At 44.5% G+C, this 93,965-nt stretch carries 77 protein-coding genes (1 of these 77 only partly in view); 37 read left to right on the top strand and 40 right to left on the bottom strand.

Features of this window, described 5'->3' with window-relative positions; translation table 11 throughout:
• The 10 genes from K339_RS32595 to K339_RS0105180 form a co-directional block, all read left to right on the top strand.
• The coding region (locus K339_RS32595) for a fibronectin type III domain-containing protein (RefSeq protein WP_157607476.1) at positions 1-1,002 on the top strand (1,002 nt) is incomplete at its 5' end.
• Between the two features lie 3 nt (positions 1,003-1,005).
• A complete protein-coding gene (locus K339_RS0105220) occupies positions 1,006-1,473 on the top strand; it encodes a hypothetical protein (protein WP_028522678.1) in 468 nt (155 codons plus the stop codon).
• 242 nt (positions 1,474-1,715) lie between these two features.
• Positions 1,716-4,499, top strand: a complete 2,784-nt coding sequence (locus K339_RS0105215) for a sensor histidine kinase (protein ID WP_211243782.1) — start codon at positions 1,716-1,718, stop codon at positions 4,497-4,499.
• Between the two features lie 143 nt (positions 4,500-4,642).
• Positions 4,643-5,023 (top strand): hypothetical protein, encoded by a 381-nt coding sequence (locus tag K339_RS0105210; RefSeq protein ID WP_028522676.1) that lies wholly within the window; start codon positions 4,643-4,645, stop codon positions 5,021-5,023.
• Between the two features lie 26 nt (positions 5,024-5,049).
• Complete coding sequence (locus tag K339_RS0105205) at positions 5,050-5,364, top strand: LytTR family DNA-binding domain-containing protein (protein WP_084332114.1); 315 nt, start codon at positions 5,050-5,052, stop codon at positions 5,362-5,364.
• 71 nt (positions 5,365-5,435) lie between these two features.
• Positions 5,436-5,852 carry a type II 3-dehydroquinate dehydratase gene (aroQ, locus tag K339_RS0105200; protein ID WP_028522674.1) on the top strand — a complete coding sequence of 139 codons (417 nt, stop codon included), beginning with the start codon at positions 5,436-5,438 and terminating at the stop codon, positions 5,850-5,852.
• The gene (locus K339_RS0105195; RefSeq protein WP_028522673.1) at positions 5,849-6,934 is read left to right on the top strand and encodes an aminotransferase class V-fold PLP-dependent enzyme; all 1,086 of its coding nucleotides are present in this window, start codon (positions 5,849-5,851) and stop codon (positions 6,932-6,934) included. The genes aroQ and K339_RS0105195 overlap by 4 nt, the downstream gene beginning before the upstream one ends.
• 46 nt (positions 6,935-6,980) lie before the next feature.
• On the top strand, positions 6,981-7,343 hold the full coding sequence (locus K339_RS0105190) for a winged helix-turn-helix transcriptional regulator (protein ID WP_028522672.1): 363 nt from the start codon (positions 6,981-6,983) through the stop codon (positions 7,341-7,343).
• Positions 7,344-7,454: 111 nt separating this feature from the next.
• On the top strand, positions 7,455-8,228 hold the full coding sequence (locus K339_RS0105185; RefSeq protein WP_028522671.1) for an NIPSNAP family protein: 774 nt from the start codon (positions 7,455-7,457) through the stop codon (positions 8,226-8,228).
• 128 nt (positions 8,229-8,356) lie between these two features.
• Positions 8,357-10,480 carry a T9SS type B sorting domain-containing protein gene (locus tag K339_RS0105180; protein ID WP_028522670.1) on the top strand — a complete coding sequence of 708 codons (2,124 nt, stop codon included), beginning with the start codon at positions 8,357-8,359 and terminating at the stop codon, positions 10,478-10,480.
• A 4-nt stretch (positions 10,481-10,484) separates the two neighbouring features.
• On the opposite strand, the gene K339_RS0105175 is transcribed toward K339_RS0105180, so the two are convergent.
• Both K339_RS0105175 and K339_RS0105170 read right to left on the bottom strand, forming a co-directional pair.
• Positions 10,485-11,084: a Uma2 family endonuclease gene (locus K339_RS0105175; RefSeq protein ID WP_051397816.1), complete on the bottom strand. Its 600-nt coding sequence runs from the start codon at positions 11,082-11,084 to the stop codon at positions 10,485-10,487.
• Between the two features lie 126 nt (positions 11,085-11,210).
• Positions 11,211-12,497, bottom strand: coding sequence for an acetyl-CoA hydrolase/transferase family protein (locus K339_RS0105170; protein ID WP_028522668.1), 1,287 nt, complete (start codon positions 12,495-12,497; stop codon positions 11,211-11,213).
• Positions 12,498-12,711: 214 nt separating this feature from the next.
• Here K339_RS0105170 and K339_RS0105165 point away from each other — a divergent pair, with 214 nt between their 5' ends.
• The 3 genes from K339_RS0105165 (at position 12,712) to K339_RS0105155 (ending at position 17,067) form a co-directional block, all read left to right on the top strand.
• Positions 12,712-15,066 (top strand): prolyl oligopeptidase family serine peptidase, encoded by a 2,355-nt coding sequence (locus K339_RS0105165; RefSeq protein WP_028522667.1) that lies wholly within the window; start codon positions 12,712-12,714, stop codon positions 15,064-15,066.
• A gap of 248 nt (positions 15,067-15,314) precedes the next feature.
• Positions 15,315-16,505, top strand: a complete 1,191-nt coding sequence (locus K339_RS35745; RefSeq protein WP_051397815.1) for a DUF4062 domain-containing protein — start codon at positions 15,315-15,317, stop codon at positions 16,503-16,505.
• Position 16,506: 1 nt separating this feature from the next.
• Entirely contained in the window at positions 16,507-17,067 is a 561-nt protein-coding gene (locus tag K339_RS0105155) for a hypothetical protein (RefSeq protein WP_028522666.1), read from the top strand.
• 1,102 nt (positions 17,068-18,169) lie between these two features.
• Here K339_RS0105155 and K339_RS0105145 read toward each other — a convergent pair.
• Positions 18,170-18,982: an Rpn family recombination-promoting nuclease/putative transposase gene (locus K339_RS0105145; protein ID WP_037299262.1), complete on the bottom strand. Its 813-nt coding sequence runs from the start codon at positions 18,980-18,982 to the stop codon at positions 18,170-18,172.
• A 243-nt stretch (positions 18,983-19,225) separates the two neighbouring features.
• Here K339_RS0105145 and K339_RS0105140 point away from each other — a divergent pair, with 243 nt between their 5' ends.
• Positions 19,226-21,103 (top strand): CocE/NonD family hydrolase, encoded by a 1,878-nt coding sequence (locus K339_RS0105140; protein WP_028522663.1) that lies wholly within the window; start codon positions 19,226-19,228, stop codon positions 21,101-21,103.
• Between the two features lie 4 nt (positions 21,104-21,107).
• Positions 21,108-21,668, top strand: a complete 561-nt coding sequence (locus K339_RS0105135; protein WP_028522662.1) for a pyridoxamine 5'-phosphate oxidase family protein — start codon at positions 21,108-21,110, stop codon at positions 21,666-21,668.
• Positions 21,669-21,727: 59 nt separating this feature from the next.
• On the opposite strand, the gene K339_RS0105130 is transcribed toward K339_RS0105135, so the two are convergent.
• The 22 genes from K339_RS0105130 to tsaD all read right to left on the bottom strand — a co-directional run bounded on the left by K339_RS0105130 (position 21,728) and on the right by tsaD (position 51,301).
• Positions 21,728-24,433 (bottom strand): c-type cytochrome, encoded by a 2,706-nt coding sequence (locus K339_RS0105130; RefSeq protein ID WP_028522661.1) that lies wholly within the window; start codon positions 24,431-24,433, stop codon positions 21,728-21,730.
• Positions 24,434-24,611: 178 nt separating this feature from the next.
• A complete protein-coding gene (locus tag K339_RS0105125; RefSeq protein WP_028522660.1) occupies positions 24,612-26,123 on the bottom strand; it encodes a RagB/SusD family nutrient uptake outer membrane protein in 1,512 nt (503 codons plus the stop codon).
• Positions 26,124-26,154: 31 nt separating this feature from the next.
• Complete coding sequence (locus K339_RS0105120) at positions 26,155-29,253, bottom strand: SusC/RagA family TonB-linked outer membrane protein (RefSeq protein ID WP_028522659.1); 3,099 nt, start codon at positions 29,251-29,253, stop codon at positions 26,155-26,157.
• Positions 29,254-29,536: 283 nt separating this feature from the next.
• The gene (locus K339_RS0105115; protein WP_028522658.1) at positions 29,537-30,475 is read right to left on the bottom strand and encodes a sugar ABC transporter substrate-binding protein; all 939 of its coding nucleotides are present in this window, start codon (positions 30,473-30,475) and stop codon (positions 29,537-29,539) included.
• Between the two features lie 143 nt (positions 30,476-30,618).
• Entirely contained in the window at positions 30,619-31,563 is a 945-nt protein-coding gene (locus K339_RS0105110; RefSeq protein ID WP_028522657.1) for an ABC transporter permease, read from the bottom strand.
• A 27-nt stretch (positions 31,564-31,590) separates the two neighbouring features.
• The gene (locus tag K339_RS0105105) at positions 31,591-33,087 is read right to left on the bottom strand and encodes a sugar ABC transporter ATP-binding protein (protein ID WP_028522656.1); all 1,497 of its coding nucleotides are present in this window, start codon (positions 33,085-33,087) and stop codon (positions 31,591-31,593) included.
• A gap of 113 nt (positions 33,088-33,200) precedes the next feature.
• Positions 33,201-34,073, bottom strand: a complete 873-nt coding sequence (locus K339_RS0105100) for an Rpn family recombination-promoting nuclease/putative transposase (RefSeq protein ID WP_028522655.1) — start codon at positions 34,071-34,073, stop codon at positions 33,201-33,203.
• Positions 34,074-34,259: 186 nt separating this feature from the next.
• A complete protein-coding gene (locus K339_RS0105095; RefSeq protein ID WP_028522654.1) occupies positions 34,260-34,715 on the bottom strand; it encodes a hypothetical protein in 456 nt (151 codons plus the stop codon).
• A 99-nt stretch (positions 34,716-34,814) separates the two neighbouring features.
• Positions 34,815-35,948 carry a Fic family protein gene (locus K339_RS0105090; RefSeq protein WP_037299257.1) on the bottom strand — a complete coding sequence of 378 codons (1,134 nt, stop codon included), beginning with the start codon at positions 35,946-35,948 and terminating at the stop codon, positions 34,815-34,817.
• Positions 35,949-36,141: 193 nt separating this feature from the next.
• Positions 36,142-36,570, bottom strand: a complete 429-nt coding sequence (locus K339_RS0105085; protein ID WP_157607475.1) for a hypothetical protein — start codon at positions 36,568-36,570, stop codon at positions 36,142-36,144.
• A 271-nt stretch (positions 36,571-36,841) separates the two neighbouring features.
• Positions 36,842-37,612, bottom strand: coding sequence for an HNH endonuclease (locus K339_RS0105080; protein ID WP_028522651.1), 771 nt, complete (start codon positions 37,610-37,612; stop codon positions 36,842-36,844).
• A gap of 403 nt (positions 37,613-38,015) precedes the next feature.
• Positions 38,016-39,176 carry a Gfo/Idh/MocA family protein gene (locus K339_RS0105075; RefSeq protein WP_028522650.1) on the bottom strand — a complete coding sequence of 387 codons (1,161 nt, stop codon included), beginning with the start codon at positions 39,174-39,176 and terminating at the stop codon, positions 38,016-38,018.
• 114 nt (positions 39,177-39,290) lie between these two features.
• A complete protein-coding gene (locus K339_RS0105070; RefSeq protein ID WP_028522649.1) occupies positions 39,291-40,322 on the bottom strand; it encodes a sugar phosphate isomerase/epimerase family protein in 1,032 nt (343 codons plus the stop codon).
• 89 nt (positions 40,323-40,411) lie between these two features.
• On the bottom strand, positions 40,412-41,632 hold the full coding sequence (locus K339_RS0105065) for a cupin domain-containing protein (RefSeq protein WP_028522648.1): 1,221 nt from the start codon (positions 41,630-41,632) through the stop codon (positions 40,412-40,414).
• 63 nt (positions 41,633-41,695) lie between these two features.
• Positions 41,696-42,763: an aldose 1-epimerase family protein gene (locus tag K339_RS0105060; protein ID WP_028522647.1), complete on the bottom strand. Its 1,068-nt coding sequence runs from the start codon at positions 42,761-42,763 to the stop codon at positions 41,696-41,698.
• A 4-nt stretch (positions 42,764-42,767) separates the two neighbouring features.
• Positions 42,768-43,580, bottom strand: coding sequence for an alpha/beta fold hydrolase (locus K339_RS0105055; protein WP_028522646.1), 813 nt, complete (start codon positions 43,578-43,580; stop codon positions 42,768-42,770).
• Positions 43,581-43,713: 133 nt separating this feature from the next.
• Positions 43,714-44,541 (bottom strand): sugar phosphate isomerase/epimerase family protein, encoded by an 828-nt coding sequence (locus K339_RS0105050; RefSeq protein WP_028522645.1) that lies wholly within the window; start codon positions 44,539-44,541, stop codon positions 43,714-43,716.
• Between the two features lie 11 nt (positions 44,542-44,552).
• Positions 44,553-45,629 (bottom strand): ThuA domain-containing protein, encoded by a 1,077-nt coding sequence (locus tag K339_RS0105045; RefSeq protein WP_028522644.1) that lies wholly within the window; start codon positions 45,627-45,629, stop codon positions 44,553-44,555.
• 32 nt (positions 45,630-45,661) lie between these two features.
• Positions 45,662-46,513 (bottom strand): sugar phosphate isomerase/epimerase family protein, encoded by an 852-nt coding sequence (locus tag K339_RS0105040; protein ID WP_028522643.1) that lies wholly within the window; start codon positions 46,511-46,513, stop codon positions 45,662-45,664.
• A 144-nt stretch (positions 46,514-46,657) separates the two neighbouring features.
• The gene (locus tag K339_RS0105035) at positions 46,658-47,389 is read right to left on the bottom strand and encodes a 3-keto-disaccharide hydrolase (RefSeq protein WP_229598695.1); all 732 of its coding nucleotides are present in this window, start codon (positions 47,387-47,389) and stop codon (positions 46,658-46,660) included.
• Positions 47,390-47,768: 379 nt separating this feature from the next.
• The gene (locus tag K339_RS0105030) at positions 47,769-50,174 is read right to left on the bottom strand and encodes a T9SS type B sorting domain-containing protein (protein ID WP_084332113.1); all 2,406 of its coding nucleotides are present in this window, start codon (positions 50,172-50,174) and stop codon (positions 47,769-47,771) included.
• 125 nt (positions 50,175-50,299) lie between these two features.
• Positions 50,300-51,301, bottom strand: coding sequence for a tRNA (adenosine(37)-N6)-threonylcarbamoyltransferase complex transferase subunit TsaD (tsaD, locus tag K339_RS0105025; RefSeq protein WP_028522640.1), 1,002 nt, complete (start codon positions 51,299-51,301; stop codon positions 50,300-50,302).
• Positions 51,302-51,343: 42 nt separating this feature from the next.
• Here tsaD and K339_RS0105020 point away from each other — a divergent pair, with 42 nt between their 5' ends.
• Complete coding sequence (locus K339_RS0105020) at positions 51,344-55,927, top strand: translocation/assembly module TamB domain-containing protein (protein ID WP_028522639.1); 4,584 nt, start codon at positions 51,344-51,346, stop codon at positions 55,925-55,927.
• Positions 55,928-55,953: 26 nt separating this feature from the next.
• Here K339_RS0105020 and K339_RS35740 read toward each other — a convergent pair whose 3' ends face one another.
• Positions 55,954-57,468 (bottom strand): TlpA family protein disulfide reductase, encoded by a 1,515-nt coding sequence (locus K339_RS35740; protein WP_051397813.1) that lies wholly within the window; start codon positions 57,466-57,468, stop codon positions 55,954-55,956.
• A 162-nt stretch (positions 57,469-57,630) separates the two neighbouring features.
• On the opposite strand from K339_RS35740, the gene K339_RS0105010 reads away from it, so the two are divergent.
• The 4 genes from K339_RS0105010 (at position 57,631) to K339_RS0104995 (ending at position 62,352) form a co-directional block, all read left to right on the top strand.
• Positions 57,631-57,894 carry a TolC family protein gene (locus K339_RS0105010; protein WP_028522638.1) on the top strand — a complete coding sequence of 88 codons (264 nt, stop codon included), beginning with the start codon at positions 57,631-57,633 and terminating at the stop codon, positions 57,892-57,894.
• 52 nt (positions 57,895-57,946) lie between these two features.
• A complete protein-coding gene (locus tag K339_RS0105005; protein ID WP_028522637.1) occupies positions 57,947-60,472 on the top strand; it encodes a tetratricopeptide repeat protein in 2,526 nt (841 codons plus the stop codon).
• 69 nt (positions 60,473-60,541) lie between these two features.
• Positions 60,542-61,633 carry a serine hydrolase gene (locus tag K339_RS32580; protein WP_051397812.1) on the top strand — a complete coding sequence of 364 codons (1,092 nt, stop codon included), beginning with the start codon at positions 60,542-60,544 and terminating at the stop codon, positions 61,631-61,633.
• Positions 61,630-62,352 (top strand): ABC transporter ATP-binding protein, encoded by a 723-nt coding sequence (locus tag K339_RS0104995; RefSeq protein WP_028522636.1) that lies wholly within the window; start codon positions 61,630-61,632, stop codon positions 62,350-62,352. Before K339_RS32580 ends, K339_RS0104995 begins: the two co-directional genes overlap by 4 nt.
• 161 nt (positions 62,353-62,513) lie before the next feature.
• Here K339_RS0104995 and K339_RS32575 read toward each other — a convergent pair whose 3' ends face one another.
• On the bottom strand, positions 62,514-63,956 hold the full coding sequence (locus K339_RS32575; RefSeq protein WP_211243781.1) for a S41 family peptidase: 1,443 nt from the start codon (positions 63,954-63,956) through the stop codon (positions 62,514-62,516).
• A 40-nt stretch (positions 63,957-63,996) separates the two neighbouring features.
• On the opposite strand from K339_RS32575, the gene K339_RS0104985 reads away from it, so the two are divergent.
• Positions 63,997-65,025, top strand: a complete 1,029-nt coding sequence (locus tag K339_RS0104985; RefSeq protein ID WP_028522635.1) for a WD40/YVTN/BNR-like repeat-containing protein — start codon at positions 63,997-63,999, stop codon at positions 65,023-65,025.
• Positions 65,026-65,032: 7 nt separating this feature from the next.
• On the opposite strand, the gene K339_RS0104980 is transcribed toward K339_RS0104985, so the two are convergent.
• The 5 genes from K339_RS0104980 to K339_RS0104960 all read right to left on the bottom strand — a co-directional run bounded on the left by K339_RS0104980 (position 65,033) and on the right by K339_RS0104960 (position 68,134).
• Positions 65,033-65,998 (bottom strand): ComEA family DNA-binding protein, encoded by a 966-nt coding sequence (locus tag K339_RS0104980; RefSeq protein WP_028522634.1) that lies wholly within the window; start codon positions 65,996-65,998, stop codon positions 65,033-65,035.
• Positions 65,999-66,077: 79 nt separating this feature from the next.
• Positions 66,078-66,515 (bottom strand): hypothetical protein, encoded by a 438-nt coding sequence (locus K339_RS0104975; RefSeq protein WP_028522633.1) that lies wholly within the window; start codon positions 66,513-66,515, stop codon positions 66,078-66,080.
• 3 nt (positions 66,516-66,518) lie between these two features.
• Positions 66,519-67,541: an AAA family ATPase gene (locus K339_RS0104970; protein ID WP_028522632.1), complete on the bottom strand. Its 1,023-nt coding sequence runs from the start codon at positions 67,539-67,541 to the stop codon at positions 66,519-66,521.
• A gap of 4 nt (positions 67,542-67,545) precedes the next feature.
• Positions 67,546-67,947, bottom strand: coding sequence for a type II toxin-antitoxin system VapC family toxin (vapC, locus tag K339_RS0104965; RefSeq protein ID WP_028522631.1), 402 nt, complete (start codon positions 67,945-67,947; stop codon positions 67,546-67,548).
• Entirely contained in the window at positions 67,928-68,134 is a 207-nt protein-coding gene (locus tag K339_RS0104960; protein WP_037299252.1) for a type II toxin-antitoxin system VapB family antitoxin, read from the bottom strand. Before K339_RS0104960 ends, vapC begins: the two co-directional genes overlap by 20 nt.
• A gap of 143 nt (positions 68,135-68,277) precedes the next feature.
• On the opposite strand from K339_RS0104960, the gene K339_RS0104955 reads away from it, so the two are divergent.
• The gene (locus K339_RS0104955) at positions 68,278-69,762 is read left to right on the top strand and encodes a glycine--tRNA ligase (protein ID WP_028522629.1); all 1,485 of its coding nucleotides are present in this window, start codon (positions 68,278-68,280) and stop codon (positions 69,760-69,762) included.
• Between the two features lie 359 nt (positions 69,763-70,121).
• Here K339_RS0104955 and K339_RS0104950 read toward each other — a convergent pair whose 3' ends face one another.
• Both K339_RS0104950 and K339_RS0104945 read right to left on the bottom strand, forming a co-directional pair.
• A complete protein-coding gene (locus K339_RS0104950) occupies positions 70,122-70,862 on the bottom strand; it encodes a hypothetical protein (protein WP_028522628.1) in 741 nt (246 codons plus the stop codon).
• Entirely contained in the window at positions 70,859-71,197 is a 339-nt protein-coding gene (locus K339_RS0104945; RefSeq protein WP_028522627.1) for a PadR family transcriptional regulator, read from the bottom strand. The genes K339_RS0104950 and K339_RS0104945 overlap by 4 nt, the downstream gene beginning before the upstream one ends.
• 106 nt (positions 71,198-71,303) lie before the next feature.
• On the opposite strand from K339_RS0104945, the gene K339_RS0104940 reads away from it, so the two are divergent.
• The 12 genes from K339_RS0104940 to K339_RS0104880 all read left to right on the top strand — a co-directional run bounded on the left by K339_RS0104940 (position 71,304) and on the right by K339_RS0104880 (position 84,365).
• Entirely contained in the window at positions 71,304-71,936 is a 633-nt protein-coding gene (locus K339_RS0104940) for a Uma2 family endonuclease (protein ID WP_028522626.1), read from the top strand.
• A 94-nt stretch (positions 71,937-72,030) separates the two neighbouring features.
• Entirely contained in the window at positions 72,031-73,188 is a 1,158-nt protein-coding gene (locus tag K339_RS0104935; RefSeq protein ID WP_028522625.1) for an MFS transporter, read from the top strand.
• A gap of 63 nt (positions 73,189-73,251) precedes the next feature.
• Positions 73,252-73,914 carry a heme exporter protein CcmB gene (locus K339_RS0104930; RefSeq protein ID WP_028522624.1) on the top strand — a complete coding sequence of 221 codons (663 nt, stop codon included), beginning with the start codon at positions 73,252-73,254 and terminating at the stop codon, positions 73,912-73,914.
• Between the two features lie 65 nt (positions 73,915-73,979).
• Entirely contained in the window at positions 73,980-74,687 is a 708-nt protein-coding gene (ccsA, locus tag K339_RS0104925) for a cytochrome c biogenesis protein CcsA (RefSeq protein ID WP_084332111.1), read from the top strand.
• A 9-nt stretch (positions 74,688-74,696) separates the two neighbouring features.
• Positions 74,697-75,374 (top strand): hypothetical protein, encoded by a 678-nt coding sequence (locus tag K339_RS0104920; protein ID WP_028522622.1) that lies wholly within the window; start codon positions 74,697-74,699, stop codon positions 75,372-75,374.
• A 19-nt stretch (positions 75,375-75,393) separates the two neighbouring features.
• Complete coding sequence (locus K339_RS0104915) at positions 75,394-75,630, top strand: CcmD family protein (protein ID WP_037299250.1); 237 nt, start codon at positions 75,394-75,396, stop codon at positions 75,628-75,630.
• A gap of 276 nt (positions 75,631-75,906) precedes the next feature.
• Positions 75,907-76,341, top strand: coding sequence for a cytochrome c maturation protein CcmE domain-containing protein (locus K339_RS0104910; RefSeq protein ID WP_028522620.1), 435 nt, complete (start codon positions 75,907-75,909; stop codon positions 76,339-76,341).
• Positions 76,342-76,354: 13 nt separating this feature from the next.
• Positions 76,355-78,919: a cytochrome c biogenesis protein CcsA gene (gene ccsA / locus K339_RS0104905; RefSeq protein WP_028522619.1), complete on the top strand. Its 2,565-nt coding sequence runs from the start codon at positions 76,355-76,357 to the stop codon at positions 78,917-78,919.
• Positions 78,920-79,432: 513 nt separating this feature from the next.
• A complete protein-coding gene (locus tag K339_RS0104895) occupies positions 79,433-81,868 on the top strand; it encodes a TonB-dependent receptor (RefSeq protein WP_028522618.1) in 2,436 nt (811 codons plus the stop codon).
• Between the two features lie 6 nt (positions 81,869-81,874).
• Positions 81,875-82,960, top strand: a complete 1,086-nt coding sequence (locus K339_RS0104890) for a DUF4249 domain-containing protein (RefSeq protein WP_028522617.1) — start codon at positions 81,875-81,877, stop codon at positions 82,958-82,960.
• A gap of 203 nt (positions 82,961-83,163) precedes the next feature.
• Positions 83,164-83,685 carry a hypothetical protein gene (locus K339_RS0104885; protein WP_051397810.1) on the top strand — a complete coding sequence of 174 codons (522 nt, stop codon included), beginning with the start codon at positions 83,164-83,166 and terminating at the stop codon, positions 83,683-83,685.
• Positions 83,686-83,792: 107 nt separating this feature from the next.
• On the top strand, positions 83,793-84,365 hold the full coding sequence (locus tag K339_RS0104880) for a dihydrofolate reductase family protein (protein WP_028522615.1): 573 nt from the start codon (positions 83,793-83,795) through the stop codon (positions 84,363-84,365).
• A 60-nt stretch (positions 84,366-84,425) separates the two neighbouring features.
• Here the strand turns inward: K339_RS0104880 and K339_RS0104875 are convergent, their stop codons facing one another.
• The 5 genes from K339_RS0104875 to K339_RS0104855 all read right to left on the bottom strand — a co-directional run bounded on the left by K339_RS0104875 (position 84,426) and on the right by K339_RS0104855 (position 90,017).
• Positions 84,426-85,283, bottom strand: a complete 858-nt coding sequence (locus K339_RS0104875; protein WP_028522614.1) for an FAD binding domain-containing protein — start codon at positions 85,281-85,283, stop codon at positions 84,426-84,428.
• A 79-nt stretch (positions 85,284-85,362) separates the two neighbouring features.
• Positions 85,363-87,729 carry a xanthine dehydrogenase family protein molybdopterin-binding subunit gene (locus tag K339_RS0104870; RefSeq protein WP_211243780.1) on the bottom strand — a complete coding sequence of 789 codons (2,367 nt, stop codon included), beginning with the start codon at positions 87,727-87,729 and terminating at the stop codon, positions 85,363-85,365.
• A gap of 123 nt (positions 87,730-87,852) precedes the next feature.
• Complete coding sequence (locus K339_RS0104865) at positions 87,853-88,314, bottom strand: (2Fe-2S)-binding protein (protein ID WP_028522612.1); 462 nt, start codon at positions 88,312-88,314, stop codon at positions 87,853-87,855.
• Positions 88,315-88,527: 213 nt separating this feature from the next.
• Entirely contained in the window at positions 88,528-88,974 is a 447-nt protein-coding gene (locus K339_RS0104860; RefSeq protein WP_028522611.1) for an SRPBCC family protein, read from the bottom strand.
• A gap of 125 nt (positions 88,975-89,099) precedes the next feature.
• Positions 89,100-90,017 carry an AraC family transcriptional regulator gene (locus tag K339_RS0104855; protein WP_028522610.1) on the bottom strand — a complete coding sequence of 306 codons (918 nt, stop codon included), beginning with the start codon at positions 90,015-90,017 and terminating at the stop codon, positions 89,100-89,102.
• Positions 90,018-90,083: 66 nt separating this feature from the next.
• Here K339_RS0104855 and K339_RS32570 point away from each other — a divergent pair, with 66 nt between their 5' ends.
• Together K339_RS32570 and K339_RS32565 are read left to right on the top strand one after the other, a co-directional pair.
• On the top strand, positions 90,084-92,171 hold the full coding sequence (locus tag K339_RS32570) for a TonB-dependent receptor family protein (RefSeq protein ID WP_051397809.1): 2,088 nt from the start codon (positions 90,084-90,086) through the stop codon (positions 92,169-92,171).
• Between the two features lie 489 nt (positions 92,172-92,660).
• The gene (locus K339_RS32565; RefSeq protein WP_157607473.1) at positions 92,661-92,906 is read left to right on the top strand and encodes a hypothetical protein; all 246 of its coding nucleotides are present in this window, start codon (positions 92,661-92,663) and stop codon (positions 92,904-92,906) included.
• Positions 92,907-93,047: 141 nt separating this feature from the next.
• Here the strand turns inward: K339_RS32565 and K339_RS0104840 are convergent, their stop codons facing one another.
• Positions 93,048-93,452 carry a hypothetical protein gene (locus tag K339_RS0104840; protein WP_028522609.1) on the bottom strand — a complete coding sequence of 135 codons (405 nt, stop codon included), beginning with the start codon at positions 93,450-93,452 and terminating at the stop codon, positions 93,048-93,050.
• A gap of 53 nt (positions 93,453-93,505) precedes the next feature.
• Here K339_RS0104840 and K339_RS0104835 point away from each other — a divergent pair, with 53 nt between their 5' ends.
• A protein-coding gene (locus K339_RS0104835; protein WP_028522608.1) for an alpha/beta hydrolase crosses the window boundary here: on the top strand, positions 93,506-93,965 show its 5' portion. The gene runs 188 nt beyond the window's last position; only the first 460 of its 648 coding nucleotides appear in the window; it begins with the start codon at positions 93,506-93,508; its stop codon lies off the right edge, out of view.

The following is a 93,965-nucleotide window of genomic DNA, read 5'->3' as shown; positions in this document are numbered from 1 at the left end:
GACGGGGTTAATTTTGAAAAGATAGCGGAAGTAGGTGCGGGTGTAGTCGTTTATTCAGACAAGGGCTTGAGCGCATCGACGAAATATGGTTACCGTGTACGAGCGAAAAACACGGCAGGAGTATCGGGTTACAGCGTTCCGAAAGAGGCGGTTACGTCGGCTGCGCCCGTGTCAGTTCCCAAGTCGCCGAGTGATTTGGCGTTGACGGTAGTGAGCCGTGGTCAAATAGATTTGAAGTGGTTGGATAATTCAGATAACGAAGTGGTTTTTGAAATTGAGCGGGGTTTGGACGGGGTTAGTTTTAGTAAAATTGGGGAAGTGGGAGCCAACGTGACGAGTTATTCCGACAAAGGCTTGAGTGCTTCGACGAAGTATTATTACCGAGTACGGGCCAAGAACACGGCGGGCGTTTCTGACAACAGCCCAATGAAAGACGCGACTACGTCGGTGACTACTCAAACAACATTAATTGCGCCGTCAAATTTAACTGTAAAACAAGCTCCAATGGCATTGACACTTAGTTGGTTAGACAACTCACAAGATGAGACAGGGTTTGAAGTTTCTCGTTCAGTCAATAACGAAACAAGCTGGGAGGTAATTAAAGCAGACTTAGCGGCTAACACGACCGAATTTGTCGATAAAAATGTGCGCCCGACTTTTATGTACTATTACCGAGTACGAGGATTTAAAGGAGGGACTTTCTCAAATTACTCGTCGGTAGTTGGGGCAAATGGCCCTGTAATTACGGGAACGAATGTTTTGCAAAATCTAACCGAAACATTGGTGTATCCGAATCCTGCCTCAGATGTAGTATATATCACACCTCCCAATGGCACATCGGCAAAGTATCAACTGTTGACTGTTACTGGTAAAGTAGTGTCAAGTTCCATCGCAGAACAACAAACTCCCATCAGCCTGACAGGTTTAGAAACAGGAACGTATTTTCTAAAAATACACCAAAACGATAAAAAAGTGGTAACAATTAAATTGTTTAAACAATAGATTATGAAAGAGTTAAAGGTTTTTTTGAAAGCTACTGTACTTGTGGTAGGTGTTTTACTAGCTCCTGTCTCCTGCCGTGTTCGTAACCTTGCGGATGTTACCAGCAACGCCCTTTTTTCGGGAAGTTTTGTTGCAAACGTCGTCAAAGAGGGTTCTGTGGTGGTTTACCGAAGAGGGACAACGGGGAATTATATTCCAGGATATTCAAAATTTCGGATTGAGTTTGTGGCGGGTTCAGGTAATAAAGTCCGCTTTACAGAGTACACAGGTGAGACGTTTGAGGGGATTTGGAGTTATTCGGAAGATAACTCCACCTTGTCCTTTCGACAGTTAGTCCCTGTACCCTCAGCAGGCAACAGCTTGATTTTTAAAGTAGAGAAAAAAGAAAGGAACGATTTCATTTTAAGTAGTATTTCTCCAAACCCGAAGACAGGAAGTACGCTGAATCAATATGCACTGATAAGTGAGTAAGGAAGAATATTTGCAAGATTCCAAAGAAATCCTAATTTTGGAATTCATTCGCTATCACTTCCTTACATCAATTGCAGGCACTGTTTTTACATCTTTGGAAAAGCTTTTTTGTACTAATCGGCTTAGGAATAAGTTTTGGTTGGGCACAAAAAAAGTACCTCGTTTCTTTACTTGACGCCGACAAAGAGTACATTTCGGGCTCCATTTTTTGCCTTCATAAAGATAAAAAAGGCTTTGTTTGGATGGGAACGCCTGGCGGGCTTTGCCGCTACGACGGGACTCAAATGCGCTTCATGGGCGATTCGGCCATTCGCGCGGTAGATTTGGTCAGAACCGTTGTGGAAGACCCAAAAGGTAATTTTTGGCTGGGGATAAATAGGATTCCAAGTTTTTTTGAGCGGTATTCGACCGTCGCGTATTTTTTACGAACAACCGAACGCTTTGTTCACCTTAAAGAGAAAACCAAGGAAGGATGGAGGCCGATGAAAGGACAGCCCCTGGGACTGGTAGGAACCAGACTCTGGTGTATATCGCCTTCAAACCAACAGTTGTTTTATTTCGATGTAGTGACTCGGCGTAAAACCGTTGTGTTAACTCAAGTACCTTTTTTTGAGGATAATGACTTCTACGACCATCAATCCATGTTTGATGGGAAACGTTACCTCTGGATTCACCTCTTGGAGGGTATTTTAAGGTTTGACACGCAGACATTGGAAAGCTGTTATATTTTCAGTAAACATCCGTTGAACAAACTGGGGAAACCCACCTTTTTTAGCCACTTTAAACTGACCGAAGAAGGGATTTATGCGGCAACAAAAGATTTTTCAGGGATGCTGATAAGTAATGATTTACGAACCGTGAAACCGACGACGAAAACGCAGGAGTTTTTTGCGCCCCATCATTCAGTGGTGACTTTCCCGAAGGCAGTGTATCCTTATTATCCTCATTACAAAACTTTTGACGATGGGGTACAGTGGCTTTGGAACTTTAACTACGGCTATAAACTTAACCCGTTGATTCCCAAGTTTCAAAAAATTACCGCAAATACCCATGAAGTACCCATGAAGCTTTCAATTCGGGGCTTTTTGGTGCTCAATGACAGCCTGCTGAGGGTGAATCTGGACGATTATCAAGTGCTGCTTTACAATAAAAAAGCGAATGAGTTGTTTTTCCCCAATCCGAATGATAAACTCAATAGCACAGGCGGACGAACCTTTCGGAGTATGGATGGAAACGTTTGGATTATGGCAAAAAATAGGCTTTGTGTGTATGACCCGTCGAGGAAAACCATACGAACGTTTGTGAATCCTGACACGCTCCAAAACGAGTCAAAATTTGCCAACACCATTCGAAGTGTCTTTGAAGCAACTCCTACGACATTGGTGCTGAATACCGAATCGGGGATGTTTGCGTTTCATCGAAAAAGTTTGACTTTTCAACGGATTCCTTTCTTTGGGAACAACGGGCGCGTGTGCCTGCACGACAAAGAAGGGCGGTTTTACGTGGGTTTTAATGGGAAATTACACATTGGCTACCTCCGAGATACGGTTTGGCGGGCAACTACTGCCCCGATTACAGGGGCGATTTTTCGCAATGGCTACGACGATGTAGCTCATAATCAGGTGTTAGGGGCAAGTGCAACGGGATTGTTTGTTATTTCTAAAGCTACGTGGAAAGTCACCAAATGGACTGCGAAGGAAGGGCTTGCCAGTGAGTATGTATATGATGTGTTGGTGGATAAAAAAGGACATTTTTGGATAAGTAGTGCGCGTGGAATTTCGAGGATAGACCCTTATCATTCAAAAGTCGAAAATTTTAAGCTCACCGATGGACTGCAAAGCAATGATTTTAATTCGCGGACGGCCTATCTTGCACCCGATGGGGAAATGTTTTTTGGTGGAAGTCAGGGTTTTAACCGCTTTTACCCCGAGGACATTACAAAGAATACGTATTTGAGTAAACCGTATTTGACGCAATTAACGGTTAAAGAATCTCCCTATAAATTGCCCGTGGTTATCAGTGAAGCAACGTCCATCACGCTGCCGCCCGATAGCAATTCGTTTGCCATTCAGTACAGCGTTATTGATTATATGTCGGAAGGGGTCAATAGTTACCAATTTCGGCTTCTGGGGTCGGATAGCACTTGGGTAAATGCCAATAAACAAACCATCGCACGCTTTATCCAAGTACCAGCGGGGAAGTACGTTTTTGAGTTAAAAGCAGCCAATAGTGATGGCGTCTGGAACCCGATTCCTACCCGACTCAAAATAGAGATTCGCCCCTATTTTTGGCAAACGCAGTGGTTCAAAGCCCTGCTATTTTTGGGAATGATGGTTGGCTTGTATTTCTTTGATAAATACCGTGTTCGGCAACTTTTGGCGCAGCAACGAAAGGAAATAAAGCTAATGGTACAAACCCAAGAAATCGAACGAAACCGCTTTGCCAAGGAGGTTCACGATGGCATTGGAGCCAACCTAACCGCTCTCCGAATCATGGTGGGCTTGTTGGGAAATGTCGATATTGCGATGCTCAAAACGAAGTTGGAAAATGTGCTAGAAACTACCTTCGATGATTTGCGAGGACTAATCAATGATATGAGCCCCAGAAGTCTGAAAATCAAAGGCTTGGTAGGAGTGTTGCGCGAGCGGGCTGAACTTATCAATCAAACGCAGAAGGTGTACATAATTGTCAACGTGAGTCGTAAGTTTCCGAAATACTTGGCTGAGGAGTATGAGATGAACTTGTATCGGATTGCTCAGGAATTGCTTCAAAATACCCTTAAACACGCAAGTGCCACCGAGGTGACTTTTTATCTTGATTACAACAACAAAAACTTGCTTTTAAACTATATCGACAACGGGCAGGGTTTTGATTTAGAGAAGATTAAACATACCAACGGGAACGGTGTCGCCAATTTGTATGCGCGCACGCAATTGCTCAACGGTACGATAGAGATATATTCGGCAGCGGAGCAAGGAATTGAAGTAACTATCAAAATTCCTTACGATTTAGCCGTAGAAGAATAGTTTTCTGATGTCAGTTTAGACCAAACTCATGGTTTCCCATGAGTCAATATCATGGGAAACCATGATAAAGAGTATAGAAAAAAATGAGGAGGTTTGTGCAGTTATAAAACCCTATTTTTTAAACCTTTCAGACCTTTTATTTTATGAAAACGAATACTTTTATCCTGATTGTAACGGTTTACAGTTTGTTGCTAGGCTTACCAGCGATTGTTGCTCCAATGATGGCTTCCGACTATTTTGGCCAAGTTTCTCCCAATGTCAATGAGCTTTCTCTGTTCAATTTTTTAGGAGGCTACCAACTGGCCATGGGTTATTTGGGCTATGTAGCGTATCGCTCAACCGACAAAGCAACCCGTAGGGGTTGGTTGTTGTCCATCGTTTTTCTAACCGTTTTGGCTGAGGTAGTCTATTATTACAACCTGAACGTGAGACACATGCCGCCTCATAAAACGATTGTGATGGACATGGCCATTTGGGCCGTTATGGCCATTGGGGCTTTGTATTTTTGGAATAAAGAGAAGTAAATCAGATTTTAACCCCCTTCTTACCAATGATGAACGCTTTATCTCATTTACCAAACTCAGGAAATTATTTGGTACTTCTACGTGGGCGTTTACGATTGCGTATAGCTGACATCGTTCGATTGGAAGCAGACCGAAACTATACCCGTTTTGTGCTGGCCGACGGTCGAACGTTGTTGATGGCGCGCACGCTTGGTTCCTTCGAAAAAGAATTACCAACTGTATTTTTTCGGGCCAACAAGAGCGTTTTGGTGAATCGTTTACACATCAAAGTGTTCGCTAAAGATTGGCTCGAAATGATTGACGGTTTTGGAGTGGCCGTAGCGAGGCGTCGAAAAATATAAGAGACCAAAACAAGTTTTGAATGTACCACTGGAAGGTCGTAATATTGCAATTGAATCAAAACGACCATCCAGTGAAAAAAATACTCATAATGAACGGCCCCAACTTGAACCTGTTGGGTAAACGTGAACCCACCATTTACGGGAGCCAAACCTTTGAAGATTACTTCCAAACCCTTCAGCAACTTTTTCCTGAAGTAGAACTTCATTATTTTCAATCAAACCACGAAGGGGCACTCATCGACAAAATCCACGAAATTGGTTTTACGTTCGACGGTATTGTTCTCAACGCTGGTGCCTATACGCACACGTCGGTAGCTATTGCCGATGCTCTTTCGGCCGTCACAACGCCTGCAGTCGAAGTTCATATTTCGAACGTACACGCCCGTGAAGCTTTCCGTCACCACAGCTACCTTAGTAGCCGGGTAAAAGGTGTCATTGTAGGATTAGGATTAAGAGGCTACGAATTAGCGGTTCGGTACTTTATATGATAACCTTTTATCCTGGTCCATCCAAAATTTATCCGCAAGTCGAACAGTACTTGCAGGAGGCGTATCGCTCGGGGATTCTGAGCATGAACCACCGCAGCCAAGGCTTCATGGACGTGCTCAAAGAAACGCTGCGGTTGATGCACGAAAAGTTAGACATACCCGCCGATTATTCCATTTATTTGGTGTCGTCGGCCACGGAGGCTTGGGAGATTGTGGCCCAATCACTGACCAGTCAGCACAGCGCGCACCATTACAACGGTGCTTTTGGCAAAAAATGGTTTAGCTACGCCACGCACATCGTTCCGCAAACTTCGGGCTCGTTGTTCCCAATTAATCAAACTTTGCCATATCATTTGTTTCAGGAAGGGGAGGAGAGCACGGCTTTTAATCGTCAACGCCTCAGCGATTACGAAGTACTGTGTTTGACCCACAGCGAAACCTCCAACGGAACCCAAATACGAATGCAGGAGTTGGCCGAAGTTCGCGCCATGACGCCCGCGCTCATGGCCATTGATGCTACTTCGTCGATGGGAGGTGTGGCGTTTGACTGGACGCTCGGTGATGTTTGGTTTGCTTCCGTACAAAAATGCTTTGGTTTGCCCGCAGGCATGGGAGTAATGGTTTGTTCGCCCCAAGCCCTCGAAAAAGCCCGTGCGGTCAATGATATTTTGCGGTACAATAGCTTACTGTTTATTCACGAAAACTTTGAAAAATACCAAACGCATTATACACCAAACACGCTTGGTGTGTATTTGTTGATGCGGGTCATGGAGCAACTTGAGCCAATTTTTGCCATTGACCTACGAACGGTTAAACGTGCTGAAAGCCTGTATCAATTTATTGAAAATGAGACTAATTGGGAACCTTTGGTGACAAACAAAGCGACTCGTTCGGATACAGTCATTGCGGTAAAAGGGGAGCCTCAAGCGATAGCTGCGCTTAAAAAAGAAGCTACTTTGGCGGGAATCACCTTGGGCAACGGCTACGGCGAATGGAAAAATAATACTTTCCGAATCGCCAATTTTCCTGCCATTGAGGACGAGGAAATCGAACAATTGCGGTCTTTTTTACGAAAAAGATAAGGTAGGAATCCAATAACGGATGGCTTTTGCTAATAAAAAATGAGTCATGGCGGAACGTAAACTAAATTCGACCAATTACCAAAACCAAGTTTTTCTGGAGGAAAAATGTGCGCTCAACGAACTGATTCACTTGTTAAGTAAACGCTGGTTGACGGAAGTAATGTTCAGTATCGAAGAGGGAAATGTTCGTTTTTCGAGCATCAAAGAAGACCTTAAATACATCAGCGACAATGTGTTGGCCGACCGATTGAAATTGCTTGAAAAATATAAATTGATTGTCCGCACGGAGTTTGCCAAAGAGTCGCCTACACGGGTGGAGTACGCCCTCACTCAGACGGGAGAGACGTTGAGCGAATGGTTGGGCGTACTGTGCAATTTTGCCGAAAATGACATGGATTTTTCGGCTTAGTGCGGGGATGCTTAGAAAATTGTGAGTACATAAAAAGCATAAGTGCTATTGATTGGGGTGTAGAAGGAACGTTATTTTGAGCTTTCAAAATCACCTAATCGTTCATGTAAAATGTTTAAATCACTTATTGCATTTTTGACGCTTTTGCTCATTGGATTTACGGCCAATGCCAAGCGCGATTTTTACCAAATTAAAGTATATCATTTAAAAACCGAAGAGCAGGAAAGAAAAGTAGATGATTTCCTGAAACAAGCTTATTTGCCTGCGCTTCACCGCCTTGGGATTGCGCATGTGGGTGTGTTTAAGCCCATTCCCAATCCCGAAAAACCTGCCGACGAAAAGCTGATTTATGTGTTTATTCCGTTTAAGTCGCAAGATGATTTTTTCAAACTAGAACAAAAATTAGCCGCCGACAAAGCCTATTGGGCCGACGGAAAAACGTATTTGGATGCGGTTTATACTGAGCCGCCGTACGACCGTATCGAAACCATTTTGTTAACGGCGTTTGAGAAGAATCCGCGCTACAATTTGCCTCAGTTGAAATCGCCGATGAAAGAGCGGGTGTACGAGCTTCGCAGCTATGAGGGACACACGGAAAAAATCTCAAAAAATAAGATTAAGATGTTCAACGACGGCGACGAAGTGGGGCTGTTTAAACGCTTAAATTTCAACGCGGTATTTTACGGTGAAGTAGTAGCAGGAAGCCGTATGCCGAATCTTATGTACCTCACAACGTTCGAAAATCGCCCCGACCGCGACGCGCATTGGAAGTCGTTTAGTGCGGATGAATACTGGAAAAAACTTTCGGCGATGCCTGAGTATCAAAAGAATGTGTCAAAAAATGACCAACGCCTTTTGTATCCTACCGATTATTCGGATATTTAGTCGATAACTGAGAGTCGGGTTGTGAGCAACCTGACTCTCAGCTGTTTCAAAAACCCCCAATTCGTTACACTAAAATTTTCTCTCAAACGTTTTAAAATGAAGGTATCACTTCTTTTGAAACGTTTGGTATGAAAAAACGATTACGTGAGTTGGTGTTGTGCAGCTTGGTGTTTTCTACACCTTATTGGGCTTTTGCTATCCATATCGTTGGGGGAAATTTTGGGATGAAATCGTTGCCTCAAAGAGGTTTTTATCAAATCAATTTGACGCTTTTTTTTGATGTAGAAGGCAGTGCCGCTATTTCGAATGCCGAGACAACCGCCAGTTGCAGTATTCGTTCGATTGCCGATGGACGTATTGTTCAAAATTTTACCATGACGCGTCAACGGTTTGAGCCTTTAGCGTATAAAAATGCTGTCTGTGTGCAACAAGGCAAATTACGAACGGCTACGGGTTATTTCTCCCAAGAACTTTTTTTAGATCCTGCCATCTATAATCAACCACAAGGGTATTTGCTTGTTTTTACCAATTGCTGTCGTAATCAAGCGATTTCTAACATTCAAAATCCCATTATTTCTGAAGGGGTAATCACGTTACAATTTCCTGCTATTACGCAAAATGGAGCGGAATTTCGCAATTCTTCTCCCGATTTTGGACTTCCAAATGGGGACTATATCTGTATCAATAAGCCTTTTGATTTTAATTCGATGGCGACCGATGCCGATGGTGACGAACTGCGTTATTCGATGGTCACTCCTTACGGAAAAATAGACATAAACAATAGTTTTCAGGAGGTACGATGGGCGGCGGGCTTGGGTTTATCCAACGTGATTCCTGGGCCACGGCCTCCCGTAGTTAACCCTCGAACGGGCCTGATGTCACTGACGGCCAATCGGCCAGGCATTTATGTTTTTACTATTTTGGTAGAGGAATACCGAGCTGGAAAACGAATCGGTTTTGTTCGGCGCGATTTTCAACTGCCAGTGGTTGACTGTCAGCGTAGTACCCTTCCTGAGCCTCCTGTTTATACTTCTACTGCCCCCAATCAAGTGGTGCAAGAGTTGGAGCTGTGCGAAGGGGCTTCGGTCACGTTAGCCACTGCGGAGAAAAGTGATTATGCGTACCAATGGCAAAGAGACAATGTCAACTTGACGGGAGCCAATTCGACTTCGTTGCTTGTCACTCAGCCTGGAGATTATCGTGTTATTGTCAGCTCGGCCCTTGTGTGTGCAGGAGATACCAATTCGTTGATTGTGAAGGTAAAAAAAGCGCCTTCTCCCACCATCCGACTCAGTCCGACGGATACATTGCGTTTATGTGCGGCTGAAAACGGTGAATTGCGCGTAACGGAGTCGGCCAATTATCAATACAAATGGTCCAGGAATGGAGAAGTGGTTGAAGAACAGGAAAAGTCAACCTTAAATGTCCAATCGGGGGGTACGTATATTGTTCAGGTTACTACCCAACTTCGACCCAATTGCCCTGTCTCTGCTTGGGATACCGTGCAGGTGGTCACGGCGGCAATCGTTACTTTTGATTCCTTGGGTAAAGTATGTTTTAGCGATTCGGGAGTGGTTCCGTTGCGGGTATCTCCTGCGGGAGGTGTTTTTGTCGGAAAAGGGGTGGAGGCAAACAGCGTGAAGGTCAAAGACGCTGGGGTAGGAGTACATACGGTAAGCTACGAGCTCAAAGATCCTGCCACGGGCTGTATTGGCAAGCAGACCCGTTCGTTGGTGGTGTTGCCCCTTCCCGAAATCAACCTTGCGACCTCTCAAAACGTTGCTCTGGGTGAAAATGTTACGCTAAACCCTCAAACGAAAGACCCAATGAATGAACAATTTCAATGGTCTCCTGCGGAAGGGCTGGATGACCCTTTTTCTCCAACACCTATCGCTTCGGTTCAACAAAATATGACTTATACGCTTCGAGTGACCGATAAAAACGGATGTTTCAATCAGGCAGCAATTAGGCTTGTTTCCTCTAACCTAATCCTAATTCCCGATGCGTTTTCTCCCAATGGCGATGGCGTAAATGACCACTTGGAAATAAAAAAGAATGGCGATTTTCCCAGCCTTGAACTGTTTATTTACAATCGGTGGGGCGAGTTATTGTTTCATGAAAAAGATGCCTACCAAAATTCGTGGGACGGCACCTACCGCGAGAAGCGTGTTCAGGCAGGCGCCTATAGTTATGTCATTCAAAACTTGGAAAAGGGGGTGAAGCAAGCAGGGCGACTTTGGGTGCTGTATTGATTTTTCAAAAATCAATATGTTCGTAAACTTCATCCAAATGCAACGTGATCCCTAACGAACGAATCGACAAGAGCCCATCCGTACCCTGCGCTGCCGTTTTTTGCCATGTGTTTTCTTCCAATTGATACCAAGATTCAACCAGGGGAGTATGTTGCTCAACGACGATGTATTCTTTGAGCGAAGGAAGTCGCTGGTACAACATAAATTTTTCGCCTCGGTCGTAGTTTTGAGTGCTTTTCGATAGGACTTCCACGATGACAAAGGGATTGACAATGATGTCCTCGCGGCCGTTCCAAAACTCAGGCTTTTCACAAATAACCAGAGCATCAGGGTAAACAGTCGTGTCTTCTGAATCGATTCGAATCTTTTGATCGCTATTCAAAACAAGATATTTCTGCCTTAATCCACGAACAGCTATTTTTAAGGCGGTGGTAATATTGGTGGAAATTTGATTGTGTAGAAGGGTTGCGCCAGCCATAGGTATAATTAAGCCTTTATAAAACTCATTCTTGCTTTTTGCTCGTTCTTCAATACGGAGGTATTCTTCGTGTGTATAAAGTTTATTGGAGCGTGGTTTACGTAAAATTCCTGTAATTAAGACCATACTATTTGGCGTTTTTGACAAAGTTATAAAAAAATCACCCAAGGTGCTTTCAATTAGTTGGTGATTTTGTTGTGAGGATGAATCGTGTTGTGAGCAACCCGATTCACCAGTTCCTGACTCGCTAATTTACAATGCCTTAAAACGCTCAAAACAGGCTTTTTCGAGTTCCTCGCGGTCGTCGGGGTGGGCAATGTTGATGAGGGCTTTGGCCCGTTGACGAAGGTTTTTGCCAAACAAATAGGCCGAGCCGTATTCCGTAATGATGTAGTGAGCATGGGCGCGGGTCGTGACCACGCCAGCCCCTTGTTTGAGGAAAGGCACAATGCGCGATACGCCTTTTTGAGTCCGTGATGGCAGTGCAATAATCGGTTTCCCGCCCTGGCTCAACGCTGCTCCTCGCATAAAATCCATTTGTCCACCCACGCCCGAATACTGGTAAGTACCGATGGAATCGGAACAAATTTGGCCCGTTACATCCACTTCCACGGCGCTGTTGATGGCGACTACTTTGGGGTTTTGTTTGATGATGTGCGGGTCGTTGACAAAATCAATGTCTAAAAATGAAAACGCAGGGTTATCACTGACGTAATCGTACAACCGCTTGGTACCCAAGGCAAAACCCGTGACGGTTTTGTTGGGGCTGATGACCTTACACTTATTGTTGATGACGTCTTTATCAAACAAATCAATCAGGCCGTCGCTGAACATTTCGGTGTGTACTCCGAGGTTTTTATGATTGTACAAACATTGCAGCACCGCGTTGGGAATGGAGCCAATGCCCATTTGGAGCGTGCTACCATCGTCGATCAATTCGGCCACGTATCGGCCAATTTGCTGGTCCACTTCCGAGACCGCCCCCCCAAATTTACCTTCGTGCAAGGCGTCTTCGCAATAGACCATGGCGTGAAAACGGCTGGCATGAATCATCCCGTCGCCGTGGGTGCGGGGCACGTTGGGGTTGACTTGGGCAATGACGTAGCGGGCATTGTTGACAGCCGAGCGGGCAATGTCAACCGATACTCCCAACGAACAATACCCGTGCTGGTCGGGTACCGAAACGTGGACAATGGCCACATCGACGGGTAGAATTTTTTGGTTGAATAACTCAGGAATTTCGCTCAAAAAAACGGGTACATAATCAGCTCGACCTTCGTTGACAGCTTTGCGAATACTTTCCGAAACAAACAACGAATTGATGTGAAAATGCCCTTCAAATTCGGGTTTATCCACGTACACATCGCCATAAACGGTAATTGACACAATTTCTACGTCGTGCAGCCGAGGGGCTTCTTGGGCAAGGTGACGAAGCAAATACGTTGGAGTTTGGGCGCTTCCGTGGACAAATACACGGTGGCCAGATTGAATGCAAGAAAGGGCTTCTTGGGGCGAGACGTAACTAATTTTAGGTCGCAAGGTGTGAGTGAGTTGGTTCTTGGAACAATGCTAATTACCTATCGTTGCTAAAAAAATGATGTTGGTCAGAACTACTCTTTCCAAAGCCGTTTTTCTACTTTTTATCTACGCAAAGCCCAAGTAGGTCATCATTTTGTAAAAGAATGGGTAATTTTTGTTTGTTTTGGTAATTTAACGTCCCTATTCAAACACTAACTCTTCATCTTATAACTCTATGAGCCAAATTTTCCGCGCATTGTCACTTTGTTGCGCTGTTGTGGTGAGTTCATCTTCGTTGTTTGCCCAAAAACTCGCCCCCCTTTCCGTTGAAAAAATCATGCGCGACCCCAAATGGATGGGCGTAGCACCTACCAATCCAGTGTGGAGCGAGGACGGAAGTAAAGTTTACTTTAGCTGGAATCCCGACAAGGCTACCAGCGATTCGTTGTACGTCTATGAAGTCGCTTCAAAACAAACCCGTAAAGTGACGCCCCAAGAGCGCCGCGCTTTGCCAGGCCAATTTGGAGGAGCGTACAATCGAGCATTTACCCAAAAATTATATGCCAAAAATGGTGATTTGTTTTGGTTGGATATTAAAACAAACCAAACGCGTCAGTTGACCAATACCGTTGAAAATGAGTCGGGTGTAACATTTAGTGGTGACGAAACAAAAGCCGTTTTTCGTCGTGGATTAAATCTTTTTGCGCTGACGTTGGCTACGGGAGAGTTGACCCAATTGACCAATTTTCAAGCAGGAAACAAACGCCCCGAAGCCGTCGCAGGTGAGCAAGAAAAATGGTTGAAAGCGGATCAATTGGCGATGTTTGATATTTTGAAAGAACGCTCAGATAAGAAAAAAGAAGGCGATAAAATAGCCAAAGCCGATTTGCCCAAGCGTCCGAAGGATATTTATACGGGTGAAGCGCAAGTTGATAACGTGACGTTGTCGCCCAAAGGTGATTTTGTGACGTATCGTTCGGTAAAAGCTGCCACTGGCACCAAGCCGACAATTGTGCCCAACTACGTGACGGAATCAGGTTTTACGGAAGACATTCCCGCGCGCACAAAAGTAGGGGTAGCACAGCCTACGTCGCAGTTGTTTGTTTATAACATTGCCCGCGATACGGTCTTGGAAGTATCGACCAAAGACCTGACGGGCATCAACGACAAACCCGATTATTTGAAAGATTACAAACAAGATACCACCAAAGCGAAAAAGCCTGCGGCGCGTAAAGTGAATTTTATGAGCTTGTCGTGGTCAGAAGATGGTAAATATGCGGTAGTGATGGTGCGTGCGCAAGACAACAAAGACCGCTGGATTGCGCTACTAGACCCTGCAACGGCTAAATTAAAAACCCTCGACCGCGTTCGCGATGAAGCGTGGGTGGGTGGCCCAGGAAGTTTTTGGTTGAATTGGATTGATAATGAGACGATTGTGTTTCATTCGGAAGCGAATACTGGTTACTCACATTTGTACAGCGTAAACGTAGCCAATGGCACTCGCAAAGCCTTAACTGCGGGGAAATTTGAGGTGCAGCAAGCACAACTCTCTCGCGATAAAAAGTCGATTTACCTTACTTCAAACGAGGTTCACCCAGGCGAGCAGCATTTCTATAAAATGTCAGTAGCGGGAGGCGAGCGTACAGCGTTGACTAAAATGACGGGAAGTAACGACGCGACGCTTTCACCCGATGAATCAAAACTTTTGATTCGTTATTCGTCGAGTACGCAGCCTTGGGAACTGTATTTGCAAGATAATCAGGCCAATGCGACGCCGAACAAAATCACCAACTCTACATCGGAAGAGTTTCGCAGCTACGCGTGGCGCGAGCCCCAAATTATTACGGTAAAAGCCACCGACGGCACGGACGTATATGCGCGTTTGTACGTTCCTAAAAAGAAAAACGGGGCGGCTGTGGTGTTTGTCCACGGGGCAGGGTACTTGCAAAACGCCCACAAATGGTGGAGTCAGTATTTTAGAGAGTATATGTTCCACAACTTGTTGGTGGACATGGGCTACACGGTGCTTGACATGGACTACCGCGCTTCGGCAGGCTACGGTCGCGACGTGCGTACGGGTATTTACCGCTTTATGGGCGGGAAAGACCTTGACGACAACGTGGACGGGGCAAAGTACTTGGTAGAAAAGCACGGCATCAATCCCAAACGTATTGGGATTTACGGTGGCTCGTACGGGGGCTTTATTACGTTGATGGCGATGTTTACCAAACCTGGCGTATTTGCGGCGGGAGCGGCTCTGCGCCCCGTGACGGACTGGGCGGCTTATAATCATGGTTACACGGCCAACATCCTCAACGAACCCCAAACGGACTCGTTAGCGTACCGCCGCAGCTCACCGATTTACCACGCGGCAGGCTTGCAGGGACATTTGTTGATTTGCCATGGGATGGTCGATGTGAACGTACACATCCAAGACTCGTATCGCTTGGTACAACGCCTCATTGAGTTGAAAAAAGACAACTGGGAAATGGCCGCTTATCCGATGGAAGACCACGGTTTTGTAGAAGCCTCAAGCTGGACCGACGAGTACAAACGTATTTTGAAGTTGTTCCAAGAAAAGCTGAGATAGCCCTTTTTACCACTTGATAAAATCTTTGGCAGATTTATGGCTTTTTAGTTGTAAATCTGCTGTTTTTTTGTTTGGTTGGTGGAAGTTTTCGGTAACTTGCTTTTGGAAGCGGGAATTGGGTTTTTGTGGTTGTTGCTTTGCGGTAAGTTGTTGATTGTTAGGTGTTAATGGTGAAGTTGCATTTCGTTTAATAACACGTTGGAAATAAGAAAATATTATTTATATTTTGTAAAATAATGGCTTAACCCATGGAAAAAAGATTACAAGTTTTTGTTAGTTCTACATTTAATGACCTCAAGGACGAGAGGGAGGATATAATGAAAACCCTCTTAAAACTTAAATGTTTACCTGCTGGAATGGAGTTTTTCCCAGCGACAGGGGAAAGTCAATTAGAATATATCTTACCAATTATAGATGAAAGTGATATTTATATTATAATTATAGCAGGAAAGTATGGTTCAATTAGCGGTGATGGTTTAAGTTATACAGAAACAGAATTTGATTATGCGGTGAAAAAGAAAAAACCGATTTTAGCATTCATACATCAAAATGTTTTGAAATTAACTGGTGACAAGTTAGAAACAGATTCTCTTAAAAGGAAAAAGCTATTAAAATTTATTGAAAAAGTTAAAACTGGAAGGATTGTGAATTTTTGGAATAGTAAATCGGATTTAGTTAATCAGGTAACAACGTCATTAAGTATTTCATTACAAAACTCATCTTCGTTAGGATGGGTAAGATTTAGTGATGTTACAAATGAATATGAAAAGAGAGAGAAAGCTGTTGATTTTGATGAAGTAAAAGACATAAAAGAAAAAGTGATATATTACAAGATGCTTAAATTAGAATCAATAGAAGAAAATCCATCAGTTTTATATGAAAAGCATATTAAAAGAATTAACAAAAAAATTAAAATATTCAGTGAATATATTTCTATTAGAATTATAAAATTTGACAAATTTACTTCTAATTTTAAAGGAAGAGATAGAACAAATGGAGATGCTATTGAAGTACACTCACTTTCACCTTTTCACATTAATATTGATGATGGTGACTTTAGGTCAAACCTTATAGAACCTGTAATTGCAGGGCCAACAGATGCTTATGTTACTTTAAATCATTGCTATAATGGATTTAAAGTTGGTGATTTTGATTTGGGTCTAAAGGCTGAGAAAAATATAGAAAATGCAAGATTAGTGCTAGACTTTAGTTCTATTCCCAATTTTAATAAATTTTTTCCAAATCCACCTAAACTTTTTTACAATAGATTTATTTATGATAATGAAAGTGAAGGAGAGAAGTTAGTTGATTTTGAATTGGCTGATTTTGAAATATTCTCGAGCGGATTTTTTGTTGCGAAGGTAAAGAGAATGAGGAAAAATGAAGCGCTAAGATTTGAATTATTAAATGATTTAGAAACAAGTTCAAATGTGTCATAATATGAAAAGCTATATATTTGGTTATGGTTCTTTGGTAAATTTAGTAAGTGCTTCAAGAACACTAAAACGAGATTTGTCAAACAAGGACGTTTATATTGCAAAATTGAATCAATATCAACGTAATTGGTTTCTTTGGGATAATGTATATTCTGAGCAATTACAAAATCAGGTAAAAGGTGTATTTTTAAACATATCTTATTCAAAAAATGATTATTTAAATGGCTTAATCTTTGAGATTTCCGATGAAGAATTAGACTATTTTAAACTTAGAGAAAAAAACTATAATTGTGTAAATGTTACAGAACTAGTGGAAATAGAAAATTTTAATTTAAACGAAAAGTGTAAAATATTAACTTTTGCTGGTAAAAAAGATTATTTATTAGATGTAGATTTTGAAAATGCCTATATCTTTGAAAGATACATTGAAATTGTACATACTGGAGTAGCACAATTTGGAAAAGTTTTTCAAGAGGAATTTGAAAAGACAACAATTCAAAGTAAGATTCCCCAAATTCCTGGTTCATATATTTTTATTGATAAGCAACAGCAAACAGCAAGGTAGTCTTTATTTGTTCAATTTTTTGAATTTGTTTAATAAATTGTTTGGTAGAAAAAAAAGGTCGATTTGCAACCAATTAATAAGTTTAAATGAACCATATCGGGCAAAAAAACCTTCTCAAGGGTGAGGGTACTTGCGACGGCAAATCAGAGTATTGCTTGTATCATTACTTTTCAGAAATTGGCTTTATTCCCTTTGCTAATTGGCGTGAGAGTACGGTCTTAGATGACAATAATTTGGGGCTTTGGTGCATGGTTCGAATAACATAGAAATTTGACAAGGTATAGTTCTAAAGAACGAGGCTTTTTCTAGTCAAACTAGATTATTTTGGATAATTTAGCTTCATTTACTGTTGTATATACTTTATAATATATTGTATTTTACCCTTGTTAAGTGTCCATGCAACAAAGTTGGTTGAACTCATTAAAATAAAGAACTGCGATTCATTGCTCCAGAGGAGCTACATCTTAGTAGTAACAATAAATTAGACTTTCCCCAAAGCCCCATCGGGGTGACATCTTTCACCAAGTGTGGGTCACCTCGATGGGGTGTTTATTTGCCTTTTTCTACTAAGATTTCACCTCTCCGAGGCTCTTTTGTTTTTAATGCGTTTAACCTGAGCGACTCTGGATTTATGGGTTTCCAAACCAAAGCCTAACTAATTTGTAGCGTTTTCTCTTCCGTGGTCTGTAAAACCCCTGTAGTCTCGTATCTCCACAGGCAATTTAAGAATTTGAACAAAAGTTTTCAGGGGTTCAAAGTAGCCTCGGTAGAGGCGAAACATTTGTAGTAGCAGGAGTTTTTTTTAATTATTGCTTCGGAGAAGCATAACAATACAACAAGTTATGCTTCTCCGAAGCAATAAGATTCGAACTTGATGGACGACTCTCTACTCTCTACAAAGGTTATGCTTCCGCACAGGCGGCCTTGTCCGAAGCAATACAAACTACTAATACCCTAAACTTATTCGTAGCTATTTGGTATTAAATAGTGTGTTTGCACCACGGTAAGTACCAAATCCGCTTTTGTATTCTTTCAAACAAGCGGTTTTAGACCTCTACGAGGTGACAAAGCCTAAGCATCCGAGAGGTGCAATCGTCGTCAATTAAAGCTCTTCGATTTCTTCTTTGGATAAGCCCGTTGCTTCGATAATTTGTTCAAGTGGAAATGACATTGATAACATTTTTTTTGCAACTTTCTTGACGCCATCTAATTCTGCGGTTTTTACGACTTCTTTTACTTCAATATACGTTAACAAACTTTCTTGATATTCAGCATATTGAGAGGCCGTCATGTTGGCTATTTCGGCAATTCTGAAAGCTTTTTCAAAGATAGGTTCTTTCAAAATAGAGGGTATTTCATCAAAACCTTCTAGCTTTTTTAGGAAGTAAATCCATTTATCAAAATGAGTTTCCAGCTCATTTTCCTCTTTTGTAAAGAGTGGCATCTGCAAAAACTTGAAATTCAATTTGTCATAGAAGACATCGCCATCCTGATCTTTCAGCTTTACACTTCTGAGAAACTTCTGTTTTTCTTCTTGTTCATCGTACTGAAAATCCAAAATAGCAATCATGTAAATAGGAGTTAGGCGAAAATCCCACTCACCTCTTTTGGCCTGCTCACGGATGGGAAAAGTAGAATAAAAAAGTGAGCGGTCTTTGAAGAAGTTTACTTTAGCTTTTTGCATTTCCACAATGATTTTCTCACCACTTTGGGTTTGGCAATGAATATCAAAAATAGCTTTGCGTTCATGAATTAGTTCGGCAAAACTCTCTACATTGCGAAAATTCAAATTTGTAATTTGGTGTTTTGGGGGTAGTAGTTGGTTTAAAAAATCAATCAATAAATCTTTGTTGGCATCTTCCCCGAATAATTTTTTAAAGCCAAAATCGGTATAAGGGTTGATATATTTAGACATACTAGGCGGATTTTTTATGCAATTTACACCTTTTTCTGCTCAAACTCTCTGTAAAGCAATCATCTACCAACGGGTTGTGTAATACATAGCCAAAGCAATAGCCTCCGCAAGCCACAAGCTTCGTCGGTGTTAAAAATTATTCCTCAACTTCCGTTTTGGTGGCTTTCTTGGGCGTTAAAAATGGGCTTGCTTTGGCTTTTAAAGCATTGACGTACCATTTTTTTCTATCACCAAACTAATCACATGAGAAAACTCAGTTATCTTCTCGTTGTCACGCTCCTTGTTTCGCTTGGCGCTAGAGCGCAGGACGACATCTTAAAAAAACTCGAAGCCATTGCGGTCATCGACCAAAAAGTAATGATGCCCATGCGCGATGGCGTTCGGCTGGCTACCGATATTTATCGACCAAAAGGTGACAAACCTGTCCCCATTATTTTCTCCCGAACGCCTTACAATTTCAACTCATGGGGGAATGGCGAAATGCGTACGGGAAACTACCAAGCGGCCTACGAAGCCGTGCGGAGAGGGTATGCGTATGTGGTTCAGAATGAGCGCGGTCGGTTCTTTTCGGAAGGGACGTGGGATATTTTAGGTACGCCACTGACGGACGGGTATGATGCCTTTGAGTGGATGTCGAAACAGCCCTGGAGCAACGGTAAAATCGGGACGCTTGGTTGTTCCTCTACGGCCGAGTGGCAAATGGCCGTGGCCTCTCTCGACCACCCCGCGCACGCGGCTATGATTCCGCAGGGATACGGGGCTGGCGTAGGTAAAGTAGGGGAGTTTTGGGAACAGGGCAACTGGTACCGTGGCGGAGCGCAACAAATGTTGTTCACGGCTTGGTTGTACGGCACTCAAAACGACGTGATTCGCCCCGAATTTCCCAAAAATGCTACCCAAGAGCAGTTGGTACGCGTATCGCGGTATTTTGATTTGGCGACCGAAATGCCTCCCGTCGATTGGTCGAAAGCCTTGCGCCATTTACCCGTGACGGATATCATCAAAAATGTAAACGGACAAGACGGGGTTTACGAAAAGATGATTCGCCGCAAACCCAATGACCCTGAGTGGTTTAAGGGAGGACTGTATCACGATAACATGCCGTTCAATAAGCCAAGTTATTGGTTTGTGTCGTGGTACGATGTGTCGTCGAGTCCTAATTTGGCGTTGTTTAACCACGTTCGCAAAAATGCCAAAAACAAACAAGTTGCTGATAATCAGTTTTTAGTGATTGCGCCTACGCTTCACTGTGCCTATAAACGGGCGACCGAAAATACCGTGGTAGGCGAACGTAGCGTGGGCGATGCGCGTCTGGATTATGACAGCATGACATACGGTTGGTTTGACCTACATTTGAAAGGAGAAGCCAATGGTTTTGCGGAAAAAACACCGCGCGTTAAGTATTACACCATGGGGTCGAACAAATGGCAATCGTCGGAGACGTGGCCGCCTGCCAATGCCGAAATGACGACTTATTATTTGAACAGTGGGGGACGGGCCAACAGCCTACACGGTGACGGAAAATTGACGACTCAGCCATTGACCAAAGACGATAAAATGGATTCATTCACCTACGACCCCGCGTATCCTGTGCCTTCGTACGGGGGTAACGTGTGCTGTACGGGCAATGCCGTTCAGGGTGGTTCGTTTGACCAGCACCAAATGGAATCGCGGAATGATATTTTGGTCTATACCACCGAACCTTTCAAAGACGGCGTAGAAGTGACGGGTTCCATCGAAACGACGCTGTACGTGTCGTCGGACGCGAAGGATACCGATTTTACGGTAAAAGTCCTAGATGTATATCCCGATGGCAAAGCGTATAATTTGGACGAAACTATTTTGCGGGCGCGCTACCGCGAAGGGTTTGACAAGGAAGTGATGATGGAAAAAGGCAAAGTTTATAAACTGACCCTCAGCCCGATGTCCACGTCTAACTATTTTGCGCCAGGCCACAGCATTCGGATTGAAATTTCGAGCAGTAATTTCCCTCGTTTTGAACGAAATTTGAATACAGGTGGTAATAATTATGATGAGAAACAAGGAGTAGTGGCGCATAACCAAATTCACCATTCGACCTTGTATCCGTCACAAATCCGTTTACCAATTGTAAAAAAATAACAGCGTGGGAAAGTTTTATCCAAAAATCGAAGAAGCGCACCGGGCGTTTGTCGATAAACAGCATCTATTTTTTGTGGCTACGGCTCCGAGTAGTACAGAAGGCCACGTCAACCTTTCGCCAAAGGGAGTGGATAGTTTCAGAATCCTATCCGACACCGAGGTGGGGTACATGGACTTGATTGGGAGCGGAAACGAAACGTCGGCCCATACCCTCGAAAACGGGCGAATTACGTTCATGTTTTGCTCGTTTGACAAGGTGCCCAATATTTTGCGCTTCTACGGTCGCGGAAAAGTAGTGTTACCTCACACGCCTGAATGGGAAAAGTACGCCCCTCAGTTTACAACGTATTCAAGTACGCGTCAGCTCATCATTGCCGAAATCAACTTGGTGCAAACCTCCTGTGGGTTTGGCATTCCGTTGTTTGACTACGTGGGTGAGCGTTCGATTCACTTCGATTGGGCTGAGAAAAAAGGTGAAGAGGGATTACGTGACTACGTGGGAGAAAAGAATTTGATTAGCCTCGACGGCCTTCCCACGCACTGGGAGCAGGAGTTGGGGAAATAGCAAAAAAGAAAGGGAGGCTTTTTGCCTCCCTTTCTTTTTAAGCAGTAGTGAATTGACGATTACTTATCACCTTTCTGAGTATCCCCTGACTTTGGAGCGAAAACGGCGTTTTTCTCGTTTCCACCGGCCATCAAGTAGGCCATCAAGTCTTTTAGCTCTTCTTCGTTCAAGCTATTGATCAAGTTTCCAAACATGATAGACACTGGAGAATATTTGTGCGAAGCGACGTTTTTCTTGAGCAACTTCATTGTCTTCTCAGGCTCATACGGGTTTTGCGACACGTAGTAAGCTGTAGCATCTTCGTTGGTCAAACGGCCAACTACTGATTGACCATTTTTGAGGGTAAAGTGCGTTGCCGCGTATTGGTCAGAAATGCTCTTACTTGGGTCGATAATCGCCTCTAACATATCTTTGGTAGAGAAACGCGTACCCAATTGTGTCAAATCTGGCCCGATACTTCCACCGTCTCCGCGCATACTATGGCAACGGTTACAAGTGATGGCCTCGTACATGTTTTTACCGTTTTCAAAGTTACGGCCTGTCAATTTACCCTCTACTGCTGCCACAGAATTATCAAGTTTCCATTGGCGGCCTGGACCTTTTGGATAAGTTACTTTCGCAATGTCGTTTCCATTTTTGCTCAACAACTCACCACCTGAAAGCTTATCGTAGTAGGCAAATTTACCTTCTGGTACGTTTTTCAACGCCATTTTACGAGCGCGATCGATAAAACCAACGTAACTACGACCACCTTTGTAGCTAAATGCTTTATTGAACCACTTGAAATACTTTTCGTGAAGTTCTGGCGTCCAACCGTTTTTAGCTACGCTCAACATCGTTGCATAGAAAGTTTGTTGTGCAGGAGGCATACTTTTCAACATGTCAGCAATGTCTAAGCCATATTGTGGATTACGCATAATCAACTCAGCCGATGCTGTAGCTGTTTCGCCACCAGCAGTAAGGTTGGTAGGTTGTTCTTTTGCTTCAAGCAATGCGAGGGTCTTAGCTACTACGCCAGGCGCATCTAGTGTGACGAGTACCTTGCTAAGTCCACGGTTAATATCAGCATTAGTTGAAGGATAAAACGGATTAAAATACTTGTTAACCAGTGCCGTAGTAGCGGCATCAGGGTTGCCCATACGAAGCAAAACAAGTTCAACAGCGCGTAACAAATCAACTTGTTGAGATTCGGTCAAACCTTTGAAATTGATACCTGTAAGTCCTTTGAGAATTGCATTTTTTTGTTCTGCCTTCCCAAGTCTTGCCAAGGCAATCGAAGCATTGATAAGCGAAATAGGGTCTTTCTCGCTAAGGGCGCGGTCTTGCCATTCAGCTACGGGTTGGTTTTCGATAGCAACGCGAGCGGCATAACGAATATGGCGATCGGGGTGTTTCAAGTAAGGCCAAGCAGTAGCTACTGCGCTAGGATTGACCGTAGCGTGGAAGCGCTCTAAGCTTCTTCTCAATTCGTTGTCTTTATTAATTGGCGTCGCAGCAACAGGGGCGGTACTTTCACTTCCTTCATAATATACACGGTACAAGTCAGATTCAAGACGGCGACCGCCAGTAAGGAAGTACAAAGCGCCATCTGGTCCGATTGCCCCGTCGGTCAGTGGAAGAGGAATACCCGATAAAAACTCTTCGCGTTCACCTGCGTAAGTAGAGCCTGATGGCTTGAGGTGAATGGCGTGCATGATCCCAAAGCTCCAGTCGAAGGCCAACAACGTTTTTTTGTATTTGGCAGGAAACTTAGCATCTTTCAAATGAATAAGGTTGGTAGGAGAGCCTTGTCCGATGTTAACAATCGCAGGGAGGTTATCAGGCCACGTAGCTGACCATTTTGCTGTACCTGTTCTCCATCCAAATTCTAAGCCGCTGGTTACGTGCGCAATACGCGTAGGGCGGTACCAAGGCAAACCAAAATCCCATTCCATATCCGAATCGTATGTAAACAAATCACCCACTTCATTAAAGGCAATATCATAGGGGTTACGGAAGCCTGATGCAATCATTTCCCATTTTTTTCCATCTGGGTCAATGTTGGCAATCCATCCTGCAGGTACTTTAGGCTCGGCATCGTGGCCACGGGGGTCTTTGATCATCGGCAACAAGTTGTCGTCTTGCCAAACAGCAGGGAGTCGGTACTTATCCATGGCAGGAGGCTGTGTAAAGTTTCCTGCTACAATATAAATAGACTGCTTGTCGGGTGACAAAATGATGCTGTGAGGCCCGTGTTCACCTTCACCTTTAAATTCTTTTATGGTTGCAACTTTGTCAAATTGCTCGTCACCATCGGTGTCAAACAAACGATACAAGCCACTTCCTCGGGAGAATTTGGCATTGCTGCGGTTGTTAATCATGACGTACAAACTATTGAAAGCATACAACAACCCTTGGGCATATCCCATACCGACAGTATCAGTCGTCATTGCTTTAGGGATAGTAAGTTTCTCCACCGTTGGGGCAGAACTTCCTGAGCCAATAGCGGGGATTTTTAATCGAAATAATCCACCATATTGGTCAGAAACAATCATTCGACCTTTGTCGTCAAAAGTCATAGATACCCAAGAACCCTGCTTATTGTCGGAAGGGCTGTACAAGTGTTCTGCTTTGAAACCAGGTTGAAGACGGAGTTTCTCCACCTTCGGGTTGTCGCGGCCGTTGACAGCGGGCTCCGTTTTGTTGAGGATTGTAAAAGACGCCGCTAGTGTAAACAGGGCGGAAGCCACTAGAAATGCGCGGATAGAGCGGTGTTTAGTGAACATAGGAATAGGAATATGGATACAAATTTAAGTTCAACGTTCTAATGGGTGGAATCGTAATTGTACTGTAAAAGAGAGTTTAATATCTTATTTTACCTTAGTCTTTGAAAAAAAGGCTACGTAGCCCTCCATGAATCAAAAAACTTCGAGCCGACTGCGGCAATCGGCTCGAAGGAATTGGTTAGAAATTAGGACTTAAATCTGCCTCAGCAGCTGGTAGTCCGTAGTATGGGGTTATGATGGTAAACGCATCGGCTGGAACGAAACCTTCCACAGGGAAATAGTAACGTGCTTTGTTGGCTTTTACGCGGTCGCCGTATGCTTTAATAACGGTTTCCAAACGACCTGTGCGAACTAAGTCGAATAGGCGCTTAGATTCAAAAGCTAGTTCTACGCGGCGCTCTTGATAGACTGCATCACGAAGAGCTGCTTGGGTAGTAGCCGTCGTATTAGCCAAACCAGCCCGTGTACGTACTTGATTGAGGAATGGAGTTGCATCGGCAAGTTTATTTTGCTCAATCAACGCTTCCGCCAAGAACAATAATACTTCTGAATAGCGATAAATTGGCCAGTTCATCCCGTGGTTGTTGTGCAAAGCGTGTGGTCTTGCATACTTCTTGATGTACGGGAAAGTTTTATCAGCATGTAAAGCTCCGCTTAAAGTAATCATTCCAATTGTGGCTTCTTTGCGCTTATCGCTTGCTTCGTAAGCTTCAATCAAATCAGGGGTTGGAATATTATTGCCTTCTCCTGATAATGGTTGCGCATTACTTGTACCTGTAATGGTAACGAGTTCGTTAGCGGCGATTGGGTAAGGAACCATGTTATACAAAAAGTTACCATTAAGCCCAGCCGAACCTTCCAAATACTGTACTTCAAAAACTGATTCTTTGGTGTTTTTGTTACCTGTACTGGTTGAGAAAGCATCCGCATAATTAGGCATCAAACTGTATTCATTACTTGAAACAATGGCACGAAGTTGGGTTTCAGCATCTGTCCACTTTTTCTGAATCATATACACGTTTGCTAACAACGCACGTGCCGAGCCTGATGTTGCACGGCCTGCTTCTTGGGCTGATTTGGCGGGAAGTAAACCAACAGCATCGGTCGCATCTTTGATGATTTGAGCATACAATTGATCTCCAGTAGCAAGTGCAGCAGCAGCCTCCGAACGATTGCCTACTGGGGTAAGTTGTAAAGGGGCACGGTTGAAATAACGCGCCAAATCCAAATACCCTAAAGCTCTTAGAAACAGGGCTTGTCCTTTTACGTTCTTTTTGGTGGCATCTGGGATGGTAGAGGCATCAATCAAGGCCAATACCTGATTCGCCCGCGCAATCATCAAAAAGTTTTGACGATAGGCCGTCAATACGTTACCGTTGGTAGTAACACCATTGGCCGTCGGTACGTTAAAGTCTGCCAAGTTCGACTGGTTTTCGGTAGCTCCAAAGAGTACGTTACGCACATACCGCGCATTGTCAGAATGCTGCTCTGTCAGTAAGTGAGATGTGATATTGTGTATCGTACGCAAAGGAACATAAGCCGCATTGACAGCTTGGATAAAGTCAGATTCTGTCTTGAAAAAAGTGGCCGAACTAAGGGCGGTTTCGGGCGTTACGGTAAGAAATTCGTCGGTGTTGCAACTAAAAGCACCCAAGCTTAACGCAATAGAAAATATGATGGATTTTTTCATGTCATTCAGTGATTTTGGTTAAACCGTTGGTTTAGAAGTTAAAGTTGATACCAATGGTTGATGTACGTGGAACAGGGTAGTTGAACAAGTCAACACCTGGGCTCAGGTTACCACCGTCGCCGCCACCATCTGTTTGGGCACTGGTTTCAGGGTTAGAACCACCCCAGTACTTCGTAAACACTACTGCTTGTTGGATAGAAGCATAGATACGTGCCGAACGGAACACTTTGTTTGGCTTGTTGATGGTGTAACCAACCGTGATGTTTTTGATGGTAAAGAAAGACGCATCAGCCACAAAACGGCTATTTTGCCAGTCACGTTCGATACCCGTCACTGTACCACCACCTACGGTTGTTCCGTAGAACCCTTTGCCAGGGTTAGCTTCTGAGCGCCAACGGTATTTAACTTCTTCGTGTAGGTTAAATACCCCATCAAGGTTAGCAGTGCTGTACAAGTGACGAACCCATAGTTGGTTGCCTTGTGAACCTGAACCTACCACACTGAAATCAAAGTCTCCGTACGTTAAATTAGTGGTAACTCCGTAGGTAAATGTTGGGAATGGATTACCCAAAATGGTACGGTCGTCTTTGTCGCCACCGTTGGTAATTACACCATCACCGTTGATGTCAACCAATTTGATGGTTCCTACGAAAGAACGTCCAGGAACGATAGGAGAGTTTTTGAGGTCTTCTGCATTCTGATAAACACCATTTGCTTGGTGGCCGTAGAATTGACCAAAAGGATAACCAACGCGAGTGATGTGGTGCAGACCATACACACGGTCAATACCATCAGCCAAGGCAAGTACTTTGTTACGGTTGAAAGAAATGTTACCATTTACGTTCCACTTGAGCTTGCTTGTGCTAAGAATACGCGTGTTAAGCGAGATTTCATGGCCCCAAAACTTAATCTCACCAATGTTGTCATTGAAGTTGCCAAAGCCTGATTCCTGTGGAATCTGAACGGCATACAACAAGTTGGTTGTATTTTTGGTATAGTAGTCGTAGGTTAATTGGAAGCGGTCGTTAAGGAAACCAATGTCAAATCCTAAGTCGATTTGGCGGGTTGTTTCCCATCCAAGATTGGCATTAGCAAGTGATGTTACCGCTGCACCTGGGGCTACGTTGCTTCCAAAAACTGCGTTTACGGTGTTGTTGATAAGGGCATACTGTGTGTAGTTACCAATGTTGTTGTTACCTGTTACACCGATACTTGCTCTTACTTTAGCAAACGAGATTTTGTCGAAATTTTTCATGAAATCTTCATCCGAAACAACCCATCCTGCTGATAATGATGGGAAAGTACCCCAGCGGTTGTTTGAACCAAAACGAGAAGAACCATCGCGACGAATAGAAGCAGTGAAGAGGTATTTGCCTTTGTAGTTATAAGTCAGACGTGAAAGCAATGAAGTAAGTCTCCATTCTTGTACGTTGCTGTTGGTACCACCACGTGCGATGTTGATTGCTCCTTGGATTGTTGGAAGGCGGTCGTCCGAGTAAGTGTCGGCTTGGATACGGCTCGACTCACTGCGGAAGCTTTGGTTGGTATAACCTGCCAAAAGTTCAAAGTTGTGGTCGTTGAATGACTTAGAATAAGTAGCCAAGTTTTCGTTCAACCAGCCAAAGTTATCTGTGGATTGACGAATCGAAACGGCCGTTACAGGTACGGCAGTGTTGATGGCACTCGTTGCAGTAGATGGGTTGAAGAAGAAGAACTTCTGATTAAGCAATTCTACGTTCATCGACGACTTCAACGTCAAGCCTTTGATAGGGCTGTACGAAATGTAGGCGTTAGAAAGTATGTTGGTTTGTTTTGTTTCGTTCTTCAACTCATACGCTGCACGAACCCAGTTTGGATATGCAAAGATGTTACCTGTGCTAGATGGGAAACGATTGAAGAGTGGTAGCTCTCCTTTCTCATCATAAATAGGCATGATTGGCCACGTGTGAATGGCGTTGAACAAAATACCAGTACCACGGTCACCATCCGTACGAGGAGTGTTATCAAAAACGTACTGAGGCGCAATATTCATCCCAATCGTTACTTTATCCGAAACCTTGTACTCGCTGTTCAAACGGAGTGAATAACGCTGATATTTGGTGTTTAATACAACCCCTTCTTGATTAAATACCCCAGCTACAAGCGATGTACTTACTTTGTCTTTGTTAGAAGTTAGGGTTAAATTGTAGCTTTGTACTGGTGCACGGCGGAGGAGGGCATCATACCAGTCGTTGTTTTTGCCTTCATATTGAGAAGGATTTTGGAATTCAACTGGCACTGGAAGTTTAGAGTCTTCGTAGTGTTCTTTCTTAAACTGAGCAAACTCAACGGCATCCATCATTGCAAAACGGCCTTTCTTAGGCACTACCTGCGTTCCTGTAAATACGTTGAAACTCACGTTTGTTTGTCCGCTTTTACCTCTTTTGGTCGTGATAAGCACTACCCCGTTGGCAGCCCGCGAACCGTACAATGAAGTCGAAGCCGCATCTTTCAAAATCGAAATGTCTTCAATTTCATCAGGGTTAAGTGCGCCAATATTTCCAGTGATAGGGAAACCATCAACGACATAAAGTGGGTCACTACCACCCGATACTGAAAGCTGTCCACGAATACGAATGTTCATCCCAACCCCAGGCTTACCCGTTGTTTGGTTGATTTGAACCCCCGCCACTTGTCCTTGGAGCTTCTGCCCAATCTGTGATACAGGTAAGTCTTTGATTTCTTTAGAAGAAATGGTTTGAACGGCTCCTGTTACTTCTTTTTTCGTTTGGCTACCGTATCCCACTACGACAACCTCACTCAGAATTTTGTCATTCGTTTCGAGTGTCACATTAATGGTGGCTTGTGAACCTACTGCCACTTCTTTGGTAAGGTACCCAATGTAGCTGAATACAAGGGTGGAGCCGTTGGGAACGTCAAGTTTGTAGTTTCCGTCGGCATCTGAGTTGGTACCACGGGTAGTACCTTTGATGGCGACGTTTACTCCAACAAGACTTTCTCCGTCTTTGGCAGAGATTTTTCCCTTGATGGCGTTTTGAGCAAATGAGCTGGTAGCTACAAGTAATAGTAAGGCAATGATGCCTACACACAAGTTGCCTCTACCCTGAAGTAGGATAAACTTTTTTTGCATGGTGTAAAAAATTAAGTGTTTATAAATAAATAGAATGGTATCAAGGCTTCAAATAATTCTATAAATCCCTGACATTATACAAATATGCTTTGTAGGGCTGAGAGAACTATCCTATGCAATCCTGTATCATTGGTATAAAAAAAGGGGATAAACCGATTTTGCATGGTTTTCCCCTTTTCTGATTTTATTAAATATGTATTTTTCAGTTAGTTACCAATTTTCAGCTATTGGTGTTGATTGAAAAAATGTGATTTTGTTTTTAAAAAATATTTCTTTTTCTGTACTATTTTAAGAACGTTTCTACGTTTTCCTTGGTCACGAGCTGAAAGGGAATTAAGGTTTGTTTCTCGAATTTTTCCCCTTTTACAATTTTAACAGCCGTTTCAAGGGCATTAGCACCTTGCTGTTCGGCGTTTTGGAATACAGTTGCGTTGAGCGTTCCTTTTTTGACGGCTTGTAGCGCGTCTGGAATGGCGTCAATACTGACCACAATTACTTTGTCTTTCATGCCAGCAGCCGTCAGGGCATTCACGGCACCCATACCCATTTCGTCGTTTTGGGCAAAAACCGCATTGACATTTGCCCCGTAGGACTGAATCCAGTTTTCCATGAGCGACATGGCCTTGGCGCGGTCCCATTCGGCCGTTTGGTGGGCAAGTAGTTTTAAATTAGGGTTCTTTTGCAGGATTTCGCGGGCGCCTTGTTCACGTTTGATTTGGGCGGCTTGTCCCATGTAGCCGTGCATCATCAGAATGTTGCCTTTTCCGCCGAGTTTTTCCGCAATAAAATTCATCGCAATCCGCGCCGATTCTACGTCGTCTGAGCCCACAAAGGCACTAGGGGCAGCACTGGTTTCTGAGTTGACATTGACAATGGGTATTTTGGCCGCCAATGCCTTGGTCACTGCGGGCGAACTGGCTTCTACTTCGCAAGGGTTCATGATAATGGCATCGACTTTCTGCGCAATGAAGCTTTCGACTTGCTCTACTTGTTTGAGGGCCGAGCGCTCGGCGTCAACGACAATGAGTTCAACGCCCATTTCTTGGGCTTTTTTCTCAATTTCGTCGCTTACTTTCACGATAAACTCATTTTGCATACTGAGCATCGTCACCCCAATCTTAATTTTTTTGTCTCCGCTGGCTTCTTTGTTGTCGCTGCTACCTTGCCCGCAACCTACCAATAATAATGCGCAAAGCGCCGAACCGATTAATGTACGTTTCATTTCTTTTATGTCAATTTATGTAGTTACTATGCCCGAACATTTTTAAATCCATAAAAACCGTGTCTAATCCATCCCATCCGTGTGCTACTATCGACGATTGGAAAGAGTAGATAAAATAAAAACCCGAAACCCACAATCTCAAACTACTTCTTCTGATTCCAACTATCAAGTACCACGGCGCCGATGATGATGGCACCCATTACTACTTGTTGATAATAGGAAGTAACATTGAGGAGGTCGAGGCCGTTGCTGATGACGCCAATCAAGAGTGCACCAATGAGCGTTCCTGTCATCGTACCTGTTCCGCCCGAGGTACTTGTGCCACCAATAATGGCCGCTGCGATGGCGTCGAGCTCGAAACCTGCACCTGCGTTGGGCTGTCCCGTGGTGATGCGGGCCGTCAGCAGAATTCCCGCCAAACCCGCCAAGCCGCCACACAAAGTATAAACGGCCATTTTGACTTTGTTGACCCGAATCCCTGACGCAGTTGCCGCTTGTTCGTTTCCCCCAACGGCGTAAATATACCGTCCCAACACCGTTTTTTTGAGAAGAAGTGTACAAAGAATAAAAAAGACGACCAAAATGAGAATGGGAAAGGGAATCCCTAAAACGCTTCCGCCGCCAATAAAATTGAACGAATCGGAAAGGTTAGAGATAGGGCGGCCTTTGCTCAAAATCAAGGCCAAACCGCGGCCAATGGTCATCATTCCCAGCGTCACGATGAAGGGTGGGACTTTGCTTTTGGTAATCACCAACCCATTGAGCGCACCCATGGCCACACCCGAAAGCACGCCAACGCCAATGGGAACAATGACGGGGTAGGTATCAGGATGCGCCAGTGAAGCCGCCACGACGCCCGTGACGGCGACCATCGAGCCCAACGAAAGGTCGATGCCACCCGTAATAATGACAAACGTGACCCCAAAGGCCAAAAGCGCATTGATGGATACTTGGGTGATGATGATGGTCCAGTTGGAGACGGTCATAAACTGCGGATTGATGACTGCCAATCCCAAGCAAATCACCACAAAAGCCCCAAATATGCCGTATTGGCCTAGGTTTTTTGAACGAGTTAAAAGTGTATTCATGTTTGTTGGTTTCCTGTTTTGGGGTATCTACTGCATCGCATATTTCATAATCACATCTTGCGTAGCTTCTTCCCTGACAAGCAATGCCGTTTGTTTACCTTTCGACAGTACCAGTATTCGGTGGCTAAGTCCCAAAATCTCGGGCAATTCCGACGAAATCATCACGACAGCGATACCTTGGGCCGTTAGGTCGTTGATGAGTTTATAAATTTCAAACTTCGCCCCAATGTCAATGCCCCGCGTAGGTTCGTCCAGAATCACTACGTCGGGAGCAGCCTGAAGTACCTTGGCGATAACCACTTTTTGTTGGTTCCCGCCGCTGAGATGGCTTACTTTTTGGGCCGCGCCCGTGGCTTTGATGCGCAGGTTTTGCATCATGTGTGTGGCAACGCTTGCTTCTCTGTCGGTCATCACCCAGCCTGCTTTGGCGTGTTGCGAGAGGCTCGAAAGGGTGATGTTATCCTGAATAGTCATGGCAGGAATAAAGCCCAATCCTTTGCGGTCTTCGCTGACGTAACCAATGCCCAAGGCGATGGCTTCGGCGGGGGAATGGATGCGAATGGTTTGCCCATTAAGTTGAATTTCGCCATTATCATAACGGTCTAGTCCAAAAATAGCCCGCGCTACTTCCGTCCGACCCGCGCCCATCAAACCTGCCAAACCCAAAACTTCGCCTTTGCGCACCTCAAACGTGATGTCAGAAAATACGCCTTGGCGTGTGAGTCGTTTGACCGAGAGTACTACTTCGCCCTTGGAAGGGACAATTTCGGGAAAAAGATTGGTGATTTCGCGGCCCACCATCATCGAAATCAAGGTAGGTTGGTCGAGTTCGGAAGCGGGTTTAGTTCCGATGTATTGCCCATCACGCAAGACGGTAATGGTATCCGAAATCTGAAAAATCTCGTCCATTTTGTGCGAAATATACAGGATTCCGACGCCTTGTTGTTTTAAGTCTTTGATGATTTTGAACAAGGTCGCGACTTCCTTGTCCGAAATGGCCGAGGTAGGCTCGTCCATGATGATGACCTTGGCGTTGTTGGAAATAGCCTTGGCGATTTCTACCATTTGCATTTCGGCCACGCTCAGGTGTTTGAGCAGGGTAGTGGGGGCAATGTCCACGCCCATTTGCTGTAAAATGGCTTCGGCTTGGGCGTTGGTGTGGGCGTCGTCGAGCCAAAAAGGGAGCCAATTGGTTTTTTCTCGCCCTAAAAAAATGTTTTGGGCAACGGTTAATTCGGGCACTACGAGCATTTCTTGGTGAATCATCGAAATGCCGCGTTTGAGGGTTTCGTTGACGTCGGCGTTTTTTAGTACGTCGCCTTCCAGCCAAATTTCCCCCGAATCGGGAGAGAGTAGTCCCATCAAAATTTTCATGAAGGTGGACTTTCCTGCGCCGTTTTCGCCCATGACGGCATGGACTTCGCCTTTTTTGAGGTCGAGCTGGACTTGGTCGAGGGCCTTCACGCCCACAAACGACTTAGAAAGGTTGCGTACTTGCAGTAATTGGTCAGGTTGGCGGGTCATTAGGAGGAAAGCCCTTTGGTGGAAAACAGTGTACTAAGGCAAAAAAGGGCTTTCCTTACTCGTTTTTGAGGCGAAAAGTGGGGAGTGGTTGGCAGTTTCTTGAAAAAGGGGGCTTAGAGACTACTGTCTTTTTTGATCCTTAGAACAAAGTCAGATGTGGTATTAAAATCTTCTGCAATTTCTGCAACGCTTAATTTACCCCGTTGAAGGGCTTTGATAATATTGGTTGTTTTTTCCTTCATTACGCCGTCATCAAATGCAGAATCTATGACATTTTTTAAGTCACGATACGATTTGAGGCTTTCTTCGTATAATTCTTTCTCCTCGGAAGTAAATTTGGCGATTTCAGCAGCTTCAAAAAGTCGTTGAAAGATTCGTTCTTGCAAACTTTTGGGTCTATCAGTAAAATGCGGAAGATACTTTAATACATACAACCATTTGTCATATGTGGTTGATAATTCTTCTTCTTTTTTATTAAAATGGGGCATTTCTAGGTAAATAAATGTCAACTTATCGTAAAAAACTTCACAATGTTGGTTTTTTAATTTTACTTCATGCCTTACTTCTTTGGAAGATACGCTATTTCTAGATTCTTCATCACTAAATGTAAAATCAAGAATTCCTACGGTATAAATCGCAGTTAGTTGGTAATTCCAATCTCCTGTTTCTGCTTGTTCTTGTACTGGAAATGTTGAATAAAATACACTTCTATCTTTGAAGTAATTTTGTTTGGCTTTTTGCATTTCAACGATAAATCGCTCTCCAGTAGAACTGATACAATACAAGTCAAAAATAGCCTTTCTGTCTAATTCGGTCTGTCCAATATGCTCATTTTTACTGTATTTTAGCTCTGCGATCTTTTTATTATTGGGAAGAACAACTTCATTCAAAAAGTCAATTAATAAGTCTTTATTAAGCTCGGAGCCAAATAACTTTTTGAAGCCAAAATCGGTAAACGGATTGATATATCGTTCTTTGAGTGACATATTATTAGCAGTGTTTGGCTGAAAAATAGGCACTTATCAAATAAAATACAAATGGACCTGCAATATCTCTTTGTTGATTATTTGACTAACCATCCAAAGCACGTTTGCGTATCCATGGTACAATTTGTGTTCTATTCAATAGGCAATGAGGGTCGTTGAAGATGTTACACAAAAAAAGAGAAAATTTTACGGATGTTCAAACAACAGCCGATGCACAAAGCCACCGTCGTTGTATTGGAGTTGAAGCATGTGTTCGGATAGCTCAGTGACTTTATATTCGTACAAACCCAAGCCCGAATCCCCCGTTTTGATGTTGATTTTGAGGGTACTTCCATCTTCGCTCAACGACCAAATTCCCGTATGAATTACTTGTGGGTCGTTGGGATTGCACTTGGTTGCGCCAGCGTTGTATTCGTAGTGTTTTTTAGGAGTAAAAACGTAAATGTCGTCTCTGAGGCAATTGGGCGTGGCCGAAAGCCTATCTTCGTAGCGACTGCCCAGTTGGACGGTGTAAGCCGTGACGTACCACGGTTTGTCGCTCAAAAAACGCTCTTTGGGGGGTAAGCTGGGTTCTTTGGTGCAAGAAACCAAGGAAGCAACGAAAAGAAGACCAAAAGCGAGGGATTTGAAAGGCGTGTTCATGGGAGTTGTGTTGTTTTTTGTTCAAAACAACGACACGTTTCTGTCTCCCTCAAGCGCAAATAGACGAGCGACGCTTTTCTTCGACAGACGACGACAACTTTAAACCACTATTTGCTGATTGGGTATTCGTATGCCTTTTGGACTGATGATGACGTATTTTGTCTTCTTACCACTATCTTCTGCTTTCAGCATCTTTTTAGTGACCAAATCTTGTAAGTCTCGTAATGCAGTATCGTTTGAAGATTTGGTAAGTTTAGCATAGACAGAGGTTCTTAAAAAGCCCACTTCTTTGTCGTAATTGTCATATAGATAATTAATCACAAGTCGTTGTCTGTCATTAATGGCCACGAATTTGTGCTGTTCCCAAAAGCGGGCTTTATCTAAAATAACTTCTAAATTTTGCTCACTCGACAGAAGTGCTCTCTCAAAACAACCGAGAAACCATTCTATATAAGGAGTGATGTCAGCAGTGCCTTTTTGTGTTTTTTCAATTATATCATTGTATCGTTTATGCTCTTTGAAAATCTGATTAGAAATGCTGTAAAAGCGGATTTTACTGCCATCACTTCTAGCTAATAACATGTCCATTATGTCCCTAGCTAACCGTCCGTTACCATCATCAAAAGGATGGATTGTTACAAACCAAAAGTGGGCTATGATGGATTTTAGGACTAAGTCTAAGGTGCTTTCGTTATTGAGCCAATCCAAAAATAGGCTCATTTCGTGGGGCACGTTTTCGGCAGTAGGCGCTTCAAAATGGACTTTTTCTCTGCCAAACGTGCCCGAAACTACTTTCATCCCTGTGGAACGGTAACGCGCCACATCAATTTTTGTATAACCACTATATCCCGATTGAAACAGCGAGTGATGCCAACCCAAAAGTCGTTCTTGAGAGAGAGGCTGGTCATAATTTTGCGTAGCATCTAAAAGGACATCCACGACGCCGTCGATGTTGCGGGGAATGTTACTAAATTCGGCACTTTCAATGCCTAGTTTTCGGGCAATAGATGAGCGAACAAGTTCAGTATTTAAAAATTCGCCTTCGATTTTGGACGAATCAGTAACTTCTAGAATCAGAGACTCTAAGGTAGCTCGCTCAATCAAATCGAATCCTAAACTCTCAATATGCCCAAGTAAACGTCCCTGCAAATGTCTTACAGCAGCTAAAAGAGGTAGTAGCCTGCCATTGTCCCAACTAAAGTCAGTCCAATTGTTTCTTTCGTGGATGTACATAGTTTTTCGCCGCAAAATATGCGGTGAAAATACGCTTTGTTCGCCGCAAAAGCAACTTCATGGCGCTCCTCTTGGCACGCCACAGGTAGAAAAGTAAGCTACTACGATAGGGGAACTTTCTGACTTAGTCATCACGGCTCGTGCCGCCCCGTCGCAAGATGCGAGCGACGGCAGGAGGGAATACTTTACCTTATTACTCTTTTTTGAAAACATTGTCACAGCCGTCGATGTAACTTTGGTTAAACACCACTTGATTGTCACAAAATAGAATGCGACCGTATAAATAGGTACTGGGCGATGACATCGCGAGCCCCCATGAGTTGCCGTCTTCTTGTTTTATCCTCCAGTTGCCTTGGGTCAGCGTCGTTGAATTTTCGGTGACTGAAAAAGTACGGTTGCTGCGAAAGGTCACACGTATTTTTTTATCGGCATACTTAAACTTCCCCAACAAAGCGCAATCCTGTTTAGTCCACGACCACGAACCTTTCAATTTTTTGGCAATGGTGGTCGTATCAAGTTTTTGGGCTTGGTTACATTGCCAATAGGAGTAAAGGTTGAGGTCCTTCTCTTTGCAAGAAACCAACCCAACCCCAATTGCCACACATAAAAAAGTAAACCGCATAGGGAGTTTGATTCGGGGGAGATGAGGTAGGGAATAGGTCTATTGATTAGCCAAATTTATACTTTTTGTCACGCCGTAGGCATCTAAATCATTTGCTTTCTATAAATGGAAGGGAGACACAAAAAAATAGCTGTGGGACACAGCTAACGAGGGAGCATTTCTGGCACATATCGTATTACAAACACTATCTTTATTGAAACTCTGAAGTCAACATTCGGAAGACTTCGACCAATAGGGATAATTCTGAAATTTTGCTTCTATCCTTCACTCGCTATATTTTAAATCGTTCTTCGTTATGATATTTCAAAAACTCAACGTCAGGTAAAAAACGTGAAGGAAGAATAATTGGTTGATTGTCAAACCTGCCAAAAAAATCAAGGGTATGTTGATTTTTGTTTTTTAGTATTAATGGCGAAACTCTAATCTTGTAATCAGGTGTAATTGTAATATATCCTGACTCAAATGCTTTGTCATGCAAAGCGTTTATTGCTATTCCATTTCGTGGATTTAGTCTGTTTTTTTTGTCAATACCCCACGGACGAATGTGCCCTGCTATTAAAAATTCAGGCTTATTAATTCCTGTAATACAGCAAGTATTATTGTATGCAGCTAGTATTGAGCTCCTAAAAAATGATTGATTAACTCTTACTTTTACTATCTGCTCCCTTGTCTTTCCTTCTCTTAGTAGTTCATCTTCTGGAATCTGGTGTAATTGCTCAACAGTTGTGTGTTTAAATTGTGCTAACAATTTTTCGCTTTCATAGGGAAGTATATCCCAATTGTTAAAAAATTCATTCCAAATTTTATTATCTGCTTTACTTGCATTAGAAGCTCCATTTATGCCTCTTGCTTTTAGACTTGGGTCTAAGCTGGCAAAGTTTACTAATTTATATGCTATTGAACTTGGCGTCCTATTTATCAGATTGGCAAGATTTATTACTTCTGGATTTAATCGATGTAAACGGCCAAAGGGCAATTTACAATACAAGTTAATTGCCAATATTAATTCATCTCTTGTCCATAGCCTTTGACCTTGTTTCATAATAAACCTCCATTGTCAAAATCTTCATCATATTGCATTATAAACTCATTTTTACATTTTTTATTGATACACTTGTGGATTTGAGTTTGATGTTTTGTTTGCGATATCTCTAAAATTACCTCTGACCTTGAACCACAATTTGGGCAGGTTGCTGGCTGGTCAGAGTAGATAAAAATATTAGAAATAGATTTCACTAGGAGGTAGTTTTTGTAATATTAAAGATTGAATTGAAAATTCTATCCGTTGAGAATCATTTAGGAAAATTAAAAAAATAGGTTTACTTACCAATAGATACTTAAATAGAATGGCTAAATGAATTGATAAATGAAAAAAAGCCATGATTGCAGAACTCAACTTTTGTTTAACCTTTCCAAGGTTCAAAACCTTGGAAAGGTTAAAATTACTACCCAATCGCTTCCGCGCCCGTATCTTTCCAGCTACGAGAATTGGCAGATTCAATAACCGCTTCGCATACCTTTTGAGTTTGGAGTGCGTCTCTGAAAGTTGGGCCGCAAGGTGAGCCGTCTTCGAGGCTTTTCAAGAAATCGGCTACTTGGTGGATAAAGCTATGCTCATAGCCAATACCGCAACCTGGAATCCACCAACGGTTCATGTACGGTTGGTCGCCGTCGGTCACGTGGATAGAGCGCCAGCCGCGTACGATAGATTCGTCCTTGTGGTCGAAGTATTCGAGGCGGTTCAAATCGTGCAAATCCCAACGAATCGACGCGTGTTCGCCGTTGATTTCAAACGTATAAAGGGCTTTGTGGCCGCGTGCATAGCGCGTTGACTCAAACAAGCCCAACGAACCATTGGCAAAATGACAGTGAAAAAGACACGCATCGTCGATGCCAACAGGCTCTACTTTGCCCGTGAGCTGGTGCATCCGTTCTTTGACGAAGGTTTCGGTCATGGCCGATACGTCGGTGATGGCGCCGTTGAGCCACATCGCGGTGTCGATACAGTGCGCCAACAAGTCACCCGTTACGCCCGAACCCGCCGAGGCTACGTCCATGCGCCACAAACCCGTACCACCTTGCGGTAGGTCGGCGTTGATGGTCCAGTCTTGTAGGAAGTTGGCACGGTAGTGAAAAATCTTGCCCAATTTCCCCGAATCAATGATTTGTTTGGCCAATGTCACCGCAGGAATTCGACGGTAGTTGTACCAAACGGTGGTTTTTACGCCCGCTTTTTCGGCCGCTTCCACCATGGTTTCGCCTTCGGCCAAGGTGCGTGAAAGTGGTTTTTCGCACAAAATCATTTTTCCCGCTGCCGCCGCTGCCAACGCGATTTCGGCGTGGCTGTCGTTGGGCGTACAAATATCAACCGCGTCGATGTCATCGCGGGCAATCAATGCTTTCCAGTCGGTTTCGTACGATTCAAAACCCCACTGCTCGGCAAATGCCTGTACATTTTGAGGGTTACGTGAACACACCGCTTTCAAAACGGGGCGGTACTCCAATTCTGGGAAGAAATTGGCAATTCGGTTATATCCATTGGCGTGGGTACGGCCCATCAAACCCGTCCCAACTAATCCGATTCTGATTTCTTTTTTAGCTGACATAATGAATGTTTTTTGTCAATTCTTTATTATTTCTTTGTCATGTTGAGCGGCAGCGAAACATCTAAAACCACGTACGGGCATCCCCATCCTATCTTCTGAATGACAAAAGGAAGACTAGCCTACCCAGCCGTGCGCTTTGCGTACTTTTATCATTGCCGCAAGAATGTCATTCCACGTTTGTTGGTTGTTCATGACCGCGTTCGGGAACATACAGCCATCCCAACAAATGTGTTTGAAAGCTTTGGTCAACTCACCGCTTTCGTCACGGAGCCAAAGTCCCGCGTCGTTGGTGATGTCGAGTTTACCGTTCGGGTCGGTTGCTTGGCAGTGGCGACCTGTTTTGTCGTGCGAACCAGAACCAAAGACGGTACCGTCGTTTTGGGCCACGTGGAAGTCAATCGTCCAAGGACGAAGCGCCGCCGTCAATTTACGCAAACCTTCGAGGAACGTTTCACGGTCACCCCATTGAAAATCTTCGGGCAACACGCGGTGCTCAGGGGCATTGTAACCCAACAAATAAAGCGTCGTGTGCGACATATCAGCTTGGAAGCCAATGTTTTTACGGTCAACGGCCTCCAATGTGTCGAGCATGTATTTCCACGAGTGCATCCCGCCCCAGCAGATTTCACCTTCGGCGGCTAGGCTTTCGCCAAAATCAGCGGCTACATCGCAGGCTTCGCGGAAGGTTTGGGCGATGAGTTTAGTATTTCCCGCAGGGTCAAGTGCCCAATCGTGTGGGCTACTTGCCGAGTCGATACGCACAATGCCGTTCGGACGGAGTCCCCACTCGCGGAGTTTTTGGCCGATGTGGCATGATTTACGCACCATTTCCACAAATTCGGCACGTTGCTCTTTGGTACCCATGGCTGGGCCACCCCAGATAGGTGCCACCAAGCTACCCACTTCGAGGCCGTGCTTGGCTACTTTGTCGGCGAGGCGTTTGATGCCGTCGTCAGATATATCGAGGTCGTAGTGCGGGTCAAAAAGACCAACGTCCACGCCGTCAAATTTTACGCCGTCCACTTCTGCTGCCGCAGTCATTTCAAGCATGGTGTCAAATGCGATTGCAGGCTCTGAGTCAGGGCCTTTACCCACAATCCCAGGCCATGTGGCATTGTGGAGTTTTGGAAAATTGTTTTCTGCCATTGTTAGAAAAGTTTACGTTTTGGTTTATGTTAAACCTTTAAACCTATAAGGTTTTTAAAACCTTATAGATTTGGGTTTGGGGTTTGTGATTATTTTACCACGACTAAATCAGGGTTATTAGGCCCGAAGTGCTTCAACATCACGATAGGGTCAGTTGACGAATAGTTGGTGATGGTAACGCCTTCTTTGGCTGCACTTTCAGTCACAAAGAACTCGTCGTTGGTCAATTGTCCGTAGCGAATCAAGGCAGGCGTTTCGATGTTCCAAACGCCCATTTTACCGTGTCCTTGCATCATGATTAAGCCGTATGCCGCGCTGTCTTTGATGGTTACGGTAGCGCCAGGCAAGACGGTGAGTTCTTTGGCACTGTATGCTTCGGATCTGTAACAAATCCAGTTTTCTACGTATCCTTGCGCTTGCATATCTTCCAACGGATGTACGGGCCTAGGCATCATAAAGTGGTTAGCGGCAAAATTGGGGTCCACGTTGGCATCCCAGTCAATCACCGAAACCAACTCGTCATAATCACCCATCTTGTCTTGTGGCGTGCCGTTCCAAAGTAATTCTTCTGGTACAATTGCCTCATTAACAAGGCTTTGGTACATTGCAAAAATATCGGATGCTTTTTGTGGTTCGTAAGTACACAAGCTACCTGGCGCGTGCAAAATCCCTGGAGGTACGTCCCAGCCTGTGCCTGGTTCTAATTTATAAGCCGACGAGAAATTGGTGATTTTGTTGTCACCTTTATTGAAGTCCATCAAGCATTGCTTGATTTGTTCTTTGGTCGTACCTGGCGTAATTCCGAAGAAGGTATAAGGGAAATCACCACCGTGGTTGTTGAGTTGGGGAGGGAAATAATAGGCTTCGGGTTTTCCATTTTGCCCTACCAAAGCTGCCTTTTCGTCGTTGTGGTGGATGTGGTGAGGAAGAGGCCCCATGTTGTCAAAAAACTTGGAGTACATCGGCCAGCTTTGGTATTCGTCCCAAAGGCGGTCGCCAACGATTTCACCTTTCAATTCGTCGATGACGTCTTTTAATAACAGTTGTTCGGTTTGTCCACCTTCTTCAAATACGACTTTACTTAAACCTTCGTGTTCTCCCGTGAGTGGGCCATTTTTGGCAGGGGTGGTTGATGAAAGCCAACGCTCGTCGATACCGCCACGAACACCGCCTAATACATAATAATCGTCGGGGTGAAGTTTGATACGACGACCAGGAACGCAAAATGAGCGCGGAACCCACGTCGGGGCTAAACGTAAAATGCCTTGTCCTTGCTCTAACGCTTTTGCAGCTATACTTGAATTTGCCATTTTTTCAGGGGGTGCAATTGCACTTGTTAAGAGTTAATTAATGAAAGTTGTGTGTGTTTCTTATTACCCGACAAAAGCGCTAATGGACTCTTTATCGGTCAAAATTTCGATTTCGAGCGTGTAGCTCCGTTTTTCGCCTGGGGCCAATTCGATGAGGGTGTTCTGAGCCCGCGCTGCCGACTGACCAATCGGCGGGTGGGTGCCAGGCTCCAGTCCCGTTACGTATTCACCTTTGCCCCAGTGCTGCCAGTTGGTGAGCCAAGGCAGTTGGGCTTTGGGAAAACGAACGGTAACGGCAAACCCAAGTGCCTCATTATAAACTCCGCAACTTGCTTGTCCGTTGGCATCGGCCTCTATGTCAATAAAGGCGGCTTCTTCGCCAAAGCCACTGTGGGCTTCGAGCGGGGCAGGACAACGGCGAAAATCGTTGTCGGCGTTAAAAATCGGATTTTGAGGATTTCCATCGCGCGACTGCCATTTTCCTTGCCACACCAAGCGTGATCCTTCGTCCACCAGCGGCCAACCAAAGTTGCAGTGGTAAAGTAACATGTGTGGGGCAGGGGTATTGGCGCGGTTGATGATTTCGTCGTGGATTTTGATGGTCGGCTGGCCGAGGATTCCCGAAATCGTCCGACGAAGTTCTAAGACAGGGCCAAAAACGCGGGATTGCCTGATGATGCCCGTAATACTCATGTCTAGTTTTCCAGCCGCAGGGTCGGGTTGAATGATGGATTCGATTTCGGCGGGGATATTGCTAATCTCGCCGTGCAAACCGCGCTGACCATATTCGTCCGACTCAGGGCCGCCAACGTGGCTCAACCCGCAAGTGGTCACTAAACCGCCGCCAAACGTCCGAAGCCAATCAATACCTCCGTCCGAAAAAGGCTGAGGGGGCGTAACGCCTGCGTGACTCAACCAAGCCAAACCGTGCTGATTGTAAAAAGCCTCGGCAATGTCCATGGCGCGATCAAGCACCACTTTGTACCGCAAACCCGTTCCCGTATTGATCCACGCAATGCGCGTACCACGTCCTGCGCCGTTGTCCAGTACGGAGGTTTCAATGCCTCCCCACTGCGCCGCGTGTGACAGTTTATCGGTCCAAGGTTGCGTGTTTGTTTCGTTTGTATTCATAATATTAACTATGCTGAATTAACCAATTCTTCACGCGTGGATTAAAGTCGTCCAAGTGCTCAAAATGGAAAATGTGTCCCGCTTTTTCGTACAAAAACAACTCGGCGTTAGGAATGGCATTGGTCACTTCTTCCGCCATCCAAACGGGGGTGAAAATATCTTCGCGGCCTCCAATTACAAGGGTCGGCTGAGTGACGTTGGGCAAATCGGCCAAGGCATTGTGCGAAATGCACGCTGCTGCTTGTCCTTCCAGACCGTGCAAAGGCTGTGGAAAAGGGTCGAGGCCAGCTTGGGCACGCCCCGCTTCCAGTTCAGTCGCAATTTGCTCGTTGTCCCACGACGATTTTGAATAAATCAATTGCTGAATGTACAAGCTAAATTCCTCAGGACGAAAACGTGCTTTGCAGTGCATCATGTGGGTAAAAATGGCTTTGGCCGCGTTGTCGCAGCGCGCCCAAGGACACATGAGTACCAGCGAACGTACCTTTTTGGGGTGGCGAACGGCGAGTTGTTGGGCAATCGTACTTCCCATCGAACAGCCAACAACGTGGACATTGTCTAAACCTAGCGCGTCGAGCAGCCCCGCATAATCATCGGCCATTTGGGCGGTAGAATAGGAGCCTTGTGGCTTGTCGGTTTTACCTACGCCACGGTTGTCACCAATGATGCACCGAAAATCGTTTGCCCAGTACGAGGCGTGAGGTTCCCACACACCGCCTGCGGCCGTGATTCCCATGATGAGGAGCAACGGCTCGGCGTTGGTCGCGCCCCGCTCTTCGTAATAAAAATTGATACCGTTGGTTTGGACAAAAGGCATACTATTGAGGATTGATTACTAGACTTTGCTTTTTTACCACATAGCTCACATAGTTTTTTCACATAGAAAACCTAGGACTATGTATCCTATGTGTTAATGCTAGTGTGTTCTATGTGGTTTAATTGATTTAAGGTTATTTCAGATTAGGAATTAAATCATTTAAAATCCAACGCCCATCGTGGAGGGTTACAAAATCGGGGTCGTCGAGGGCTTCTACGCCTTCGTCTTCGCAGATAATCCAACCCGAATAATTGATGTCTTTCAACCACTGCGTAACACCCAACAAATCCACTTTACCGCGTCCCATTAGCGCAAATTCAGGATTTCCGTCCCAATCTTTGTAATGAACGTGGTTGATGAGCGAGGCGTATTCTTTCATTTTTGTGAGTGGGTCCATGTCGCCGTTGATGATGTGGCCAACGTCGGGAGTCCAGCCCGTCACGGTTGCATCCAACGATTCCAACACGATTTTATAATCTTCCTCGGTACGAATGATGGACGAATGTGGTGAGTTGGGGTGAAAACTGCACGGTACACCAAGGGCATTGGCGCGGGCCGAAACGGTATTCACAATGTTGACAAGGCTTTTCTGACGCGCTGCCAAGTCGTGGCGACCCGTCGGGATTTGTACGGTATTCAATACTGCCCCAGGAAAACGCTGTAACAAAGCGATGGCGTTGTCGGCGATGCGGCGCTCGTCGTCACTTTCGCCGTTGCCATTCCACTCCAAGGCCAAAGCCACGGCGGCTAGTTCGATGCCTTGTTCCTTTAATTTGGCTTCCAACAAGTCGGGGTTTACCAAGTCACCCATCCACGTAAAAATGGGTTGGATTCCCGTAAAACCTGCTTGGGAAATAATTTCAATCATGTGGCCCAAACGCCCTTGGTGGGTGGTGCCGTTTCCGCTCATGAACCAAGTATAAACCTCGGAACCGAAACGAAAAGGAAGTGATGCTGACATAAAATGATGGGTTATTTTTTCTTGAATATTTCACCTGGCATGATTAGCGAATTCCAATCGGCCAAATCGGCGGGTTTTACTTTTGTTTTGTAGCCGTCAAAATTGAAAGGCGTTGGCTGGTAAGGGCCGACAAATTCAATGGGGTTGTTGGCTTTGATTTTTTTCTCCATTCCCATTGCCCAAAGGGCGGCGTTGATTGCCATGCGGCGGAAGCCTTCATTCAATAAGTCCTCAGACGCCCCGTGGGTGGTGGTAAAAGCACGCCCCTTTGGCCCAGATTCCACCGAATAGTTTTTTACCCAAGCGACGGGCAAAAGTTCTTTGGTCGGGTCAGGCTGAGAAGAGGGCGTCATGCCGTTAAGAACTTGACCACGGGCGAGCGTCGTGGTGCCTTCGTTGGGGTAAGCCGTGTATCCACCCGACTGTACCCAAACCTCTTTGACGCCCCGTAAAATAGGATGTTGTTTTTGGGAATCTTCCAAAATAAGTTTTGACGATTGTTTGTGGTTGGTACCATAGTGAGACACCCAAGTTTCGCCCAAAACCAACTCTCCAAAGCCGTCTTTCCAAGCACTTTTTTCCCCTTTGTAATTCCAAGAATAATGCTCCCATTTGGCATTGCCTTTGTTATTAAAAGCATGGGTAGCCGTACGGAAAGCAACAATTGGGCCTCCGCGACGAATATAAGCGTCGAAGTGCTGCATTTCTTCGTCGTCGAAATTAGAAAAACGCGTAAACAGAACCATCAAATCAGCTTTGTCCAACGCGGCTAATCCTTTGAGATTAGAACTTCCTGGAAGGATGTGTCCGTTGTCGTCAAGTCCAAAAATAACTGTGCAAGTGAACCCGTAGCGTTTGGCCAAAATACGGGCCAAGGCAGGCAACGACTCTTCGCTGCGGTATTCGTGGTCGGTGGTAATAAAAACAATGTTTTTGCCCCGCCCTGGGCCTTTTTCTCCCTTATAAACAATTTGGTAGGCCGACATTGGATGCGGGCCTTTGGCCGAGCGAGTGGGCTTATCGAAGGTAAACCCAAATGCGCCGAAAAGCAAGCTGCACCAAACTATCAAAAGACCGCTTTTTTTCATAGTGAATAGCGTTTCAGGGCATCGTTTTTTAATTACAAATTATGCTTGATAGACATTTCTCGAATAAACGTCAGACCATTTTCGGCGATGTGCCAAGGGTCGTTGTATTCGCGCCAAACCCCAATCGCATTGGCAAAGTCGGGGTCGTTGCGAGAAAAGGCTTCAATCGTCAACCAACCTTTGTACCCAACTGCCGCCAATCCCGCAAACGCATTGTCCCATGGAATATGGCCATCGCCAGGCGTGCCACGGTCGTTTTCGCTAATGTGGACGTGGCTCAAGTAAGGAGCAATCGTGCGGATGGCCGATTCGTATTTTTTCTCCTCAATATTGGCATGGTGCGTGTCAAACATCGCCCGTACGTTGGGGTGATTGGTGAGTTGTACCAAGTTGGCGAGGTGCTCCATCGTATTGCAGAGGTAGCACTCAAAACGATTGAGGGCCTCGGGTGCTAAAATCAAGTTGGCTTGCGCGGCGTATTCGCCAGCGGCATGTAGTACTTCGGCGGCGCGAGCAAATTCATCGGCTGATGCTGGGCGAGACACAAAATGCGCGTGAGCCGAGTGAAAAGGGCCGCAAAGTACCTCGGCGTTTAAGTCGTGCGCGCGGTCAATCACCCACTTGAGTTGGTCGAGGGCTTGGGCACGCACGGTCGCCGATTCGCTTACGGGGTTGGTGTCGGGGCTAACCACTGTTACGGCCGTAACTCCCAATCCTAATTCACGCGAGCGATTTCCTACGCGTTTGTAAGCATCTTCGTCGGGGGCTCCTATAAAGTATTCTACGCCGTCGTAGCCAATTTCTTTAAGGCGTTCGATGATGGGAAATAATTCGTCAGACATTCCCGCCGACCATGCCAATACATTAAAGCCAATTTTGTTCATATTCTTTTCGAGCAGTACGGTTAACAAATAATTGTGCATTAGCACTTAAGTGATGATGCAAAAATAGACTTTCCAAGTTTCAGGCTTATACTATTGATAATCAGAGGAGTTATAAACTTGGAAAGTCTATTTTTGCACAAATACTTACAATTGCTTCAAACGGAGGTTGCGGTATTGTACTTTCATGGGAGGGCCAACGTGTACTTGTACGCCCAAAAACCCTTTTAATTTTCCGTTTACTTGGTCATTATCAGTGACATCACTCATCAACACGCCGTTGATATAATGTTGTAAACGATTGCCTTTGATAACCAAATGAAATTCATTCCAATCTTCTGACTTGATTTTTGTTTTTAACTCATCTGAAGTTCCCAATGAGCCAGTCACTTGGAGGTCGGTCCAGGCATTGCGTTTTACTTTGCCACGCACTTGCTCAGGGGTCATCGGAGAAGACTGAGGGCTAATCGTTGTGATTTGACCACGGTAGGCGAGGGTAGTGCGTTTACGTTCCTCGTAGTTTTGACCTGTGTAATTGATTTGGCCGTCAATATCGGCTTGATAGCCTTTCAATGCAAAAGGTACGTCTGTGAGGCGTTCGCTGCGATAATTGATGCCTGAGTTACCCGCTTTGGCAATGTTAAATTCGCCTTTTAGTTCAAAATCAGCAGGTTCGCCTCCTTTCCAGATAAGGAAGTTGTTGGCTTTGAGCAATGTACTAGGAGTAATTTCGCCGATAAGCACACCGTTTTCGGCGCGCCAGTAGGTAGGGTCGCCGTCCCAACCGTCGAGGTTTTTACCGTTAAAAATCTGTTTAAAGCCTTTTTCAGACGAACCTGAGCTGGTGTTAGAAACTTTGCAACCACTCAGTACTATCATAGCGGAAAGAAATCCTGCTTGTAGAAATTTAGCACTCATTTTGTTAAGCATGTAGATAACGATTTTATGTTTTAGGAATAAGCCTGGTGTTTAGCCACAAAAACGATTTGGGAACTAAGCAACGGACAAATTAATATTCAAATATTTCTAAAAAGAGTGTGAAAGACTATCCTACACCTACCTGCTCATTTGTGTTATTTTTGACTGTAATTGTGCTGCATCCTGCGTTTTTTTACTTATAATCAGTTATTTACCCATTCTGTTGGAATACAAAAAAAGAGCAGCTACGAGCCCAAAGTCATCTTATTCTAAAGCAAAAAAAGGGGCATTATTACCCCTTTTTATTGATAAAATATGTGAAGATTGTGCAGAATTGAGCTTATCGAAGCAGTAAAACCTTGCCCCGCCGCGCCACATTGTCTGACTCCGTATTGGGTAAAATGACGTAGGTGTATTCGCCAATGGGGGCGGGGCTATTTTCATAAAAACCACCCCAAGGCAAAGGCCGTTCTTTCGACTGGTGGTGAATGAGCTCGCCCCAGCGGTTATATACAAAAATCTCGGCATCGGGGAATTGTTCCAAATTTTTTATTTCCCAAGTATCATTGATGCCGTCTCCGTTGGGACTGAAGGCGTCGGGAATGAACATCAATTCTACCACGACGACTTTGATGCTAATCTGCGAGCTACATCCGTTGGCGGCGGTGGCAGTAAAAGTATAGGTCTCGGTAGTAGGAGTGGAGATATTGGTTTGTAGTGCGGTGGGGTCTTCAACACCCGTTGGAGGTGTCCATTGGTAGATTTCACCGTTGGGGGTTGCACTTTGGACTTGCACATTCACTGAAGCATCTTTTAATTGAGTAACGCTGTTGGGCGCTTTTAAAACGGGAACAGGTTTGATTTCCAAAACGCGGGTTTTTGACAAGATACAATCGTTGCCAAAGCTCACCTTATACTGAACCGAATGAAGGCCAGGGCCTGCTTTTTGAACGTTTAGGTTGTTTGTCTCCACCCCGCTCCCTTCAAAAATACCTCCTGATGGACTGGCCTGAAGCGCTACCCGAAGTGCAGGGTCATAACAAACTGCCAAGAGAGAATCGAAGCGGATAGTGTCTGCCAAAACTTGGGTAATGGCTTTGGCATCCGATAGTGCAGAACAGCTACCATTAAAAATTCGCACCTGATAGGTTCCTGCGAGCGTGGCGTACAATTCGTTGGAGCGCTGGGGTAAGACCTGACCATTGAAACGCCATTCGACAGATAAATCGGGGGGGAGTGCTATTTGTAGTCGAATAGAATCACGGTTACATAATAGGTTTTTGGGCAATGAAATTTCTGGTTTTGAAGGCGAAGGACGCTGTACGACAAAGGCGGTGTCGCGGCTAATACAGGCATTGGTCGTGCCACGAACGGCGACGATATAGGTGCCGAGCTGGGTAGTGCGCAAATTGTGACGGGTTTCGGTCGGAAGCACTGCGCCGTCTTTGCGCCACTCATATACAAAACCATTCCCTTGGGTGGTCTGTACTAAGGCAGTATCTCCGTTGCAAATTCTGACGGTATCAGCGGGGGTAAAACGGATGCTAGGGCCTTTGGCTAATACTACCTTGACCAGCTGCGAGATTGTATCAACGGCGCATTGGCGCGTATAGCTCGCAGTTACTTGATATTCACCCGCTTGACTGATGCTAATGCTCGTATTCTTTTCATTGGGTATGTTGATGCCATCTTTTTGCCATTGGTACGAAACGTTGGGTTGTGACGTAAATTGCAGGGTCGAATTTGTACCCTCGCAAAGCTCCACCACCGAGGCTGGCAGCGCTGTGTTGGTGCTATTGAATACGGTTGGTACTGGAGGTGGAGCCCCGCTACAGTCAATGACTTTTAACTGAAATTCTCGACGGGTTGAGCCTATTTTGACGCCATTTCGGTATTCTTCTACCAGAATGGCAAAAGCATATAAGCCTAGTTGGGAGGCTTTTACGGTAAGAAACCCTGTACTAGGGTGAATCACTAGGGTAGGGTTTCCTGGAATAACGTTGGAAAGTCCATAGCCCGCTGCCCATTTGACTTCTGGATAAGAGCTATGCGATTCGCCCAAACCAAAGGCAGCTACTTCAGAAGTATAACCATTTAGGGGAGTAACCAGTGAGTACCGCAATTCATCGCCATCGGCATCAGTAGCACTCATGTTCATTCTAAATGGTTTGTTGATGCAGATGTATTCGCCGTTGGGAATACTAAAATTGGGAGAAGAGTTGCGAAAAAAACGACCGTTTTGGGTAAGCGCAGGAAACTCTAAGGTAAAAACCATGCCGACATTGCGCCCAGTTTCGTTCAAATTATCTACCCCTGCCGTGCGGCAACAGCGCTCCCAAATGATGTAATAACCACCTGGGTCGTTGTAAAGGGCAGCATTTAGGTTGAGGGTGCGGCTATAAATTTGAGCGATAGTTCGAAGCCTTTGGGTACCCGCACAGGCTTCGTTTTGGTAGATGATAGGTTTGTTTTGACTGACTTGTTGGGTCAATTCAAACGAAGTTATTGGGGCATGGTCTCGTTTACGGAAAACATAAACGATAGCGCTTGCGTCATTGTTAGAGTTTGGCCCTCCCACAACAGGATTGAGCGTATTGGCGTCTGCATAAAGCGTAAGGGTGAGGATATAATTGCCCTGCGTAGGCTGCGCTATCATCCGAAAGTCCCCGCCAAAAATATGGACAGCCCAGCCATCAGCCACAATAGACAAGAAAAGTACAAGCACAAAAATCACTCGCTTCATCATCTTCTGCTCTCAAAACGTTAAGGGTTTCTTAAAAAGAATTATAAAGCTAGTGATTTCGTGGTTAAAATGCTAGTCTATTGCTAGTCAATGATTTAAAATTTTGAAAAGTTTTTATCAAACGGCTGCTAAAACGCCATGCGAGGCAAGGGACTCACGGTTTGGGCGCAGAAGTCGGCCTGCTCAAATTTGAAATGCGAGGCCATGGCAATCATGGCGGCATTGTCGGTGCAGTACTCAAAACGCGGGATAAAAACATTCCAACGTTCTTTTTCGCCGAGTTCCAAAAGCGATTTTCGTAATCCTGAATTGGCCGAGACGCCCCCCGCAATGGCAATGTCAGAAATGCCCGTTTGGCGGGCTGCTTTACGGAGCTTTTGCAACAACATTTTGATGAGCGTATGCTGCACGCTGGCACATATATCAGCGATGTTTTCTTCGACAAACTGTGAATTCGTCTTGGTTTTGCCTTGTAAAAAGTACAAAATGGACGTTTTGATGCCGCTAAACGAGTAATTGAGCCCAGGCATTTCGGAAAGGGGGAAATTGTAGGCCAACGGATTTCCTTCTTGGGCGTGTTTGTCAACCAATGGCCCTCCAGGGTAGGGCAGATTGAGCAATTTGGCGGTTTTGTCGAAGGCTTCTCCCACGGCGTCGTCTTGGGTTTCTCCAATAATTTCCATGTCGAGTGGCGAGCGTACTAACACAATTTGGGTATGTCCACCGCTGACCGTCAGGCACAAAAATGGGAAGGAAGGAGTTGGGTCTTCAATAAAGTGCGCCAATACGTGCGCCTGCATGTGATTTACTTCAATGAGCGGTATGTTTAGCCCCAAAGCAAAGGCTTTGGCAAACGATGCACCTACTAATAATGCGCCCAAAAGGCCAGGGCCGCGCGTAAAAGCGATGGCATTCAGGTCTTTTTTGCTTACTTTTGCATCCAGAAGCGCCTTTTCGACCACAGGGACAATGTGTTGCTGATGGGCACGAGAGGCTAATTCGGGGACAACCCCACCGTATTTTTGGTGAATCACTTGTGTCGCTACAATGTTGGAACAGATTTTGCCGTTAGAAATAACGGCCGCGGAAGTTTCATCACACGAAGATTCGATGGCTAAAATAGTTGACATTTGTTGGAAATTTACGTTACTTGTTGAGTAGTCACCCAGCCCATGAAGCGTATCCTTTGGCACATCTTGAACGCACTCTTTATCCTCTTTGTCACAGTCGTGCTGTTGGCAGAGATGATAAGCCTATGTGTTCAATTTCCATTGATACAAACCTCGCTCGTCGGCTACGTTACCCAAAAACTTTCTAAAGAACTTCAGCACCCGACTTCCGTCGGAAAGGTAAGCATTAAATGGTTTAACGCCGTTTCGCTCGAAAAAGTTGAGATTCGCGACCGCAAAGGCCGTCCCATGATTCAAGTAGAGCGCCTCGACGTCAACCACGACTTTTTGGCGCTGGCGATCAGCAAAGATAAAAAGACTTTTGGGACATGGCTCGATGAGGCTACGCTTTACCGTCCTTCGGTATGGTTGGTGAAAAACCCCAAAACGGGTGATTTGAATTTGGATGAGTTCATTGCCCGCATCGAAGAGCTGACTGCTAACCCCAATTCCCCAGGGGTAAAAGACCAAAATGTGCCGTTTTATATCAAACAAGTGCATTTGATTGAAGGGACGTTCCGTTTTGACGATCCTCGTGAGCAACGAATGTCGGGTAAAGCCTTCGATTACAACCACTTTACCTTGAAGGGTATCAGCGGAGAAGCCAAGAATTTTATGATTTTGGGGGATACCATCGCCCTCAAAGTTCGGGGGCTACATACCTACGACAAACGTACCAATTTGACGGTAAAAGGGTTGAATTCCAACGTGATGTACTGTCGTACCAAGCTGGAGTTGGCAGATTTGTACGCGCCCATTGGCAATTCGATTATCAAAAATTATATTTCTTTCAATTATGACAAACCATCGGCTTTTGGCGACTTTAATGCCAAAGTACTGATGAAAGCCCACATCGACAGTTCGCGGGTGCGGTCGGAAGATTTGGGGTGGTTTGCCGACTATTTGTTTACGCTCAATGAAACCTGGAAAGTCCACGGAGATTTTCTGGGAACAGTCAACGACTTTAAGTTGACCAATACCGATTTGCGATTTGGTAAAAATAGCCGCCTGCGCGGGACAATCGCTTTTAAAGGTGTGACAGAATTTGCGACTTCATTGTTGGATTTTGACATGGTTGAGACGCGGGTCGATGCGGCTGATTTGTACCAATATTATCCCGAAAAATCGTTTAATGATTTGGCGAAAAAATTCGGGGTAGTGGATTTCTCGGGTAAATACAAAGGCACAATTGACCGCTTCAACATGAGTGGGGATTTTAAAACGTCGCTGGGACAAATCAACGTCCGAGCGCTTGAAATGAACCTCGCCGCTCCCGTTCCTACCTACGTAGCCGATATGAAAACCCAAGATTTTGATTTGGGAAAGTTGGTAGAAGACGACGCGTTTTCTCAACTTGATTTGGACGGAAAAATAAGCGGAAAAGGGTTTGATATTAAAAATGCGGGGCTGCGTCTTGATGGCAAAATGCCGAAATTTACCTACAATGGCTACGTCTATAAAAATGTGTATCTGAACGGTACGCTGCAAAATAAGCTTTTTAAAGGCTCGGTGATTGTCCGCGATACCAACCTCATTGCTGACGTGGACGGAACTTTTAATTTTAATAAAGACAGGTACTCCTACCACGCCGAAGGTTTTGTACAACGCGCTGATTTGCGCGCGCTCAAGTTTATGAAAGACTCCTTGTTGATTCACACGGAGTTGAACGTGGACTTGGAGGGTAATACGATGGATGAAATGGTGGGCAAAGCGAAGTTTCTGAATAACTACGCTACGTTTAAAAACCGCAATTTGGTCGTTGATACCTTGTTGGTTGACTCTCGCCTAGAAGAGAAAAATCGTGACTTAGACATTCGCTCGGAGTTCTTTAATTTTAAAGCCAATGGACGCTTTGAACCTACCAAAGCGGTGGTGGACTTGGCACGTTTGTTTGATGAATACCAAATGTACTTTTTGGGAGACGAAGCTGCCCAAATCGCATATTATGAAAACAAACAACTCAAGAAGCCAATCGGGGAGCGCTATAGTGTGGCGTATGATTTGAAATTTAAGAAAATGGATCGCCTGTTGGCGTTTCTTTTTCCAGAAGGCTACGTCTCCAACGGGTCGCGCGTGGAGGGGGTATTTACGGTAGATAATACCTCAATGTTTTCGATGACGGGGCAATTGGATACCCTCAAAATTGGGAATAACTCGTTCTATCACACTGAGTTGGATTTGAATACCTCGAAGTTTACCAATACGCCTCAAGTGCTTGCATCGGCGATTATTCGGTCTGACCAGCAAAAATTGGTGGGAATTGCGCCTACCGAAAACATGCAAATCGAAGCTGCTTGGAACGAAGACCACATAGCTTTTCGGAGCAACTTACGCCAACAAAAACTGCCTAACCGCGCTACGCTCAATGGTGAACTTCGGTTTGTGGGAGATTATATGTCGTTGCAGTTCAAAAAATCAAAACTCCGCTTGTTGGAGGAAGACTGGAACTTGGATGCTACCAACCTGATTATCATTAATGGTTCAGAAGTGCTTTTGAGCAATGTGAACCTAAAAGCAGATAAAAAAGACCAGCTAATTTCCTTGAACGGAAAAATGTCCACCAATGCCTCCGAAGAACTGGCTTTTGAAACCCATAATTTTGAACTGGCTACCCTCAACCCCGTCCTAAATGTAAATCTTGGGGGCGTGGCCAACGGTAGCCTGACGATGAGGGATGTATATCGTACGTTGATTTTTGACAGCCAGCTTCAGATTAAGAAACTGACCTACAATAATTTCTTGATGGGCAACTTGATGGGTGATGGTGAGTGGGATCCTGTTGATAAGCACTTGCACGTGGACATTCATTTGGACAAAAACGAGAAGCGTGAATTTACCGTTACGGGCACTTATACTCCCGACCGCACCGACGATGAGTTGGACTTAACGGCCGAATTTAACGAAACAAACCTCAATTTGATTGAACCTTTTGCGCGGGGGTTGGTGTCGAACATCACAGGAAAAGCTGTTGGGAAAGTGTCGGTGAAAGGAGCGGCGTTGTCGCCTGTGCTGGATGGAACGGTGGATGTGAAAAAAGGACGTTTGACATTCGACTATTTGAAAGCGGTATTGTCGTTTGAAGATAAAGTCTATTTCGGAGAAAGTGATATTCGGGTAAAAAACCTTCGCCTGACTGACCCCGAAGGAAACGTGGCCAATTTACGCGGGGGCGTTTACCACGATGGATTTAGCAAGTTTTCGTTAGGTTTTGATGCCGAAATGCGCAACTTCCGAATGCTGAATACAACGATTCGGGACAATGAACTTTTTTACGGCAATGCCTACGCAACGGGTACCATGGAGATTTTTGGCCCCATTAATAATTTGAACATTAGTGCCGATTTGACCAGCAATAAAGGAACAAAAATATACATTCCGCTCGATGGCGCGGCCGAAGTGGCTTCCGAAGATTTTGTCCAGTTTGTGTCGCCAGTAGAAGATACCACCACGCAAATTGCGAAGGAGGATAAAGTTATTCCCGCCCAAGAAAGTAACATCAAAATGGATTTTCGCCTCAACATGACGCCCGATGCGTACTGTGAAATCCAGTTTGACCGACAAGGAGGTGATGCCATCAAAGCCTACGGACGAGGGCTTATTAATCTCAAAATTGATACCCGCGACGTATTTGACATGGCTGGGTCGTACGAGATTCAAAACGGAGACTATTTGTTTACCTTGCAAAACGTCATCAACAAGAAATTCCAAATCCAGAAAGGAAGCCGAATTTCTTGGACGGGCGATCCCTACGGCGCAATTCTCGACGTAAAGGCAAGCTATTTGTCCAACGTTTCGTTGGCACCCGTACTGTCGGCCAGTACCACTACGACTTCTACTTCCAACAACGATGCGCTCATGTCGCGCCGTTATCCAGTAGAAGTAACCATTGGCCTAAGCGAGCGAATGCTGTCGCCCCAAGTGACGTATGGTTTGAAGTTTAAAGAATATCCTGCGGCTTATTCGTACATCGTGACAGCCCTAGAAGAGCGCCTCAAGCGCGACGAACAGTCGCTGTCGCAGCAGGTGAGTAGTATGTTGTTGTTTGGGCAACTTTTCTCTGATCAAAACAACATTTTGGCGCAATCAGCAACGGGTATCGGAAACAGCATTGGAGAAATGGTGACGAGCCAAATCAATAAATGGGGGTCGTCGTTGAATGAGAACTTAGAACTTGGCGTGTCGGGCTTAAACTTTAATTTGAACGACCCGACCATTAATGCTCTCAATAACTTGCAGTTACGTTTTTCGTATCGTTTCTTAAACGACCGTTTCCGCATCACCCGCGACGGTCGCTTGTCGTACGGGCAAAACCAATACGATGCGACGAGTTTGTTGCTGGATTGGACCCTAGAATACTGGCTCAACGACGACGGAAGTCAGCGTTTGCGGATGTACAATCGTAACGTCCAAAACCAGTATTTAGCTTCTACGGGCACGCCAATGGCAGTATCGTATGGGGCTAGTTATTTATTTACCCGTAGTTTCAATTCGTTTAGAAATTTAGGGCCGAAAGAATCGCGTCCCGAAACCCTTCCCAAAACAGATTCTGGCAGGCTCACCACTTATCGTAACTCGGTAATGAAGTAAAAGGGGGGCTCACAACCTGTTTATTTTTAACTTTTCTTCAATAAATCATCAATTAAAAGTTTGAACATCTTGGTGTCTCTAACATCAGGAGAGTACAATTTTAAAATTTGACCTTTTTGGTTTAAAATAATGTACCTTGGTAAATACTTTACGTCAAATTTTTTGGCAAAATCAGATTTCATACCTCCAGAAACCCACGACGACTCTTCAGGTTTTAATTGCAGTTTTTTTACACCTTTCCTCCAATTTTCTTCTTTATCATCCAAAGAGATTTTTAGAAAAGAAACCTTGTTCTCGTTTATGTAGTGCTCTTGCAATGCTTCAACAATAGGAAATGCGTCTATACAATTGCCACACCAACTAGCCCACAAATCAATGACAGTAATAGGTGTCAACTTTTCATTAAGTTTATACGCATCATTAGAGATTGTCAGAAGTTTAAAGTCGCTGATATAATCTTTATCTGTGTATTTTATTGAGCTAGGCGCTATTTCTTCGTAATATCTCTTCCGAATAAATGCTCTTCTTTCTTCGTTTAGATAGGGATCATAGACTGTCATCAATGAATCTATTGATGGATAATGAGTAAGCGAGAGGTAGCGCCTGGCGTTAGAGACTATAAAATATAAATTGTCGGCAATTGTATAAGAACGTTTTTCTCCATCATAGTGGCTAGATACATATTTTAAAAGATAGGCATAATGGCCAATTTTTTGGTACAAGCTACTGTCTTTTGACTCTCGTACCCTTGCCAAAACATAGCTGGGTAAATATGAAGTAAAGAAAAGCAGACTACTTGCTGAGTTTAAGTTAATTTCTTCTTTCTGGAAATTTGTTGGTTGGATGTATTTTTTGAAGAAATTTTCTGCTTTTTCACCCTTGTATTTTCGATCATTGATGAAATTAATTAATCTTCCCAATCTATGATAAGTTAATTCAGTTTTTTCAGTTGCGAAGAAAGACTGCATTAACTCATTTGACGATAAATTAACCAGGTTTTTATAAATGATATATACCGAATCTAACTTGTTATAGTGAGTTTCTATTTTTGTTAAATACCCTTCTTCCGTTATAGTCTTTCCTATATCTCTTAAAAGTGGCATTCTGCTAGTAGTGTTTATCTCTTGTAAATAATCGTTGGCGATTTTGTAGTCGCCTTGATATTGAAATGATACAAACCCATTTTTTTTATTGTTCATATCAATGCTTACTGTAAGTTGATGGCCTGGTACAATAAATATTTTACGGCTAATTCCATTCACAACTGCTTCCATATTCATTGATTTTGGAAAGCGGTATTTCTTTTTACATATTCTATTGTTGATTATTAAAGTGTCGGTAGTACTTGTCAAATAATTTAAACTGTAATTTAAAAGTATGTAAGGAGCTGATAAGTTTTTTACTTCAAACCGAATGGTTGATTCGATTTGTGTGCTATCTTGATTTGAAAGTGGATTGTCTTTTAGGTAACTTTCATTGTTGCCAAAAGTATCTAAAACCTTAAAGGTTATAATAAATAGTGTGAGAAAAAGAGTTTTCATGGTATGGTTTGTTGAAAAAGTGCTCTATCGTTATAGTTAGAAAACTATTTTAGCTATAGATTAAAGGTGTTTAGTCCATTTTAAGGTTAGGTAAAGTTAAAAAAAACTTAGTGTAAAAAAAATAAAATAATAGTAGATTGTGGTACCAACGAAGCCACTGAGGTGAAAGTTTTGAATAGGGTAATTTTGGTGCAAAAGGCCGACACGATTGCCCAAAAACGACTTGAAATCACCAAGCAACGCTATTTTTTGGGTAAACTCTCTATTACTGATTTGAATATTGCGCTCAATGAAACCGTGCAAGCTCGTCAAAATTATGTGAATGTGTTGAAGGCATACTGGACATCCTTTTATACCTTGCGGCGATTAACGCTTTTCGATTTTTTGAAGAATGAGAAAATAACCTATTCGGAAGGGCGTTTTTAGTAACACTTGGTTCAGGGTTTACCTGCGGGCATTTAGTATTTATTCAAATTCAATGAGATTTCTTCTTTTTTGGCAAAATTGGAACCGTTCTGAGCGGTTTTTGTACCTTACTGCCTTAGGGCTTTTGACGTTTAGCTTGGTTTGCCTTCTCTTTTTTCACTATCGAGGCATCGAAAATTCGATAGAGTGGAAAGTCCTGAGCGAACTGGACGAAGTCCCTGTGAAACTTGATAGTTTGAAAGTCAGTGGGCAGCAGTTAGCAGATAGTAGTCAGCGGGCAGAGACGCTTGTTTTGCTTGGCAAATCTTATATCCTGAAAGAACAGTTTGTTCCAGTTCAAATAGATACCCCAGAATGGCTAGGTTGGGGATATTTAGGTGGCGTGTTGGCGGGTTTTGTACTGTTGTTGGCCGCTATTTCGGGTTTGCCGCGTAGGTGGTACATTGGCGCCATGATGTTAGTCATTACGCTGCTTTCATTGTCCCATTTTGAAGTGCTACAACTTTTTGGCACCGACAATTCAACGGGCTTTGTGCTGGTAGCTGTGGTGTTGGGTATTGCAAGTTATTATATCCACGCTTTTCGAGAAGATATGCCGATGGTGCAGCGGATTTTTCTATTTGCGGGAGTGGTAGGAGTTTTAGTGGTGGCGTTTTCTTTGGCCGCTAAAGCACCAATGCAAGCCTTGACCGCGACCACCTACAGTTTGCTTCCCATGTTGATGTTGAGCGTTGGGTTTATCGGATGGCTATCGATAGAAATTGTGGCGGGTTTTGTGTATGTCGTAACTAACCCTCGTACTGGTTTTGGCAAGACGAGTTTGTTCAACTTTTTGTTTTTGTCAGTACTGTACATTTTTAGTACGTATCTGTTGTATCTCAAAGTAACCCGCCAAAGCGATGCTGCGTTTTGGTATATAAGTCCTGTAGTAATATATACTATAAGTCTTATTTTAGGGATATGGAGTTTTGCCCGACGAACCGAAGCATTCTTGCCTTTTCGTGAGATTGGTGCATGGTTATACGTTGGATTAGGATTGGTAACGACTACTGTGATGTCCTTTGCGCTTTTTACCCACAACAATTCGTTTATTGAAGTTTTTGAAGATGCGGTGGTGTATAGTCAATTGTGCATCGGAACGCTGTTTGTGGTCTATGTTGGTCTCAATTTCTGGCCGTTGTTCAAACAAGGGAAAGCCGTTTATAAAGTGGTGTACAAGCCCATGCGATTTTTACAGTCGCAAGCTTGGCTGATTGGGGGAATGGCCTGGATTGCCATTTTAGCTTTTAATCGTTTTTATACCATCGACCAAGCGCAGGCGGGTTATTACAATGGGTTGGGGGATTTACATACCGTTACGCGGGAGTGGACAGTGGCGAGTGGTTATTACCAACAAGCATTGGATATTGATTATCAGAACCACAAGTCGGCTTTTGCTTTGGCATCCTTGGCTTTGCGGCAGGGCGATCAGGCTACTGCAGGTTCGTTTTTTCAACAAGCCTTGCAAAAAGACCCAACGCCTCAAGCGTATGTGGGTTTGGGGCAGGCGCTACTAAACGAAAACCTATTTTTTGATGCGGTTTTTAACCTACGAAAAGGATTAAAAACGTTTCCTGATAATGGTGAAATTCAAAACAATTTAGGGTATTTGTATTCTCGAACGGCCATTGCCGACTCTACGTATTATTATTTTGAGCTGGCGCGTCAGAATGCTAAAAATCGTGACGTGGCGGAGAGTAATTTGCTTGCTTTTTGGGCAAAAGCACTTACGATTTCTTCGGGAAAAGGGTCTTTGGCGTCGTTGGGGCTAACCAAAAAGGATGTAGAAGAAACGCAGTTGCTAGAAAACAAAGCCGTCAATCTGTCGCACGAAGCCAATCGATTGGCCGTTGCAAAGCTCACAAATACCCGCACCGAAGCCGTGAAGGTAGCCCCTGATTTTGCCAAAGATTCGGCATTGAGTGTCAATAACTTTGCTTATTTGTACAATTTAGGGCAGTTTACGAAAGATACAAACCAAGCCAATTTGTTTAAAAAACTGATAAATACGGGCAACAACGGCAATTTTTACCATGAGCTGCAAGTAGCCCAAGCTTATGCGGAATATCCCCGAAACAAACTGACTGCCCTCGATATTTTGGCATCAGAAACAGTAGCAGATACTTCCCAAAAGGTAGCGATGGCCCGCCAGATGCTGGATTTTTGGCTTATCAAAGAAGCCCGCCCAAGCTTTGTAAACCTTGCTACTTTGAAAACAACAGCCGATTATTGGACGGCCGTAAGACAGCATCCGTTTGACATGGGTGTATTGACAGCGGCGACCCAATATTTTAATGCTCAAAAAAATCCAAAAGCGGCCTACGATATTCTACTCAATGCCTTACGCTTTCGTCGGACAGCGCCTGAGTTGCAAAAATTGTATGTTCTTCAATGCTTAAAATTATACCTAACAGACTTTGCAGAAGAAGGGCTACAGGACTTGGCCCAAATGACCACCGCTACCGATTATCAAGCATTTTTGAAAACCTATCAAGCCCAACGCGCACTCATCGAAAAAGAACGCGAAAGTTTCAGGTAAAAATGTACCTTTACGCATTGTTTTTTCCCTGCTTTTGAACTTTCGTTAATTTTTTAAAAACCACGTATTATGTGGAAAGTTGTTGCCACGGGCCTTGGCATACTTGCCTTGTTGTTTAGCTGTGTATTTGGGTATTTTTATTTTAAGTATTTACGCTATGAAACTGATTTTGTAGCTGAATATCTTCAAAAAAATCCTCAAAAATGTGCGATCTATTATGCTAAAAACGGGAAGGTGGAGGTCGCCCACAGGGTGGACAGCTTGATGCCGCTGGCAAGTACTGTAAAGGTTATCATTGCCGTGGAGTTTGCGCAGCAGGTAGCTTTAGGGAAAATCAAACCAGAAGAGCCGATTGCGATTGGAGAACTGGCGCGGTTTTACATTCCAGAAACAGATGGAGGCGCTCATCCGCAATGGTTGGCCGAACAAAGAAAAACCAAAAAATTGCAAAATAACGCAGTGCCGCTGTTAGAAGTAGCCAAAGGAATGCTTCAATACAGTAGCAATGCCAACACGGAGTATCTGATGTGGAAATTGGGTTTGAACAACATCAATGCCAATTTACCCAAACTGGGTCTAACCAAACACCAGCCGTTGTACCCTTTTGTGTCGGCTTTGTATGTTTGTTCGGACGAGCATTCAGAGGCTGCGATGAAAAATTTGCCAATGTCGGTTTATTTGGAACGCGCCAATAAGTATTTTGAATTACTGAAAATAGACACAACAACCAAGGCCAATTTTAAGTTAGCCAATATTCCGTTGCCAGTACAAAAGGTTTGGTCGAATCGTTTGCCAGCTTCAACGGCGGCAGAATACGGTTCTTTGATGCAAAAAATCAATAGTCGTACCTATTTTGACACTGCCACCCAAACCGTACTCGATGACCTGATGGAGTGGCCAATGCGATTAAACCCTGAAAATAAGCGGTATTTTACGCATTTTGGGGCCAAGGGAGGCTCTACGGCATTTGTGTTGAACTATGCTTTGTATGCAACCGATAAAAAAGGAAATAAAATTGAATTTGTCCTGTTTACCAATGAATTAAAGGTGTTTGACCAAACCCTTTTGCAAGCGGAGTTTCAGGAGTTTTTAAAGCGAATCATGAAAAATGACGCTGATAGCAAGGAAGTGTTAGACATTTTGAAAAAAATACAGTCATGAAAATTATCGAAACATCGCACATCGCCAAACGCTACATCATGGGAACCGAAATCATCGATGCCCTCAAAGATGTTACGATTTCGGTGAGTAGAGGTGAATATGTGGCTTTTATGGGTCCTTCTGGATCGGGAAAGTCAACATTAATGAACATCATTGGGTGTTTGGATTCGCCTACATCGGGAAAGTATATCTTAAATAGCAAGGACGTGAGCGATATGACCGAAAATGAATTGGCTGAGGTGCGAAACAAAGAGATTGGGTTTGTGTTTCAGACCTTTAATCTTTTACCTCGGATGACTTCGCTCGAAAATGTGGCACTTCCCTTGATTTATGCAGGATATACAAAGTCAGAACGCACCGAACGCGCCATGGCTGCCCTGAAAAGTGTAGGTTTGGAACAACGGGCTGGACACCGCCCTAATGAACTTTCGGGAGGGCAGCGTCAGCGCGTGGCCGTTGCGCGCGCCTTGGTCAATGATCCGAGTATTTTGTTGGCCGACGAACCTACAGGTAACTTGGACACCCGTACTTCCTACGAAATCATGGATTTGTTTGACCAACTTCATTCCAAAGGAAACACAATTGTCGTCGTTACGCACGAAGATGACATTGCCAAATATGCCCACCGCATCATTCGCTTGCGCGACGGGCTAGTAGAAACCGACGTAGTAAACGCAAATCCAACGAAAGTAAAACTAACGCAGTTGAAAGCAGAGTAGGAAAAAAGGCGTTTTAACGTGCGGTGGGTTATTTATTAAGTGGTGCTAGATGCTCACATCTAGCAAAAGAGGTTTCTCAAAACCTCGAAATTGTTCGATTTTGAGGTTTTGAGAAACCTCTCGTGTGGGTTATGAGTAACCCACAGCACAAGCCAACACATCTATTTTGGCGAACTTTCTACAAACATTTCGGTTTCGGGGCCTTGTGGTTGTATTTTATACCTCTCGATAGGCTCAGATTCGCTTATGCCTCTACGAGCGTTGCGGGTGCCTGTAATTTGATAAAAAGCTTCAGAAAGTAGGGGGTCTCTCAAGTCACCAAAGGCGTAAAATGGTTGCGTAATGCTTTCCTTTACAGTGACATTGGGCGTAAACCCTGCGGTGTAGTCAGATTGCCCTGCGGAGTTGTAGGTCTTGAGAATAATTGGCATAATCCCTTGCACAAAGCGCTTTTTAGTGTCTTTTATGACCGTCGAGCCCACATTTTTACCAACCGTTACATCTCCAATCAAAAACACTTCCATAAAAGGTTTGAGGGAATTGATAACCATTTCGCTGGCGGATGCGGTGCGTGTACTGGTCAAGACATACACCCGACTCAGGTTGCTGCCAATGTTTTCGGGACGGTTTTCAAAGAAACGTTGACCGTAATTGGCACCGTACTGCTTCTGTAAGTCAGGTGTTACGTTTTTGTTGTATTCGTCGCGGGTCATCAGCACTTTGTCATTTGCTCCCTTGGCAATAAAACTGCCGAGTGTCACCGCCGTAGAAATGTAGCCGCCACCGTTGTAGCGAAGGTCAAGCACAAACTCATTGACCCCAGCGGCTTTGAATTTTCCAAAAATTTGCGCCATTTTCTGGTCGTAGAGGGCTTGGTCGCTGTTGTTGGGTTTAGAATAAAAACGGTTATAGACCAAGTAGCCAATTTTCTTGTTGCCTTTGGTATAAATGGTATCAAACGGCATGGGGTCTTCTTGGAGGGATTGGGCCACTACCGTTTTGGTTTGACCTGTGCTTACAAAAGCTGCGTTTTCGTATCGACCCAAGCTAAAGACATAATTGGTGCCAACTGCGAGTAAATTGGCGTAGTTATCGGCCGTAACTGCTTGTCCATCAACGGTCATTTTTGCAATAATGTCACCTCGTTTGACACCACTTTGGGCGGCGGGAGAGCCTGGGATGACGTACAAAACAAGGGCAGAAATGGTATTGTTGATGTTATATAAGCTAAGTCGCGCGCCTGTCGTTTTACTTTCTCCCGCGAGCGATGCCTCGGTGGTTTCGGCATTGTCCAAAAAACGAGAAAAACGGTCTCCGTCGGGGCGTGCTTGCTTGTCATAAGTATAAAGCATGGCATTAAAATAGTCGGAAGAAGGAAGTTTTTTGTCTGCGCCGCTTGGAATTTTGTCGTTCCAATAATACCAATACTCCATGTTTACTTTGATAAATTCATTCACCAAGGCATCGCCAGAGGCTACCTCTTTGAACAAACTACACGACGAAAGTGTCACAAGCAGCAGCAGGGCTGCGTAAGAGAGGGGTTTAAAAGCCGTTTTGTGCATGGCATTATGAAGGGTTGATGAAGCAAAAACGTAAAATGTCAAGGATTGTTTTGACTATATTTACGACAAATATAAGACTACGATGAAATTTATTGCGCCCTTTTTTTTACTACAACTCTCGCTTTGTGTAAGTTATGCCCAATGGACTCCACAGAGTAGTGGTACCGATGCTCATTTTCGTTCAATTTCGGCCGTGAATGAGAAAATTGTATGGGCTGGGGGTTCCAAAGGAACGGTGCTACATACCGTAAATGGAGGAGCTTCTTGGGAGGTTTTGCACGTACAAGGTGCTGAAAAATTGGACTTTCGTGGGATTCATGGCCTAGATGCCCAAACGGCCGTGGCAGTAAGTGCGGGCTTGGCTGAGGAAGGACAAGCCCGCATTTTCAGAACCAACGATGGCGGGAAAACGTGGAAAGAAGTATGGCAAACAACCGAAAAGGGGGTCTTTTTGGATGGTATATCGTTTTGGGATGCTAAAAACGGAATGATTTTTGGAGATCCCATTGGTACTAAAATTTATTTGCTTAAAACTACTGACGGCGGACAAACTTGGCAACGCATTTCACCGTCGCAATTGCCCGAAAATAAGGCAGGCGAAGCAGCTTTTGCGGCTAGTAATTCTACGATGGTGCTTCAAGGAAAGAAAAACGTGTGGATTGGCACGGGTGGAAGTGACCACGCCCGCGTATTTTATTCGACCGACCGAGGCACAACTTGGCAAGTGACGGATACCCCGATGGCGGCAAATGCTTCTTCTGGGATTTTTGGCTTGAATTTTTGGGATGCAAAAAATGGGATAGCCGTTGGGGGAAATTACAAAGCTGACAAAGACGCATCGGATAACGTCATCGTGACCCACGACGGCGGGCAAACGTGGCAAAAAGCCACGCCAACTCAGCCAGCGGGTTTAAAAGAAGCCGTTCGTAAATTGAAAAACGGTTATCTTGTAGCGGTCGGTCCAGCGGGCACAAGTCTATCCAAGGACAATGGTCAAACGTGGGAAGCCTTGACCAACGCGCCCATGGGTTTACATGCCATGACCTGTGTTGGGAATGCTTGCTGGGCGATTGGGGCTAAGGGTGCGCTGGTTTACCTGCGTTTTCCTTAATACACTCTTAGAAAGCCAAGTAAGGCGCTATTTTTGAAACCAGTTTTTCGTCTAAAATTTTGATATTGAGTAACTCTTGGGCTGATTTGTAAGCGCCGTGCTGCTCGCGGTAACGCACAATAATTTCTGCTTGGCGCTTGGAAATGTAAGGATGTCGGTCGATGTCTTCTGCCGAAGCCGTGTTGATATTGATTTTTTGAGCAGGTGTTCGAATTGTCGCCCAACGATTCAACTCGCTCAGTGCTAAGGAGTCAAGACCGAAAATTTCGTTGTATTGGGTCACTGAAATAAATCCACCTAAACCATCCCTAAATTTCACAATTCTTGCTGCAAGTTTGCTGCCAATCCCCTTTAAACGAATGAGTTGGGTTGTGTCTGCTGTGTTGATGTCGAAGGAAATAGGAGCGGCTTTTTTAGCAAATGCAGAAGGGGCAGGTAGCGGCGAAGTGGGAGCGGAGATTGCCGTGGTTGCATTTCTTTCGCTGGGTGCGGGCAGGCTAATGTACGGTTCGAGGCGTTGGTAGAGTATGGGTTGCAGTCCATAAATTCGTTGTAAATCTTCTTTTTTACGAAATTTCCCCCCTTTAGAACGGTACTTTTCAATGCGTTCGGCAATGAACGTGGGCATTCCTAAAGCCTGAAATTGCTGTACGGTGGCGGTATTAGGGTCAAAAGGGAATGGTTTGGGGAGAGTTCGGAGGCTTTCGGGCGTTTTAGAGGGAGAATTGGTGTAATTTGTTGAAGAATACGTTGGTTTCTCGGGCTGAATAGATTCCAAAACAGCTACCAAACTATCGGCAGTTTGGTGGTCGGCTTGACTTATTTCGGGGGAGGGAAGTGGAAGAAGCCTTCCCATTAAAAAAGGGCCAAACCAACATACTACCATCAGTGTGGCAAGTACCATAAAACCACGCGCTTGACTGCGAGAAACCCCAAATTCGTCACGAATTGCTAATAAAAGGCGCTGAAACATAGGTTGTTTTTTAGTCTTTGACGCAATGAGCGTTTTGGAGTTACTAAATGCGGCCTAGATTATTCTTTTAGCTGGGCGGTTAAGGCTCATAATTCCTGTAATCAATGTGCTCAGGACGAGAGACTGCTTGTGGCTGAACGCCGTCTTGCCGAGGAGACTGATTGACGTCTTTGCGCAATCCTTCGTCGATGATAATACCGATTTTCCTGACTGATAACCAAATAGTTTTTAAATGTACCCAATCTTCACCATTCGAATTAAGTCGTTTCTCAAAGGTCTTGTTAAATTTGATCGTTTCTAATTCCGATTTTTCGAACTTCCGCAGACGCCCCTTTTTATTTAACTCACTGACTAGAACGGCAATATTTTGATTCGTTCGCCCGTATTCAACGAGTAATTTTTGATTAATAATCCACACACCTTCTTCTCGCAACCATTGAATCAGTTTTTTGTATTCGGGGTCTAAAGGATTGGTGAAGTTTTTGGCAATATTGGTGTCTATAAAAATGTCTTTCATTGGTTAGGTGTTTAGCGCAATGTCCATTACATCGACCGCATAGGTGTCAAAAAAGCTATCAGGCGCACCTTTAATCTGTCCATCTTTGGTGAATTCGACGTTGTAAGTAGTTGTTTTTATTCCGTCATTTTCGAAGTAATAGACCCGAATATCTTCTGGTTTAAGCTCACCTTTTACTAATAATAATCTAAGACGATTTAATAAATACTCGCTGTGGGTTTCAACAATGTATTGTTTGTTAGTATGATTGATTTGGTTGACCAAAAAATTGCCAAATAAAGCTTGGATTTTAGGATGAAGATGGATTTCTGGTTGAGAAAGAGCCAGACATGAATTATCACCTAATTGTAAATCAGCCACAATAATGGGTAAAAATTGACTGATGCCAAAACCTACATCGGTTAAAGCAGCTAACTCGCTGTTAGTTTGTGTTTTAACTGATAATTCAAAGCGCCCTCCTTTAAATTTGTTGGATTTGATTTCTTTGAAAAGTTCCAACTCCGACATGATTTTGGCTAATTCTTCCAGCTTATCAGGGTCAGTTTCTTCCCATTCTATAATTTGGTCAATGTAACCCGCCCCATCTGTATCTACTTTGGATTGGGCTTTTGCTTTTTGGTAATAGGTTCGTTCGGGTGGCTGGCGAAAGGAGCCGATGTAGTTGAAGTTTGTGTCGTAGTCGTTCGGGCGATAATTAATGTCTATTTCATAAATGTTTTTAGGTAAACCATGAGAATTATACCACCGTGTGTCAAAAATTGCGTCATTAAATTGAATAAAAATATCAAATTCAGATTTGTTAGAACTTTTATTAGTCATCTCCTCAAATCCACCCAAATTCACATACTTCCCATTGGGAGAAAGATAAAATGGAAACTGTTCTGTTTGTAAAACGGCTAAAAGACTGTAAATCAAGGAACTCTTGCCACTGCTGTTAGCACCTGTCAAGAGGGTAATGGGAGCAAATTCAACATCAACTTCTTCAAAACACTTGAAGTTTTTAAGGGAAAGGTTCTGGATTAACATATCGTTACGGTTTCCAAATTTTTAAGTCAGTATGAGCGGCGATGTGGTCGAAATCCACATCGTTGTGGCAAAGCTCGAGGCCAAAATGAATGGCATAAGCCGCAATCAAACAGTCATTTGGTTTGCGGATGGTGACGCCTTTTTTACGGAGTTGGCGATAGAGTCGGGCGGCTCCAATAGCTACCTCGGTAGCCTCTAATTGTAGTATTTTCAAGGCTTTGAAATCTTCTTTTAACGCTTCAAAATCAGCATCTTCTCGGATTCCCTGCAATACTTCCTGAATAATAACTGGACAGATACATACCAAATTGTCTTGCAAGTCTTCATCCAACTGATTGGTTAGAGCAGAGGCTACATTCTTTCGGAAATCTATCCAGGCGGAGGTGTCATATAAGCGGTACTTCATAGGTTCTCATTTCATCTAAATCTCCATCCCAACCTTTACCGCGCATTTGGCGTAAACGTTGCCGTCTCATGGTGTTGATAAGCTCTTCCAAGGCAATATCAATAATTTCTTTTTTCGTCTTCAGATTTGAATTCAGTTGGCGTATGGCAGCAATTTTGCTTTCGTCAATTTCAATATTTGTTCTCATCTTCCCTTTTTTTACACACAAAAATAGAAAAATTATACACATCGCCAAGTTTAGCCACAAATTGCGTAATTTTGCGCCCCAATAAGAATAGATAACTACATGCGGAAGATAACCGCAATTAACCAATAACGCATAACGTTCTCATGAGCCAAGCTCCAGCAACTTCCTTACAAGACATCGTATCTCACGCCAAAGAATACGGTTTTGTATTTCCTTCTTCTGAAATTTATGATGGTTTACAAGCAGTTTACGACTACGGTCAAAACGGGGTAGAGCTGAAAAATAACCTCAAAAACATGTGGTGGAAAGCCATGACGCAGCTCAATGATAATATCGTCGGGATTGACGCGGCTATTTTCATGCACCCGCTTACGTGGAAAGCGTCGGGTCATGTGGATGGCTTCAACGACCCCATGATTGATAACAAAGATTCGAAGAAGCGTTATCGTGCCGACCAACTTCTTGAAGGGAAAGCCGAGCAGTATGCCGCTGATGGTCAAGCCGAAAAAGCACAGGAGTTGTTGAATGAAATGGGACGCTTGTTGGGCGATAATAACCTAGAGGCGGTTCGTGAATTAATCATTGCAGAAGGTATTAAATGTCCTATCTCGGGTACGTCTAACTGGACAGAAGTACGTCAGTTCAACTTGATGTTCAGCACACAAGTGGGTTCGGTAGCCGAAGATTCAAACTTGATTTACTTACGCCCCGAAACGGCACAAGGGATTTTTGTTAACTTTTTGAACGTACAAAAATCGGGTCGGATGAAGATTCCTTTTGGCATTGCCCAAATCGGTAAAGCGTTCCGTAACGAGATTGTAGCGCGTCAGTTTACGTTCCGTATGCGGGAGTTTGAACAAATGGAAATGCAGTTTTTTGTTCGTCCTGGCACCGAAATGGCGTGGTACGAACAATGGCGCGATACCCGTTTGAAGTTTCACCAAGCGGTGGGTCTTCCTACGGAAAAATTGAAATTCCACATTCACGAAAAATTGGCGCACTATGCCAATGCTGCCGTGGATATTGAATATCAGTTTCCTTTTGGTTTCCGCGAAATTGAGGGTATTCACTCGCGCACGGATTTTGATTTGAAAAATCACCAAGAGCTTTCGAAGAAGAAACAACAGTATTTTGATAACGACCTCGACGAAAATGGTAAGCCGTTTGGTAACTACATTCCGTACGTAGTTGAAACGTCGGTAGGGGCTGACCGTTTGTTTTTGGCGGTGTTCTGTAATGCCTTTACCAAAGAAATGGTAGGTGAAGGTGAGGCGCAAAAAGAACGTACCGTGTTGAAACTACACCCTGCGTTGGCACCTTTCAAAGCGGCGATTTTCCCATTGGTGAAAAAAGACGGTTTGCCAGAAAAAGCCCGCGAAATTGAAAAAGCATTGAAAACCGAATTCCGCGTGTTTTACGAAGAGCGTGACGCGATTGGTAAGCGTTACACGCGCCAAGACCTTATCGGAACGCCATTCTGTATTGCAGTTGATTACCAAACGCTGGAAGACAACACCGTGACGATTCGTCACCGTGATAGCATGGAGCAGGAGCGCGTACACATCAACGAACTCAAGGCGAAGATTGGCTATGCCGTGTCGGAGCAGCGTATTTTGGAAATGATTTAATCGTTTTGGCGTCGGAGACGCTAGGCCATAATGTTCCCGAATTGTAGTTCGGGAACAGCTTTGAACAGCTTTAAGCCTTTGTTAGAGTTCAAAACTTTGACAAAGGCTTTTTTATTTAGGTGAAAAATAGCCTCAGAGAGGCGAAATCTTAGTAGAAAAAGGGAACAAAGACCTGCTCGATAGCGCGAGCATTCTGCTCGTGCTTACTATTCCAAGGCTTCGAGCCTATTTTGGTGCTTGCTCTAAAGGAGCAGGATAACTGTGTCGTTTTGGCGTCGGAGACGCTGGGCCATAGAGTTCCCGAATTGTAGTTCGGGAACAGCTGTGAACAGCCGTGAAAGCTCACGCCATCGGTTTTTTTATGTTGCCTTGACCTTAAATCGCTCGCGGTAAAGCTGGTAAAAGCTGAGGGAATAGGCGAGGTAAAAGCAGATGAGAGTGGCTATAATAGCTGCCTGAATTTGGGGAGAAAATGCTTTTAGTTCAATGCCAACTACCCTTGGTATAAACACGAAACAATTGAAAATTGAAAGTGAAAAACTGGCTTGCGCACCGATAGCCGTCCATTTGAGTGAATTGATAAACTTCCGCTCTTTTTTGAAATACCCCATCGTGTGTCGGTAAGTAGCGGGTAATAAAAAGAGTAATGGAGCAAAAGACAACAATCCGAAGAAGCCAACTCCAATTTTTAAGGGTACCAGATACGCAAATTGAAAAGTAAGCGCCCCCACTAAAAGCGACGTAACAATCGTTGGCCAACGAAAATAATTGCCCATAATTTGCCAGTGCCGTTTTTTGATTTCACTTCTTAAATTTCTTTCATAATCTTTTTGCAACCTTGAAAGACCGCTACTGCATTGAGTAACTTTTCTTAAGCTCCTGACATCATAGTAATATCTTTCGATAAGTGGAGGGCGGTAATTTACAAAGCTGATATTTACTTCTTCAAAAGCCTCTCCAAATGCCATACCATTTTCCATTCTATCTTCAATGGCCGTAATATAGTGATCAAGAAGCTCCTCGTACAGGTCTTGGTATTTGATACCACCTGTTATGATTTCTTTGCTGATCAGGTCTAGTTGTTCCGTCGTCAATTTCATCCTAGCGAAGGTTTGAGGTTTAAAATCTTTTGAAGGTTAGAAACAAAATCGCTCAATTCTGAGACTGCCGTTTGTGCTTGTTGGTGGCCATTTTCGGTCAATTTATAGTACTTTCGATTACGTCCATCCACGAGGGCATTTTCGGTCGAGAGTACGCCCTCAGCTTCTAATTTATGAAGCGTAGGGTACAGGGCGCCCTCCGTAAGAAGGAGCTCACCAGCGGTGATTTCGCGAACTCTTTGGGTAATTTCATACCCATACATGCGCTTATTTTCTTGCAAAAGTTGGAGAACAATAGCGCTCAGACAGCCTTTGAGGTACGTTTGTTGTTGCATACTGCAAATATACATTACATTTCTAAATACAAAATTTTCTTAGGTATAAAATTTCTTCCTTTTTCTTAACTTTGTTTAAAGTTTGGACATTAACAAGGTTAGTTATATGACAAAGCTTCCCAAAAAATACTACACTCCCGAAGAATACCTAGAATTGGAAGAAAAAGCCGCTTATAAAAGCGAATATATTCATGGAGAAATCTTTCCAATGGGTGATTTTGAAGGCGATACGCCCGAAGCAATGGCAGGGGCTAAACCTGCTCATAATGCTATTCGAGAAAATCTTTCTATCGAAATTGGTTCTTTTTTAAAAAAGAAGTCATGTCGCTCTTATTCAAGCGACCAGCGTGTTTTAATCCCTACTACGGGCCTCTACGCGTATCCCGATTTGGTCGCGGTTTGTGGAAAGCCTGAGTTTTCGGATAGTCAGACGGGAAGTTTAACAAATCCTGTGCTGATTGTGGAAGTGCTATCTCAAAGCACCGCTAACTACGATAGAAGCGAAAAATTTGAACTTTATCGCGACATCCCGACGTTCAGAGAATACCTACTCATAGATTCGCGTCGTGTGTGGGTGGAGCTTTGGCGCAAAAGTGAGGAGGGAATTTGGTCGTTGATGTTGGAAAGTAAGTTGCTAGAAGCAGTAATACATTTGGAAACGATTGGGGCTGATTTGTTATTAGCCGATTTGTATGCCAATACGGAAGATTTACCAGAGACGGTTTTTAGGGTTCGATAAACGTAAAAGAAATTGATATGCAAAAGAGCTGAAAGTGAACTCCGTGTGAAACTTTCAGCCCTTTTGTTTTTTTGTTCCACCGATTAGTGTCGATATGTACAATTTACAATTTTGGCTCTTATGCCTTAGTAACTTCCTATTTTCTGCCAGTTTTCAAATGATGATTCCCGAATTGCCCGATTACCTGACGGCAATGGGCGGACAACCTTACATCGGACTTATCATTGCACTTTTTACGTTTACCGCTGGATTATCGCGGCCATTTAGTGGCAAACTAACCGATACCATTGGCCGAGTGCCTGTCATGGCTTTTGGATCGTTGGTGTGTTGTGTAGCGAGCTTGTTTTACCCTTTTGTCCACGTGGTGTGGGGCTTTTTGTTACTCCGCTTTTTACACGGATTCTCAACGGGGACAAAACCTACGGCTACGGCCGCTTACGTTGCCGACATCATCCCCGAAAATCGTCGCGGAGAGGCGGCAGGGATGTTGGGCATTTTTACCGCAACGGGTATGTCGTTAGGTCCTGCCATTGGTAGTTATCTTACGATGTCGATGGGCATCAACCCCATGTTTTTTGTGTCATCGGCTTTTGCGCTGTTGTCGATTTTGATTTTGCTTAACATGAAAGAAACATTGGTTCAAAAAGAACGTTTCCGATTTAGCATGCTCAAAATCAGTCGCTCCGATTTGTTTGAACCCCGCGTACTCAACGTGTTTTTGGTGATGTTTGCCGTTTCTTTTTCGTCAGGGGTTATTCTGACACTCATACCAGACGTGAGCAAAACCCTCGGGATTCACAACAAAGGGCTGTTTTTTACGGTCTATACCATTGCTTCGTTGGTGATAAGGGTGTTTGCTAGTAAATCGTCTGATGTTTACGGACGCGTTCCTGTGATGATTGTTTCGTCCATACTTTTGGCGCTTGGGATGGGTATTTTGGGCGTTAGTCAATCGATATGGAGTTTTTGGACGGCGGCGATTTTGTTTGGTTTCTCTTGGGGACTCAACACACCTACTTTGACGGCATGGACGATTGACCTAAGTCACCCTGACTATCGCGGAAGAGCATTGGCAACCATGTACATTGCGCTTGAAGCAGGCATTGGGGTAGGAGCGTGGTGGTCGGGTTGGTGGTACGGCGGAAAACTCGCCAATATCCCCGTTGCCTTTTATGTTTCGTCGGTTTTGGCCTTAGCTTCGTTGGGTTACTTATTGTGGTGGAAACGCACGCATCGCACCGTAGTTGGATAAAAATTAAAAACTAATGACCTTCCTCAGTACAACGCGTTGGTTTGTGTCGTAATTTTGCCCCCGATGCAAGAACTTCGTACCCTCATCGGAAAAGAAATAACCCTCGAATGGCGCCAACGCTACGCCCTCAATGGGATGCTGTTGTACATTGTAAGTACGGTGTTTGTCTGTTATTTGAGCTTTAAACTCAAAGCTAACCAGCTGACACCCATTACGTGGAACACGCTATTTTGGATTATTATCTTGTTTACGGCGGTTAATGCCATTTCTAAAAGTTTTACCCAAGAACGCGCTGGACGCCTTTTGTACTATTATACTATAGCAAGCCCTCAAGGCATTATTCTTTCCAAAATCATTTATAATTCGGGATTGATGCTGGTATTGTCGCTGACGGGTTTTGGGTTTTATGCTTTTGTGATGGGCAACCCTGTCGGTGATTTGTGGATGTATTTAGTAACGATTTTTTTGTCAAGCATAGGGTTTGCGTCGTCGTTGACAATGGTCGCGGGGATTGCCTCCAAAGCAGAAAACAACGGGGCCTTGATGGCAATTCTGAGTTTTCCAGTGATTATTCCTATGTTGTTGATGGTGATGAAGTTAGCAAAAAATGCCCTCGATGGCTTAGACCGTGGGTCTAGTTCGGAAGAAGTCATGATTTTGTTGGCCTTGGATGCCATCGTGGTTAGTTTGTCCTTAATTTTGTTTCCTTATTTGTGGCGTAGTTAGCCCCCCGCCCGCAGCGGCGGACCGCCCCAATGGGGGAGTTTTAATACCTATTTTGTTTAATTATTATGAAAGATAATCAAAATGACACAGCTCAAAACAAAAATATCCCCCGTTGGGGGCTAGGGGGCTGGTGGAAAATAGTAGCAGTGCTATTGCTGACTTATACACTTTACTTTGGATTGATGGGGACAGTTCCTCGCCGTGCCATTTTGAACGAAAGTATCCGTAACGTGTATTTCCATGTACCGATGTGGTTTGCCATGATTGCCATGCTCACTACCTCGTTGGTATATGCCATTAAGTATTTACGTACCAATGATTTACAATACGACCTCAAGTCGGTAGAATTTACCAACGTAGCTATTTTGTTGGGAATTTTGGGTTGCGCTACGGGCTCGCTGTGGGCTTCCGTTACTTGGGGTGATCCTTGGCCGAGCGACCCTAAGCTCAATAGCGTGGCAATCAGTATGTTGATGTATTTTGCTTATTTGATTTTGCGCGGGTCTTTTGACGATGAACAGCGTCGGGCGCGTATTTCGGCTGTGTATAATATTTTGGCGTACGCCGTGTTTATTCCCCTTATTTTTATTCTCCCTCGTTTGACGGATTCATTGCACCCAGGCAACGGTGGGAATCCCGCGTTCAGTGAATTAGACATGGACAACCAAATGCGACGGATTTTTTACCCCGCAGTGATTGGCTGGGGATTACTTGGAACATGGATGGCCACGGTACGAGTGCGCGTAAGAATGTTAGAGGAGCAGGCTGACTAAAGTAGATGAATGAAAGGATTGTGGATAGTTTTTGTGGTTGGGCCTTTGTTGGTGATGGGGCAAACATCCAGCCGAGAGTATGATAAAGTAACTTTTAAGTTTACGCCAAGTACGTTGATGTCGTTGACAAGTCCAGCGTGGCAAGCTGGTTTTGAATACCGTCCCAAAAAAAGTTTTGGAATAAACACAGAATTTGGGTCAAACCTAGGGGCATTGCGTTACGGGATTAATTGTCTTTCTTGTTCGGGTCAGCAGTATAATCATGCGAATTTCAAAATGAAGGAGGAGTTTCGGTGGTATATGACGCCTGGCCCCAACCCAGAATGGTATTTTGCCCAAGAAGTGTTTGTGATGAGGGACAACTACAGGCTAAGGAATGGGTATTCGAACCAAGATTCTCTGTACTATACCTTTGGTAGGGCCGAATATGACCGACTTGTATTTGGAACGGCCTCAAAAATAGGTGTGTTGTACAATTTGAATAAATATTGGCGATTAGAAATGTTTATTGGCTTAGGAGTTCGGATTCATCGTTCAAACTTTGAGTTGTGGGACGAAAAAAGAATGGAAGGGAGGCCATCGAGTGATTCACCTTTTAATCGAGCCCGTCCAGTCAACGTTGAAATGCTACCTCACCCGTCGATTGGTTTCAAATTGGGGTATGTACTTTGGAAAGGAACTGAATAAATTAAAATAACGAATTGAAATGAAAAAAAATAGCAAAAATACCTTTATCACTACCCTTCTTTTTGTGTTGGTTTCTTTAAACCTATTTGCTCAACAAGCCGTTCAACAGGAAATTTCAATGGCTGACCAAATGCGTGCCGATGGTAAAATTTGGGTGGTATTTGCGGTTATATCGGTCATTTTTGTGGGGATTATTGCCTTTTTGGTGAATATAGATAGGAAAGTTTCAAAGCTAGAAAAACAAGCAAAAAAATGAGCCTTTTAGATTTGATAGCCAAAATCGAAAAATTACCACAGCATAAGTACATTGTTAAGTAGCTAATTTCATTATTTCCCCGCAGAAATCCGCTGAATAATACAAGCGCAGATTTTCACTGAAAAAAGACTTAATGAAGCCATTCATCTGCGTACATCTGCGGCTCTAAATCAGCGCCAATCAGCGGGTAAAATATTAACCATTATAACAAAGGAAAAATTATTTGAAGAATACGGAGTAACACGAGTTTGGTAAGCATCAAAAATCAGTAAACAAATGAAAAAGATACACATTTTTGGACTTATAGTGATCGCGATTGCGATTGGAATCATTGTTTCGACCTACGGAAACGCCAGTACGTATTCCAACTTTACGGAAGCCGAAGAATTGGCCAAAGAAGGCGAAAAATCGGAAATTCACGTGGTGGGTAAACTCACCAAAGACGCAAACGGACAGATAGTTGGAATGAAATACGACCCCGTCATGGATCCCAACCACTTTGAGTTTATGCTGGCCGATACCAATAGAGTTGTTAAAAAAGTAGTATATGGCAGCCCTAAACCGCAAGATTTTGATAAGTCGGAACAAGTAGTGGTCATTGGGCGCATGGAAGGCGACCACTTCGCTTGTAATAAAATCTTGATGAAGTGCCCTTCAAAATATACCAACGAAAAGCCTGATTTTAAAGAAGCGACGGCTGCTAAACTGTAGATTATACCCAACCATGACCCTCGGAAATTTAGGACACCTTCTCGTCATTTTATCGTTTGTAACGGCATTAGTGGCTACTTACGCCTATTTGCGTGCCACGTTGTTACGAACCGATTCGTTAGAACTCAGTTCTTGGAAGCGCTTCGCAAGGGGAGCTTTTTACGTACATGTTGCAGCCATTTTGGGCGTATGCGCCACGTTATACACCATCATCTACGGACACCATTTCGAGTACCATTATGCGTGGAGCCACTCCTCAAAAGCGCTACCGTGGTACTACATGATTTCGTGTTTTTGGGAAGGCCAAGAAGGTAGCTTTATGCTTTGGATGTTTTGGCAAGCCATTTTAGGCGTTGTACTGATTCGGACTAATAAATTGTGGGAAGCCCCCATGATGACCGTTTATACTTTGGTACAGGCATTTCTGACCTCAATGATTTTGGGGGTTATTATCCCAGGCATTGATTTCAAAATTGGCAGTACGCCTTTCTTGACGATGCGGGAAGCCATGCCTGATTTACCCGTATGGGGCGCTAACCCCAATTTTATCCCAAAAGACGGAAATGGTCTCAATCCTTTGCTTCAAAACTACTGGATGGTGATTCACCCGCCGACGTTGTTTTTGGGTTTTGCCCTTACGTTAGTTCCGTTTGCGTATTTGATGGCAGGGCTTTGGAGAAAACAAGTAATAGAATGGCTCCGTCCAGCCTTGCCTTGGATGCTTTTGACGGGCGTGATTTTGGGTGTCGGTATTTTGATGGGAGGCTATTGGGCCTACGAAACCCTTAGCTTTAACAGTTACTGGAGCTGGGACCCCGTCGAAAATGCTGTGTATGTGCCTTGGCTGGTAGGAATTGCGGCTTTGCACACAATGATTATCGCGAAGAAAAATGCCTCGGCTCTCAAATCGTCGATTATTCTTGTAATAGCCCAGTTTATCCTGATTTTGTATTCAACCTTCCTTACCCGAAGCGGGATTTTAGGAAATTCATCGGTACACTCATTTACTGATTTAGGGCTTTCAGGTCAGCTATTGCTCTATTTATTGGCCTTTATTGCGGTTTCGGTTATTATTTCGGCCCGCGCTTGGAAATTACTCCCTACTGATGCTGACGAAGTATCAACCTACTCTCGGGAGTTTTGGCTCTTTATTGGCGCTACCGTCATTTGTTTGGCAAGTTTTCAGGTCATTATTCCAACCTCTATTCCTGTTTGGAACAATATTGTGGAAAGCTTTGGCGGGGTGTCTAAATTGGCTCCACCTACCGATGCCATTACTTATTATACAAAATTCCAACTCTGGTTTTTTGCGGTCATTGCCATCTTGACGGGAATTGGCCAGTATTTCTGGTGGAAACGAGTTCAGAAAGGTAAAATGCAAGACTTGCTCACACCCGTTTGGATAACCTTATTCATCACTGCGCTGCTCATTACTTTTGGAGGCATCAACAAACTCCCTTACATCGCTTTGTTGACGGCTTCGGTGTTTGCGTTGGTGGCAAACACGACCATTATTTTGGGCGTGCTCAAAGGAAGCTACCGACTTTCTGGCGGGGCAGTTACCCACATCGGCGTCGCTTTGATGTTGATTGGTATTTTGTGGTCGTCGGGTTATCAAAAAGTAGTGTCGCTCAATGGCTCAGGACTGTTGATTTCAAAAGAAGACTTTTTTACCAAAGACGATAACCGTGAAAACAAAGAAAACGTATTGCTATGGTTGGGGCAATCAACGCGTATGGGTGACTACTTGCTGACCTACCGCGGGCCACGCACCGAAATTCGGGATGTGCCACAGTACGTGCCAAGCAGCTGGCTCGACATCATCGAGGGAGATTTCCACGCGGTGTGTTTGCGGGATATTATCATTGGTGAAAAAAAATACCACAAGAAAGGTGATACCGTAGCGGTGTATCCAGAAAACGTGTTTTACGAAGTAGAGTACCGCGAACCAACGGGTCGAATTACAACACTCTTCCCACGGGTACAATTCAATGAGCGAATGGGTATGGTAACATCGCCGGATATTAAGCGTGAGCTCAACAAGGATTTGTATTCTTATGCAATGATAGGTAGTAATCCAGGTGACGCAGAAGAATGGTCGCCTACTGAAAACTTTAGAGTAGCACTGCAAGATACTTTTTTTGTAAACGACTACGTGGCGGTGCTCGAAAGTGTTACCCGTACGAATGCCGTAGAAGGAGTTGCATTAAATCCGAATGATATTGCAGTAAAAGCACAAATCAAGATTTTGGACAAAGAACGTGAGTACTATGTTGCTCCTACTTTTGCCATTAATCAAGATCGCATGGTGATGCGCAAACCCGAAGTGAGCGAAGAATTAGGGCTTCGGATTCAATTTATGGAGATTGACCCTAAAACGGGAACATTCAGTTTTGATGCCAATTCAAAGCAACGCGATTATATTGTGATGAAAGCTGTAGAAAAGCCGCTCATCAACGTACTTTGGATTGGAACGCTGATATTGGTTGTTGGTTTTACCATGTCAACCTTGCGTCGTTTCAGGGAGTTTCGTTTGATTCGTGATAAAGGTGTTGAATTGGAAAAGGTTTTGGATTAAACCGTTTTTCTAAAACTAGCACAACAAAAAAGCAAGGACGTTCAGTCCTTGCTTTTTTGTTTCTACCTCATAAAACGAACTTGTAAAAACTGCGCGAACAATCATCACAATGATACCGTCGAATTGGTAAAAATTTTAACAAAAAAGGACGAGGAACCCGCTCAATGGCACTTGAGCCGCAGTAAGTACACTTTCGGGAGGCTGATACGGTGGTTGAAAGATTTTTCATAACAAAGTAATGATTGAGGAAGCCAGTTAATAAATATACAGTAAAAAGCATAAAAATACCCTGTAACAACTTGATTAATTGTTGCTTATTGAAAAGTTCTTTGCTAAATACAGTTTTGACTTGCTATTGTTATGTTCCCTTGTCCCGCGATTTTTTTACGTAGAATCATACATATAAAAGCGATAACGTACAGTCTTCAATTCTTGTAGAAATGATGTGAAATAACTTTGAATTTTGGGCTAAAATGATGATTATTGTTACAAACCCGACTTCATCAACCCGTTATGGCTTTCCGCGCTACTTCTTACCTTGTTTTGGTGCTTTTATCTTTGGGCAGTTATGTATTTGCCCAAAACTCCAGCGTGTTAGGAGCTCGGTACATTGTTACTGGGCGGGTACTGCATTACCCCGAAAAGACACCATTTGCGGGGGTGACCATTGTGGCACGCGGACCCGAACGGCTCGTTACTACCACCAAAGCCGATGGTACTTTTCGCTTTGAACTTCTACGAGGCAAATACGCGATGGTTGCACGGATGCTGGGTTATTTTACGGAAGAAACCCCTATCATCGTTCCCGAAGACAACGAACTGGAGTTTTTGTTGCGAGAAAATGCGCTCTTATTACAAGAAGTACAAGTAAGCGAAACGAAAGCTGAACAAAATGTTTCGAAAGTCGAGATTGGGGTTGCAAAACTGACCATCAAAAGCATCAAGAAAATACCTGCGGTGTTGGGCGAAGTGGACGTAATGCGGAGTTTACAGTTACTTCCTGGGGTATCGAGTGTGGGCGAAGGGGCTACGGGCATCAATGTCCGAGGAGGTAGCATTGACCAAAACCTTATTCTTATCGACGATGCACCTGTCTATAATTCGTCGCATTTGATGGGGTTGTTTTCGGTGTTTAACCCCGATGCTCTTAAAGACGTAACGTTTTATCGCGGAGGAATTCCCGCGCAGTATGGAGGAAGAACGTCGTCGGTGATTGAGGTGAGAGTAAAAGAACCCGATGCCGAAAAATGGAAAGTTCAGGGTGGGGTAGGACTTGTCGCAAGCCGATTGATGGTCGATGGGCCTCTGATTAAAAACAAAATGGCTTTGCTCGTAGCAACCCGAGCTTCGTTCTCAGATTATTTATTTCGATTTGCTAAAACGGCTTCGTTAAAGGGGACAAAAGCCAATTTTTATGACATTACAAGTAAATTAGCCATCAAGCCTTCGACCAAAAACCAAGTCTATATCATCTTTTACCAAGGGAAAGACGTCTTTAAAATTGCGGGAGATTCCTTGGCACGAACCGAAGTAAATGCTACTTCGTCGGTGTTTGATTGGCAAACGCGCAACTTGACGGCGCGTTGGAATCATGCCTTTTCAGAAAAACTATTTGCCAACCTGACCGCCGTATATAGCCGTTACGCACCTACCATTACCAATCCAGATTCTGCCAATGCCTTTGAATTAAAATCAGGAGTGACTTACAAAAACCTAAAGTTGGATGTGGGCTATGTAGCAGGGAAACATAAAATTGACGTTGGGTTAAGCGGGATTCGTTATGACATTCAACCAGGCGATTTGCAACCTACTTTGGCGTCGTCAAACATCAATCCACTGACGCTCCAAAAAGAACAAGGCTTAGAAGCTGCGGCCTATTGGAACCACGAAATCGAAGTCAGCAAACAACTAAGCGTGATGTATGGCCTGCGGTATTCGTGGTTTGCGGCGTTGGGGCCGTACCGAGTCAATGCGTATGAACCCAACGTACCCCGCGACCCTACGACTATGACAGGCGGGGTAGATTATGGTTCGGGTAAAGTCATAAAAACCTACGGAGGCTTAGAACCGAGGCTGGTCGCTCGACTCAATTTGTCGCCTACGACTTCGTTGAAATTCAGTTTTAACCGAATGTATCAGTATTTACAGCTCATTTCAAATACGACGGCCGCATTGCCAACCGACCGTTGGAAGTTGAGCGATGCCTTTTTGAAGCCCCAAATCGGCGACCAACTTTCGTTGGGAATATTTAAAAACTGGCAAAAAGACACCTACGAAACATCGTTGGAGTTGTATTATAAGCGTTTGACTAACGTGGCCGATTACCGAAACGGCACCAACTTGACCCTGCTCGAAGCCCCCGAAACGGCGATTTTGCAAGGAACGGGCCGTTCGTACGGAGCCGAAGTGTTGGTGCGTAAGAACACGGGTTTTTTGACAGGTTGGGTAAGTTATACTTTTGCCCAAACCGAGTATTTAATCAATAGCCCTTATTCGGAAGATAAGTACCGAAATGGGATGTATTATCCTGCCAATTTTAACAAACCGCACACCGTCAATGTTGTGCTTAATTATCGAATTAGCCGCCGTACAAGTTGGTCGTTCAATTGGGTGTATAGCACGGGGCGGCCCATTACGTATCCGATTGATAAGTATTTTGTGGATAATGTATATGTGCCAAACTACACCTTGCGAAATCAGGCTAAAATTCCTGATTATCATCGTTTAGATATTGGTTTGAACGTTGATGCACTCCCTACCACCAAGCGCAAATGGCAAAGTGGTTGGGCTTTTTCGGTGTATAATTTATACGCCCGACAAAATGCGTATTCTATTTTCTTCCGCACCAAAAATGACAACGTTTTGCAGTTTTACAACAAAGTAAATGCCTACAAACTATCCATTTTTGGAACCCTCATTCCATCCATTACGTACAATTTTACCTATTAAAAAGCCATGTCAGGGAGACGTTATTTCGCAATTGTCATACATCATTTGCTGGGAAAAAGATGGATATGGGCGGTAGGAGTTGCTTTGATATTAAGTCAATGCGTCACAAGTTATGACCCAAACATCACAGAAAACGCTCAAAAACTGGTGGTCGATGGCACGATTACTAACCAGCCTGGCCCGTATAAAATTCGCCTACAATACAGCTATCCCTATACCAATCAGACCTCAGTGAATACCATTGGAGGAGCCATCGTCGTGATGAGCGACGACCAAGGAATGACCGAAAAGTTGACCGACCGTGGGCAGGGGTTGTACGAAACCTCAGCAACGGGGATAAAGGGAATCGTTGGAAGAAAATACCACATTACCATCAAAACGCCCGATGGGAAAACGTATGTCTCCAACCCCGAGTTGCTCAAACCTGTAGCCGAGTTTGGAAAGTTTTATACCGAATACCAACAAACGAATTCGGCGAAGTTAAGGGGGCAGTTTGCCATGTATGTCGATGTAAAAGACCCGAGTACTCCCAACGATTTTTATCGCTGGAAATGGGCGCATTATGAGGAAGTTAATTACTGTTTACAGACCGTCACAACGACTCCTGGGGGTGTCATTGCCACCCGAAACAAGTGCTGTGAGCCGTGTTGGAAAATAGAGGCGTGTAATGGCTGTATCATTTTGGCTAACGACCGCCTTACCAATGGACAGACGATTACTAGAGTTCCAATCGGCAAAATTCCTTTTGATGGGGTTTCAAGTTATTTTATTCTTTTTGAGCAACATTCGCTAACTCAGGAAGCTTACCAGTTTTGGAAAGGGGTTGATAGCCAAATCAATAACTCAGGAGGTATTTTTGACCTTCCTGCGGCAACGGTCGTTGGAAACGTAAATTGTACCAGCCATCCCGAGGAGCAGGTGTTGGGTTATTTCGGGGCTTCTTCGGTGGTTTATAAATCCATGTACATACCTCGTAATACTACCGCTTCACTTCCGTATAACTCGGATTATTTTAATTGGATTGATTTGACTTCGTGTTACCGATGCCAAGAAAGCCCGTACCGAACCCAAAAAGCACCCTTGGGGTGGTGATTTTGAGGGTTAGTTCGTGTGTACAAGCATTATTAAATCTGAATAAAGGCACTTTTGGCCGTCTTTTTGCTTGTGTTTTAACAGAAAGACGCTTAATATCGTTAAATGAAAACACATAATGGCCTAGTTTGAAGCTAGGTACTTCTGAAAATTTGATTCAATTTGGGAAAATACTGCTATTGAGTGGCCTTGTTATAGTAACAATGGTGGCTTCACTGCGCCCGCCTACAACGGAAGAAACCACTGCCGAACGGTTTGAAAAAACGCTTATTTTTAAGAAACACCAATTTGAAATCAGTACCAGCGAGGCAGGAGCTGTGCGCGAAATGGTGATGAAAGTAAGCCGTAATAACCAATTACTAATTACGATTCGCCAGAAAACCGACGGTTGGGTCATCAACGCCGAAACCGCCGATTTGGATCAAAACAACGCGCCCGAGATTTACATCTACTCGTGTACGTACGGCAGCGGAGCTTTTGGAAAAGTATATGGCTACCAATTTTTCCCCGACTCGTTTGACAAAATCCACATGGCTCCTCTGACACCCGAATTATCGAAAGGATACATGGGGCACGACATGTTCAGAATGGAAGATGACCACTTGGTTCGGCAGTTTCCTATCTATCTTGCAGGTGACATCAATGCCAAAGCAACTGGCGGGGTTCGGAAGATAAAATACAAATTGCAGGACATTGAGAAACGACTGGTGTTGATTCCAGAGTAACCTGTGTTTGTCGCAATAGCCCCTTAGAATGGCGTAATTCCACCCCTCACGATAGCTGAAAGCCTCCTACCTTTGTTCTATCAATTAAACGACAAAAAATACACAGCGTGAAAAAGCTAAAATTACAAATGCAAATGACCCTCGATGGGTTTGTGGCAGGGCCAAACGGAGAAATGGATTGGATGACCTTCGCTTGGACAGAAGACCTCATCAACTATGTCACAGAATTGACCAATTCGTTTGATACCATCGTGCTGGGGCGTAATCTTGCCGAAGGCTTTATTCCACATTGGAAGGGAGTAGCCGAAAATTCCGACAGTCCAGAAGTGGAAGTGGGTAAAATTTTCACCACGATGCCAAAAGTAGTTTTCTCAAAAACCTTAACGTCATCTCCTTGGGAAAATACGGTGGTGACAAACGGTGAGTTGGCGGAAGAACTGAATCAGTTGAAACAACAAGAAGGCAAAGACATCATCGCGTATGGTGGGGGAAAATTTGTGTCTTCGTTGTTGAAAGAAAACTTGATTGACGAACTTCATTTGTTTGTTAACCCCGTTGCCATTGGAAACGGAATGCCCATTTTCGCAGCGTTGGAAGGAAAATTGCCGTTTGAACTCGTGACGGCAAAGCCTTTTGAGTGCGGAATTGTGGTGATGAATTACCGTAAAAAAACTCAGTAAGGTTTTTGGGTTACTCACGGTTTTGAGTGGGGCGGGTTAGTCATAACCCGCCCACATTACTTACAAACCACAGGCACCTACCAACGCGCGTTTGGCATATACCTTAGCTAGATGTTTACGGTAGGTTTTAGAAGCATAATGATCTTCATTAAGTTCGACACCTTCGGCCGCAGCATTGGCGGCGGCTTCAATGGTTTCGAGAGAAGCAGATTTACCGACAAGCGCAGCTCCTACGGCTTCGTCCAAAAAGGCACCGTCGGCGCTTACGCCCGTGAAGGCAACAGTGGCGTCGGTGATAGTGCCGCCATCAATGGTGACCGAAGCGGCACAGCCTACAATGGCAAAACGAGAGGCAGGCTGCATAAATTTACGATAAACGCTTCGCGAACCTGCCGCAGGGGCTGGAAGAACTACTTCAGTGACAATTTCACCTTCTTCGAGGGCCGTGTAGAAAAATCCTAAGAAAAACTCGGAGGCAGAAAGCTCACGGGCACCATTGGGGCCTTCTACTTTGATGCTGGCATTGAGGGCAATCAAGGCCGCAGGCCAGTCGGCTGAGGGGTCGGCGTGGGCAATGCTTCCACCCAAAGTACCTACATTGCGTACTTGGGTATCGCCAATTAGCTCACCAGCTTCAATCATCACGCCGTAGCGACTCTGAACATCGGCATTAGAAATAATGTCGTGGTGCGTACTGGCAGCACCGATGGCGACGCCACCGTCACGGACTTCGATATAGCGTAATTCAGGGATTCGGGCTATATCAATCAACAACGAAGGGCTGTTGAGGCGAAGCTTCATGGCAGGAATCAGGCTGTGACCTCCTGCCAAAATTTTTGAGTCAGGGTTTTCTGCCAAAAGGCTAATGGCCTCGCTCACCGACCCTGCGCGTTTATAATCAACTGCTTGTGGTATCATGTTTTGTGTAGTAAATAAGTGGATGAATGTCGAGTGCAGAATGCAAAATGTCGAATACTCTGCATTCTGCACTCGAAACTTATGATTGCATTGCCGACCAAACGCGCTCAGAAGTAAGCGGCATACGGATGTCTTTGACTTGATGACCTGCCGACCAAAGCGCATCAATCACGGCATTGACCACGGCAGGAGTAGAGCCAATACAGCCTGCTTCTCCCGCTCCTTTGACGCCAAGTGGGTTGTGCGGACAAGGCGTTACTTGACGGTCGAGTTCAAACATGGGCAAATCATCGGCGCGAGGCATGGCATAATCCATGTACGAGCCGTTGATGATTTGACCGTTTCCGTCAAATTCAACCCCTTCGAGCAGTGCTTGCCCGATTCCCTGCGCCAAACCACCGTGGATTTGTCCGTCCACAATCATTGGGTTAATGACATTTCCTACGTCGTCAACGGCGATGAAACGTTTTACCTTGGTCGCTCCTGTTTCTTTGTCAACTTCTACCACCGCAATGTGACAACCAAACGGATACGTAAAGTTGGTGGGGTCGTAGAAACTGCTAAAGTCGAGGCCAGGCTCAAGGTTGGCAGGATACACGTGTGGTACGTAAGCCGTCAGGGCAATGTCGCCGAAACCTAAGGATTTATCTGTACCTTTTACCGTAAATTTACCATCGACAAACTCAATATCATCGGGCGAACATTCGAGTTTGTGCGCCGCGATTTTAGCACCTTTTTCGATGATTTTGTCCAAACTCTTCATAATAGCACTGCCCCCTACGGCCAACGAACGCGAGCCGTACGTACCCATCCCAAAAGCAACGGTATCAGAGTCTCCGTGAATAATGTCCACATCTTCCATCGGAATACCGAGACGGTCGGCTACTACTTGCGCAAACGTTGTTTCGTGTCCTTGCCCGTGGGAGTGGGCTCCCGTAAATACGCTTACTTTGCCCGTTGGTTGCACCCGCACTTGACCTACTTCGTACAAACCTGCCCGCGCTCCCAGCGAACCAACAACGGCGGACGGGGCAATACCGCAAGCCTCAATGTACGTAGAGAAACCTACGCCCAGGAGTTTTCCCGAGGCAGCGGCTTCTTTTTGGGCTTTGCGGAAATCTTCGTAGCCAAGCATTTCGAGACCACGGTGGAGTACTCCGTGGTAGTTGCCACTGTCGTACTGCAAGGCCACGTTGGTTTGATACCCAGGTTGCGTCACCCCGTCAAACGCAGGAATAAAGTTTTTGAGGCGTAATTCGGTAGGATTAACCCCCATTTCTAAAGCCGAAAGGTCGAGAAGACGTTCCAATAAATAGGTCGCTTCGGGGCGTCCTGCACCACGATACGCATCGACTGCTGTGGTATTAGTAAACACGCACGTCATGTCCAAGTGAATCTTAGGCGTGGTGTAGAGTCCTTGTAGAAGTGTACCGTGCAGGTAAGTCGGAACAGCCGTTGAGAACGTAGATAAGTACGCGCCCAAGTTGGCAAACGTCTTGATACGAAGGCCAACGATTTTGCCGTCACCATCAAAACCCATCTCGGCTTTGGTGACGTGGTCGCGGCCGTGGGCATCGGTCAAAAACGCCTCAGAGCGCGTTTCCGTCCACTTCACAGGACGACCCGTTTTCTTGGCCGCAAGGGTGACCAATGCCTCTTCGGTGTAGTGATAAATTTTTGAACCAAAACCACCACCTACGTCTGGCCCAACGACGCGAACCTTGTGTTCGGGTAAACCTAATACGAACGCACACATCAACAAACGAATGAGGTGTGGGTTTTGGGTGGAGGTATAAAGGGTGTATTTGTCATAAACGCCATCATAATGGCCAATGTAGCTGCGAGGCTCCATGGCATTGGGTGATACGCGTTGGTTGACAAATTCTAAGGTAGTAACGTGCGCCGCCGATGCCATTGCTTCGTCAACTTCTGCTTTTGGGTTACCGATTTCCCAGTCGAAACAGATATTGTTGGGAACATCGTCGTGAACCAAAGGGGCACCTGCTTCTACCGCTTTCGAGGCATCGGTAATTGCGGGCAAAACTTCATAATCAACGACAATAGCCTCGGCAGCATCTTGCGCTATTTCGCGACTTTCGGCCACCACCATTGCTACTGCATCTCCTACGTGGCGTACTTTGTCTTTTACCAACAAAGGGTGCGGCGGCTCTTTCATGATGTCACCGTTCTTGAAGTTAACTTGCCACCCGCAAGGAACGCCATAGTGACCTACTTCGTCGCCTGTCATGATAGTGACAACCCCTTGCATCGCGGCGGCAGCTGAGGTGTCGATGCTCTTGATGCGTGCGTGGGCGTACGGACTTCTAAGTATATAGGCGTGGGTCATACCAGGTAGATTTATATCATCGGTATAACGGCCTTTGCCCGTAATAAAACGCTTATCTTCAACGCGTTTTACTGATTTTCCTATGAATTTATTGCTCATGATAATTAGCCCCCCATTCCCCAATGGAGGAGTTTTTTTATCTCTTGTTAACCGTCATTGATTAGGGAGTCAATTGGTTTTGTTAAATCACTAAAAATTGGGTTATGTTTCCCCCATTGGGGGTTAGGGGGCTACTGCGGCGTGTTGTACCGCCCGAACGATGTTGTGATACCCCGTACAACGACAAATATTCCCTTCCAACCCTTCGCGAATTTCTTGCTCGGTAGGATTTGGGTTGCGCTTTAGCAAATCGGCAGCGCACATAATCATGCCTGGGGTGCAGAAACCGCACTGAAGGCCGTGCTCTTCTTTGAAGCCTACTTGAAGTGGGTGTAATTCGTCGCCTGATGCCAACCCTTCGATGGTGGTGATGGTAGCGCCATCGGCTTGGGCAGCGAGCATAGAGCATGATTTAACGGCATGGCCGTCGAGGTGAATCGTACAAGCGCCGCAGCTACTGGTATCACAGCCTACGTGGGTGCCAGTTAGGCCAAGAACATCGCGTAGGTAATGTACCAAAAGCAAACGGCCCTCTACGTCGTGAGTGCGTTGAGTACCGTTGACAGTTACTGTTATTTTTGGCATACTTCTTAAAAGGTTATGTGCTTTCGCACGGTTTAAAGGAAAGATGTTTTGTGTTTCAGACCTTCCAAGTTTCCAAAACTTGGAAGGTCTCTTCGGTCGGGTTTTGAGAAACCCTTGTCACGATTTCAGGCGGGTTTTGAGAAACCCTTATCACGATTTTGGTCGGGTTTTGAGAAACCCTCAGCACGTTAGCTGAAAAACCATCGGTACTTTCTAACCTGCTGCGGAGAGTTCGTCCTCGAAGTTTTTGAAAAATTGTTTGGTCAAAGTACTTGCTACGCCACTCATCACGCGGTTTCCTGTACGAGCCAATAGCCCCGACATATCTGCTTTCCCGTCGAACGACAACTCCGTCTGAGTGTCCGATAGAGGCTTGAGTGTCATGTTTATATCCGCATTGACGTTGCCAATTTTACTGTTTTGAACTACTCGTAGGGTGAAACTTTGAGGGGCAACGGCATTGGCTACCTCCGCTTTTCCTTCAAATTTGCCCGCCACTGGCCCAATTTTTACCTCAGCAATGGCTTTATAAACGCCTTCACTTTCGAGCTCAAGGCGCGAGATACCTGGCGTAACTTTGGCCAGCGTTTCGGGGTTCATCAACATCGCCCAAATGGTTTCGGCGGGTGCGTTGAGGGTATGAATTCCTGTAAGTTCCATGTAGCAAAGACGTGATTAAGTAATAGAAATTATCGAAATAATAATATTCAAAGCTACGATAATCTTTCAGTCTAGGTATGGCACTATTGTATTAAAAAACAGAACAATTCTATCAAAAGGCGTTATTAGAACTTAACGATTTTTTTGCGGTAATTGGCGGGGGTGTCGCCAGCAGCTTTTTTGAAGACTTTCTGGAAATAATTGAGGTTATTGTAGCCACAAGCAAAGCAAATGTCTGAAACACTGTACGATGTGTTATACAAAAGCTTCATTGCCAGCTGGATTCGTTGTTGGTTAATGTATTCAACGGGCGTAATGCCGTACTGCTGTTTAAAGCACCGAAAAAAGTTAGGCTCACTCATGCAGGCTTTGTCGGCGAGGTCTTTGATGGTTAGATTTCGGTGGATATTCTCTTGTACATACTTAATCGCGTACGCAAGCCGATTCGTATTGGCAAGCTGCTGAAGGTTGGTACTGAGCACCATTCGCGCTTTGGTTTGCATAAGTCGGACGATGAGTTCTTGCAATACTAAATTGGCAAAATAATCTTTAGCTGCGTTGTTTTCGGTAAACAAATAAATAAGTCGCCCGATGAGCTGGTGAATGGCGGTTTCGTTGGTAAAATAAAAATTATCGTTGGCAAACTGCCAGCCTTCGTTATTATCCACCAGCGGCGAATGTTCGTTGAGGGTTTCGACGATGGTGCGGATTTTGGTCGGCGAAATCGCCAACGCCAAACATTGGGTAGGATTTTTGCTATTGGCTTCGGGAAAGTCGATGCGCATGGTTTGATTGGCAGGAACAATCACCGATTCACCGGGAAAAAAATCAAAGGAGGGTGAGTTGGTCAGGTGCATTACTTTTTTGCCCCGAATCATGCTGGCCAACACGGGGTTAGAGAAAGTAAGCTCTACGTTTTGGGCAGCTTGGTGGGTCTCGTAAATATTGAGTTCGGCATTATCGAGGGTATAAGCAGTACGGTTTTCGACAACGAGTTCTAACTTTCTGCTTTGAAGATGGGTTGTAATGTCGAACGAATTCATAAAAAGGGAATGTTAATTTGAATAGCGACCGTTCACACTAATTATTGGATATATACCAACAATTTTATGATTATTTTTATACAAAAACAACAGGGCTTGGGTATTAAAATTCTATTAAGCCTTTCAACATTTGTTTTGCTTGGGGGGCGGCCTGCAAAAGCTCAGAAAAAAGATACGGTTTTGCTGCGCCAACTTGCTCCCGTGACCGTGACGGCTACGCGACTCGAAATCAATGAAAAACGTTTGCCAGCGGCATTGACAGTGCTCAACGGCGGGCGCATCCAAATAGGGCAGCCGCAACTGTCGATGTTTGAATCGCTGGGAGGTGTGGCAGGGCTTTTTGCCCAAAATCCAGATAATTATACCCAAGATTTACGCATTTCGATTCGGGGATTTGGGGCACGTGCCGCGTTTGGGATTCGCGGTATTCGCCTCTACGTGGACGGTATTCCTGAGTCCACTCCCGATGGTCAAGCCGATGTGGATAACCTTGACATGGGGGCGATGCAGCGGTTGGAGGTGATGCGCGGGCCGTCATCAGGATTCTTTGGAAACGCAGCGGGAGGGGTAATAAGCCTTCAAACCGAAAATGCAGCCCAAATGCCGTTGGCCGAAGTGCAAGGAACGGTGGGTTCGTACGGTTTGCGGAGTTGGCGTTTTAAAACGGGTGTTCAGCACAAAAAACTCCAAATGGTGTTTGTCGCAACTCGTAATCAATCAGAAGGTTATCGGGGAAACAGTCGCATGGAAAATACGATTTTGAACCTCAAACTGCGCTATGATTTTGATTCGTTGACCCGACTTTCGGTGTTGGCCAACTACGGCACTAGCCCCGTAGCCGATGACCCAGGTGGTTTGACATTGGCGCAAGTAGCCGAAAATCGTCGCCAAGCTCACCCAAACAACCTTCGGTTTTTGGCAGGAGAGTCGGTGACCCAAGGCCGCGTTGGAATCACGTTTGAAAAAACGATGGGCAACCACCTGATTTTTGTGCGTGCCTTTGGGACAAAACGTGATTTTGCCAATTATTTGGCGTTTCAGGCGGCAGGGGCAGGAACCATCAATCGAACTTTTGCAGGAGGGAGTTTTCAGTACCAGTTTTCTCAAAAATTAGACTTCCTCAGCTATCGTTTTCGGGTGGGAATTGACTTAGAGTCGCAAGGAGACACGCGCCGACGATTTGATAATATGACGGGGGTGAGAGGAAAATTAACTTTTGACCAATTGGAATCGTTTAAGAACATTGCCTCGTATATTACTCAGGAGCTATCGTACAAAAAAATAACGATGTTGGTAGGGCTGCGTTCGGACGTGATTCGCTTAAAAGCAACCGATTATTTTATGTCGGATGGCGACCAATCGGGTGGCCGTAATTATAGTCGTATCAATCCTACGTTGGGGCTTTCGTGGGAGGTATCTCCTGCGGTAAACTTGTACTCTAACTTAGGGAGCAGCTTTGAAACCCCAACGATGAGTGAGTTGTCGAATAACCCTTCTGGGACGGGTGGGTTTAACCCCGAGCTAAATCCACAGCAAGCCTTGAATTATGAGATAGGAGCAAAGACTTATTTTGGACAGCGCGTACGGGCTGATTTGGCGTTGTTTACCATTGAAGTAAAGGACGAACTGGTACCGTACCAAATTACGGGTCAAGCGGGGCGGGTGTTTTACCGAAACGCAGGCCGTTCAAAACGGCAGGGGATTGAAGCGAGTTTGAATGCCATGTTGGCCAAAGGTTTAACCTTGTTTTCAAACTATACGTATTCGGACTTTACTTACCGTGAGTATCAAACCTCAACAGGGAAATTTGACGGAAATGTGTTGCCAGGCATTCCTAAATACGCGGCGCAGGTCGAGCTTCGTTATTTCATGCCTTCGGGGTTATTTGCGATTGCTCAGGTACGCCATGCGAGCCAACTGTATGCCGATGATGCCAATGCCGTGACGGCGAATGGATATAGCCTTTTGAATCTGCGTTTAGGTGGGCAAAAGACGTGGCGGAAGTTTCACATTGAGCCGTTTGTAGGGGTAAATAATTTATTGGACGAAACCTATTTTCAGAATGTTCAAATAAATGCGAGTGCCAACCGTTATTTTGAGCCAGCGCAAGGCCGTTTTTGGTTTGGTGGGTTGAAAGTCGGAGTGAATCGGTAATCAGAAGACCTTCCAAGTTTGGATAACTTAGAATAAAAACTTGGAAGGCCTTGGAGGAAGACGTTAGCCCTTCCAAGTTTGGTCAACGTAGTATTAAAACTTGGAAGGTCTTGGAAGGGAGAAGTTAGACCTTGCAAGTTTGGATAGCGTAGTATTAAAACTTGGAAGGTCTTGAAGGGAGAAGTTAGACCTTCCAAGTTTGGATACCGTAGAGTAAAAACTTGGAAGGTCTTAGGCAATGCAGTAAGTAGCTTACAAACTGCCTTTGAAGTGAAAAATAAAAAAAATGAGCAGTCATTAAACCTTTTTCAAAATGCTGCGTCTAAAGGTTGAACACTAAGTAATCTACCTAGACAATCAGCTACCATGAAAACAAAACTCATTTTTGCCGCGTTATTAATTGGATTTATCTCAATCTCGGCTCAGGCAACGGAAAAACCCCGTAAATTTGAGCACCGAAAACATCACCGCCAGGATCGCCGCGAGGATGTGAGAGATAGAAAAGAAGACAAACGCGATCATCGCGAAGACCGACGCGATCGAAAAGAAGATATTCGTGATCGTAAGGAAGATCGTCGCGACGCGAGACACCACGGAGGGCGCCGTGACCGTTTGGAAGACCGCCGTGACCGCCGCGAGGACGTCAGAGATAGAAAAGAAGACAAACGCGACCGCCGCGAAGATGTTCGCGATCGCAAAGAAGATAGAAGAGATCGACGTAAGGGAACTAATTAAAAGGGATTGAATGTTATATAGTTGTTAGAACAACAGAAGTTGTTACACAATTTATCCAAGCGATCTTACGTTAAGACAAAATATTTTTAAAATGGCTGTATGGGTTGGACACGCCTCGACTTTTAGTTGGGGCGTGTTTTTTTATTTTCTTGACGATGTCTCGTACAGCCCATTCCCAAAAATAAGGATCAAAATCAGGGGCGTGAGGTGCGCGCCCGTTTTAAAACCTGCCCCAGTCATGGCGTAAGTGCCTGACGAAAATTTGAAATAAGTATTGATTAATATACCGATAGATAGCACAAGAAAAGCCCCTAACACAGCGAAGGCAGTCTTTTTGGTGGTTTTTAAGTGAAGTCCTAGCACAATTCCTTGGCATACCAATGCCGTAAGACCTACCGTGGCAAGGGCGCGGGGAAAGGTTCTAATCATGTCATATTTGAACATCATTACCCCTATTTTGCCTAGAAGATTGGGATGAGCGAGCAGCCACGCATCTACAACGATCAATACAGCCAAAATAAGGTAGAAAAAAAGGTTTGATTTCATGTTGTCGGTTCGGGTTTTAAGTACGAATATTGCCAACAAATATACTTCATTTTATGCAAGAACATCACTTAGAGGTGAAGCGAACGGCGCGATATTTTACGCTGGGCGAACTCAACGAGACTACCCAAAACGTTTGGTTTGTGTTGCACGGGTACGGACAATTGGCGCAGTTTTTCATCCGAAAATTTGAAGTGTTGAACGATGGACAAACCTTTGTCGTTGCTCCTGAAGCTTTATCTCGGTTTTACCTAGAAGGCGTTTCGGGTAGGGTGGGAGCGACGTGGATGACGAAAGAAGAACGTGTCCACGAAATCTTAGATTATATTTATTACCTCAATCACCTGTACGATACGCTGTTGGAAGGCAGAGATGTATCTAAGTTGACCATTAATTTTCTCGGATTTTCGCAGGGGAATGCGACCTTGCTTCGCTGGCTCAACAGCGACCATGTTCGCTGCGACCGTTTACTTATCTGGGCGGGCTTCTTCGGAAATGGCGTAGCCGACGTGATTG

It is taken from the genome of Runella limosa DSM 17973, assembly GCF_000482465.1.
Taxonomy (GTDB): domain Bacteria; phylum Bacteroidota; class Bacteroidia; order Cytophagales; family Spirosomataceae; genus Runella; species Runella limosa.
The sequence above is the reverse complement of the archived record's forward strand: the minus strand, read 5'-3'. Positions and strand labels throughout refer to the sequence as shown.

What these genes read in the sequence shown, in the direction of transcription:
- K339_RS0105220 (WP_028522678.1), top strand. Translation starts at nt 1,006, where the DNA reads ATGAAAGAGTTAAAGGTTTTTTTGAAAGCTACTGTACTTGTGGTAGGT.
- K339_RS0105215 (WP_211243782.1), top strand. Translation starts at nt 1,716, where the DNA reads ATGGGAACGCCTGGCGGGCTTTGCCGCTACGACGGGACTCAAATGCGC.
- K339_RS0105210 (WP_028522676.1), top strand. Translation starts at nt 4,643, where the DNA reads ATGAAAACGAATACTTTTATCCTGATTGTAACGGTTTACAGTTTGTTG.
- K339_RS0105205 (WP_084332114.1), top strand. Translation starts at nt 5,050, where the DNA reads ATGATGAACGCTTTATCTCATTTACCAAACTCAGGAAATTATTTGGTA.
- K339_RS0105195 (WP_028522673.1), top strand. Translation starts at nt 5,849, where the DNA reads ATGATAACCTTTTATCCTGGTCCATCCAAAATTTATCCGCAAGTCGAA.
- K339_RS0105190 (WP_028522672.1), top strand. Translation starts at nt 6,981, where the DNA reads ATGGCGGAACGTAAACTAAATTCGACCAATTACCAAAACCAAGTTTTT.
- K339_RS0105185 (WP_028522671.1), top strand. Translation starts at nt 7,455, where the DNA reads ATGTTTAAATCACTTATTGCATTTTTGACGCTTTTGCTCATTGGATTT.
- K339_RS0105180 (WP_028522670.1), top strand. Translation starts at nt 8,357, where the DNA reads ATGAAAAAACGATTACGTGAGTTGGTGTTGTGCAGCTTGGTGTTTTCT.
- K339_RS0105175 (WP_051397816.1), bottom strand. Translation starts at nt 11,084, where the DNA reads ATGGTCTTAATTACAGGAATTTTACGTAAACCACGCTCCAATAAACTT.
- K339_RS0105165 (WP_028522667.1), top strand. Translation starts at nt 12,712, where the DNA reads ATGAGCCAAATTTTCCGCGCATTGTCACTTTGTTGCGCTGTTGTGGTG.
- K339_RS35745 (WP_051397815.1), top strand. Translation starts at nt 15,315, where the DNA reads ATGGAAAAAAGATTACAAGTTTTTGTTAGTTCTACATTTAATGACCTC.
- K339_RS0105155 (WP_028522666.1), top strand. Translation starts at nt 16,507, where the DNA reads ATGAAAAGCTATATATTTGGTTATGGTTCTTTGGTAAATTTAGTAAGT.
- K339_RS0105145 (WP_037299262.1), bottom strand. Translation starts at nt 18,982, where the DNA reads ATGTCTAAATATATCAACCCTTATACCGATTTTGGCTTTAAAAAATTA.
- K339_RS0105140 (WP_028522663.1), top strand. Translation starts at nt 19,226, where the DNA reads ATGAGAAAACTCAGTTATCTTCTCGTTGTCACGCTCCTTGTTTCGCTT.
- K339_RS0105130 (WP_028522661.1), bottom strand. Translation starts at nt 24,433, where the DNA reads ATGTTCACTAAACACCGCTCTATCCGCGCATTTCTAGTGGCTTCCGCC.
- K339_RS0105125 (WP_028522660.1), bottom strand. Translation starts at nt 26,123, where the DNA reads ATGAAAAAATCCATCATATTTTCTATTGCGTTAAGCTTGGGTGCTTTT.
- K339_RS0105120 (WP_028522659.1), bottom strand. Translation starts at nt 29,253, where the DNA reads ATGCAAAAAAAGTTTATCCTACTTCAGGGTAGAGGCAACTTGTGTGTA.
- K339_RS0105115 (WP_028522658.1), bottom strand. Translation starts at nt 30,475, where the DNA reads ATGAAACGTACATTAATCGGTTCGGCGCTTTGCGCATTATTATTGGTA.
- K339_RS0105110 (WP_028522657.1), bottom strand. Translation starts at nt 31,563, where the DNA reads ATGAATACACTTTTAACTCGTTCAAAAAACCTAGGCCAATACGGCATA.
- K339_RS0105105 (WP_028522656.1), bottom strand. Translation starts at nt 33,087, where the DNA reads ATGACCCGCCAACCTGACCAATTACTGCAAGTACGCAACCTTTCTAAG.
- K339_RS0105100 (WP_028522655.1), bottom strand. Translation starts at nt 34,073, where the DNA reads ATGTCACTCAAAGAACGATATATCAATCCGTTTACCGATTTTGGCTTC.
- K339_RS0105095 (WP_028522654.1), bottom strand. Translation starts at nt 34,715, where the DNA reads ATGAACACGCCTTTCAAATCCCTCGCTTTTGGTCTTCTTTTCGTTGCT.
- K339_RS0105090 (WP_037299257.1), bottom strand. Translation starts at nt 35,948, where the DNA reads ATGTACATCCACGAAAGAAACAATTGGACTGACTTTAGTTGGGACAAT.
- K339_RS0105085 (WP_157607475.1), bottom strand. Translation starts at nt 36,570, where the DNA reads ATGCGGTTTACTTTTTTATGTGTGGCAATTGGGGTTGGGTTGGTTTCT.
- K339_RS0105080 (WP_028522651.1), bottom strand. Translation starts at nt 37,612, where the DNA reads ATGAAACAAGGTCAAAGGCTATGGACAAGAGATGAATTAATATTGGCA.
- K339_RS0105075 (WP_028522650.1), bottom strand. Translation starts at nt 39,176, where the DNA reads ATGTCAGCTAAAAAAGAAATCAGAATCGGATTAGTTGGGACGGGTTTG.
- K339_RS0105070 (WP_028522649.1), bottom strand. Translation starts at nt 40,322, where the DNA reads ATGGCAGAAAACAATTTTCCAAAACTCCACAATGCCACATGGCCTGGG.
- K339_RS0105065 (WP_028522648.1), bottom strand. Translation starts at nt 41,632, where the DNA reads ATGGCAAATTCAAGTATAGCTGCAAAAGCGTTAGAGCAAGGACAAGGC.
- K339_RS0105060 (WP_028522647.1), bottom strand. Translation starts at nt 42,763, where the DNA reads ATGAATACAAACGAAACAAACACGCAACCTTGGACCGATAAACTGTCA.
- K339_RS0105055 (WP_028522646.1), bottom strand. Translation starts at nt 43,580, where the DNA reads ATGCCTTTTGTCCAAACCAACGGTATCAATTTTTATTACGAAGAGCGG.
- K339_RS0105050 (WP_028522645.1), bottom strand. Translation starts at nt 44,541, where the DNA reads ATGTCAGCATCACTTCCTTTTCGTTTCGGTTCCGAGGTTTATACTTGG.
- K339_RS0105045 (WP_028522644.1), bottom strand. Translation starts at nt 45,629, where the DNA reads ATGAAAAAAAGCGGTCTTTTGATAGTTTGGTGCAGCTTGCTTTTCGGC.
- K339_RS0105040 (WP_028522643.1), bottom strand. Translation starts at nt 46,513, where the DNA reads ATGAACAAAATTGGCTTTAATGTATTGGCATGGTCGGCGGGAATGTCT.
- K339_RS0105035 (WP_229598695.1), bottom strand. Translation starts at nt 47,389, where the DNA reads ATGATAGTACTGAGTGGTTGCAAAGTTTCTAACACCAGCTCAGGTTCG.
- K339_RS0105030 (WP_084332113.1), bottom strand. Translation starts at nt 50,174, where the DNA reads ATGATGAAGCGAGTGATTTTTGTGCTTGTACTTTTCTTGTCTATTGTG.
- tsaD (WP_028522640.1), bottom strand. Translation starts at nt 51,301, where the DNA reads ATGTCAACTATTTTAGCCATCGAATCTTCGTGTGATGAAACTTCCGCG.
- K339_RS0105020 (WP_028522639.1), top strand. Translation starts at nt 51,344, where the DNA reads ATGAAGCGTATCCTTTGGCACATCTTGAACGCACTCTTTATCCTCTTT.
- K339_RS35740 (WP_051397813.1), bottom strand. Translation starts at nt 57,468, where the DNA reads ATGAAAACTCTTTTTCTCACACTATTTATTATAACCTTTAAGGTTTTA.
- K339_RS0105005 (WP_028522637.1), top strand. Translation starts at nt 57,947, where the DNA reads ATGAGATTTCTTCTTTTTTGGCAAAATTGGAACCGTTCTGAGCGGTTT.
- K339_RS32580 (WP_051397812.1), top strand. Translation starts at nt 60,542, where the DNA reads ATGTGGAAAGTTGTTGCCACGGGCCTTGGCATACTTGCCTTGTTGTTT.
- K339_RS0104995 (WP_028522636.1), top strand. Translation starts at nt 61,630, where the DNA reads ATGAAAATTATCGAAACATCGCACATCGCCAAACGCTACATCATGGGA.
- K339_RS0104985 (WP_028522635.1), top strand. Translation starts at nt 63,997, where the DNA reads ATGAAATTTATTGCGCCCTTTTTTTTACTACAACTCTCGCTTTGTGTA.
- K339_RS0104980 (WP_028522634.1), bottom strand. Translation starts at nt 65,998, where the DNA reads ATGTTTCAGCGCCTTTTATTAGCAATTCGTGACGAATTTGGGGTTTCT.
- K339_RS0104975 (WP_028522633.1), bottom strand. Translation starts at nt 66,515, where the DNA reads ATGAAAGACATTTTTATAGACACCAATATTGCCAAAAACTTCACCAAT.
- K339_RS0104970 (WP_028522632.1), bottom strand. Translation starts at nt 67,541, where the DNA reads ATGTTAATCCAGAACCTTTCCCTTAAAAACTTCAAGTGTTTTGAAGAA.
- vapC (WP_028522631.1), bottom strand. Translation starts at nt 67,947, where the DNA reads ATGAAGTACCGCTTATATGACACCTCCGCCTGGATAGATTTCCGAAAG.
- K339_RS0104960 (WP_037299252.1), bottom strand. Translation starts at nt 68,134, where the DNA reads ATGAGAACAAATATTGAAATTGACGAAAGCAAAATTGCTGCCATACGC.
- K339_RS0104955 (WP_028522629.1), top strand. Translation starts at nt 68,278, where the DNA reads ATGAGCCAAGCTCCAGCAACTTCCTTACAAGACATCGTATCTCACGCC.
- K339_RS0104950 (WP_028522628.1), bottom strand. Translation starts at nt 70,862, where the DNA reads ATGAAATTGACGACGGAACAACTAGACCTGATCAGCAAAGAAATCATA.
- K339_RS0104945 (WP_028522627.1), bottom strand. Translation starts at nt 71,197, where the DNA reads ATGCAACAACAAACGTACCTCAAAGGCTGTCTGAGCGCTATTGTTCTC.
- K339_RS0104940 (WP_028522626.1), top strand. Translation starts at nt 71,304, where the DNA reads ATGACAAAGCTTCCCAAAAAATACTACACTCCCGAAGAATACCTAGAA.
- K339_RS0104935 (WP_028522625.1), top strand. Translation starts at nt 72,031, where the DNA reads ATGTACAATTTACAATTTTGGCTCTTATGCCTTAGTAACTTCCTATTT.
- K339_RS0104930 (WP_028522624.1), top strand. Translation starts at nt 73,252, where the DNA reads ATGCAAGAACTTCGTACCCTCATCGGAAAAGAAATAACCCTCGAATGG.
- ccsA (WP_084332111.1), top strand. Translation starts at nt 73,980, where the DNA reads ATGAAAGATAATCAAAATGACACAGCTCAAAACAAAAATATCCCCCGT.
- K339_RS0104920 (WP_028522622.1), top strand. Translation starts at nt 74,697, where the DNA reads ATGAAAGGATTGTGGATAGTTTTTGTGGTTGGGCCTTTGTTGGTGATG.
- K339_RS0104915 (WP_037299250.1), top strand. Translation starts at nt 75,394, where the DNA reads ATGAAAAAAAATAGCAAAAATACCTTTATCACTACCCTTCTTTTTGTG.
- K339_RS0104910 (WP_028522620.1), top strand. Translation starts at nt 75,907, where the DNA reads ATGAAAAAGATACACATTTTTGGACTTATAGTGATCGCGATTGCGATT.
- ccsA (WP_028522619.1), top strand. Translation starts at nt 76,355, where the DNA reads ATGACCCTCGGAAATTTAGGACACCTTCTCGTCATTTTATCGTTTGTA.
- K339_RS0104895 (WP_028522618.1), top strand. Translation starts at nt 79,433, where the DNA reads ATGGCTTTCCGCGCTACTTCTTACCTTGTTTTGGTGCTTTTATCTTTG.
- K339_RS0104890 (WP_028522617.1), top strand. Translation starts at nt 81,875, where the DNA reads ATGTCAGGGAGACGTTATTTCGCAATTGTCATACATCATTTGCTGGGA.
- K339_RS0104885 (WP_051397810.1), top strand. Translation starts at nt 83,164, where the DNA reads ATGGTGGCTTCACTGCGCCCGCCTACAACGGAAGAAACCACTGCCGAA.
- K339_RS0104875 (WP_028522614.1), bottom strand. Translation starts at nt 85,283, where the DNA reads ATGATACCACAAGCAGTTGATTATAAACGCGCAGGGTCGGTGAGCGAG.
- K339_RS0104870 (WP_211243780.1), bottom strand. Translation starts at nt 87,729, where the DNA reads ATGAGCAATAAATTCATAGGAAAATCAGTAAAACGCGTTGAAGATAAG.
- K339_RS0104865 (WP_028522612.1), bottom strand. Translation starts at nt 88,314, where the DNA reads ATGCCAAAAATAACAGTAACTGTCAACGGTACTCAACGCACTCACGAC.
- K339_RS0104860 (WP_028522611.1), bottom strand. Translation starts at nt 88,974, where the DNA reads ATGGAACTTACAGGAATTCATACCCTCAACGCACCCGCCGAAACCATT.
- K339_RS0104855 (WP_028522610.1), bottom strand. Translation starts at nt 90,017, where the DNA reads ATGAATTCGTTCGACATTACAACCCATCTTCAAAGCAGAAAGTTAGAA.
- K339_RS32570 (WP_051397809.1), top strand. Translation starts at nt 90,084, where the DNA reads ATGATTATTTTTATACAAAAACAACAGGGCTTGGGTATTAAAATTCTA.
- K339_RS0104840 (WP_028522609.1), bottom strand. Translation starts at nt 93,452, where the DNA reads ATGAAATCAAACCTTTTTTTCTACCTTATTTTGGCTGTATTGATCGTT.